Origin of the sequence: Flavobacterium psychrophilum, from assembly GCA_001708385.1 — a bacterium.
In the GTDB taxonomy this organism is placed as follows: Bacteria; Bacteroidota; Bacteroidia; order Flavobacteriales; family Flavobacteriaceae; genus Flavobacterium; species Flavobacterium psychrophilum_A.
On the sequence record CP012388.1, the window covers coordinates 2,710,563 to 2,825,905 of the forward strand.

Here is a 115,343-nt window from a genome sequence, read left to right on the forward strand (position 1 = left end):
ATTTTCCCAATAAAACACCACGATATATGGGACTGGTATAAAAAAATGGAGGCGAGTTTCTGGACAGCTGAAGAGATAGATCTTCACCAGGATCTTAATGACTGGAATACTAAGCTTAGTGAAGATGAAAAATATTTCATTAAACATATTCTGGCATTTTTTGCAGCATCTGACGGTATTGTAAATGAAAATCTTGCAGAGAACTTTGTAAACGAAGTGCAGTATGCTGAGGCTAAGTTTTTCTATGGTTTCCAGATCATGATGGAAAACATCCATAGCGAAACCTACTCGCTGCTTATAGATACTTATGTAAAGGATGAAACTGAAAAAGACCAGCTTTTCCGTGCGCTTGATGTGTTTCCTGCTATTAAGAAAAAAGCAGACTGGGCACTTAAATGGATAGAGTCTGATTCTTTTGCAGAAAGACTTATTGCGTTTGCAGCGGTAGAAGGTATATTTTTCTCGGGTGCATTCTGCTCTATATACTGGCTTAAAAAGCGTGGGCTTATGCCGGGGCTTACCTTTTCTAACGAATTAATTTCGCGTGATGAAGGTGTTCATTGTGATTTTGCAGTTCACCTGCACAATCATCACCTTGTAAATAAAGTGCCTAAAGACAGGATTAAAGAAATTCTTATTGATGCGCTTGATATTGAAAGGGAATTTATTACTGAGTCGCTTCCGGCAAGTTTAATTGGTATGAATGCGGTATTAATGACGCAGTACCTTGAATTTGTAACCGACAGGCTTCTTGTAGAACTTGGCTGCGAAAGGCAGTACAACGTGGGTAACCCGTTTGATTTTATGGATATGATCTCGCTTCAGGGTAAAACGAACTTCTTTGAAAAAAGGGTTTCAGAGTACCAGAAAGCGGGAGTTATTAAAAACGAAGGCGATTCTCAGGCAATTACCTTTGATGCCGATTTTTAATTAGAAGAAACAAACAACCCATCTATATTAAATTAGGTGTGCTTAGGCATGCCGATTATTAACTTTTTTAAAATTATTGTCATATGTATGTAGCGAAAAGAGACGGAAAAAGAGAGCCGGTAATGTTTGATAAAATTACTGACCGCGTAAGAAAACTGTGCTATGAACTAAACGAACTGGTTGATCCTGTTAAGGTGGCAATGCGTGTTATTGAAGGTTTGTATGATGGTGTAACCACATCTGAACTGGATAACCTTGCGGCAGAAACTGCAGCATCTATGACGATTACTCACCCTGATTATGCCCAGCTTGCTGCGCGTATTGCGGTGTCTAACCTGCACAAGAATACTAAAAAATCGTTCTCTGAAACGATGAGTGAGATGTACCACTATGTAAACCCAAGAACAAACCAGGAGTCTCCTCTTTTGTCTGATGAGGTTTATGAGGCAATTATGGCAAATGCCGAAGTGCTTGATTCTACAATCATTTACAACAGGGATTTTAATTACGATTACTTCGGGTTTAAAACGCTTGAGCGTTCTTACCTGCTAAAAATAAACGGACAGATCGTTGAAAGGCCACAGCATATGCTAATGCGTGTGTCTGTTGGTATTCACCTTAACGATATTCCTGCAGCCATAGAGACGTATGAGCTGATGTCTAAGAAATTCTTTACCCATGCTACGCCTACACTGTTTAATGCAGGTACCCCTAAGCCACAAATGTCGTCATGTTTCCTTCTTTCAATGAAAGATGATAGTATTGACGGTATTTATGATACGCTTAGAAGTACTGCTAAAATATCGCAGTCGGCTGGTGGTATAGGGTTATCTATACACAATGTAAGGGCTACCGGTTCTTATATTCGTGGTACAAACGGTACATCAAACGGTATTGTACCAATGCTTCGCGTATTTAACGATACGGCACGTTATGTAGATCAGGGTGGAGGTAAACGTAAAGGAAGCTTTGCTGTTTACATTGAGCCTTGGCATGCTGATATTTTTGATTTCCTTGACCTGAGAAAAAATCACGGTAAAGAAGAAATGAGAACGCGTGACCTTTTCCTTGCAATGTGGATTCCCGACTTGTTTATGAAACGTGTTCAGGAAGACAGTACATGGACGCTTATGTGTCCTAACGAGTGCCCTAACCTTTATGATGTGCACAGTGAAGAGTTTGATGCACTTTACTTAAGTTATGAGGCTGCAAACAAAGGAAGAAAAACAGTTAAAGCTCGTGAATTATGGGAAAAAATACTTGAATCTCAGATTGAGACAGGTTTACCATACATGCTTTACAAAGATGCGGCAAACAGAAAGTCGAACCAGAAAAACCTGGGTACTATCCGTTCATCAAATCTTTGTACAGAGATCATGGAGTATACGTCTCCGGATGAGATCGCTGTGTGTAACCTTGCGTCTATATCGTTGCCAATGTTTGTTGAGAACGGTACATTTAACCATGAATTTTTACACCAGGTTACTAAGCGTATAACACGCAACCTTAACAAAGTTATAGACAGGAATTATTATCCTGTTATTGAGGCAGAAAACTCTAACATGCGTCACCGTCCTGTAGGATTAGGTGTTCAGGGTCTTGCCGATGCTTTTATCCTTATGCGTTTGCCATTTACAAGTGACGCGGCTAAAGCTTTAAACCAGGAGATTTTTGAAACGATTTACTTTGCTGCTGTTACCGCTTCTATGGAAATGGCTAAAGAAGAAGGTCCGTATTCAACATTCCAGGGGTCTCCAATATCTCAGGGAGAATTTCAGTACAACCTTTGGGGTCTTAACGATGGCGATTTAAGCGGCCGTTGGGATTGGGCTTCACTTCGTAAAGAAGTTATGGAGCATGGTGTTAGAAACTCACTGCTTATGGCGCCAATGCCTACAGCATCTACATCTCAGATTCTTGGTAACAACGAAGCGTTTGAACCGTATACTTCTAATATCTACACAAGAAGGGTGCTTTCAGGTGAATTTATCGTAGTAAATAAACACCTTCTTAGCGATCTTGTAAACCTTGGTTTATGGAATGAAAGCCTTAAGCAGGAAGTTATGAGAGCTAACGGATCGATACAAAATATAGACGTTATACCTCAGGATATAAAAGACCTTTACAAAACGGTTTGGGAAATGAGTATGAAAGATATCATAGACATGTCCCGCCAGAGAGGTTACTTTATAGACCAGTCGCAGTCGCTTAACCTTTTCATGGAAGGCGCTACGTTCTCTAAACTTACGTCTATGCACTTCTATGCATGGCAGAGTGGCCTTAAAACAGGTATGTACTATTTAAGGACTAAGAGTGCTGTAGATGCTATTAAGTTTACGCTTAATAATGACAAAAAAGTAGAGGAAGTTCCGGAAATTGCAGCGGCGCCAAAACCGGTTGCGGCAGCAGTTGTTGAAGAGGTTCAGCCTATTGCCGTGAGCGAATTTCAGGCGATGCTTGAACGTTCAAGGACTGCAGATCCTGAAGACTGCGAAATGTGTGGTTCATAATAAAAATTTATATATTTACACCTTGGAAGGAGCAGTTATGCTCCTTCTTTTTTAGGATATAGTTTTATGTACACGTATAGAGAATTAGATGTAGACCATACCATGCTGGCATCAAAGAGTCAGCGCTTGGTTAATGTAATTATAGATACTATAGTTTTAGCTGTTATTTTAGTTTTTACGGGCCTCTTGGCTTCTATATTATATCATGTTTTTGACTATGACGGCATGCTGATTTGGAGTATGGAACTGTCTACAGCAGGTAGAATTGTGCTGGATATTAGCATCTTCGTTTTGTACTATGTACTTATGGAATTGCTCACACAGCATACACTGGGTAAATATGTGTCGGGTACAAAGGTGGTTATGGCAGATGGAACAAGGCCAGGTCTAGGTGTTTTAATTGTGCGCACTGCCTGCCGTTTTATACCACTTGAGTTTTTCTCTGTTTTTGGAGAAACAGCAAGGGCATGGCATGATAGTATTCCGAATGTGTATGTAATAGATGTTACTACATACAACAGAGCTTCGATGATTAAGGCTAGGCTGTATGATGCAGAAGACAGGGAAAAGAATATAAAAAGCTCTTTTAAAGAGATATAGAATAAAAAATGCAAAAACCTTTAGAGATTACCTATAATATGCTTGCAGAACGTAATTCGCGTATTGTAAACCTTATTATAGATTTTATTGTAACAACCATTCTTAATATTGGCCTTGCGGCAGGATGTAACTGGCTTTATGATTATACCGGAATAGACGGATTTCAGATTGGGCCTGCTGTTATGGGAAACATTAGGTATACCCTCATGGGGCTTTGCGTGCACATAGTATATTATGGCTTGTTCGAAACCCTTAGCATGCGTACGCTGGGTAAATATGTAACTAATTCAATAGTAGTTAACAGGGATGGAAGCCGACCCGATACCAACCGTATTTTAATACGTACCCTATGCAGGCAGATTCCGTTCGAGATTATTTCGTTTTTAGGAGTTTACCCTATTGGCTGGCATGACACCTTTTCTAAAACACTGGTTGTAGATGCTGCAAAATTAAAAAAGGCTCAGGAACTGAACGCGAAAAAGCAAATGAGCGATAACTTATAAAATAAAAATTATGTCAAAAGATAAAAAAGGAGTTTACTCGGGACTTATAGAGAAAGATGAAAATGGTAATTATTTTGCAGGTGAGTATTTGTTGGATTATCAGCATGTAGAAAAAAACTTCAAAGTTGGAGACAAGATAACTATAAAGTCAGTTATTGATAATCCAAGCGATAAGAGTTTAGAGAAGTATCCGCAGAAATCGCGTGATTTCTTTTTATTCAACAACAAAAAGTAATTTTGCAGCAGCAATTAAAAACATAAGTTTTGAGCGCATTATTTTTTACAGACAGAAGTGAGGTTGATATTAAAGATGTTGTTTTTAATGAAGCCGTAGCCGTACAGATTGAGCAGTTTTTAAAAGAATACCGCTTTAAAGATGTGCTGGAGCAGTATGAACTACCTGTAAATAATAAAATGCTGCTGTATGGTAAAACCGGCTGTGGTAAAACCATGACGGCAAAAGCCATTGCCAAAGTCTTGGAAAGAAAGCTCATAGTTGTTAACCTGGCATCTATTGTGTCGTCTAAACTTGGCGAGACAGCAAAAAATGTTGCCACGCTGTTTAAAGAAGTGAGTTATCACGATGCTGTGCTGTTTTTTGATGAATTTGATACTTTGGGTCAGGTACGCGATCATGACAGCCGTGACAGCAGCGAAATGAAGCGTGTGGTAAATGCAATACTTCAGTTGGTAGATAACTTTCCGTCGAATTCGGTTTTAATAGCAGCGACCAATCAGATCAATATAATCGATGAGGCTTTAATACGCCGTTTTCAATTGAGGCTGGAATTTCATTCGCCTGCCAAAGAAGTGCTGGATACCTATTACGATAAGCTGCTGACAAAATATCCGGCAGAATTTCAAAAAATAGAACGTAAGTACGATATATCTTTTGCAGAGGCTAAAAATGAAGTTTTTACTCAGGTTAAAAATAACATTATTCAGGCAGAGCTGGCAAAGGGAGGTATTAATTAAGCTGTATAGCAAACAAAATATAATCATAATCACATGATGCAATGGGAACAGCTGCTGTCGCTTAAAAGGCAGGGCGATACAAGCAAAAGGTTACGTAAAGAGCAGGATGATACCCGTTTGGGTTTTGAGGTAGATTACGACCGTATTATATTCTCATCGGCTTTTAGAAGCCTTCAGGACAAAACACAGGTTATACCTTTGTCTAAAACCGACTTTGTACATACCCGCCTTACGCATAGCCTCGAGGTATCGGTTGTAGGCCGCTCCCTGGGCAGGCTTGTAGGTAAAAAAATTATTGAAAAGCATCCGTACCTTCAGGATATTCACGGTTTTCAGATGAATGACTTTGGTGCTATTGTGGCTGCGGCTGCATTATCGCATGATATAGGTAACCCACCGTTTGGTCATTCGGGTGAAAAGGCTATAGGTGAGTATTTTAAAACAGGCAAAGGTAAAGATTACAAAGAGCACCTTACGGATAAAGAATGGCAGGACTTAACCGATTTTGAAGGTAATGCCAACGGTTTTAATTTGTTAACGGCATCACGCCCGGGTATTGAGGGCGGACTAAGAATTTCATACGCTACCCTTGGTGCTTTTATGAAATACCCTAAAGAGTCGCTTCCTAAAAAGCCAACGGCTAATATTGCCGATAAGAAATATGGGTTTTTTCAGTGCGACGCCCATTTCTTTCAGGATGTGGCTAAAGAGCTTGGCCTTATTCCGAACAAAACAGGAGATGATATCGGTTACGAACGTCATCCATTGGCATACCTTGTTGAGGCGGCTGATGATATCTGTTATACCATCATAGATTTTGAAGACGGCATTAACCTCGGACTAATATCTGAAGACTTTGCGTTAGAATATCTTATAAAATTGGTTAAGGATAATGTGTATGTAGAAAAATACAAGTCGCTTGTAACTAAAGAAGACCGTATAAGTTACCTGCGTGCACTTGCTATTAACAGCCTTATTGGAGATGCAGTAAACGTATTCCTTGAAAACGAAGAAGCTATATTGGAAGGTAAATATCCGTACGCACTTACCGAAAGAGGTAAGTATACGGCACAGATGAAAGATATCATCAACATAAGCATTAAAAATATTTACCAGAGCCGTGAAGTGGTTGAGAAAGAAGTGATAGGTTACCGTATCATTAATACGCTGTTAGATACGTTCTGTACGGCTTATAACAATAAGTTTGATGGTTCTGCAAGCAACTATGATAATTTGGTTCTTAAGTTGCTGCCTGAAAAGTTCATTACAGAAAAAATGAGCCTTTACGACAGGCTGCTACATATATGCCATTTTGTGTCTACACTGACCGATGGTAAAGCGGTACTACTATATAACACAATAACAGGAGCTAAATAGTTACATTCTGTTATTCTGAATGTAGCGGAACTGATCGAAGAAAGTCTCATTCAAGAAATAAAAAAAGGAAGAACTTCATTAAGTTCTTCCTTTTTTGTTTTAAATGTGTCGATTAAAATGAGTAGCTAAGTCCTACGCCGATCATCTGCTTAAGCTGAATCCTCGGGCCTTCGGTAACCTGTGCGCCGTCTCTTTCTATCTTGTTTTTAATATCGTCGTCGTATATTAAGTGCATACCAACGTTTGCTTTTACATACTGGTTAACCGTAAGGTCAAGCTGCATTTGCCAGTCAACATCGATATTTCCAAAATTATTTAGGTAATCAGTATAAAAAGTAAATCGGTTGTCAAGCATTATATTGGTGAATATCTGCCTTTTAAACTGATTCGTTATAAGTATACCTACCTCTGTACGTGTGTTTTTACCGGCAGAGATCATATTTCCGTCGGCATCATAAACTGCAGCCTGAACCCCAAAAGCACCCTGGTTTGCAAGCCTGTTATTAGACACTATAGTAGTTTTGTCTGTAAGCGGAGAGAAATATGCGTTAAGCCCAAGGTCTTTGCGGATGTACTCGGCACCAATACCTAAAAAGATATATGCCGGAGAGAATGGACCTGATATCTCATCTACAGTATTTGGGTAAGAATAACCGTTGGCGAACTGTGTTTTAAAATTGAATTTTCCTCCATAATACCAGTTAGAAATTGAATCTCTCCTGTAACCAAAAGTGGAGTTTAATTCGATTTGGTCATCTGTTTTACGGGTTTCCTGGCCTTCCTGCCTGTTAAGTCCGTATTTAAGAATAAGTTCATTGTTCCAGCTAAGGTTGCCCTTTGTGTATTTTCTAACAAAAGCACCTTTTACGATACCTGCAATGGCGTTGTTACCACCCACGTTCCAGTTGATAAAAGCAACCTGATTAAGGTCTAGTCCGACACGGTTTGTTTTTTCCCAATAGGTGATGGAATCTGGTAGTGTTGTGGTTACTATTATCTGGGCTCTGGATATCTGGCTAAATGCAATGCATAAAAAAGCTATTAAGCAGGCTTTTAATCTCATTCTGAATTGATTTTTTTGGAAATTCGATGCAAAAGTCGTCATTTTTTCAGTAAGCTGAAAAAATATCTTTAAGGCTTTTAACGTCGATACCACAGGATTGTTGTAATTGAAATACAGTTCCGTGTTCAATAAATTGATCTGGAATACCTAATGTGCTTGTTTTTAGCGTGTAACCGTTTTTTGCTGCAAACGCAGAAATTGTACTTCCAAAGCCGCCGTTAATGCATCCGTCTTCAATAGTGATAATTTCCTGATGATTTAAAAATATATCGTGCAGTGCTTTTTCATCAAGTGGTTTAATAAAGCCAAAATCATAATGAGAGAACAACGAACTATTGTTTATATCCGCTAAAACTTTGGTAACGTTGTTGCCAATAGTTCCTGTTGAAAGTACGGCTACCTGAGATCCGCCGCGAAGTTGTTTTGCCCGGCCTATTTGTATCTGTTCAAAAGGTTTAAGCCAATCGGTATTTTCTGCACGTCCCCGTGGATATCTTATAGCAATAGGATGATCTAACCCCAATTGCGCAGTGTATAAAATATTTCTCAGATCGGCTTCATTAAGCGGGGCATAAACAATAAGGTTGGGTATGCAGTTTAGATAAGCAATATCAAAAACGCCATGATGTGTTGCGCCGTCTTCGCCAACAAGGCCGGCACGGTCCAGGCAAAAAATTACAGGCAGGTTTTGCAGGGCAACATCGTGTATCAGCTGGTCGTATGCTCTTTGTAAAAAGGTAGAGTAAATATTGCAGTATACTACCATGCCTTGTGTTGCCATTCCTGCGGCTAAGGTTACAGCGTGCTGTTCGGCAATGCCTACATCAAAAGCACGGTCGGGAAAAGCTTCCATCATAAATTTCATGGAGCTGCCCGATGGCATGGCAGGGGTAATGCCTATTATTTTTTCGTTTTGAGTAGCCAGTTCAACCAGTGTAAGTCCGAAAACATCCTGGTATTTAGGCGGAAGGTTGTCATCGGCAATTGCCAGTACTTCACCTGTAAGTCGGTCAAATTTTCCCGGGGCGTGATATTTTACCTGGTCTTCCTCGGCTTGTTTAAGGCCTTTGCCTTTTGTTGTTATAATATGAAGGAAACGCGGTCCTTTTTTATGTTTAAGCCTTTCAAGTTCTTTTAGTAACGCAGGCAGGTCGTGACCATCGATTGGGCCGCTATAATCAAAGTTAAGCGATTTGATCATGTTGTTATCGCGCGGATTGGTGCCTTCTTTTACCTGAGTAAGGTAATTTTTAAGCGCTCCCACGCTTGGGTCTATACCAATAGCATTGTCATTAAGTATAACAAGAAGATTAGCATTGGTAACCCCGGCATGGTTAAGGCCTTCAAAAGCCATACCCGATGCAATAGAAGCATCGCCAATAATAGCAATGTGATTTTTATCTTTTTCACCTTTAAGGTTAGAGGCAATTGCCATACCTAAAGCGGCAGAAATTGAAGTACTACTGTGCCCGGTGCCAAAAGTATCATATTCGCTCTCGCTGCGTTTCGGGAAACCGCTTATGCCATCCAGTTGACGGTTGGTGTCAAATTTATCTTTACGGCCGGTAAGTATCTTGTGTCCGTAAGCCTGATGGCCTACATCCCAAACCAATAGATCTTCAGGCGTATTAAAAATGTAATGCAATGCAATTGTAAGTTCTGTAACGCCAAGGCTTGCGCCGAGATGTCCCTCTTTAACCGAAACAATATCTATAATAAAACTGCGTAGTTCCTGCGCCAGTTGCGGCAACTGGGACGGACTAAGTTTTCTTAGGTCTGCGGGGTCTTGAATCTGGTTTAAAAGGTTATCTGCCATTGCTTAAAATAGAATAGCAAATTTACGATATAAAAATTACAATCGTTTATTTGTTTTAAGGGGTATTGTTAGAGTTTGTATACTTCACTTAGCTAATAAGATTACTCTGCGCGTCTGATGATGCCAATTACCCTTCTCTCTTTTATGGTGTCCCTCGTTCTGAGCGTGTCAGGATGTATGGTGTCCTCCTGCGGACTTGCAATGCTTTCTGTCTTAACAATAGTGTCGCTGACAGTTTTAGTTTCAACTTCTCCTTTCACTGTTCGTCCGTTACAGCTTAAAAGGGTTGTACCCATACAGATCAATAGCGCAAGTAAGAATGCTTTTTTGAAATGCGTTTGCCCTAATAATACCTTTTGGGGTATAGTAACGGTTATGGGGTTCAGTTGTTGTTCGGTAAAACGACCGCATACCCTGGTGCCGTTCTTTGCCAGCAGAAACTCATGAATCTGATCTGCTTTCATCCCGGTGAAGTCAACCACTGTTTGCGAACACTGGCCGCAAAACCGTCCCTGGGCTTCAGGCTTCATAGTGTCCCAACTTTTATGGCATGGTTTAGGGACTGAGAATTGTTTTTTCATGGCATTGGTTTGTTTTATAACGAATTGGCTACTACAAAAAGTATTGTTAATTTAAGATTTTATTTATAATACTTTTGTAATCATAATCGTATTTTTGATATTATGGAAAATATTTTTACCCACGAGTATTTTATGAAGAAGGCCCTCAACGAAGCTCAGGAGGCATTTGATAAAGGAGAAATACCCGTTGGTGCCCTTGTTGTAGTAGATAACAGAGTTATAGCAAAATCGCATAATTTAACCGAATTGCTTAACGATGTTACCGCACATGCCGAGATGCAGTCCATAACCGCGGCGGCAAATTTTCTTGGAGGTAAGTATCTTACGGGCTGTACGCTGTATGTTACACTAGAGCCCTGCCAGATGTGTGCGGGAGCGTTATATTGGAGCCAGATAAGCCGTGTCGTATATGGCGCCCATGATGAGCATAGAGGTTATAGGGCTATGGGCGCAAAGCTGCACCCTAAAACAGAAGTTATTAGCGGAATAATGGAGCAGGAATGTTCTGTTTTAGTAAAAGATTTTTTTAAAAAGCGAAGGGCTTAAAAAGTAGAAAGCCAGTAGTTTAACAGCTTTTGAAATTGAGGCATAATTAGTTTTAATATATAATAATTTTTGAGGCAATAATAAGATCATATTCTTAGTTATAGCGTAAAAATAACAACCAACAAACCATCATTAACCAACAAACCAACCAAAGTATGAAAACCCTGAAATTGATGCTGTGTCTTGCAGTATTCTCCGTGCTGTTTCATGCCTGTAAACAATCAGGAAAAGATTTTGATTCTGACTATACCTTATACAGAGAGTATGTTTCCAGTTTTACATCGGGTATTGTCTCCACCGGGGCCGACATACAGGTTGGACTGGCATTTACCAAAACCGAATGGAAAGATAACCAGGAATTGGATAGCGACTATTTTTCTGTTTCGCCGTCTGCAAAAGGTAAAGTGGTTTTCCTACCGGGAAATATAATTGCTTTCCGCCCTACAGAAAAGCTGGATCAGGATACCGAATACCGTGTAACACTCCATCTCTCAAAATTTATAGAGCTGCCTAAAAACCTGAGCGATTTTAAATTCAGGGTTAAAACCATTAAGCAGGATTTTGTTGTCGCGGTGCAGGACCTGCAATCGTATAACAGGGACTGGCAGTATCTTAATGGTACGCTTAAAACCAGCGACCAGATGGATTTTGATGTTGCTAAAAAAATAGTAACCGCAGAACAAGATGGTAAAAAACTACCAGTACGTTTTGATGGCAAGACAGGAACATCATCTGAATTCCATTTTATAATAGACAGTATTCAACGTAAAGTTCAAAACAGCAATGTTAAGATCAGCTGGAATGGCAAAGCGGCAGATGTTGATACGGAAGGTACTCAGGATTTTGAGATTCCGGGTAAAGATAATTTCAAAGTAATAAACATGACGCCGCAATACGGCGACAACCAGACACTGCTTATAAATTTCTCAGACCCGTTGCGTAAAGACCAGGATTTTTCGGGCCTTGTCGCGGTAGAATCTGTAGAGAACTTAAAATATGCTGTAGACGGTAACCTGCTTAAAGTATTTTTTGCCGAGCCACTTAACGGCAATTTTATGGTAGAAGTGTTTCAGGGTATAGAGAACGTAGACGGCTATAAGACTAAAAGTACCTATAGCGAAAAGGTAAATTTTGAACAGCTTAATCCAGAAGTACGCTTTTTAAAGAGCGGAAATATACTACCGGCATCAAGCAACCTTAAATTGGGCTTTGAGGCGGTAAACCTAAGTGCTGTAGATATTAAAGTGTACCGCATTTTCGAGAATAATGTTATGCAGTTTCTTCAACAGAATGAGCTTAACGGCAATTACAATATGCGTGCTGTGGCATTACCTGTAGCCAAAACCAAACTGGTACTTAATGACGATAAAACATTAAATTATGGCAAGTGGAATGCCTTTTCACTAGACCTTTCTAAATTGATACAGCCGGAACAGGGTGCTATTTACCGTGTTGAAATGTCTATCCGTAAGGCGTATTCGTTATACAAGTGTGATGGTGATGACCCTAACATGAAGAAAACTGCCGATGAACCTGAAGAGGAAGAAGAGGAGGAGGAAAATCAGGATTATTCGGAATATGAAGATTACGATTACTATGGCGGCGATTTCGACTGGGATCAGCGGGATAACCCTTGCAGTAACTCTTACTATGTAACGTATGAAAGAAAGATAAGCACCAATGTACTGGCAAGCGACCTTGGTGTTGTTGCCAAACGTGGCGCTGTAAATAATTATTTCTTTGCGGTAACCAGTATTACTACCACAGAGCCTGTTGCAGGCGCAGCGGTAACCATATACAATTATCAACGCCAGAAAGTAGGTGCTGCGGTTACCGATAGTGAAGGTACTGTACACTTTACTGCTGCCAAAGGAGGTTACTTTGCGGTGGTTAAAAAAGACAGGAATACTACTTACGTAAAACTATATGACGGTAACTCTAAATCAGTTAGTAATTTTGATGTAGATGGTACGCAGCTTCAAAAAGGGCTTAAAGGCTATCTGTATGGAGAAAGAGGCGTATGGCGTCCAGGCGATACTTTGTTCCTTGGGTTTATACTGAACGATAAGGCTGCTAAACTTCCGGCATCGCACCCAATTAAGTTAAGACTGAGCGATCCTAACGGAAAAGTAATGTTCCAGGCAGTTAAGAATTACGACAATAAAAACCACTTTAAATTTATAGTGCCTACACAGGCCAATTACCCAACAGGTAACTGGGAAGCTAAGATAACTGTTGGTGGCGCTCATTTTTACAAAAGCATCAAAATTGAGACTATCAAGCCAAACAGGCTTAAAATAAAAAACAGCCTTGAAGGCAAAATGCTGTCGGCGAATGCCAAAAATACGGGAACGGTGCAAGTGGCTTGGCTTCACGGTGCTATTGCGAGAGATCTTAAGGTAGAAATGCAGGCGAAATTCTTAAAGCAGACAACCAGCTTTAAAGGTTACCTGAATTATATTTTTGATGATCCGGCGCAGGATTTTAGTACCGAAGAAGTAAATATATTCTCGGGTAAAACCGATGATAATGGTACGGCTGTGGTAACTATTCAGCCAAAATTGCAATCGCGTGCTCCGGGAATGCTAAAAACTGCTATAATAACCAAAGTTTACGAAAAAGGGGGCGACTTTAGTACCGATGTAATTTCGTCTTCATATTCTCCGTATGATACCTATGTAGGTGTAAAAATGCCACAGGGAAATAAATACGGTATGCTTGAAACCGGAACCTCAAACCGTTTTGAAGTGGCAACCGTTAATGAAAAAGGCCAGCCCAAAGGTTCGCGTATGGTAGATGTACGGGTATATAAAGTGCAGTGGCGCTGGTGGTGGGATCAGTCCAACAATGGTGCATCGTCATTTAGTACTGCAATATCAAACCAGCCGTATTATTCTACACAGGTATATACTAATGCTGCCGGTAAAGCTAATTTTAGCTTTAAAACCGATGAAGAGGAGTGGGGCAGGTACCTTATCCGCGTTACCGATGTGCAAGGCGGGCATTCTGCCGGAGAAACAGTACTTATAGATTACCCATACTGGTCGGGCAAAAGCCGTAACACAGGCGGACAGGATGCAGCAATGCTAATGTTTAGTACCGATAAAGAAAAATACAGCGTTGGTGAGAAAGTTACAGTTTCTTTCCCGTCTAGTGAAGGAGGGCGTGCGCTTATATCGCTTGAAAACGGATCGAAAATAGTGCAGACCATGTGGGCAAAAACCCAGAAGGGTGAAACGCAGGTTACTATTCCGGTAACAGCAAAGATGGCACCTAATGTATATATCCATATCACACTGATACAGCCGCATGCTACAACGGCAAATGATTCGCCTATACGCCTATATGGTATCGTACCAATTGAAGTGGTAGATAAAAACACAATATTACAGCCGCAGATAACCATGCCGGATGTATTGAAACCGGAACAGAAAACGACTATAAAAGTTAGTGAAAAAACAGGTAAGGCAATGACCTATACCCTTGCAGTAGTAGACGAAGGCCTGCTTGACCTAACCCGATTTAAAACGCCAAATGCATGGGATGCTTTCTATGCAAAAGAGGCACTAGGTGTTAAGACATGGGATATTTACGATGATGTAATTGGTGCTTACGGAGGTAAGATAAACCAAGTATTCAGTATAGGTGGTGATGCCGATCTGGGTGGAGGTCAGGCTAAAAAAGCTAACAGGTTTAAGCCTGTGGTGATGTATTTTGGTCCGTTTACTATTGGTAAAGGCCAGAAGAGGATTCACGAAATAAAACTGCCGCAATATGTAGGCTCTGTCAGAACTATGGTGGTAGCCGCTAATACAGATGCGAGTGCATACGGTATGGCAGAGAAAGCAACGCGGGTTCGCAGTCCGTTAATGTTGTTGGCATCATTGCCAAGAAAGGTAACGCCTAAGGAAAGGGTAACGCTGCCGGTAACTATTTTCGCGATGGAGAATCAGGTTAAAAACGTTACGCTTCAGGTAAAAACCAATAATGGTATACGTGTTATAGGTTCTTCAAAACAAACGGTAAACTTTGCTAAACCCGATGAAAAGATCGCTTACTTTGACCTTGAAGTAAATGATGTAACCGGAATAGGTAAGGTATCGGTAACGGCAACATCGGGTAATGCTAAAGCTAGTTACGATGTAGAGCTGGATATTATGAACCCTAATCCGGTGACTACAAATTATAAAGAGGTAATATTAGAACCGGGTAAATCTGCAACTTTAAACTGGAGCAGTTTTGGTGTGGCCGGCAGCAATGTCGCGAAGCTGGAAGTATCATCGTTCCCGTCTATAGATTTCAACAGAAGACTGGAGTACCTTATACAATATCCTCATGGGTGTTTAGAGCAGACTACATCGGCGGCATTCCCGCAGTTGTACCTCGCCGATATAGCGGATATCGATTCGAACCGTAAACAAAAAATACAGCGCAACGTAAACGCAGCAATCCAAAAACTGGGGCAATTCCAGGTAAGCAGCGGCGGCTTTGCCTACTGGCAGGGTCAGCTTAACCCGGACGATTGGGGATCAAGCTACGTTGGGCACTTCTTTATAGAAGCAGAGAAAAAAGGTTACGCGTTACCGCTTAATGCTAAGAAGAACTGGCTGCAATACCAGCAGAAGACCGCAAGGCAGTGGCGCTATAACGACGGCTATCATAATGACTTTGCACAGGCGTACAGATTGTACACACTGGCACTGGCAGGAGCACCCGATCTGTCATCTATGAACAGGTTAAGGGAAACGTCGGGAATTTCTAATGAATCGAGGTTGCGACTTGCTGCTGCATATGCACTGGCAGGGCAAAAATCGGTTGGGCAGCAATTGCTTTCACAAAGCAGCCTGGATGTAGAAGACAGTCCGTATCAGTATTACTACTACGGATCGGCGGCGCGCAACAGGGCTATGGCACTGGAAACACTGCTTGTTTTGGGGCAGAAAGAAAAAGCCTTTGGTATGGCTGTTAAACTGGCAAAACAAATGTCTTCTGGCGAATGGATGAGTACGCAGACATCGGCTTACAGTTTGTATGCTATGTCTAAGTTTGCGCAGGCTAACGGGCCAAAAGGTATAGACGTAACGTATACGAACAAGGGTAAGAAACAAACCATAGATACACCGAAAACTTTTGCTGACAGGGTGCTGGAAGTGGGTAGTAACAACACTGTAACCATAAACAACAATAAAAAGTCGACATTATATGTAAAAGTGGTTTACAGCGGAATACTGCCTGTCGGAGAAGAACAGGCTGAAGAACGCGGACTTGCAACTAACATTGTGTTTAAAGACAGAGCCGGCAATACTATAGATCCGTCTTCATTATCGCAGGGCACCGAATTTGTAGCTGAAGTAACCATAGGCAATACTAAAAATGAAAGGGTAGAAAATGTGGCACTTACACAGATCATTCCATCAGGATGGGAAATTGTAAATACACGATTTACCGACTTTGGTAATTTCGCCGAAAACAATGTTGATTATACCGACATTAGGGATGACAGGACTAATTTCTACTTCCCGCTAAAAGCGAATGAAACCAAAACTTTCAGGATATTGCTTAATGCCAGTTACCCGGGTAGTTATTACCTGCCTGGTGTACAGTGCGAGGCGATGTATGACAACTCCTTCCTTGCGAGGACTAAAGGGCAGTGGGTTAAGGTTGTAAGGTAGGTTTACTAGCTCCGGAGGAGCGATATATTTATAGCGCTTTACAGCGAATTTTAAAGAGCTTCGGAGAAGCGGTATACAAGCAGTATATGCCGCTTCTCCGAAGCTTATTTTACATGTTTAATCATATTTCTATAAACATACCGCTCCTCTGGAGCTGTACTAATGAAAGAAAAATTCTCTATAGCTCTTCATAACACCTACAAGGTTTTAAAAACCTCGCAGGAGCGCATCTTTAGTTGGGTAAAATCCAACAAGGCACGAACTGCTATAACAGTTGTGTTTTTGATCGTTTATTATTTTTGCCTCCCGCGCACCATGTTTCAGGAGCCGTATTCTACAGTTATAGAAAGCAGCGAAGGAGATCTGTTGGGCGCACATATTGCCCGCGATGGGCAATGGCGTTTCCCTGCCCAGGACAGCCTTCCGTATAAGTTCAAAAAGTGTATTGTTTATTTTGAAGACCAGCATTTTTACAGCCATCCCGGATTTAATCCGGTAGCCATAGTAAAAGCTATGGGTCAGAATTATAAGGCCGGCAGGGTAGTGCGTGGCGGTAGCACGCTAACCCAACAGGTAGTACGCCTTTCGCGTGATGGAAAAAAACGAAGCTATTTTGAAAAACTGATAGAAATGGTGTTGGCAACGCGCCTTGAGATTCGCCATAGCAAAGATGAAATATTAGGTCTATATGCGGCTCATGCGCCTTATGGAGGTAATGTGGTAGGTATTGATATGGCTGCCTGGCGTTACTTTGGTGTTCAGCCGCACCAGTTGTCGTGGGCAGAAACTGCTACACTTGCCGTACTCCCCAACGCGCCAAGTTTAATTTACCCGGGAAAGAACCAACAGATATTGTTGGCCAAACGGAACCGACTTCTTAAAAAGCTTTTTGAAGAGGAAGTGATCGACAGGACAACCTATGAACTGTCGGTTCAGGAAGACCTTCCGCAAAAGCCTTATAAATTACCCCAGGCAGCACCACACTTGTTGCAGAATATAGCCAAAACGAAAGAAGGGCAGCGCATAAAAACAACGGTACGTAATGAATTGCAGGCAAGGGTAAACCAGATTGCCGCCCGTTACTACCAGGAATATAAACAGACCGAAGTACACAATCTGGCAATCTTAATTATAGATGTACAGACAAGGGATATTGTAGCCTATGTTGGTAACTCACCTACCGACAGGGCACACCAGAAAGATGTAGACATTATTCCCGCCCCAAGAAGCACCGGGAGCATATTAAAACCGTTTCTGTTCGCCTCTATGCTGGATGCAGGAGAGATACTACCCAATACCCTCGTGGCCGATGTTCCAACACAAATTGCGGGTTATTCGCCAAAGAATTTTGAGCTGACCTATGATGGTGCTGTACCGGCACAAAGGGCACTGTCGCGCTCGCTTAATATTCCATCTGTATTAATGCTGAAAGACTTTGGTGTGCATCGTTTCTACGAACAGCTACAGCATTTTAAACTTAGGAACATCAATAAGAGTCCGAATCATTATGGACTGTCGCTGATATTAGGAGGAGCCGAAAGTAATTTATGGGATCTGTGCCGCACGTATGCAGGGCTTAGCGCAACGCTGAACCATTTTACAACAACACAGGCAAAATACCGCACTAACGAATTTGCGGAACTAAACTGGGATAGCAGCCATTCGGCCGATTTTGGTAAAGAAGTATTCAATAAGCCGCAATTGGGGGCGGGATCCATATGGCTAACGTATAACGCGATGAAAGAAGTAAACCGTCCTCAGGGTGATGAGGCATGGCGTTTTTATGATTCATCGCTGGAGATTGCCTGGAAAACAGGAACAAGCTTTGGTAGTCGCGATGCCTGGGCGATAGGTACCAGTTCTCGATATGTTGTTGGCGTTTGGGTTGGTAATGCATCAGGTGAAGGCAGGCCATCGCTCACAGGAGTGGGAAGTGCTGCACCAATATTATTTGACGTTTTCAATTTACTGCCGCGTACCAAATGGTTTTCTACACCTTATAATGACCTTGAAGAGGCTGACGTTTGCAGCCTGAGTGGTCATTTAGCGGGAGAACATTGCCCGTCCGTTAAACAATGGATACCATTAAACGGACTTAAAACCAGTACGTGTTCATATCATAAGTTGGTGCATCTTGACCCAACAGGGCAATACCAGGTGAACAGCAGCTGCGAAAGTGTAGATGGTATGCTTACTAAAACATGGTTTGTATTGCCTCCGGTAATGGAATGGTATTACAAGGGACTGCATATGGATTACATGCCGCTGCCACCATTTAGATCGGACTGTCAAGGCGTAGCCAACGGAGCAATGGATTTTATTTATCCTAAAGAGAACGGAAAAATATACCTTACCAAAGATTTTAACGGACAAATACAGCCCGTTGTGTTCAGGGCAGCACATTCTTCGGCGAATGCCAGGTTATTTTGGTATCTTGGCGACCGTTACCTCGGCGAAACCAAAACGTTTCATGAAATGCCTGTAACCGCAGGAAACGGCAATTACATTATTACAGTAACCGATGAATCGGGTAATGAAATAAAACGAAAGGTTGAGATTGTAAGTGAAGGGGAGTAGAAGTTTTAAGTTGTAATATATGACTTATAATCTGAAAATCTACTACCAACAAAAAACCGCCAGAAGGCGGTTGTATATCAATTTAAAAACTGTTTCCTGAATTCAAGCGGCGTTAGACCCACTTCTTTTTTGAAAAGCCTTGAAAAATAAGGTGGATTTTCAAAACCTAAGGTATATGCTGTTTCCGATACGGTGTTTTCCGATGCCTGCAGCATGTTCTTTGCTTCACCAATTAGGAATATATGAATAAGTTCTATCGCAGTCTTACCTGTTTCCTGGCGGAGTGTATCGCTAAGGTAGCGGGGAGAAGTATTAAGCAGATCCGCCATTGCCTTTACACTGGGCAGTCCGCTGTTTTTTAGTTTTCCATTGTCAAAATAGGAAGAGAGTACCTCGTTAAATCGCGTTACAGTTTTACCTGAAAGCTGCTTTCTGTTGATAAACTGCCTTTTGTAAAAACGCTGTGAATATTTAAGGATAGAGTCTATGTGGGTAAGCATTATATCACGGCTGTACTCATCTTCATTGTTGCTATATTCTGCCTGCATTTTATAGTACAGGTCCCATATAATTTCTTCTTCTTTTGTAGACAGGTGTAATGCTTCGTTGGCTTCATAATCAAAGAAACCATACTTTTTAATTTCAGAATGTATGCTGTTTCCATTAAAGTAATCTTCGTGCACAAATATTATAAAGCCCTTATCTTCATGCTCAATATTGTCCATCTGCACTAGCTGATGCGGTTTCACAAAAGAAAGCGATCCGTTATCATGATCATATTTTGTTCTTCCATACAGTATAATGCCCGATTTCATCTTTTTAAACATGATCATGTAAAAGTCGGCTGTAAATTCTTCGCGGCTTATAGTGCAGGTGTCAACCTTAGTGCATTCTACAAGGTTCAGCAAAGGATTTTCAGGAGGAGCAAAACCGTTAAAACGGTTGTATTCACTAATGGTCTTAAAATGATTCATAATAAAATTGTATTAGCAATAGCATCAGCTTTTAGTAAAGCCGATGCTATTGTAAAAGTAACAAAAATACGGTTCTTATTTACCGTGTGCTGCATTGGCAACATCGGCATATTTTTCCCATTCTTCAATACGGGCTTTATAAAGTTCTTTCGTAGCCGGAAGACCAACTTTACCAAGAAAATAGCGTAGTGGCGGGTTTTGCTCATCAACAAGTTTCAGGATGGCAGGTACGGTAGCTTCAGGCACACCGTACGAATCATCTGTAACCCCATCAGTAAATGCTTTTTTAACGTCGGCGTATGCTTCAATTGGCGCACTGTGGAATGATGAAGATCCTCCCCAGTCTGTACTATACCCATTTGGTTCTACAAGTGTAACATTTATACCGAAACCTTTTACTTCCTGCGCTAATGTTTCACTTAGGCCTTCTACAGCAAATTTTGAAGCATTATAAATTCCCAGTACAGGTAATGTAAACACGCCCAATACGCTTGACAGCTGAATAATATGACCATGGCCCTGTTTTCTCATGATAGGTAATGCAGCCTGTGTTATCCAAAGTAAACCAAATACGTTGGTTTCTATCTGTTGGCGTGCTTCCTGTTCGCTGGCTTCTTCAATAGTGCCAAATAAGCCGTATCCGGCATTGTTGATTACTACATCAAGCTTGCCAAAGTGTGCCGCTGCTTTATTTACTGCATCAAACGCTTCCTGCCTATTGTCCACATTTAGCTGTATTGGGAGGATCGCGTCTCCATATTGATCTTTTAATTCTTGTAAAGTTTCTATGTTTCTTGCTGTTGCGGCAACTTTATCGCCACGTTTTAAGAATGCTTCTGCCCAAATGCGCCCAAATCCTCTTGAAGCGCCTGTTATAAAAATTGTTTTAGACATTGTTTTGTAGTATTTAATATTAACACTACAAAGCTATGGCGGGAGTATGCCTCTGGTATTATACAAAAGTGCGCAATGATGATACAAAAAGACAGTCACTTTTTAAGATTTGATTAATACCGGTGTACTTACAAAAACGATACTTTTAGAAAATTGTATTTAAATCCCCAAATCATGAAACATTATTTGTTGACGATATTTTTATTTATTAGTTTTCTTTCTGTGGCACAGGAAGTTTCATTTCCGGAAACCGTAACTAATGTAAAAACACAGGAAGATGCCAAAGCTATTACACAGCAACTGGCTGCACAGCTTAAAGGGAAGTTTGTGTTTTATAAAGTAAAAGAATTTGATAACGGACTACTGCGTATTGTTTACACTCCGGAAGTAATGACGGAAGACGAGATTCAGGCGCAGGCAGATTACGAAGACAGCTTTGTAGCCGACTTTAAATCTGTAAGCGATGCCAATGGTAAAAGTTACCGTTTTGATAAGGCTAAGGCAAAGTATGATGCTTTGTTCCCCGTGTGGAAACAGTATTTTAATCCAAATGCTAAACCCGATAAAAAAACACAGCGCTTTACCAATACAGATAACACGCTGCTCTTTAGTTTTATTAACCTGGGCGATGTTTGGGCTATAGGCAGGTAAATTTTTAGTTTACAAGTATACGCTTGCCTTTAACATCTATGGTTATTTTATCACCCAGCCAATTAGTGCATAATATGCCTTCGTAAATAAGACCTTCGATAAACGTAACCGGAATTTCCTTAACTGAAGCGGTATTATTTATGGTTGCCAGTTCTGTAAGGCTGGCACGGTAAAAATTGTTGCCATGTTCAGGGTTAAAATCGCTTTTTACATATTTTGTTTCCAGCTTTGATTTATCTAACTCCAGGGTTTCGATGTAACGTGAATTAAACCTGAAAATATTGGCACCTGCTCCACTGTCAAGCCCAACCTGCAGAGTAAGTTTACTGTTTAGTTTAACTTTTGTGGAGATGCTTAATGTCCTTTCACCATCTTCGGAAATCTGAATAGGCAGCGCATTATTTTTTTTCACAAGCTTTTTAAGCGAAGCCCCGTTTTCTATGATGAGGTTTTTGGTCGTGTAGTCTATAGTAATTGCATTGTTTTTAAATGGCATAAGCGATATAAGCCCGTCAAGCGGAAAGTCTATATCTAAAACAGCGGTTTGCTGGTTGTTGTCTGTAAAGCCAGCAAGCTGAAGCGACTTAATATCATATAAATCTACTTCCAGTGCTTCGCCGGTTGCTCTGTGCCCCGTGTAGAAACTTTGAGTTTTAGTTAGGTTTACTTTGTCGGCAAACTTTTTGGTAACCAGGTTAAGTCCCGCACCGGTGTCAAAAATAAAATTGCCTTCAGTGCCATTAACAGTTGCCTTAATCATGATGTGACCTGCGCCTGTCACTGTAAACGGAATTTTTACGGGAGAAGAAAGATCGGATTGTGCATTGGCAAACTGAAATGCAAACAGGAGTAATAAGATAAATTTTTTAAGCATGGAGTTAGATTTAATTGATGAAAATCAAAAATAGCTTATAAAATCTAATCTGAAAATTTTAAAGTAAGAATTAACTGTTGCAGAATTTCGTGCGTGTTCCGTTAACTATTCCATTTGCCGGCCTTTATCTTTTTAATAATGCGCTGCTTGTTTGGCGGTATTTTGGTATAGAACGTCAGAATGCCGTCGTAACCACCGGATTGTATTTTTTCTTCCTGCGTAAAAGGATACAGGCCGCTTGCAATGCGGTCGTTACTTTCCAGCCGTGACTTTACACTTTCGAAATAGTTGGTTTTGGAATAAGAATCTGAAGCACCGGAACCTGTAACAATGAGGATCTTTTTTCCTGTGAAATCAAAGTCGCCCTTTTCCTTCTTGAAATAGTTGTTTAAGAAGGCAGCTTCATCAGTATTCAATACCCCGTTGTTATCCAGTCCGCACTTCTCTAAATCCTGAGCTAATAATGGTATTGAAATAAACAGCAGTACTAGTAAGGTGATTTTTTTCATCAGTCAAATTAATTATTAAGTGTTTCCCATAATCCGGAAGCAAGCTTTGCAATAATACTTCTTCTTTTTTCTTTCGTCATAGGTTCATCAACCCAATGTGTAATAACAGCATCATAACCACCCGACTGTATTTTTTCCATTTCGGTAAGTGGTAGCGGAATAGTCGCCACCGGTAGCCCTGTTTCCTCTAAACGCTGTTTAATATCTTTAAAATAGTCGGCTTTGTTTTCAATGCGCAGACCTTGTTTGCCGCTTACAATAAGTACCTTTTTGCCTTTAAAGTCAAATTCATTTTCATCTTCTCCAAAGTAGGCATTTAAAAAAGCCGCTTCATCATCGGTAAGTGCAGGGTTGTTGTCAAGCCCGCAATTGCTCAGGTTATGGCCGTAGAAATTGGCAGAAGCCAGTAACAGCAATAAGCGTATGTAGTTCTTCATGGCGGTTGTATTTTTCTATATAACTCTGTTTTAGGGAAAATATTTTGTCTTTAAGAAATGTTTGGGATTACTTAATCATATTTGTTAGGGAAACTTTTGAGGTGACCTGGTTTTTTTCTGAGTATCGAAAAGATGTTTTTATCAATATGACTAATAATTATCTCTTCAATGCTTCGTTCTATATTTGTTGTACACGCATAGCTAATGTTTTCAGGGTTTATAAATAAACCTGACATAAATGTTTTACCTTTTAAGTTGTTACTTACGAATTTTAAAAATTCTATTGCTGCTTCATTTTTGATTTCAACTATGTTTTCAGTGATACTTTTTGATGTAATTTTTTCTATGATGTTGCCATTAAAGAAATTTATTCCAAATACAATTTCCTCAATTGAATCTTTATCGTAATTGACTAGTCTATTATCAACACCTATATGATTTTCAACATGAGGAGTAATATAGGAATTTGGAACACTCATATCATTTTTAAAAACTACTATTCTCCATTCGTTTTCGTGTTGCCAATGCAACACTTTGGTTGAAACATCAATTAGAATTGGGATGTGTGAGCCAAATGCGTTAACATCAATATGAAGTTTATTCTCAACGTAATTTATTGGAAAAAATAAACAATTTTGAGCCATCGAAGTATTAATTGATTCAATTAATTTTTGTGTTTTAAATTTGATTTTGAATCCTGAATCACTGGCGTAATAACCCCACATTAGATTATGCATTTCATTTGTTGATAAACAAATTACTCCAATTTTTTGTGTCAACATACTATAAAAATGTATGCGATATTATTTAAAACCATTAGCTGCATCGATGTCAAACATGTTTTTGACATCTTCATTTTTTAATCGACCAATTTTCACGACAGGTTCATATAATTTCTTAAAATTATCAAAACTTAAGTTTGTAAAATCATAAGAAAGAGGATTGCTGTCAGTTAAGTCGTTGAACTGATATGGGTGTGACGCGTAAAACTCTCCTTTCGATACCGATAAAAAATTATGATTAGATGGCGAATAATATTTGAATAAACTAACTGGCGGTGCTTCATCATATTCAATTCTTAGTCCTTTTCCGAACTCTAATGGAGTCTCTCCTATATATGTGATTTTACCAAAATTGATTTTCATACGTAATTATCTTTTCAACAAACCTAAATAAAATATTCTCAAGTCGCTTACGGAAAACCTCATTGTCACAAAATAATTCTTACAAAAAAACCGCCTCCAGTTTCCTGAAAGCGGTTTATAATATTCAATAGCAATTTTTAAAATATCTGTACTTTGATACCCACAGAGAGAGCTAAATAATCTTTAGGTTTAAGGTAACTGTTATTAAAGGCGCTCAGCACATTAATATCGTTGGTGCTAACTTCATAGAACGCAGTAATGGACTTAAAATATTTATGCGTTTCAGGTTTAAACTTGTACGTTATACGCTGCCCTAAAAATGCATTAAAGCGTATCCTGGTGGAAAATGCATAATAGCTGTTTGGGTATTTATCGGGTTCGCTTATCCAGAAGTCATCGTTAAAAATAGTGTTTACATACATACCTGTTGTAAGCGGCTCTACCATCCAGCGGTTATTTATATCTACTTTCCACGGAATGTAATTCTGTTTTGCAGTAAGCGTAACCTTGTTTTTGGCAGTGCTGTAATGCGGGAGGAAACCCAGGAAAATATCCGTTTCCCATTGCCTGTTTACGCCATAATCATAACCGCCACCAATAGAGAGGAATCCCATATTTCCGGCAAATTGTAGCTTGCCGTATTTAGGTATTAGCTTGCCCCATCCGGCACGGTAATCTTTTACCGATACAGTAATCGAATCGGTTACCGGTAGTGAGTCAAGTTTGGCTATAGAATCATTAACCACCCTAACATGAACGGGTTCCTGTGCGTACAAAGCGGCTGCTGTAAGCAGTGCGGCAACAAGTACGCCTGCTTTTTTAGTATTCAACCACTTCATAAGTATAAGTGTTATCTGGGGTTACTGTAAAAACTAAGTATGATTTTTTTGCCATATTGGCCGATCCGTAATACATTAAGCCATCATTAAATAGGTCGTCTGCCTGAATTTGATGGTCGTGCCCGTTAAGGCAAAACTGCAGATTTGGGAATCGTTTAATAACATCCTGAAATACCCATGCAACATTATTATTAAACTGCTCGGAGTACGGACGCACGTGCATCGCGAAAATAGTTTTCTCGTGATTGGGTGTCTCTTCATTTAAGGCTTCTTGTATGAAGTTGAAATCGGGTACCGGTCTTGAATAATCAAATTCAAGCGCGTTGGTGTTAAGGCAGACAAATTTGACATTACCGGCCATAAAAGTGAAATTCTCCGGCCCGTAGATGGTGTGAAATATCTCTTCACCGTTTGCAAGACAGTCGTGGTTGCCTAAAAGCGCTACATAGGGCACTTTTAGCCCGTTCATAATATCTCGCATCCATATAAACTCGTTCGTTGCTCCAAAGTCGGTTAAATCGCCGGCATGGATAACAAAGTCTATATCATCGCGTTCATTCAGTTTGTTGACAAACTGTTCGGTTTCGTCATAATAGCGTTGCGAGTCGCCCATCATGGCGAACTTTATGCTTGTTTTTCCGGCAGTTGCTTCCTGTATGCGTGCAATGTTTTTGGCATTAATGCCTTTCGCACCTTTAATTTCACCATCGTACGGATGGTAGTCGAACATGTCGCAACCGGAACATAGCAATAGGAGGGGTGTTAGTAAAAAGAGTATTTTTTTCAGCATATGGGAGTTTGTTAAATGTACTATCAAAGATACATTTTAACATTTCGCCAAAACTTAGCGTTTCCTTAATGCCAGGTTAAATAAACTATAAAAATTGAAAGCTGGTTACCACAATTTCCAGGGTTTCTTTTTGATCAGACTTTTGATGGATAGTATGGTTTCAGGTTTGGACTTTGTTTTTTCAGATTCAGATTGCATTTCTGCCTGATTTATAAAATTACTAAAAGAGCCTGTTCTACAGTCTATGGCATCATATTCATAGTTCTTATCTATTTTCAATGTGCCAACTTTTTCAATTAAAATATCTTTTTCAGCTTTTTGAGTTAACGGGAACACCCACCTTATTTCCGGCTTGTTTGTCCAGTTGCCATGATTCAGAATTAAAACTTCTGTTTCTTCAAAATCTTTTAAAGTAGGCTTTTCAGCCTGATTTAGTCTTGTGTTGGCAATCAGGTTTAACCCGGTATTTGTATCTAGTGCCTCAAGTACTAAAACACCACCATAATTGTTATTGTTTAATTTGAAGGTAAGGCAATCACCTTTTTCAAATGAAGGCTTTGTTATGACTGTTTTTTTTCTGGGCTTAGCTTTGGGCTTTTCTGTTTGTAATGTTACAAGAAATTTGTCAAGGGCTTCTTTTCTTTTTTCTATATCTTTCTCGGAAGCGCCAAGCTCGCGCCACGATGTCGTATCGGCACCAGATTTTATAATTGTAATTACTCTTTCTAAAACAGACGGTTCGAGTTGTTTGTATTCCCACTGGGCTTTTGCCAAAGCAAACCAAAAATTACTACTGTCGTCAGTATCATTTATTGTATCCTGATTTTCCCTGATTAGCTTTTTAGTTATTTCAGGAACATCCATTCCCTCATTGTAAAGATCAATGAATTCAGAATAAAAATCAGCATACTTATCGTTTGATGCTATTGCAGTGGCCCAAGTTCCCATATTAAAAAATTTATCTGCCAAATATAAAAATTAATTGCATAAAAAAACCGCCCACGGTATCCCGGGGCGGTTCTTGTTATTCTGCGATAGCGTTTCCTTTGCTATCAAAAAAGCGGTATTCTAAATACGTGTAAGCGTCACGTGGTATAATTTTTACCCATTTCTTATGTTCAAAAAACCATTTTGAACGTATCGATGGGAAACCTTTAGTAAGGTATGCGGCCACAAAAGGGTGTGCATTCAGCACGATTTTTTTGTGGGTCTTCATAATTCTTTCCAGGTCGGCTGTTATGCGGTCAATAACGAGAATAGGGGCTTCAATTTCGCCGTTAACCCTGTTCGGGTCTTCTTCTCTTGTTTTAATATTAACCTCAGGCCTTACCCTTTGCCTTGTAATCTGGATCAGTCCAAATTTACTAGGAGGCAGGATCTTGTGTTTTGCTTTATCGTCGCTCATTTCCTCACGTAGAAAATCATACAGCTTTTTCCTGTTATCAGGATTGCCCATATCTATGAAGTCTACAACGATAATCCCTCCCATATCCCTTAGTCTCAGCTGTCGTGCAATTTCTGCAGCGGCTATAAGGTTTACTTCAAGGGCGGTATCTTCCTGGCTTAAAGCCTTGTTTGAGCGGTTACCACTGTTCACATCTATAACGTGAAGGGCTTCGGTGTGTTCTATTATTAAATAGGCACCTTTGCTCATCGATACCGTTTTACCGAAAGAGGTTTTTATCTGCCTTTCGATGTTGTATTTTTCAAACAACGGCAGTTCTTTACTTTGGTAGTGCTTAACGATACTTGCTTTTTGAGGAGCTATCTCCTGCAGATAGTCCTTTGTTTGGTAGTACATGTCCTCATCATCAACATAAATACCCGTAAAGGTATCGTTGAATACATCGCGAAGTATAGACGAAGCTTTATTAACTTCTCCTAATACTTTACTAGGATGATGGGCACTCGGAAGGCGTTTGCACATTCCTGTCCATTTATCCAGCAAATTTTGCAGGTCTTTGTCCAGTTCGGCTACTTTTTTTCCTTCGGCTACCGTTCTCACTATTACTCCAAATCCTTTTGGACGTATAGACTGCACGAGTCTCTTAAGGCGGTCTTTTTCATCTTTGGATTCTATTTTCTGTGAAATAGAGATCCTGTCTGAAAACGGAACCAAAACAACATATCTTCCGGCAAGTGAAAGCTCTGAGCTTATACGTGGGCCTTTTGTAGATATGGGTTCCTTAACTACCTGAACGAGTATAGATTGATTTGAGCTAAGCACGTCGCTTATGGCACCATCTTTATCTATCTCTTTTTCAAAAGGAAAGTTTTTCAGTGAGTAATCTTTTACTTTACCTGCGCTTACAAGTTTTATGAATTTCATCATCGAGGCCAGGTTGGGACCCAAATCGTGGTAGTGTAAAAATGCATCTTTTTCAAAGCCTACATTTACAAAGGCGGCGTTTAAGCCTGCCACGGGTTTGCGGATCTTCGCTATGAAGATATCACCAACAGAAAATTGGTTTTTATCTTCGCGCTCGCTGTGTAATTCAATTAGTTTTCCATCTTTTAATAAGGCAAAATCTACGGCTTCAGAACCAGACCTAATAATTAGTTCTTTATTCACACTGTACATTTTTATCCGCAATTGGTTGCCGGTTGTTTGTTGTTGGCTGCCGGATGTGTCCGTCAACTGATAACTATCAACTATCAACTTTTCAGCAGATGGATTAAACATTAATTTACAGGTATTTTGTGTACCCATAGGATTTCAGTTTCCAGTTTCAGTCTCATTACTTAGTGCATTAAGCAGCTAAATCTTTCGATCTTCAATCTTTCAGTTTTCAATCCAATTTTCAATGAACTTAAAAATCATTTAAAACAAGAAAAAGTAGTATTAAACTACTTTTTCTTCTTGTGACGGTTAGCTCTCGCTCTTTTCTTACGTTTGTGCGTTGCTACCTTATGTCTTTTTCTTTTTTTACCACTTGGCATAATAATGAAAGGGTTAGGTGGTTAATAATTAGTTTACTTTAGCCTCAGTATTTGTTTTTACTCCGTCAACAAAAATCTTTGCAGGTTTAAATGCCGGAATATTATGAGCAGGTATTTTGATAGTAGTATTCTTAGAGATATTCCTACCTGTTTTTTCAGCGCGCGTTTTAATGATAAAACTTCCAAATCCTCTTAGGTATACATTGTCACCAGTCTCAAGAGAGTTTTTCACTTCTTCCATAAAAGACTCAACTGTTGCTTGTACATCACCTTTTTCAAGGCCAAGTTTCTCCGAAATTTTCGCTACGATGTCTGCTTTCGTCATTTTCTTTCTAATTTATGATTGTGTATTTTTTTGAGAGTGCAAATATAAGAATTAAAAAAACAATAATTCAAGGTTAATCTATTAAAATTTAATAACATAAACTTTTACTTTTGCAAACCACTACATAAAAATGGAATTTTCTAAGTCTTTAATTCATTGGTATTTACAGCATAAACGAGATTTGCCCTGGCGAAAAACCACGGGCGCATATCCTATTTGGCTCTCAGAAATAATGCTTCAGCAAACCCGTGTGGCACAGGGATTACCCTATTTTCTGCGTTTTATGGAAGCTTTTCCTACTGTTCAGGATATGGCTTCTGCACCCGAAGAACAGGTGCTAAAACTATGGCAAGGGCTGGGTTACTACTCCCGTGCGCGTAATCTCCATGCTACTTCTAAGCAGGTTGCCTACGAAATGGATGGTAAATTCCCCGACAGCTATGCCGGGCTCCTCAAATTAAAAGGAGTGGGCGACTATACCGCAGCCGCGATTGCCTCTATAAGTTATGGCGAGGCAGTGCCCGTTGTAGACGGTAATGTGTACCGGGTGCTTTCAAGGGTTTTTGGTGTAGATACCGATATTTCGTCGGGAGGCGCAAAGAAACAGTTTACAGAGTTGGCGGCCTCGCTAATGCCTAAAAAGCAAGCTTCAGAATTCAATCAGGCAATGATGGAGTTTGGCGCGCTGCAATGTGTGCCTAAAAGTCCCGATTGCGGTATCTGTATTTTTAATGCCGATTGCGTTGCTTATAATACAGGTAGGGTAGGGCAGCTTCCCGTGAAGCTCAAGAAAACAAAAGTCACCAATCGTTATTTTAATTACATAGTTGTTAAAGACAGCAGGGGTTTTAGCGTTGTGCAAAAACGTACAGCAAAAGGCATCTGGCATAATCTTTATGAGTTTCCGCTTCTGGAAACGCAGTCACTTATCTCCGAAGAGGAAGCTGTTCAGGGTATTCAGAATTTTGAAGGGCTGGGCTTTGTTCCAACAGATATAAAGCTGCTTAATAATGAGGTAATTGTGCACAAGTTGTCGCATCAGCATTTGTATATCCGTTTTTGGGAAGTGGTTACAAATGAGCAGGTTAATGGCGCTGTTGCTGTAGATGTTCTAAAAGCTTTTCCGTTTCCTATCGTTATCCATAATTTTATGGAGAAGCATTGGAGTGATAATTAAAAGTGGTATATTTGATAGAACTAATCAGTATAAAACCATGAACGGTACCTTAAATAAAGTGATGCTGATAGGGCATTTGGGCGATGATGTTAAACTTCATTATTTTGAAGGAGGCAACTGCATTGGCCGTTTTCCGCTGGCTACTAACGAAATATACATCAATAAGCAAACCAACGAGAAGATAACATCTACCGAATGGCATAACCTGGTTGTGCGTAATAAAGCCGCTGAAATATGCGAAAAGTACCTGAGCAAGGGGGATAAGATATATGTTGAGGGAAGGATAAAATCGCGCCAATGGCAGGGTGAAGATGGTGCTACAAAGTATACTACCGAAATTCAGGTAACGGAGTTTACTTTTCTAACCACTAAAAAAGAACTTGATACTACAAAACAGCAGTCGTTTTCCGCACAGGCGGTCAATGAACCTGCAAAAACGAATTATGATATAAACGTGCCGGGACCAAGTGATGACCTGCCGTTTTAATGTTTAACCAATACCCGTCATTTTGGACCCCGACCCCTCGAGTTTAACCTCATTAGACCTTAACCTCATAGCAGGACTGGCAGTAATTGCCATATTACTTTTATGCTCTGCTTTTATATCCGGAACAGAGGTAGCGCTCTTCTCGCTAACGCCTCAGGATATAGACAAAATCAATCAGAAAAATTCCAGAAAAGGCAGTGTTATAGTTTCGCTTCTCGAAAAGCCTAAGAAACTGCTGGCTACAATAGTTGTTACCAATACATTTATCAATATTGCCATTATCATTCTTTTTTTTAGAATGGGCAACAGGCTGTTCGGCAATATTGCGCTACCGTGGCTCAGCTTTGCTTTGCAGGTAATTATTGTAGCTTTTCTTGTACTGCTTTTTGGTGAAGTTGTTCCCAAACTATATGCAGGCCGTAACAATACCAGGTTTGCAAAAAGAGTTTGCTATATTTTGTACGGACTTAACAAGATACTTTCTCCCATAAGTGTGCCTATGCGCGAAGTTACGCTGGCGCTTCATAAAAAAGTGGGAATGCAGGGTAATGGGCTTTCTGTTGACAGGCTTTCGCAGGCATTGGAGCTTACCGATTACGGTGATGCTACACGAGAAGAGCAGAAGATACTTGAAGGGATAGTGTCATTTGGTAATACCGATGTTAAGCAGGTAATGAGTCCGCGGATAGATATTTATGCCATAGATGTCGAGTCGCCATTTGGTGAAATTATGAATGGTATAGTAGATAAAGGATTTTCGCGAATACCGGTATACCGCGATAATATAGACCAGATAGAAGGAGTGCTGTTCATAAAAGATCTTATTCCGCATATCGATAAGGACGATTTTGAGTGGCAAAGCATTATCCGTCCGCCATTTTTTGTTCCGGAAAATAAAAAACTGGATAACCTGCTAAAGGAGTTTCAGACAATGAAAAGCCATTTGGCTATTGTAGTAGATGAGTACGGTGGCACATCGGGTATTATATCGCTGGAAGATATCCTTGAAGAGATCGTAGGTGATATAAGCGATGAGTTTGATGATGAAGATATAGTGTACACTCGCATTGATGACCATAATTTTCTTTTTGACGGAAAGATATCGCTCAAAGATTTTTACCGCATTACAGATGTAGAGGAGGAAAATTACGAGCAGGCTAAGGGCGAAGCTGAAACGCTTGCCGGGCTTCTGTTGGAGATATGGGGTAATTTTCCGAAAAAAGGACAAAAAATTAGCTTTAATGGCAATATCTTTACCGTCGAATCAGTTGATAAGAGAAGGATAAAACAAATTAAGGTTACACTTAAATGAATACTATTAAACGATTAGCGGGTTTTGCTACCATTGCCCTTGTGTTTGGTCTTACAATTAGTTGTGGCGGAGAGACGCTTCCAAAACCAAAAGCATACTTAAGGCTGGACTACCCAATGGGTAAATACCTGCCGCTTGAAGGTAATTGCCCATATACTTTTGGATATAACTCACAGGCTCAGGTGAAATCCAGCCCCGACTGCTGGACAATGACGCTGGAATACCCTAAAATGAAGGCTACTATTTACCTTAACTATAAGCCTGTAAATAACAATCTCGATGTTTTGTTATTAGATGCTCAAAAGCTTACCTATAAGCAATCTGTTAAGGCAGATGATATAAGTGAACAGCCGTTTATTAATACCGAAAAGAAATTATACGGAATGTTTTATGAGGTAGGTGGTAACGCTGCTACCAATGCGCAGTTCTATGTTACAGACAGTGTAAGCAATTTTCTTTCGGGATCGGTATATTTCTATGCTAAGCCAAATTTCGACTCGATTATGCCTGCTGCCAGCTATTTACGTGATGATATGAGAAATATCATGGAAACTGTGAAGTGGAAGAAATAAAAAAATAGCAACGAATTAGCACAAATTGATTTGAGATATTTAGAATAATTTGTGTCATTCGTGACAGAAAAACTAAAAAGGGATTCCGACTGGAATCCCTTTTTGTTATATCTTGATGTATTGTAAAATTACAAAGTGCCTTTGTCTGCTTTTTTATCATGGCCACTGCAAGAAGCTTTCTTATCTGTCTTTGCGCCTGCAGCACAACAAGATGGTTTAGCATCTTTAGATTTTTTATCTGCTTTAGCTGTTTTCTCTTTCGCAGCTTTTTCTTTTTCCTGGTCTGCGCTGTAATACGCTTTGTCGCCAGAGTTTTTAACGTCAGATACTTTGTAAGCACCGTCTGCGATACGCTCTACAGTTTCAACAAGTTTCTCAGGAGTTTGTTTTGCAGCATCAAAAGAGATGGTTGCTGTTTTTTGGTCAAAATCTACTTTAGCCTGCTCAACACCATCAAGGTCTGCAAGTTTCTTTTCTATAACAGCAGCACACCCCATTGGGCATGTCATACCGTCAATTTTAAAAGATGTAGTTTCAAGGTTAGCGGCAGTTTCTTTAACCTGAGTGCTGTCTGTTACAGCTCCTTCGGCAGGAGTTTCAAGGTTGCCGTCTTTAGATGTGTCTTTACAGCTTGCCATAAGAACGGCTGCTAAAGCAAAGAATGAAAGTTTTTTTATAAGATTCATGTGTCTTGAGTATTATATTTTAAACAGTTTGCTTAAAAGAGTTTACAAATTTATACAAAAACGTTTTGCAATACTCATTATTATGCCTGAAATTTCTCTGTTTAACTATGTATAAATGAGAAGGCTGCCCATGGGCAGCCTTCTATATGCAATCAAATAATTATATTATTGGAAATCAGCAGCAGAAACACCTTCGTTGATTTTTGCTTCTGTAACCGTAAGGTCAAGTTCTACACCTACGTTCATAACCACTTTGTATGGTATTTTAATACCTTTTACTTCTTTGTAGTCATTGTAGTATGTAAACAATACCGCTTTTTGTCCGTCCGGTCCTTGCTCCTCGCGAGAGTCAGCAAGTTTAAGGCCTGTTTTAACGTCATAGTAGTAAGTAGACTTACCACTCTGTATAGCGTAAGCGTCTGTACCGTTTATAGCTTCAATACCTTTAAGTTTAGCTTCTGCATTGTTAGCAAGGCTAAGTTCTTCAAATGGTACTGCATCAGCTTTCATTTCTTTAAGCTCTTCGGCAGGGATGTCCATTTTCTGGCCACTTTGCTCCATGTAACCACCTTTTTCGTTAATTACCTGTTTCATAAGTGTCATTCCCATACCTGTAACGTTAATAGCTTTTTTGTTGTCTGAAGACACTTTCATGCTAAATACAATTGGCATACCCTGAAGTGAACCTGATGATTTAGTAGCGATGGTTTTAACAGCTTTAACAGCTTTCTCTCCACCAATAGCTTTGATGTAGTTGTCAAGAACAGTTTTTGTTGTTACACCTGCAGGAACCGGTTTGTTAGCAACTGGTTTTTCTGTAGGGTTACCATACTTGTCAAAGTAGAATATAGGAGTCTTACTTTTTTCAAGAGCAGGAAGTACATCTGCAGCTTTACCTACAATTACAATTCTTGCGTTTTGGTCAAGGAAGTATTTGTTAGCAGCATTTTTAATATCCTGTGGCGTAACAGCGTTGATGTTTTTAATGTAGTTCTCATAGAAATCTTTAGGAAGACCCTGAGTTTCTGTAGTTAATGCGTAACGAGCAACAGTAGATGGTTTCTCCATGTTCATTACGAAGCTACCTACATATTTAGCTTTAGCATTTTTTAGATCTTCTTCAGATACTAAATCTGTTTTGATCTTTTTAAGTTCGTTAAGTATTTCTACAACAGCGCTGTCTGTAACTGCATTTCTTACCGAAGTAGAAGAGCTAAATTCAGATACGTATTTGCTTCCGCCTATTGACGAATATGCACCATAAGTCCATCCGTGAGCCTCACGCAGGTTAAGGAAAAGTCTTCCTTCACCACCACCACCCAGAATCTGGTTAGCAAGAAGTGTTGCAAAATATTCTTTGTCAGTCATTTTCATGTTTACCACATTGGTAACAGAAATTTCAGACTGTACAGCGTTTGGTACGTCAACAAAGTTAATTTGAGTGTACTGAACATCTTTAGGGTCAGAATAGCTAACGTTTGGTGCTTTAGCCGGTTTCCATGAACCGAATAGTTTTTCAATTTGTTTTTTAACGTCTTTAACTTTAACGTCACCAACTACCACAAGGTAAGCATTACCAGGTACAAAGTAAGTATTGTAGTTTGCCTGGACATCTGCAAGAGTAACATTGTTAAGCGTTTCTTCGCTTAGGTATTCACCGTTAGGGTGGTTTTTACCGTAAACAAGAACATTTCCAACTCTTCCTGCAATTGCAGAAGCACTTTTTTCGTTCGATTTTAAACCTTCAAGGATTTGAGATTTTTGCTTGTCAAATTCTTCCTGAGTAAATACAGGATTTAAAGCTCCGTCTGCCATAAGTTCTAATATCCTGTTAGAATATTTAGATAAACCTGCTCCATAAGCCGATTGAGAACCAAATCCGATGTTAGCTCCTAAAAAGTCAATTTCTTCGTTAAAGGCATCTTTAGATATCTTTTTAGTTCCGCTGCCCATAAGTGCAGAAACCATATCAGATACCCCTTTTTTGTTACCCTCAGCATATGGAGCATTGTCCATTGTAAGAGTGTAAGATACTGTAGGTAGTTTGTGGTTTTCTACTACTAGAACTTTTAAGCCGTTTTTAAGGGAAAAGGTTTCCGGTTTACCTATATTTACTTTAGGTGCCGGTCCCGGTTTTGGCTGTGGTATTATTTGTGCCTGCATACTTATGGTTAAAAACACGCTGGCTAAAATATATATTACTTTTTTCATGATCTTTATCTATGCTTAGTTTTGTGCTTTATCTTTAGCTCCTACGTAGTCTAATGTTAAACGTTGGTTAGGGTTAAGGTATTTTTTAGCCACCTCTCTGATGTCTTCCCTTGTGATAGAACGGTAAATGTCAATCTCTGTGTTTATAAGATTAACATCACCATATAATAAGTAGAAAGTAGCAAGGTTTTCTGCAATTCCCTCTACGTTAGAGTTGCTGCTTACATAATTGCTTTCGATTTCATTCTGTAATTTCTGGAATTCTCTTTCAGAGATAAGTTCTGTCTGTAGTTTTACGATCTCAGCATCAGCTTCTTTCATAATGTCTGCAGCAGTAAAGCCCTGCATTGGTATTCCGTATACAATGTATAAACCGTAATCTTCCTGGCTATAGTTAAATGCACCAATCTGTAGCGCCATTTTTTTGTCGTCTACAATTTTTTTGTACATCCTTGAACTTTTTCCTCCGGTAAGGATAGAAGAGATCATATCAAGAACTTTAGCTTCTTTCGTTTTCATAGATGGAGTCCTGTAAGCAGTAACAACCATCGGAAGTTGTACGTTAGGGTCTTCGTAAGTAGCTGTGAAAGCTTTAGTGATAGGCTGCTCCTCGAATTTCTGACGTGTTACAGGAGTACCTTTTGGTATTTTGCTAAAGTATTGGTTTATCCATTCTTTTGCTTTAGCAGGTTCAAAATCACCCGCAACTACAAGAACTGCATTGTTAGGAATGTAGAATTTCTTGTTGAAAGCCTGGAATTCTTCAAGTGTAGCAGCATCAAGGTGATCCATAGAACCGATAGTTGCCCAACGGTACGGGTGCACTTTAAACATGTTGCGTTTTACTTCTGCAATAAGGTTTCCGTATGGCTGGTTGTCAATACGAAGTCTTTTTTCTTCTTTAACAACTTCATTCTGGGTATCTACACCAATTTGGTTGATAACCGGGTGAAGCAATCTTTCTGATTCCATCCAGATAGCAAGCTCAAGATTGTTAGACGGGAATACTTCATAGTAGTAAGTCCTGTCGTCAGACGTGTTAGCGTTATTCTGGCCACCGTTTGCGGTAACTATTTTAAACCACTCGCCACGTTTAATGTTTTCAGTACCTTCAAACAATAAATGTTCAAAAAAGTGAGCAAATCCGGTTCTCTCAGGATTTTCATCTTTAGAACCTACGTGATACATTACCGAAGTAACGATAACCGGTGCCGATTTATCCTGGTGAAGGATAACATGAAGCCCGTTATCTAAATTGTATTCTTCGAATGCCACTTTTTGAGCTGAAGCAACTCCGCCAAGCATTAGAAGTGAACCCAAAGCCATTAAAGATTTTTTCATAAAAATTAATAATTATTTGATATTGCTAATTGGTGTGCAATTTCGGAATTTTGTTACAATAAATTTTAGAAAATTTTAAGGTTTCGTGATTTAGGGTTAAAAAGCGTGATTTTTTCACAGAAATTAATTGGGTCATGTTGCCTGATAAATAATAAGTTGTATATTTGCAACCTTAAAAAAAATTAATTAAACCATATTGTTATGTACGCAATCGTAGAGATAGCAGGGCAACAATTCAAAGTTAGCAAAGACCAAACAGTATTTGTTCACCGTCTTGAAGGTAAAGAAGGAGACGCGGTTACATTCGCGAAAGTTCTTTTACTTGATGACAACGGAACAGTTACTATTGGCGCCCCGGCTATAGAAGGTGCTTCAGTAGAAGCCAAAGTGCTTCAGCACTTAAAAGGTGATAAAGTAATCGTTTTCAAAAAGAAACGAAGAAAAGGTTACAAAGTTAAGAATGGCCACCGTCAGTCTTTAACGCAAATCCAGATTTCTGTTATTACAGGAGCAGGTGCAGCGCCAAAGAAAAAAGCGGCAGCTAAAAAAGCGGAAGCTACAGAGGAATAATTAACATTTAAAAACAAAACATCATGGCTCACAAGAAAGGTGTCGGTAGTTCCAAGAATGGTAGGGAATCAGAATCGAAACGTCTAGGCGTTAAGATTTATGGAGGACAGGCTGCTATTGCCGGTAACATTATCGTAAGACAAAGAGGTTCTAAGCACAATCCGGGTGAAAACGTTTACATGGGGAAAGATCATACTCTTCATGCAAAAGTTGCCGGAGTAGTGAAATTCCAGAAGAAAGGTGATAACAAATCTTTCGTTTCTATAGTTCCATTCGAAGCTTAGTAGTAAACCTACAAATTATATAAAAACCCATCCGCTTAAGCGCGATGGGTTTTTTATTTGGTTAAAGTTGCATTGCAATCGATTATCTAACTACCGGAAACTGACAACCTTTAACTAAGTTCTTAATATTGCTAAAAAGTCATCCCGGTCTATTTCACGGGCTCCGAGGCTTTCAAGGTGGTTGTTGTGTACCTGACAGTCTAAAAGCCTGTAATTTGCCAATTTTAGCTGTTGTACTAATGCTATAAAGCCAATCTTGCTTGCATTACTTACCTTGGAGAACATGCTTTCTCCACAAAATATATGGCCAAGGTCTATTCCGTACAATCCGCCAACCAGCTCATCGTCCTGCCAGACCTCTACCGATTTTGCAAAACCTAATTCATGAAGCCTGCAATACGCCTCAGTCATATCATCGGTTATCCACGTTCCGGGCTGTCCGTCACGTTTAATGTCACGGCAATTTATAATTACGTCCCTAAACGCTGTATTAAAAGTTATACTAAATTGCTTTCGGTTAATGATATTACGCATGCTTTTCGAGACTTTTAATTCGTCTAAAAACAAGACCATCCTTTCGGGAGGGCTCCACCACAATATGGGCTCATCATCTTCAAACCAAGGGAAAATTCCATTTCTGTATGCCAGCATAAGCCGCTCTGCGGAAAGGTCGCCACCTATTGCTACTATTCCTTCGGGCGATGCCTGATTAACATTTGGAAAGTATAATTCGCGCGACAAGAAATACATAATAAACAGTTTCCGGTAAAATTAATTCATAAAAGTGTAACGAAAGTTTGAAAAATGTACTTTTAAAAGCTTTTTTGTTATATAATAATTTTTTAACAATCTTGTAAGGTTTGGTGTAAGGTTTTTCGGTATTAGTATTGTAATTTTGTCATGAAATAATAAATTATAAGCCGTAAAGGCTAGATATATACCGCAAGGTAAGTTATCTCATAATTTGTGTTTTAGCTAAATTTTTAGGAAGACTGGTGGTTCGGTCTTCCTTTTTTTATGTCTTTGAATAAGATGTAATAATTTTTTTTGCGTTGATATTTTAATTATACTGGCTTTATGAAATCATTGATCCTAATTTTAGCACTTTCATTTTTTACTATTACATCTGCACAGGATTTTACAAAAGATACTATTCAATTGAATAATATAGACATAAAAAGATCTAAAAAGAGAGTAGTTTCAACTAAACTCAGTTCATTTTGCTCTTATATATGTAATCTTCGCTCTGAACATGTTACTCTCATTGATAAATTGCCTGAGGGATTTTTAAAGTCTGTTAGTTTTAAGTTTAATTCCCGTGGTATGGGAATGGCGGACTATAAACACTACCAAACCATAACTGTTGAACTCATTTTTTATGAGGTAAACGCTAACAATACTCCCGGTGAGCGTATAAATCATTCTGCGGCGGTTCTTACGGTTGATAAAGACTTTCATGGCAAGATGGTAATTGATGTTTCTAAGCTAAATATTAAAAGCCCAGGGAAAATATTTGTTGGATTAAAAAGGGTTAACCCTGCCAACATAAAGAAATACGATTTTGTTGTAGATGGTATCTGTGGGCCTAAAGAAGAATACACTTCCTACTTTAGAGCTAATGATAACGGCAAATGGTATAGGGATAAATCTATGCCCGGCCTTAAAATGACAGTAAAACTGGAACAGCTATAAAAAGAAAAGACCAAACTTGCGTTTGGCCTTTTTGTATTTACTAGAATGGTAAATCGTCGTGCTCTTCTTCTTTAAAGTTATTAGCAGGTTCAAAACGGTCGGTGTTAGCGGCCGGTGCCTGGTTATAACCCTGTGGAGGCTGGTTGTAGCCCTGAGGTGCTTGTTGGTATCCGCCTTGTTGTGGCGCTTCAGCTCCTGCTTTTTCAATTCTCCAGCCCTGTATAGAGTTAAAGTATTTTGTTTCACCTTGTGGGTTAACCCATTCTCTACCTCTAAGGTTTATGGAAACTTTTACAGGCTCTCCTACAGTATATGTATTAAGCAGGTCGCATTTGTCCTGCGTAAATTCTATTATAATATGCTGTGGATACTGCTCATCTGTAGTAATTACTACTTCTCTTTTTCTAAAACCGTTAGCTCCAAAAGCTTTGGTTTCGTCAATCATCTTAATTCTTCCTGAAACTTCCATATTGTTTGTTGTTATTTTCTGCCTGGCGGCAGCTATCGTTAATAATTAAAAATCTTTTTTAGCCAGCAGCACTTTCCATGCGGCTGCAACTTCATTGTTGTCAAGGAGTTCTTTGGCTTTATGGAATCTTTTTCCTTCGTCATCAGAGCTTAAAATAGCTTTCATATCAAAGCTCTCCTTTACAAATATACTAACTTCTTCGTCGGTAGGCAATGTTTCTGTGTTGCCAAGTTTGCCTAAGTCGTTTCCGTTAAATACATTACTCTTTTTAATAAATGCCGGAATAGCGTCAACCCCTATGCCCAGTGTGGTAAGCGGTTTTTCAACTTCAAAAAGCCCTTCTGCACTGCGTGAGTACCAGTTGCCGCCAAGGCGGGATACAAGGTCAATTTTATGTTGGTCTATACCTCCGTTAGCATCCAGTATGCTTTCGTCGATATGAATTTTCATTACTTCACATAAAATAAGGTTACCTGCGCCTCCTTCTGTGCCAAGGGCTATTATTTCATTCACGCGGCATTCAAACTGAACCGGTGCTTCTTTTACCCTAAAAGGCTTAACAGTATCTGATGGCAGCATTGTAAACCCTGCTTTCTCAAATTCATTTACACCAGCAGCATATTCTGTACTGGCTAACGATACCTGTTCTACCATAGCATAATTCACCACATTTATGACAACTTCGCGTGTAAGCTCGGCGTTCATCAGGGTGTGCTTTGTGGTATTGTCACGAACCCTTCGCGAAGGCGAAAAGATAAGTATAGGCGGGTTAGAACTAAATATGTTGAAAAAACTGAACGGCGACAAATTGGGTATGTTGTTGCGGTCTACGGTACTGGCAAGTGCTATTGGCCTTGGACCCACGGCACTTTGCAGGTATCCGTGCAGTTTTGGTGTTGTAAGTTCTTTAGGATCTATAGTGAGCATGGTTGCTTGTTAGTTTTTACAAAGATACTTTTTCTCTTGTACTCATTTGGGCAGTGTTGATAAAATATATTCACAATACAATCGTTAGTATAACCCACGCCTTCAGTCATTGCTTTTTACTATCTTTAAACCACAAATTTTACTTTATGCAATTTACCGATAACAGGAATGTAACGCGTTGGATAATTATTGCGGCATCCTTTTTTATTGTACTCTCTATACTTTGGAATACCTATAATTTCTTCACCATTTTTAAACAGGACGAAAGAAAAAAAGTTGAGCTCCTGGCACAATCTTACATGATGATCAATAACACACAAGGTAATTTTGATCTGGAACTTCCTTTTGAGATATTAAGGAGTAACAGTACTGTCCCTGTAATTATCACAGATGCAAAAGATAGCATTATTACCTCTGCCAACCTGCCGGACAATATTGAAAATGATACTATAAGAAAAAAAGAATACCTGCAGGGATTAAAACAGAGTGATACCTATATTACATTAAAAGTAGGCAAGGGAGCTACACAAACGCTCTATTACGGTAGTTCGCAGCTTCTGAATAATCTTAAGTATTATCCTATTACCTTAGTGATAATAGTTATTCTTTTTGCTGCTATTGTGTTTATCTTTTATCGTGCCAGCCGTATGGCTACCCAAAACAGGCTTTGGGCGGGTATGGCAAAAGAAACAGCGCACCAGATAGGTACTCCGTTATCATCATTGCTTGGATGGATTGAAATAATGAAGGCTGACGATGTAGATGAGACTACAGTGACCGAGATTGAAAAAGATGTGCAGCGCTTACAGATTATTGCCGAACGTTTTAGCAAGGTAGGGTCGGAACCTGTATTGGAAGAAAGGGATATTGTAGCTGAGACCGAAAAGTCTTTTGAATATTTACGTTCCAGAGCTTCTAAGCAGGTAGAATTCTTTTTTATGGCACCGAATCATCCGGTTAATGTTATGATCAATCCTGAGCTGCATAGCTGGACAGTAGAGAATCTTGTAAAGAACGCTATCGATGCCATGAAGGGCAAAGGGAGGCTCGATGTTGTTATTCAGGAAAACGAAAAGTTTATACGAATTAAGGTGAGCGATACCGGCAAGGGTATTCCTAAAAGCCAGTTCAAAAAGGTTTTTGAACCCGGTTTTACTACCAAAAGAAGAGGGTGGGGACTAGGGCTGTCTTTAACCAAACGTATTGTAGAAGAATATCATAAGGGTAAAATTAAAGTACTTTCTTCTGAAGTTGGAAAAGGCACAGTAATGCAGGCCAGTTATAAAAAGTTATAAAAAAAGCGGGAATTTCAATTCCCGCTTTTTTCATTATTATGGTACACTTGTAAAAATGTAAGTCAGTTTCACATTATTAAAAGTTGCTTCCAGTTCCAGTTCTTTAGAATTCAACTTTGTAATGGTGTATGAAATTGTTTCAGTCCCGATTATAGTAGTAAGCTGATTGTTTTCCTGAATCAGTGTGTAGCTTCCTAAAGTTACCGTTGGGTCTTGTTGGCAATCTGCAGAATATATACTTTTTCGTGCAATGTTATTTGCTTGAAATTCAAGAAAATCTTTTCCGCATGCCTGGTGTGTGTAAGGCTGTGGTTTTTGTGTTCCGGTTTTAGTTGCCGAATAGAACCATCTCTTTAAAAGCTGTTCTGTGTTTACAGTTGGGGTTTTAGACTTGTCATCATCAGATGAACATGCAGTTAAGCAAAACAATATAATTGCCAGTCCCAGTAATTTTTTCATAACTCTTCGTGTTAAATTTTCTCTGCAATGATAGAAAATATTATTATAACATTTGTTAATATCCTTATAATAAAAAACCACGCATTGCGTGGTTTTATTGTGTTGCAACGGGAATCTTTTCCCTATAGATTGTCAGCAATGGCTTTAGCCAATGCTTCAAACTCTTCTTTTTCAAGCTTTACTTTATTGATAAAACGCATTTCATCCATTTCGTTAAGCGGAATAAGGTGTACATGGGTATGAGGTACCTCAAGCCCAACAACAGCTACGCCTACACGTTTGCATGGTACGGTTTTTTCCAGCGCTATGGCTACTTTGCGCGAAAACTTCATAAGGCCAAGGTAAAGTTCCTCGTCCATATCAAAGATCTTGTTGATTTCCTGTTTCGGTATGCAAAGGGTATGTCCTTTTGCATTTGGATTTACGTCCAGAAAAGCAAGAAAGTTCTCGTCTTCGGTTATTTTGTATGCCGGTATTTCGCCGTTGATAATTTTAGTAAATATTGAACTCATAGTTTTAGTCTCTTGTTATTTCAAGAACATCAAATTTAAGCGTTCCGTTAGGTACCTGTATTTCGGCAGTTTCTCCAACCGATTTTCCAAGAAGCCCTTTCCCGATAGGTGATGTAACCGATATTTTTCCGGTTTTAAGATCCGCTTCGCTTTCAGCAACAAGAGTATATTTCATCTCCATGCCGTTAGACTGGTTTTTTATTTTCACGGTGCTAAGTACTAGTGCTTTAGATGTGTCAAGCTGCGACTCATCGATAAGTCTTGCATTAGAAACAAGCTCTTCCATTTTAGATATTTTAAGTTCTAAAAGGCCCTGCGCTTCTTTAGCGGCATCATACTCTGCATTTTCAGAAAGGTCACCTTTGTCTCTTGCTTCAGCAATAGCAGCAGAAGCTTTTGGCCTCTCAATACTTTTAAGCTGATCAAGCTCGTCCCTTAATTTTTTTAAACCTTCTGCGGTGTAATAAGATACTGTACTCATAACTTCGTCGTTTATATAAATAGAAAAAATCCCATCGCGACGGGATTTCTGTCTGCAAAGACAATATTTTTTTAGTATTTCAATTTTAATATATGCAATAGCATAGGTCAAAGTTAATTAAATTAAATTTGTTTCATAATTATAAACGCTAAATTTTAAAACATGAAAAAATATATTTTACTGCTTTTCGCTATATCACTATTAATGGGTTGTGATAAAGATGATTATCGTAGTAATAACCGCTATTTACCGAACTATAGTTTTTCGGTAGATATTAATTTGGACCTGCCATTATACAACCAGTTAAACTTTGTTTCCAGCCCGGTGGGCATATACCAGGATGGTGTCGGAATTAACGGTGTGATCGTTACAAATACAGGCGGTGGCACATTTACAGCTTTTGAAGCTTCATGCCCAAATCAGGATCTTAGTTCATGTTCTGCACTTACTATAAATGGTATCCTCGTAAGGTGCAATTGCGATCAGGTAGAGTACAATCTGTTTACGGGGCAGGCTACGAGCAAAGTGGAGTTTCCGCTTAAAGCATATAGGGTGCAACAGATAGCTTCTAACATTATAAGGGTATATAATTAATAATGCCTGTCATTCAGCTACGAACCGTAATAAATGCACCTATAGATGTGGTGTTTGATTTGTCGCGTAGTATAGACCTCCATAAAATATCAACTGCCCATACTAATGAACAAGCAATTGCCGGGAAAACTTCCGGACTTATAAGTATGGACGAAAGTGTTACCTGGAAAGCAAGGCATTTTGGCGTAACGCAATTTTTAACATCTAAAATTACCGCGTTTAAAAGTCCGCACTATTTTGTGGACGAAATGGTTTCAGGAGCTTTTAAACGTTTTAAGCACGAACATATTTTTGCGGAAGAAAATGATACAACCATAATGACTGATATTTTTGATTATACTAGCCCTTACGGTTTTTTCGGTCGGTTAGCGGATGCCCTATTTCTAAAACGCTATATGAAAAACTTGCTTAAAGAAAGAAATTGCGTTATTAAGGACTTTGCCGAAAATGAAGATAGGTATGCTAAACTCCTTTCAGTTGAAAGTCTTAAGATCTAGCAATCCAATTATCTATTTTTTCGGTTTGCTGCTCATGTAAAATATAAGCTGACCGCCATCTGTAATTTCTTTATTGATGAGATAATTACGATCCAGTACTTTTCCGTTTAATTCTATTTTAGAAACATATACATTTTTAGCCGATTGGTTTTTGGCTGTAATTGTAAACGTTTTTCCGTTTTCAAGGTTTAGTATCGCTTCCTTTACATTGGGCGATCCAAAGGCATACTGGTCGCTGCCCGGAGCTACGGGGTAAAACCCAAGCGAAGAAAAAATATACCACGCGCTCATTTGCCCGGTATCATCATTACCGCCTAATCCGTCAGGTTTTGGTTTGTACATGGCATTTAAAATCATGCGTACCCTTTGCTGTGTTTTCTCAGGATGCCCAGTCCAGTTATAAAGGTAGGCTACATGATGCGATGGTTCATTACCATGCACATAGTTGCCAATAATACCGTCGCGGGTAATGTCTTCTGTGTTTGCAAAGTATTTATCGGGTAGCGTCATCGTAAACAGCGAATCCAAATGCTGCGTGAATTGCTCTTTACCGCCATTCATTTTTACCAGCTCATCCGGAAATTGAGGAACGTATAAACTATAATTCCATGCGTTGCCTTCAATAAATCCCTGTCCGTGGGTGTCTAACGGATCGAATTCCTTTTTAAAAGTACCGTTATTAAGTTTAGGGCGCATAAAGCGGGTAGTGCTATTAAATACATTTTTGTAGTTCCCTGCCCTTGCTGTAAAAGTGTTGTAGACGTCTGTCTTATTCAGTTTTTTTGCTATTTGGGCGATACACCAATCGTCGTAAGCATATTCTAAAGTTTTAGAAACCGATGATCCGTTTTTATCTTCCGGCACATAGCCTTTCGCGATATAATATTCGAGCCCGTCAAAATAGGTGAGGTTTGCCGAACTTACGCAAGCTTCGAGTGCATTTACAGTATCAAAATCGTCATTGCCCTTAGCGATAGCATCGGCAATTACCGATACCGAATGATAGCCTATCATGCACCAGTTTTCATTGGCATAATGCGACCATACGGGCAATGCTTTATGTACGCTTTGGTCGTAATGCGCCAGCATACTATGTATCATATCCCTGTTTCTTTTGGGTTGAACCACATTAAACAGCGGGTGTAATGCCCTATAGGTGTCCCAAAGTGAAAAAGTGGTGTAGTTGGTAAAGCCTTCTGCTTTGTGGATGTTCTGATCCAGGCCTTTGTAATAACCATCGGCATCCATGTATACCGTTGGGTTAATAAAGGCATGGTACATCGCGGTGTAAAAGTTTACCTTGTCGTCTTCGGTTAGTGTTTCTACCTTGATTTTGTTGAGTTCTTTTTCCCAAAGCTGCTCGCCTTCGCTACGTGTTTTGTAAAAATCCCAATGGGGGACTTCCTGTTTCATATTGTTTAGTGCGCCAGCTGTACTTACAGGCGATAATGCCATTTTAACCATTATTTGTTCACCGGCTTTTACATCAAAGTCAAAATACATTTTCAGGTTTTTACCTGCCGCTTCCGGAAAGTTTTTGCTTTCATCAAACTTTCGCCAAAAGCCTTTGTAAATGTTGTTGTCATCATACTTTTTAGCGCCGTATTGTTTAATGGGCTTAGAAAATGACATTGCAAAATAAACTGTACGTGTGCGTGCCCAGCCCTGCGTCTGCCTGTAACCGGTTACAAGAGTGTCATTCTCAATGCGTACAAACGTCCATACATTTTTTTCGTTATGGTTGTAAATGCCGTGCATAAGGTCGAGTATAATATGCGCCTGATCTGCCGAGGAAAAAGTGTAACGATGAAAGCCTACGCGCTGGCTTGTGGTAAGCTCTGCCGTAATGTTATGGTCGTCCAGCTTTACCTTGTAGTAATTGGCTTTAGATGTTTCGTTTGCATGAGAATAGGCCGAACGGTATCCCGAAGCGGGCTTGTCTGCCGTGCCGGGATTTAGCTGTAGCGTGCCCGTGGTTGGTATAATAAGAAAATCGCCCAGGTCGCTGTGTCCTGTACCGCTAAAATGCGTGTGGCTAAAGCCTACAATGGTTTTGTCCTCATATTGATAGCCTGCACAGTATTCGTATACTTTACCGTTGTATTTTTTATTGAGTTCGTACGGAATGGTGTCTGTATCCGGACTTAATTGTACCGATCCAAAAGGTACTGTGGCACCCGGGTAAGTGTGGCCCATTCGCTGTGTGCCTATAATAGGGTTTATATACTGATAGTTTTTCTTTTGCGCCTTTTGTGCGAATGCTAAAGAGGATAATAGCAATACCGAAAAGAGTAGTTTTAATTTCATGGTAGATTGTTGTCTGGTAAAAGTAAATATTTTACCTAATTCGTGGCTGCCTGTTGCATAAAAATAAAAAAGCGGAAAACCATTGGTCTTCCGCTTCATCAGTAGGTGTGAGTAATTATTTAGGTGGAATCTTCTTAAAATTTAAGTGTTGCCCCAGCAAGGAAATTTATGCCTGCCTGCGGAAAATAATATGGATCGCCCCACATTGCGCCGTTTGAGACATATTTTTCATCAAATATATTATTTATTAAACCATTAAACACAATTGCTTTAAAAATAGATTTAGGTTTCCATTCATAGCTAACATTTAAGTCGGAAGTAGCGTATGCAGCCAGTTTAGAGTTCGGAGACTCATAATTGTCCATAAACTGATCGCCTACAAATTTAGAAAGTAATGCTACTTGTAAATTTTTCAGAGGTAGAAAAATGATCTGATTTCCTGTAATAACACTTGGTGAGAATGCAATCTTAGTATCTCCCAGATTCCTCGATCCTTCTTCTGTCTCTACAAGAAAGTCTATATTTTTATTGTCGCTAATAGCAATATTTGGCCTAAGTATCCATTTTTCGCCTACGTATATTGTAGCATCAGCCTCAAGTCCCATACGGTAGCTGTCGCCGCTGTTTGTGTAGATATTTCCACCTACGTCGTTAAGTGCCCCTGTAAGTACAAGCTGGTCTTTATACCTCATATAATAACCGTTAATGCTTACAGTGCTTTTACCCGATTTAAATCTCCATCCTAACTCAAAGTCGTTAAGGCTTTCGGGTTTAGAACTTCCGTTTTCATAATCACCACGTCTTGGCTCTTTGTTGGCACGGGCATACGAAAAGTAAATGTCATTGCTTGTATTTACAGTGTAGGTAAGACCTGCCTTAGGGTTAAAGAAGTTAAAGTTGTCATCAACAGCAATAGGGTCGTTGTTGCTCTCTTTTACATTATCTGCTTTATAATCTACACGACGATACTGCATATCGCCAAAAAGGTTCAGTTTCTCAGTAAGCTGATAGTTGGCTTTTGTGTATACATTAAAATCTGTCTTAGAAGCACTATTGTCGTAGTACCTATCACCCGGGCGTACATTGCCCGAGTACTGTGCCCAGATAACATTTCCAAAATGGTCACCTTCATATTTATTCCATCCACCACCGGCTACTACATTCAGGTCATCCTGTTTGTAGTTTACAGAGAATGTCGTTCCGTAAAAGTCGTTGTCAAGCCATTTCTGGGTAATAAGGTCACTTTCGCCTAAAACGGTGCCATCAATAGTTATTGGCTCAAGACCGTAATCGGTAACATTGGTATTATCTCGATAATTCTCATAATAACCCTTACCAATAGTATAGTGTAAAGCTATATTTGTACTCCAGTTGTCGCTTAGCCTTTCATTCCAATGTAACTGGTAATTGTCCTGTTGGTAATTGTCAGTCTCATTGTTGTAAAATTGTGTCTCCCCATTTTCATCCGTATACATTCCTGACGGATTGAAACGCCTATTTTTACTCAATGTTTCAGCGTCGATTCCATTCCATGCCTGATATGTTTTCTCTTTACCGCCAAAAACAAGTGCCTTAATTAAGGTCGTATTACCAACGTAGGTTCCCTGTAAAAAGTACGATTTAAGGTCTGATGAAGCCCTGTCAATGTAACCGTCTGAAGCAAGATTTGAAACCCTTCCGGCAATCTCAAACTTGTCGTTCATAAGTCCTGTGCTGAATTTTACAGTATGTTTTCTCGAACCGAAACTTCCAAAAGAGTTAGATATCTCTCCGCTCGAATCGTGTTTGTAGCTATCTGTTAACACGTTTAGGCTCGCGCCGAAAGCTCCCGCGCCATTGGTTGATGTACCTACACCACGCTGCAGCTGAATACTTTCTGCCGATGATGCAAAATCGGGCATGTTAACCCAAAACGATCCGTGCGATTCGGCATCATTAAAAGGAATGCCGTTAAGGGTTACGTTTACCCGGGTAGCATCGGCGCCCCTTACGCGTATGCCTGTGTAGCCAAAACCGTTTCCGGCATCGGTAGTGGTAACAACAGATGGCAGGTAGTTAAGCAATACAGGAATGTCCTGCCCAAGGTTTCGTAGTGCAATCTCTGCTTTGGTAACATTTGTAAATGTTACAGGGGTGTTGCTGTTGGCACGTACCGATTGTACCAATACTTCGTCCAGCTTGTAATCCTGTACTTTTGTAGAATCCTGAACAACTGGTTGCTGTGCAGAAACGGTTAAGCTTAAGGTTAGTAATGAAATTGTTGCGATTGCTTTGCAACTTTGCAACTTTGCAGCTTTGCAACTCTTAGAAAAAATGAATAAAGTTTTCATTCGTAAATATTTACGAATAAAAGGGGTAATTATTCTAGCGTTAATTAAATTGATTTTCCGGCATACATAATGAACAGACTCCATTTGTTGTGCCTTTTCCCTTGGCAGCATTACCTGCCCAGGTTCTTTGGGTATAATCTCAGCTCGTTATTTAGAGCACCCCTTTGAGACGGGGCAAAAGTAGTTAATTTTTTCGGTTGATGGTTAATGGTTGTCAGTTGTCGTAAAAAAAAATATTCAGACGCTTCAAAAATCCATTAAACATCAATCGGTAACCAAATCCTAGAAATCAGGTTTTCTGCGTGATTGCTTTTTATCGGCCTGCCTGCGTTTGCCTTCAATACGCTTGCGTATTACAGCACGCGGAATTTTGGTTGGTTTCCTGGGCTTGTCTTCTTTCAATGCGGTTTCCATTACACTTAGAAAGCGTTTGGTAACAATATCTTTATTGCGAAGCTGGCTGCGGTCTTCATCGCACTGAAGTATCAATATGCCGTCATTGGTAAGTCGCGATGCAAGCCTGATTTGTACCAGTGCCTTTTCTTCTTCAGACAGGGCATTACTGCCGGCAAGGTTAAAGCTAAGTACAACCTTAGACGATACCTTGTTTACATTTTGTCCGCCTGCACCGCTGCTTCGTACAGCTTTGTAATCGAGTTCCTGTACTATTATATCTCTGTTCATTTTCGATTTTAAAAAAATAAGGATTCAAAGGTATTTAAATCCTCTGACATATTTATTGCGGCTGATGTGCCGGTTTCAAAAGGTCGTTAACTGTTTTTACAGGGTTAAATGTTTCAAGGGGAACTTCGGCAAAAATAGTAATCCATCCTGCCATAGAACCATTCCATAATCCCGGAAGTTCATACGATTTTACTTCCTGTCCTAATCTGGTTTTATGTACTATAAAGCCTGATGTAACATCTACAAAATCATTCAGGTTAAAGTCACCGCCTTTGTAATTTTTAAGTCCGCAGACCAAATCCACAGGGTTAAAATGCGAGGCATTAGCAAAAATGTTCTTCTGCTTTACATTGTCGAGGTCTACCTGAGAGCTTTCAACAATTTGTAATGACTGTATTCCTTTGTCAGATTCAACCCAGAACGGACCTCCGCCAGGCTCTCCTTCATTTTTAACCATACCGCATACGCGGATAGGCCTGTTTAGAAGATCTTTTGCGAATTCTTTTTTATAGTTTGTCGTGTACTTATTAATGTCTGACGGGATATGCAGTAATAGCTTTTCTTTAGCGAAAGCTAAAACAGCATCAATACCATCTTCGTCTAATTCATTGTTGTCAATTTGCTCTAAATACGTAAATATCTGCTGCTGATATTCAACAAGAATACCTGCAAGGGCTTTTTTGTACAGTGAAATCAGTTCTGTATTGTTGTGGCTAACGTTGTCTATGTTTTTAATAAAGACAATGTCGGCGTCAAGCTGTCCCAGATTTTCTATAAGTGCACCGTGGCCTCCCGGCCTAAAAAGCAATTTGCCTTCATTATCGCGAAAGGGCACGTTGTTAATAGTCACCGCAAGAGTGTCTGTACTTTTTTGCTGATACGAAAAACTGATGTTTATTTTGGTGTTGTGTTCGTCTTCTATTTGCTGTTTTACATCCTGTATGCCATCTAAAAATCCATCAAGATGATCTTCAGAAATGGTAAACTGAATGTTAGCTTCGTTTTGGGAGCTGGCGTAGGCTACTGTTTCCTTTAAATGTTCGTAAATAGGTGTGGCAATAAAAGCACCGTAGTGATGAAAAGGCAATATCCCCTTAGGTTTATTAGCATAATTAAACGCATGGCTATCAAGCATGATCTTGATGAACTCATAGGTTTTCTTGTCTTTAGTCCACGCGGGAAAGCCGTCCTGCTGACGTACAACATCCAGTATTTCGTTATAGAAAGGAAATTTATCCAATCCGACCAAAAATACACGAAGGTTAATGTCGTTTTTGCGGTTGATGTAAGCGTTTATGGTTTCTTTTTGCGGATTGAATTCGGCAATAAATTCGCATAAAAATTTAAACATCCTGGTTGCAGCGCCAGATGCGGGAACAAATTTGGTAAGCTTCAGGCTTTCTTTTTTGCTGTCAAATAGTGCGGCATAATTTATAGCCGCCGATTCTTCAAGTTCAAAAATACCGTCGTTATATAGGGCAGGTTTTTTAAGCGTGGCCTTGGTTATGCCATTTTTAAAAATAGATAATTGTTGTTGTATGTTGTCAAGAGTTACACCTCTCTCATATATCTCGGCAAAATCTGCGGCAGAAAAACCTATGTCTAAAGCTTTTTCAAGCTCTACCAATGCTTCTTTGCTTTTTACAGTAAAATCTGCAGGTGTTGAGTTAATCATTATGTTCGGTTGGTGGTTGTTGGTTAGTGTACGGGTTAGTTTTTTTATAGATGCATCTATAGTTGTATTGGTTGCGTTAAGAATTATAAATAAATGTGCTGATTTGTCATTTTCGTTAAGCGCCCTGTCTATGCTTACTGTGCGAAATGTAAACGTACGGTCGTTATTGCCCTTGCGGTCAATAAAGCTTTTTAGTTCTTCTGAAACTGTTCTTCCGTTAAGTCCGTCCCCGTAGATTGTAATGATGACAGATGATTTTCGTGTTGTAATGTTTTCTTCCATGACAGATAGCCGTAAATGGCAATTATAGTTAAAACTATATTCAGTATGCTGGTAAGCGTGTATCCTTTTAAGAAGAATAATGGAATTGCAATAATATCTCCGGCTATTAAAAACAGCCAGTTTTCAATCTTACGTTTTGCCATAAGCCACATTCCGACAAAGAAAAGCCCGGTTATAAACGTGTCTACGTAAGCCCACCAATACGTAAATTTATCAAAATAAATATAAACGGCCGAAATTCCGATAACCGATGCCGTGAAAATTATGACTGAATTAACGCCGTCTTTAGAATTCGTTGAGGATATCTTAAGCAAATCATGATTGGTACTGTCTTTTTTGCTCCATAGTATCCAGCCGTAAATACTCATAAAAAAGTAGTAGGCATTAATGATCATGTCGCCATATAAATTCCATTGCAGCATCATGTATACAAAAATACCGGTGCTTATAATTCCGGTCGGGTAAACAAGTATGTTGTTTTTCCACGAGTAAACAACGCTAAACACGGCAAAAACTGTGGCAATGGCCTCTAATACAATGTGCAGTGTGCTGTACTCTTTGTACTGTGCAAAGAGAAAATCGAAAATTTCTGCCATTATATAATGGTTTTGCTACCCAGGCAGTATACAAGGGTGAAATCTTCTATCTGTTCAAAAAAGAAAGGATAGCTTTCGTTTATTTCTTCAAATTTAACCGATGCCATGCCTTGTTTTTCTTCCGTGTTAAAAGGGAAAACGTAGATGTTCTGTTTAAAGCTGAGCCCGGCACGCGATATCATTTTATAGACCGCTTCTTTAACGCCCCAAATTACTATAAGCTGCTGCATATAGTCTGACAGGTGAGTAGGGTCGAGGTATGAAAATTCGGGTTCGATAAATTTGTTGGCAATGGTAATTACCTTTTCGCGTTGCAGTTCCATATCAATGCCAATATCATTTTTGCTTATAATAATGGCAGAGAAAGCATATGAGTGGGTTATAGAAATATTCATTCCGTCTTTAAGGTGCGGCTTTCCGTCGGCATCATAATAAAGGTCAAAATCAGAGTAGCCTATCTCCTGCATAAGCATACGCACACCCAGGAAGCCTTTCTTATGAACGTCGCTTTTCATGCCGTCTACACGGTTTAGGCAAACGTCTTTTAGCTTAACATGCCGCATGAATTCTTCTACACTTTCAGAATTCTTCCAAATGAGCAGTTTTGTGTGGCTGTCTATTTCAATTGATTTATATAAAGGCATTGGTTACAGTTATGGCCCAAATTCATGTTGTTGTGTACCAAACAATTATGCAGGCGGCATTTTTTTATATTTTACTGTTAAAGCGGGTGAATTAAAAATGCATTCACTAAATTTGCAAAAATTTTTCGCTAATACAAATATACAATATTCACATGAGTACTACAACGCTGCCATTCGTGGCATATAAGGTAAAAGACATTTCGCTTGCGGAATGGGGAAGAAAAGAAATTGAACTTGCTGAAGCCGAAATGCCAGGACTAATGGCTCTTCGTGCTGATTATGGAGCTTCTCAGCCGCTTAAAGGTGCTCGTATTGCAGGATGTCTGCACATGACAATACAAACTGCAGTTCTTATTGAAACTCTTGTTGCTCTTGGAGCACAGGTTACATGGAGCTCATGCAACATATTTTCTACACAGGATCACGCTGCTGCTGCTATTGCTGCTGCAGGTATCCAGGTTTACGCGTGGAAAGGCCTTAATGAAGAAGAGTTTGACTGGTGTATCGAGCAGACCTTATTCTTTGGTGAAGAAAGAGAGCCTCTTAACATGATCCTTGATGATGGTGGAGATCTTACTAACATGGTATTTGATCGTTTTCCTGAGCTAACAGCTGCTATTAAGGGTCTTTCTGAAGAAACTACTACAGGTGTTCACCGTCTGTATGAAAGAATGAAGAATGGTACGCTTGTAATGCCGGCTATCAATGTTAATGATTCTGTTACTAAATCTAAATTTGATAACAAATACGGTTGTAAAGAAAGTGCTGTAGATGCTATACGTCGTGCTACCGACCTTATGCTTGCCGGTAAAAGGGTAATTGTATGTGGTTACGGAGACGTTGGTAAAGGTACTGCTGCTTCTTTCCGTGGTGCTGGTTCTATCGTTACGGTTACAGAAATCGATCCAATTTGTGCTCTTCAGGCTGCAATGGACGGTTACGAAGTTAAAAGACTTGAAACTGTTATCGCAACTGCAGATATCATTATTACAACTACAGGTAACAAAGATATCGTTGTGGGTCGCCACTTCGAAAGCATGAAAGATAAAACTGTTGTTTGTAACATCGGTCACTTTGATAACGAAATCGACATGGCTTGGTTAAATACAAACCATGGTGCGTCTAAAATCGAGATCAAACCTCAGGTAGATAAATATACAATCAACGGTAAAGATGTTATCATCCTTGCAGAAGGCCGTCTTGTTAACCTTGGTTGTGCTACAGGCCACCCAAGCTTTGTAATGAGTAACTCATTTACAAACCAGACTCTTGCTCAGTTAGAGCTTTGGGCTAACAGCGCAAACTATGAGAATAAAGTTTACATGCTGCCTAAGCACCTTGACGAAAAAGTGGCTTCGCTTCACCTTGCTAAACTTGGTGTAGAGCTTGAAACACTTAACGATGAGCAGGCTGCTTATATTGGTGTAGAAGTACAAGGGCCATTTAAACCGGAGTACTACCGTTACTAATCAGATTGAAATGTGATATTGAGATTTCATATCACTAAGCATAAAAAAACTCCCGCAATTGCGGGAGTTTTTGTTTTGTATATATGGGCTAATTATCGGTGGTTTTGGGGTTCAGTTTTATCGTTATGAATGTATTTTTCGATAAGGTAGTGTCCAAGGTAAATTAGCGGCGTTAGGCATATAGCAATGCATAATTTAAGGGTGTAGCCTGTAAAGCCCGATTTTATATAAGTATCTGTATCCATTTTTCCGGTCATCCAAAAGGCAATTCCCAATACTATAAAGCTGTCGAAAAACTGGGAGATTACTGTAGATCCGGTGCTGCGCAGCCATATCATCTTATTGCCGGTACGCTTCCTGAAAAAATGGAAAATAGTAATATCTATAAGCTGAGATACTAAAAATGCCGTAATACTGCCTACAATAATCCACATGCCCTGTCCGAATACCGCGTTGAACTGATCGTCTGTTACTCCCATGTTCTTTACTGCGGGTATGGAAAGGGCTATCCAAAGTAAAAAGAAACAATAAGCAATTAGGCCCGCTGTGATATATGATAATTTCTGAACCCCTTTTCGTCCGAAATATTCATTGATAAGGTCGGTGGTAATAAATACCACAGGCCAAGGAAGTATACCAATGCTAACGGGGTTTCCGGCTATGGTTATTAGTTTCGGGCCGATAAGTTCGGCTACTACGGCATTGGTAATAAATATCCCTGCAAGGATTACATATAGGGTGTCTTTACGCGATTGAAACATAGAATATGTAGTAAACGGTAAAGGTATTAAATTATATGCTTAGGATATGTAGGATCGGTTGAACTTAATGAGGTAACGTTACTTCGGTTTTAATGGTCTTAAATTTTTCATCATTTTGGTCGGTTTCCATTATGTAGACTTTTCCATCTTCTGCAAATATCCTACCTTCAAGTTCAGCGGTCGAGATGTCTTCACAGGCCGTAGGGATTATAAAAGGTTCAACTAGCTTCTGCCATTTTCCTTGTTTAAACGAGTAGGTTGTCATGGTATATGCGCAACCATTCATGGGTGATTGAAAAACAGAAAACTCATCTGCTCCGTCGTTATCAAGATCGCCTTCGCTTATAATAATGGCGTCGCAGCAACCAATAGGCAATGCCGGTAGTTTTTTATTTGAGAAAGTGATACTGTATTCATCCGGAGTTCCATCTTCAACGGGATTGCCTTCGCCTTTTTTGGTAAGCACGATTGTAGCAACGTCCTTTATTCCGTCACCATTATAATCTGCAGTATTGCGGGTAGTCTTATCGTTTGGTTTAATATCTTCAATTACGGGCTGGGTTGAATCTTTTGGGGTGGAACGTACAACGCCTGTCGAATTTTCTTCTTTGCAAGATAATAGTGCAAGCAGTCCAAATAATACAATCTTTCTCATCTCGGTAGATTTAATGTAAATATAATGAGATTTTGTTTTTAGGGGGTAGGGTTGTTTAATTTTATTGTTTGGAGTCGGTTTTACTAATTTTTTGGGGGGTGCATCAAAAATAAATTATAAAAATAGCCTGCGTTTGTTTATTATTATGGGGTTGTTGTTTATATTTGTTTAAATTTTAAAATCATACGCTATGAAAATAGGGGTGCCAAAGGAAATAAAGAACAATGAAAGCCGGGTTGCCCTTACGCCGGCGGGGGTGTTTGAGTTAGTTAATTATGGACACCAGGTGTATGTACAGGAATCGGCGGGTGAGAGCAGTGGTTTTTTCGATGAAGATTATCGCGATGCCGGTGCTGTTATGCTTCCTGCTGCTGAAGCAGTTTTTGCTATAGCAGATATGATTATTAAGGTTAAAGAACCTATCGCGTCAGAATATCCTCTGATAAAACGGAATCAGGTACTGTTTACCTATTTTCATTTTGCGTCAAGTGAAGAGTTAACCAAAGCAATGATTGCCAGCAAAGCGGTTTGTATTGCTTATGAAACTGTAAGTGATGATGATGGTTTTCTTCCGTTGCTTACGCCAATGAGCGAAGTTGCAGGGAGGATGGCAATTCAGCAAGGTGCTAAATACCTCGAAAAGCCTATTAAAGGCAGGGGAGTGTTACTTGGCGGAGTTCCGGGTGTGCCCCCGGGTAGGGTATTGGTATTGGGTGCAGGTGTTGTGGGGATTCAGGCCGCTAAAATGGCTGCGGGTCTTGGCGCACACGTTACGATCTTAGATATAAATATGAAACGCCTTCGCTATGTAAACGATGTTATGCCACCTCATGTGGTGACAGAGTTTTCCAGCGTTTACAATATAAAGAAACATATAAAAGACCACGACCTTATTATAGGTGCGGTTCTTATACCTGGGGCCAAAGCACCCAATCTTATTACAAGGGAAATGCTTAAAGATATGCGTCCGGGGACGGTGCTGGTAGATGTAGCAGTAGATCAGGGCGGGTGTTTTGAAACTACACGGCCTACAACGCACGAGGAGCCTACATTTATCATAGATGACATTGTGCACTACTGTGTGGCTAATATGCCGGGAGCGGTACCGTATACGTCTACACTGGCACTTACTAATGTAACGCTGCCGTATATTTTAAAGCTTGCTAACCTGGGCTGGGAAGAAGCCTGCGTTAAATATCCCGATTTAGGGCGGGGATTGAACATTGTTAAGGGAGAAGTTATTATAGAAGAAATAAAAAAAGCGTTTAAAGAAGTTAATCTGGTTGTACGATAGTTTTGCGGGTGATTTGGTTATATGTCGCCTGCGTTAACTCCGGATCTTCAGATTAAAATGCTGGATGGCTTTGAAGCGAGAATAGTTTCGTTATTGTTTGTTTGTTGTTTGCGGCCGGAGAAGTCTGGTCACAAAAAAACCCCAAATTTTCATTTGGGGTTCTTTGTTTTTATAAGAAGTGCTACTTATGCAAGTGCAACTCTTTTGAATCCTGTAACAACAAGAGATCCTTCAATAGACTTGATATACTCGCTTACGCTAAGTTTGCTGTCTTTGATGTAATCCTGGTTAACAAGAGTATTGTCTTTAAAGAAACGACCAAGTTTGCCTTTAGCGATGTTATCTAACATAGCTTCAGGTTTACCTTCCTGACGTAGTAAATCTTTAGCGATTTCAATTTCTTTCTCAACTGTAGCAGCGTCAACACCTTCTTCGTTAAGAGCAAGTGGAGCCATTGCAGCAGCCTGCATAGCAACGTTACGAGAAGCTTCTTCAGCACCTTCTACGTTAGCAGAAAGGCTAACAAGAGTAGCGATTCTGTTACCAGCGTGGATGTAAGAACCAACAAATGCACCTTCAAGTCTTTCGAAAGAACCAATCTCGATTTTCTCACCGATAACACCAGTTTGCTCGATAAGTTTGTCAGCTACTGTAAGACCGTTAAAGTCTGCAGCAAGGAATTCTTCTTTAGTGTTGAAGTTAAGTGCAAGAGCAGCAAGGTCGTTAGCAAGCTTAACATAAGATTCGTTTTTAGCAACGAAGTCAGTTTCACAGTTAAGAGAGATAACAACGCCAGCAGTTTTATCAGCGTTAACAACAGCGATAACAGCGCCTTCAGTAGACTCACGGTCAGCTCTGTTAGCAGCTACTTTCTGACCTTTTTTACGAAGGTTTTCAATAGCTTTATCAAAATCACCATCAGCCTCAACAAGAGCTTTTTTGCAGTCCATCATACCTGCACCGGTAATTGTTCTTAGTTTATTTACGTCAGCAGCAGTAATATTTGCCATTTGAATAATTGTTTATTGTTAGAAAAAAAAATAAGCCGTTATGTTGATAATGCTACAAAAGTAAACATATACCAGCACAACGGCTTTATTGTAATGTTATCTTTACTCTTCTGTAGCAGTAGGTGCTTCAGTTTGTGCAGGTGCAGCAGCTTCAGCAGGAGCTGTAGTTTTTGCAGGTGCAACAGATGCAGCCTCTTGTCCGTCAGCAGGTAGGTCGTCTTTGTCAGATTTTCTATCAGAAAGTCCTTCAACAACAGCACCGGTAACTAAAGATAAGATCTTGTCAATTGATTTAGAAGCATCATCATTTGCAGGGATAACATAATCAACCTGACGTGGGTCAGAGTTGGTATCTACCATTGCGAAAACCGGAATGTTTAATTTTTGAGCTTCTTTTACTGCGATGTGTTCAGCTTTGATATCTACAACGAATAACGCAGCAGGAAGCCTTGTCATGTCTGCTATAGAACCTAAGTTTTTCTCAAGTTTTGCACGTAGACGATCAACTTGCAGACGCTCTTTCTTAGAAAGTGTCATGAATGTACCGTCTTTCTTCATTTTATCAATAGAAGCCATTTTTTTAACAGCTTTACGGATAGTAACGAAGTTTGTTAGCATACCACCAGGCCACCTTTCAGTGATGTATGGCATGTTTGCAGCCGCTGCTTTTTCAGCAACGATATCTTTTGCTTGCTTTTTTGTAGCAACAAAAAGGATTTTTCTGCCTGATGCAGCGATTTTTTTAAGGGCTTCGTTAGCCTCTTCAATTTTAGCTGCAGTTTTATACAGGTTGATAATGTGAATACCATTACGCTCCATGTATATGTAAGGAGCCATGTTTGGATCCCATTTTCTGGTCATGTGTCCAAAGTGTACACCTGCTTCCAGTAAGTCTTTAACTTCTACTTTATTTGCCATTTTTGTAATAGTTTACGTTCTGTTGAGTAAGCAATGGGTAAGTGGCGAATTATTTACGGCCTTATCCATTTAGATGCTAAACTAACCCTTCACCTCAGTGGGGCAACAACAACATTGTTTTTTAAATTCGATAATAAAAATGAACAGTATTGGATAATAAAATCCAATAGTGACATATTAACGTTTAGAGAACTGGAATCTTTTACGAGCTTTCTTCTGACCGAATTTCTTACGCTCTACCATTCTAGGATCCCTTGTTAATAGGCCTTCTGGTTTAAGGATGCTTCTGTTTTCAGCATCAACTTCGCACATTGCGCGAGCGATTGCCATTCTTACAGCTTCTGCCTGTCCAGTTGAACCACCACCGTAAACATTTACTTTCACGTCAAAGTTTTCAGCAGTACCGGTTAAGGTTAAAGGCTGTAATACTTTGTACTGTAAAGTTGCAGTTGGGAAATAAGTTGCAAATTCTCTTTTGTTAACCGTGATTTTACCTGTTCCTTCAGAAAGGTAAATACGGGCAACAGCAGTTTTTCTCCTGCCGATTTTGTGAATTGTTGCCATTTTTTACTTTAAGTCGTTTAAATTAACGGTTTTAGGTGTCTGTGCATCATGTTTGTGCTCAGATCCTACATATACATTCAGGTTGCGGAAAAGTTCTGCGCCTAATTTGTTTTTAGGAAGCATACCTTTTACTGCTTTCTCTACTAAGATTGCAGGGTTTTTCGCCTGTAATACTTTAGCAGTTAAAATTCTCTGACCACCTGGGTAACCTGTGTGGCGGATGTACGTTTTTTCATCCAGTTTGTTACCTGTTAGGTTGATCTTTTCTGCATTGATAACAATTACGTTATCTCCACAGTCCACGTGCGGTGTGTAATTTGTTTTGTATTTACCTCTTAAAAGCATCGCAACTTTAGAAGCAAAACGGCCCAAATTATGACCTTCAGCGTCAACAACGATCCACTGTTTGTCAGCAGTCGCTTTGTTAGCTGAAACTGTCTTGTAGCTTAATGTGTTCACAATAAATTATTTTAATTAAACATTCCATCCCCAATAAAGGGGATGCAAAAGTACAATTATTTATTAGAAATTCAAATAGATAGAAAAATTATTCTTTACAGGATAATTTTTTGAGTGTGAAGGCAGTAAAGATACTTCAATTAATTAATCGAAGCAATGTTTGGATATACTAATGTAGTAGTCTAAATCAATGTAACTATGTTTAACGTTACTACTTATAAAAAACGTGCTTATTGGTTAGACTCCTTCCAGTCCCAGTAGGTTTCGTAAAATGTGTCATGCAGCATTTGTTCCGGCTCGTGGTTTTCATCGGTATCAACAAGGGTAACTCCAGTCCATTCACCCTGCGGATCGGTTACACCATCTATAACTGAAAAAATATTGAATACAACATCTGCCGCGGTATTAGCAATTATTTTTTTCAATGCGCTTTTTAGAACGTCATTGCTACTAAGTTTGTGCAATTCTTCTTTTTCCGCATCGTTAAGTTCGCTGCCGGGAGGATAAGTAATATCTTCTGATAATGTGCTACTGTAATCATTAATGCTATTGTGTATATCCAGCATTAGTGAATGTATGTTTTTGTCTGAAAGGGGCATAATTATAAATTTCTATAAAAATAAATAAACTTATCTAATGCTTTCAAAAAGCTCAATCTGTTTTGCGTTTTTGCCTACAAGATCGGGATCGGTATTTTTAAAAGAATCATCAATCCATAACGACATAATTAACTTGCCTCCCGACTTTATAAAAATGCGATACAGATTATCTTCTTTCGTTTTTTTGTTGCAGTTTATAATATAATGTGACATTTCCAGATCTTTCACAAGATCGGTTAACATTAATGTCTGACTTTTGCTAAGTTCATTCTTTGTTTTATTTTCATAAAGAAAAGACCTGCCTCCTTTTACATACACTCTTTTAAACGATTCGCTGAAAGTCTTTTTGTCTCTTTGCCTGTAGAGGTGTACTATATCAATAGTATTTGTGGAGTCGGCATTAAATTCCTTCATCTGTGCCATTATATCATAGTCAAGCCCGTTATAATGTGTGGATGACTCAATAGGAGATTTGGAGCAATTGTGGACTTGCGTATAGGCACTATTGCAGTGTAATAATATAATGAATAGGATAGCCGCTCTTACTACGTACATTTGGTAGAATAGATTTGTGCGGATAAAAGTAACTACTTTAAAAGATTATTCCAATGGCCTTAGTGTATTACTATACGTGATAAGGAAAGGATTTTCTGCACTTGGGTCTTTCATCAGGTAGATGAATTTATGCTTCTGTGCTTCTTTCGCAGTAATCACAGCTTCTTTTTTGGTAAAACTGTCATATATCTTGGTGTCAACAGTATTGTCTATGCGAACCTGATCGGCAACGCCTGTTTTCAGATTAGAGAATGGGTAGCCGCTATATACTGTTTTATTGGAATTGGAAGCGGTTACTTTTTCGCCTTTAAAATTCTTGGTAAAGATTAATACAGAATACCCTGCACCTGTGGCTTTTAATTTTTTCAGCAAAGCTGTTTTTTCTTTATCACTAGCCGACCTGAAATCGTCTTTATATTGTACTTCGGGTTTTGCTGCGGTTTTGACTGTTTTTGATGTTGAGCACATCGTAAAAAGCAGTGCCGATAAAATTACTAAGGCTATCTTTTTCATAAGTGTAGTTTAAATGGCGGATCATAAATTTAGAACATACCCCAAACCCATCATATACCTTTAAGATATAAATAACAAAAAGGGCTTCCGTTTTAAAACGGAAGCCCTTTACCAAATTCGAATATTTATAACTAACTCAACTTAATTTCGTATCAGCTTAAGCGTATTCTCACGGTTGTCGCTATCTGTTACTTTTACAAGATAGACACCTTTCGTGAGGCTGCTTACGTCAAACATGGTAAATGCTGCGCTGCCGCCAAACTTTTTTACAAGCTGCCCTGTAAGTGAATATATCGCTACTTTAGCTGTTGGGAGGTTAATAGTGAACACATCTGATGTAGGGTTAGGGTATAAGGCCGCTTTTGCTATAGCCTGTTCGCCTGTTCCTAAAACTACAGTCTGGTTGCCATATATCTTAAATTCTCCCGGCTGTAAGGTAATAGCAGCTGTAGGGTTTGTAATTTCTATAACAGAATTGTCCATAAGATTATACCATGTTCCCGGATTTGGAAAGTTTGGTGCAACCTGCTGTGCTGTAACATCAAAGTTAGAAATAACCACTACACTGTTTAACGCTGTTGGCGCAAGAGAAGTATCTGTAATATATACTTTTGGTGTAAGGGTGTTTGCAGAAGCCATTGTATAGTTTCCTTCAAAAACAGCTTCGTCTTTTTTAAGCTGTATCATCCTTTTCCAGTCGTAATAAAGTTTTTCCCTTTGTACGTTGGTTAGCCAGTTATTAGCCCATTGTGGCTGAGGCTTGGTATCCAGTTTACAGTCACCATCTGTACCGCCTTCAGGATTTACAGATCCATTATTGCAGGTAAAGATGGAAAGATCCCATCCAAGTTCTCCAAAGTGCCATATCATTTTAGGACCCGGTACCATAAAGAAAACCGCTCCCTGTGCGCTCATTCTTGAAAGTGCTACATTAAGGTCTTTTATATTGTGCGCAGTATTAGCAGAGTTACCATACTGAAGATTTTTAAACATTAATCTTTCCTCATCATGGCTTTCCGCATAACCTACAACTCTTTTTCCTAAAAATCCGGTGTGAGCATTGTGGCCTACGCGTGCAATATTAGAATCATCAGAGTATCCCATTGTAAGCTGGTTGTATCCCTGAGTGGTTTTTCCCCAAAGCATTATGCCTTTCCCTTCATCAAACCTGTAGTTAGCCCATTCTTTTTCTTCTGCATCGCCGCCTAAATGTTCAAAAATAGTATAGTGTGTAGGGTCTAGGCTCCATGAGTAATCTGCATATTCTTTAAGTACATCAACCCTGTCCTGCTGAAAAGCATTGGTGCATCCTTCGTCAGCTGCCGAACAGTTCTGTGTAAAACCTTTAGTTAGATCCCAACGAAAACCATCGATATGGTATTCTTCAATCCAGTGCTTAACTACCCTTTTTACATAGTTTTTAGTTCTTGGCTGCTGATGGTTAAAGTCATTACCTACATTATAGCTATGTTTAGCCACTTCGTTAAAGTAAGGGCTTTCACTGCTTGGCCCGCCCCATCCGTCGCCATCGGGGTCATTCATCCACATGCGTACTAGCGGATTACGGTCAAAAGCATGGTTAAGAGCTACGTCTAGAATAACAGCAATGCCATTTTGGTGGCAAAGATCTATCAGTTCTTTTAGCTTGTCAGATGGTCCGTAGAATTTATCATTAGCCATGTGAAAAGAGGTATTGTATCCCCAACTTTCGTTGCCTTCAAATTCCATCACGGGCATAAGCTCTAATGCGTTTATGCCAAGTGTTGTAAAATAATCTATTTTATCTATAAGATCCTGATAGGTTCTGTTAGCATCAAAGTCTCTAACTAAAGCCTCATAAATAACAAGGCCTTCTTTCTTAGGCTTTTCAAAATTTTCAACCTGCCAGTCATAAGCAGTTTGCCCTGTTTGTAGCACAGTAACTTCTCTTTCCTGTCCTACAGGAAATGCCGGAAGGTTAGGGTAGCGGTCTGCCGATATTCCCGGGTCATCAAATTGCGAAAGTACAAGGGTAGAATAAGGGTCTGCTGTTTTTACAATAGATGGCGAACCTGCAAGAGGTGTCTGGTCCACCACCCAATACTGGTAGCTGTATGCTTCACCCGATGTAAGACCTGTAAGGTCTAACCAGAATTTTTGGTTTACCGGGTCTTTTTTCATGGCATGTGCCGCTAACGGCTGCCAGTTGTTAAAGCTTCCTGCAACATATACAAAATCTTTACCCGGGGCATCAAGCACAAGGGTTGCTTTTGTAGCATCGGCAGTATTGTAGTTAATACCGTCTTCAAGACCCGCCGGCATAGCTGCCGAAACTGTAGCCGGGTTAACAATTACGGTAAACTTTTTAACTACAACATCTGTTCCCTGAGTAACGGTTAGCTCGTAGTTTTGGTTTGAAGTAATATTGGTATGGTTAAAAGCATAACTTGCTGTAGCAGCATTACTGTTAATAACCGTTCCGTTAGATTTTAAGCTGTAGTTTGCATTACCACCTGTATTAGATGCTGTAATGTTCAGGTTTCCGCCCGAAGTTAGCAGGGTAGTGCTGTTTTGGGCAGGAGTATTTAAAGTAACCTGAAAACTACCTACGTTAATTTCAATATCCTGAGATTTTTTATCGCCTGCACCATCTTTGGCTTTTACAAGAAACCCAAATCTGCCTATTCCTGTTCTGTTGTAAAACGTAGAAGGTACGAAGGTTAGCGTATACGTGTCGCTACCTGGGTTGTAGGTAAATTTATTGGCTTCGTTAGAGCTGTTCCATGTTCCATTGGTCGGGCAATCCAGACTGTTGTTGTAGTTAATGTCATACGACCATCCCCAATAATACAGTGCATTATTGGTTACTCCCCAGGTAGCTTCGTTTATACTGCTGCCATTTACGGTAACGGTAATCGAGGTAGTTTCCTCGAAGGTTGTTGGGGCAACACTGTAGGTTACATTTTGCTGTTGTGCAAATGTGGTAAACCCTAACAATAAAAATAACAATGTAATTTTTTTCATAATGTTGAATAATAAAGGGGTTGTATAATTATACAACCCCTTTTAAAATTTATACTATTATTGAGCAGTCAATGTATAAGTGTAATTTCTAGGATTACTTAGGTTTAACTGAATTTTATAAGTTCCTGCAGTAGTAACCTTAATATTAGTTCCATCATTGAAATCAAGTACTCCGTCTCCTCCGGCATCTCCATAGTTTATAGCCCAGTCATCATTAGCTCTGAATTTTAGTTCGCCGGCACTCAACGCTAAAGTTACTGACCAAACCTTGGTTGTAGCATCATACGTCATATCATGGTCCATCACTCCGTTATCCGGCCATCCGTTAGGTGTAGACGATCCTGTAACCCCCCATTTTGTAGCAGTAAGGCTGTAAGTAAGCGTAGCAGTATTTGCTTTTACAAGATAATATCCTGCATCTGCAATAAGGTTACCTCCTGTTGTCGTAAGTGTACCTGCTGTTGCTCCTGCTCCGTAGTTGGTTCCATCCCAATTGTCCTGAGAGCTAAATTTAAATCCGTTATCAGGGTTTGTAATGCTGTTGGCAATATAAACATATCCTTCAAAGTTAGTGTCGCCAAATTCTGTAGCGCTTAACTGTGGGGCTGTAGCGTGTGAAAAATCATTTCCGTAGCCACTTGTCGACTGGAATCCGCCTGGCATCCATAATAGTGGAATTGCTGTACTAAATGGAGTAACGATCATTTCAACAGCATTACTATAAAGTACCTGAGAGCCTACGTAAGCTTTAATCCTTACTTCAAAGTTTGCAGATTCAAATGGAGTTGCACCAAGAACCTGAATTGCAGAGTTTAATACATTAACCGAAGCAGCAAATTGTGTTACATTGTTTGTTGTACCTACAACAGATGGAGTATCAAACTCATCACCGGCCATATCAATTTCTATATCATAATTTGCGGTAATTCCTTCGCCAAAATTAGCAGCAGACCAAACAAATCGTTCGGCAAGAATATCAAGAGTTTCAGGGTTAAGTACGTACACATTTCCTTCTTCAGGTGCCTGTAGCATCGGGGCATCGTTACCCTGAACTACAGGTCTGTCTTCAACGTCGTCTATATTACACGATACTGCAAATAATGCAAGCATCGCCATCATTGTATTTTTTAGTGTTTTCATGTTCTTGTTGTTAGTGTTTGGATTAGTAACCAGAGTTTTGTGTTAAAAGTGGATTAGCTGCCAATGCATTAGATGGTATTGGGTATACATTTCTAAAACTAGGGGTAGGGCTACCGTTTGGAGTGTTTCCTTTCCATGGCCAGATATAAGACCCTCCTGTGAATTTGCCGAAGCGGATAAGATCTGTTCTTCTGTGTCCTTCCCAATGTAATTCGCGAGCTCTTTCATCCAGTATAAAGTTTAAGTCGTAAGAATTAACATTCCCGCTATTGCTTCCATAAGCCCTTTCACGAAGTGCGTTTATATATTCTAAACCCAAGGCTGTGTCGCCACCTGCCCTAAGTGCACATTCTGCATACATTAAGTATGCGTCTGCAAGCCTGAACATAGGGAAATCTGTATCTACAAAATCCCCTGATGAATCTGAACCCTGAGTTCCGTTAACGTCGACATTTTTAAATTTCTTTACAGCATATCCGTCCGCGAAATCTCCAACATTTGTAATGACAAGAGACTGCCCGGCTGTGTGGAAATTAGATCTCTGATCGGGTGTTCCGGTATTGAATTTGCTTACAAAAGCAGATGTTGTGCGTATACCTCCCCAGCCACCATTAATACCAAATTCAGCTGAAGACATAGAACCTCCGACAGGTGCATGAACAAGGAATGTTGTACCACCGTATGTTTTAGTGTTAAGTCCGTCAAAAGCAACAGCAAATATTACCTCATTTTGAGAACCATTTCTGTCATTATCTGCAATAAATAATTGCCTGTAATCTGCATGTAGCGCATATCCGGAATTAATTACTTTTGTTAATACAGGTAATGCATCGGCATATTTTTCTGTACCTATATATACCTTAGCATTCATGTATAATTTTGCTTTTAGCATCCATGCGCCAACCTGATCTACACGAGGATATTCGTTTTCTTTAGGTGCTTTAAGCAGTGGGTCTATAGCAGTAAGTTCTGCATCTACAAATTCAAAAATCTGTTGTGGAGTAGCTTGTTCCGGCAGAAAATAATTTGTTGGAGACTCTTCGGTAACAAGACCAACTCTTCCACCAAAAAGATCAAGGAAATGCCAGTAGCTAAGGGCTCTTAAGAAGCGTGCTTCTGCTCTGTATGTTGCAATACTTGTTCTTAGATCACCCGATACGCCTCTGCTGTCCAATTTTTCATCTGTAGTCTGGCGAAGGTATTCGTTACAGTTTTTTATCTGGAAATCCAGACGGCTAAATGTAGCGTTTACAAATACATCACTGGCTGTCCACGTCTGGGAATGAAAATCCTGTATCGTCTGGTCATTCCAGCCTATAATAGCTTCATCAGTAGAAAGTTCGTTCATCAGCCATAGACCCCTTATATATTGACTTGCTCCCTCATCAATACCGGAAATATCAGGGGTACCCGCAGGGCCGTTTTGCCCCGTGGTAGCAAGTCCTGCGTATAATTTTGCAAGGGTCTGCTTATATGCTGCAGGATTGCTATACAGCTCCTCGACAGATGGGTTACCTGCATTCGCCGGGTTTGACTGATCAAGATCATCAGTACATGAGGTTAGGAAAAGTGCTAAAAAAAGCATTCCTATCCCGGTTAATTTCAGATTAAATTTTTTCATGTTCATAATCTTTTTAGAAATTTAAGTTTAAGCCTACTGTGAAAGTTCTTGGCCTTGGATAAATATTATTATCTATACCAGATGTGTTTTCGGGGTCTATACCATCATAATCTGTAATTACAAATACGTTTTGTACAGATCCGGTAAGCCTCATGTCTGTGCCTTCGTTAAATACATTTTTAAATGTGTAACCAAGGGTTACATTGTCTAAGCGAAGGAATGAAGCATCCTGAACATAATAATCTGACAGGTAGCGTGGTGTTGTAAATCCTGTTTCCAACACGTTGGTGTGTGCATTATTCAGATAATTACCGTTTGATGGCAATGCCATATTTGAATTACCGTAGTTAGAGAACACATTATTATAGTTGTAGTTTCCGTAGCTACCTCTCCACGTCATAGAGAACCACCAGTTTTTATAGCTAAGGTCTGTATTAAAGCCATAGTAGAAATCAGGTGCTTGTTTTCTGTAGCGGTATAAATCGTTTGAATTGATAATACCGTCACCATTACGATCTACAAATACACCATCCAATGGCTGTCCGTTAACATCATATGCCTGTTCGTAAACAAAGAAAGAGTTAGGAGCAAAGCCTACTTGGTTGTTTTGAATTGTGGTTCCTGTACCACCCGAAATACCACCTACGTTAAATCCTGGAAAACCCGGAACGTTACCGTTAGTTAATCTTGTAATTTCAGATTTCTGAAAAGTTATATTACCGCCAACTCTCCATTTTAAATCCTCATTGTCAATAATATATGCGTCAAGATTTGCTTCGATACCATGGTTTTTCATATCTCCAATGTTATAGTAAGCACCATTTGAGAAGTTGACACCTTGTGGGTTTTGCGCAAATACAATAAGGTCGTTTGTTTTACGGTTGTAATATTCTACGGCACCTGTAATACGGTTGTTGAATAATCCAAAATCTACACCAAGGTTAAGGGTTTTTGTTTCTTCCCATTTAAGATCACTATTGTAAGCAAGAGGTCTGTAGGTAGAAGAATAAACAGGAACAAGCTGCCCGTTTACTTCTTCATAGCCAATTTGGTACTGTGCAGTATTTGTAGAACCGGCGTATAGTGCATAAGATGGATATCTTGCACCTGTATCCTGCTGGCCCGTAAGGCCGTAACTTGCTCTAAGCTTAAGGTCGCTAATCAGGCTGCTGTCTTTTAAGAAGTTTTCTTCTTTAATTTTCCATGCTGCCGCTGCAGCAGGGAAATAACCCCAACGATCGTCTTTATTAAACCTTGATGATCCATCTGCTCTTAACGATCCTGTAAGTATGTATTTGTCGTCGATTGTAAATGTTGCACGGCCAAAGAATGACTGAAGGTTTAGGCGTTCTTTTATAGTAATGGCCCTGTTGGTAACCTGGTTTTGGAAGTCAAAATTGAAACCACCAGTATCATATCTAAAATCCTGATAGTTATAACCACCAGTAAAGTCAATATTTGTTTTTAAAGACTCAAGGTATTTGTTGTAATTAAAATACAGGTCCATAACAATGTTTTTGTTTGTCTGGGTGTTCTCGTAATTAGAACCTGCTTCCGCAGGAACAACATAGTCAACATCTGTATTTCCAAACTCACGTCCCTGAGCATAATCATAACCAAAGTTTGCAACAAGTTTTAGTTCTTCAAAAGAATGTATTTTATATTCCAACTGAGCATTACCAATACTTCTGTAGGTAGTACCAAAATTATGTTTTTGCTCAATAAGGCTCACAGGATTTCTTCCTGCGTTTACTTCATAAGCACCGTTAGTGGCCCATTGAAAATAACCGCCAAAATTGTTCTGCTGGCGAACAGGTTGCGTAGGATCAAATGCAGCAGCAGCACCAATAGCTCCTTTTTCGCTAAAATTGTTATCTATAACAGTAGTTTTGTTATTCACTTCAATTTTTAAGTGACGATCAAAAAAGTTACCGATGATATTACCAGATAGCGTAGTTCTCTGGAAATTATCGTGCTTTAAGATACCATTCATATTCGTGTAACCTACAGATGTTCTGTATGTAAGATTGTCTGTACCACCTGAAAGTGCAATGTTATGGTCTGTACCAAATGCTGTGCGGAAAATTTCGTCCTGCCAGTTTGTGTTTGCTGTTCCTAAAAGTGCTTTTTGAGCAGGAGTGGCGTTTGGATGGTTGTTTACAAAATTTCTATATTGGTCTGCAGACATAATACCTGCAGTTTTAGCAACTTCACTAACCTGGAAATTACCATTATAGGTAACTTTCAATTCACCACTTTGTCCTTTTTTCGTTATAATTATTATAACACCATTAGATGCCCTTGAACCATAAATAGCTGTTGCAGCAGCATCTTTAAGTACAGTCATACTTGCTATATCGTTTTGGTTGATGTTAGCAAGAGGGTTTCTACCACCCTTAACGCCATTTCCACCTACCTCTACAGGTACGCCGTCAATAACATATAATGGGTCGTTTTGAATGTAAGAAGATCCGCTTCTTATTCTTACTAAAGATCCGCTTCCCGGTTCACCACCGGCAGTAACTACCTGAACACCGGAAACTCGGCCTTGTATAAGTTGTTCTGCACCAACTACCGGACCTTTATTAAACTGCTCTGCAGTAATATTGGTTAACGCTCCTGTAGCATCTTTCTTTGTAGTTGTTCCGTATCCAATAACTACTACTTCCTGTAGTTGGGTTGCGTCCTCCTTAAGTGACACATTTAAAGTTGCCTGTCCTTCGTAAGCTACAACCTGGTCTGCATAGCCTAAAAAGCTAAAAACCAGAAGGTCTCCGGACTTGATGTTTGTTAATGTAAAGTTACCGTTAATATCGGTAGAAGTTCCGTTGGTAGAACCTTCTACGACAATATTTACGCCGGGTATGGGCTGCCCGGATGTTGCATCGCTAACGATACCTTTTAACGTGCTCTGTGCCAGAGCGCTAAATGGCAACATTAGTAGCAAAAGCAATAACTTTGAGTAGATTGTTTTCATACAAGTTGTTGAGTTAATTTTGGGTTTTTGTACTTGCTTATAATTCACTTTCAATGTTAAAATTATGTAAATTCCGCTACCAAAAAAACGTTTTCGTAAAACGAAGAGACCGAAAACGTTTGCGTGTTGAAAACTTTCTATATTTTGCAGAATTTCAGTAAGATAATTGTTACTAATAAAATTATCGACTATCTTTATTTTCGATATCATACTTTAACAAGTTTTTATGAAAAGAAAGGTCACTTTAAAACAGATTGCAAAAGAGCTTGATGTATCTATTTCTACCGTGTCTAAAGCGTTGAGAAACAGCATCGAAATAAGTGAAGATACCCGCCAGAAAGTACAGGCATTTGCAAAACTGTATAACTATAAGCCAAACAACATTGCTTTAAGTCTTAAGAACAAGAAAACCAAAACAATAGGTATAATTATTCCGGAGATTGTTCACCATTTTTTTGCTACTGTAATTAGTGGGATCGAGCAGGTAGCGAACGAAAACGGATATAACGTAATTGTTTGCCTTAGCGATGAGTCTTTTGATAAGGAAGTAATCAACATGGAGATGCTTGCCAATGGCAGTACAGATGGGTTCATTATGTCGTTATCTAAAGAAACCGAACAGAAAAAAGATTTTCACCATATCGTTGAAGCTATCAATCAGGGAATGCCTGTTGTGATGTTTGACAGGGTAACCAATGATGTACTTTGTGATAAGGTTATTATAGACGATCAGTTAGCGGCTTATGATGCTGTTGAGTTTTTAATAAAACACAACTTTAAAAACATTGCCCTTGTTACAACTGTTGATTATGTGAGTGTTGGTAAACTGCGTACCGATGGTTATATAAACGCGCTTACCGATCATGATCTTGCTATAGACGAGAACCTTATTGTTAAGATTGAAGATATAGAGAACTGTGCCTCTAAAATAGAAAAACTACTGCTTGAAAATAAGCCCGATGCTATTTTTGCTGTAAATGAACTGTTTGCGGTTACCACGATTAAGCTTGCCAATAAAATGGGGCTTAAAGTGCCCGAAGATATATCTGTAATTGGGTTTACAGATGGCATTATTTCTCAGTATTCTACACCTACTATTACGACAGTGAGCCAAAACGGAATTAAAATGGGCGGGCGCGCTGCAAAAATGTTAATTGAAAGGCTTGAAATGGAAGAGCAGGAGGAAGAAAACGAACAATATCGCACCGAACTTATAGAAACTCACCTGGTAGAAAGAGAATCTACGTCAACGTTGTAGTTTTTGTTAAGTTGTTTATTTATAGGTTTTTAAAAAATGTATTCCGGCCCTGTTGCCGGAATTTTTTTTAGGGTAATAAATTTTTCAGATTAAAAAAAAACTATATTTGTCCTGATTATCAAAGCTTATACTTCACTTTCAACTTTAAGTTTTTGATAAGCCACAACGCGCTTATCGTTTTAATAACCATTAAAATACGATAATGGAAAAGCGTAAATTAAGTTTCTGGGAAATTTGGAACATGAGTTTCGGTTTCTTAGGGATACAAATGGGTTTTGCTCTGCAAAATGCCAATGTTAGCAGGATATTCCAGACACTGGGTGCCAATATAGACGACATCCCTGCGCTTTGGGTAGCTGCTCCACTCACCGGACTTATAGTCCAGCCTATTATCGGATATTTTAGTGACCGCACCTGGACAAAGCTTGGCCGTAGGAAGCCCTATTTTTTAATTGGTGCCTTACTGGCTTCGGTAGCATTGTTTATAATGCCCAATTCTCCCGTGTTGTGGTTTGCAGCCGGTATGCTTTGGATATTGGACGCTTCCATTAACATTACTATGGAACCCTTTAGGGCTTTTGTAGGCGATGTGCTTAACGAGAAGCAGCGCACCAGAGGTTTTGCTATGCAGAGTTTCTTTATAGGTCTCGGTGCTTATGTAGCCAGTAAGCTGCCTAACATCTTAACCTATTATGATGTAAGCAATGTTGCCCCGGCAGGACAAATTCCCGATTCGGTTAAATATTCATTTTACATTGGCGGTGCAGCGTTTATTATTACCGTACTGGTTACCATTTTTACCACAAAAGAGTATTCTCCTAAAGAACTGGAAGCTTTTGAAAAAGCGGAGGCCGACGAGTATCAGGTTGAAGAACGGCCTGCATCATGGTTTACAGCCAATGGCGGGAGGCATTTAACCATTGGCCTCGTTATGCTGTTTATAAGCATTTTGTTTACCTGGGCTATTGCTTATTACGGTCTTAAAAAAGATTTGTATGTGCTTTCGCTTGGGCTAATTGGCTTGGGTGGGGTTGCGCTTCTTGTTTCGGGACTGTTTCAGAAAAAAGGAAATTACCGTAACGGTTTTGTTACCATTATGAACGATTTTCAGTTTATGCCGGGCGTAATGAAACAGCTTGCAGTAGTACAGTTCTTTACTTGGTTTGCGCTTTTCTCTATGTGGATTTACACCACCGGAGCGGTTACAGAGCATATTTTTAAAACTACCGATACTACATCCGTAGCCTATAATACAGGTGCCAATGTAGTGAACGAAATGTTTGCCAACTACAATCTTGTAGGTGCTATTGCGGCATTTTTATTACCGCTACTGGCAAAACGTACCAGCCGTAAATTTACCCACTTCCTGGCACTTGCAGCCGGAGGGGCGGGACTTGCATCTATTTACTTTTTAGGCAATGCAGGTACGTTTAACGACGTTATCTTCAGGATGGGATCGGAAGAGAATTATTTCAACTTTACTTTTTACATGTACGACTTAAGTATGCTTGGCGTGGGTATAGCCTGGGCGAGTATACTATCCATTCCGTTTGCCATGTTAAGCGGTTCGCTGCCGGCATCTAAAATGGGGTATTACATGGGTGTATTTAACTTCTTTGTGGTAATACCGCAGCTTCTGGCAGCATCTATACTTGGCTTTTTAGTGTCGTATTTCTTTAACAGCGAGCCGATATATGCATTACTTATAGGTGGTATATCTATGGTGATAGCCGGTATCGTGGCACTATTGGTAAACGACAAAGCAGACATCAACATCAATCAAAAATAAATCAATGAATCCAAAAGCATTTATATTCGACCTTGACGGGGTTATTGTAGATACGGCTAAATACCACTATTTAGCATGGCAAAAAATTGCAAACCGTCTGGGTATAGATTTTACACACGAGCATAACGAACTGCTTAAAGGCGTTAGCCGTATCCGTTCGCTTGATATTATACTTGGGCTTGGCAAAGTAGAAGCCACCCAGGAAGACAAAGACAAATGGCTGGTAGAAAAAAATGAAGATTATTTAGGTTTCATCACCAACATGAATGCAGATGAAATTCTGCCCGACGTAGAAAGGATACTTCAGTACCTGAAAGACAACGGACAAAAAATAGCATTAGGTTCTGCCAGTAAAAATGCAAGGCCAATACTTGAGAAAGTAGGCATACTGCATTTTTTTGATGCCATTGTAGATGGTAACGATGTTACCAATGCAAAACCCGACCCCGAAGTGTTTTTAAGGGCGGCGCAAATGCTGGGTATTCCGGCAAACGAATCGGTTGTGTTTGAAGATGCTGTTGCAGGCATACAGGCGGCTAACGCTGCGGGTATGGTGAGTATAGGTATTGGCGATGCAAAAACGCTTAAAGAAGCTCAGCATAATTTTAACGATTTTACAGAGATTGATACTGATTTTTTACAAACTTTAGTTAACAGATAAAATGAACCAGGATTATATAGTACCGGATAATTGGTCGATAATAGAAGAAGGATTTGATGCAGAAAGGGTAAAATCTTCTGAGAGTTTATTCAGTATAGGCAACGGTGCCATGGGGCAGCGTGCTAACTTTGAGGAAAGCTACTCGGGGCACACCTTTCAGGGAAGCTATATAGCAGGTATCTATTATCCCGATAAAACAAAAGTGGGATGGTGGAAAAATGGCTACCCCGAATATTTTGCAAAAGTGCTTAACGCACCCAACTGGATAGGTATAGATATTACCATTAACGATGAAGCATTCGACCTGAACACATGCACATCGGTTAAGAACTTTAAGCGTGAGCTTAACATGCAGGAGGGCTGGTACAATCGCTCTTTTGAAGCTACCCTGCAAAACGGAACCGAAGTTAAGGTTAACGTTAGGCGTTTTCTTTCGCTGGTTGCCGATGAGCTTGGTGTGATTAAATATGGAGTAACTGCGCTTAACAGGGCGGCTAAGATAACTTTTAGCCCGTACGTAGATGCTGGTGTTACAAACGAGGACGCTAACTGGGAAGAAAAATTCTGGGAGCCTTTAGGTGTTGAGCATAATGCTAACGAAGCGTTTGTAACTGCCAGGACATTTAAAACGCATTTTAACGTAGCTGCATATATGCACAACAGTATATTGCTTAACGGTACAGATGCAGAGGTGCTCCCCACGAATGTGAAAACATCTAAAGATAAGGTGCAGTTTAGCTACACGGTAGAAGCAAACCAAAATGATACCGCAGCTATAATTAAGTTTGGTGGTTATACGGTTTCGCTTAACCACGCCAATGAGGCATTGGTAGCTGCTGCTAAAAGCGTAATTGCATCGGCGGATGCCAAAGGATATGATGCCCTTTTAGAAGAACAAAAACAAGCCTGGGCTGCAATTTGGGAAATGGCAGATATTACCATAGAAGGCGATGTAAAGGCGCAACAAGGTATCCGATTTAATATTTTCCAACTAAACCAGACTTATCTTGGTAAAGACCCAAGGCTTAATATAGGCCCTAAAGGTTTTACTGGAGAGAAATATGGCGGTAGTACCTATTGGGATACTGAAGCGTATTGCATTCCGTTCTATATGGCTACCAAAGACCAGCAGGTAGCGCGTAACCTGCTTACGTACCGTTACAACCAGCTTGATAAGGCTATTGAAAACGGAGCTAAGCTTGGATTTACCAATGGAGCCGCTTTATATCCTATGGTAACTATGAATGGCGAAGAATGCCACAACGAGTGGGAGATTACCTTTGAGGAAATTCACCGTAACGGGGCAATTGCTTTTGCTATTTATAACTACTACCGCTTTACCGGAGACTATAGCTACATCCCTGAAAAAGGGTTGGAAGTGCTTATTGGTATTTCACGTTTCTGGCATCAGAGGGCTACGTTATCGGCACAGAAAAACCAGTATGTTATATTGGGGGTAACGGGTCCTAACGAATATGAAAACAACGTAAACAATAACTTCTACACCAACTATATTGCTAAATGGTGTATTGACTACACAATAGAGCAGATTGCGCGTATTAAAGATGAGTACGCCGATGACTATAACCGCATTATGGCAAAAGCCAATTTAAATGCTGAAGAAGTAAGGCAGTGGAAAAAAGTGTCTGACAATATGTATTTCCCGTATTCTGAAGAGTTTGGGGTGTACCTTCAGCAGGACGGTTTCTTAGATAAAGAACTGGTAAAAGTAGCCGACCTCGATAAAAGCCAGCGCCCTATTAACCAGAAATGGTCTTGGGACAGGATATTACGTTCGCCATATATTAAACAGGCAGACGTGCTACAGGGCTTCTACTTTTTTGAGGACCATTTTACGAGAGAACAACTGGAACAGCATTTTGATTTTTATGAGCCGCTTACGGTACATGAATCTTCGCTGTCGCCATGTGTACACTCTATACAGGCTGCTGTTTTAGGCAGAATGGAACAGGCATATACTTTTTACTTAAGGACATCGCGTCTTGACCTTGACGATTATAACAAGGAAGTAGAAGAAGGCTGCCACATTACCAGTATGGCAGGTACATGGATGAGCATTGTTGAAGGTTTTGGAGGTATGAGGGTTAAAGATGATACCTTGCATTTTGAACCGAGAATACCGGAACAGTGGGAAGGTTATTCATTCAAGATCAACTTCAGGAACCAGGTATTGCAAATTTCAATTCACCCGGGAGAAACCAAGTTTACCCTTGAAGGTACACAGGCGTTAACCGTTTACGTAAACGGAAAAGCTGTAAACGTTGAACCAAATACATTGGTTACAGTATAATTTTTTGAGACCTGCAACGCCGCGACTTTGCAGGTCTTGTAATAATCCGCATTCGTTTCTCTCTTTTTGGGGAGGGCTGTGAGTGAGGCCTAACAACAAAAAAATGAAAAGACTATTTAGTATTTTACTACTATTTGCTGCGGGTGTAAGCTTTGCACAAATACAAAGAGCCGAGCCGCCTTTTTGGTGGAGCGGTATGCACAACCCCGAACTGCAAATTATGTTTTACGGTAAGGACATTGCAAAATATACACCGACGGTATCTAACAATGTGGTGATAACAGGTATAACCAAAACCGAAAATCCAAACTATGTTTTTGTGACCATAGACACTAAAAATATTGCTGCTACAGATCTTACTTTTTCATTTAAAGAAAAGAACAAGACAGCCTTTACTCATAAATATTCGCTAAAACAGCGAAACGCCAATTCGGCACAAAGGGAAAGTTATTCGTCGGCAGATATGATGTATCTGATCATGCCGGATCGTTTTGCTAACGGCAACCCTAATAATGATTCTGATAAATCGGTTAATGAAAAAGCAGACCGTAATAACCCAAGTGGGCGACACGGAGGAGATATTGAAGGGATTATTAAAAACCTTGACTACCTGGAAGAACTTGGTGCAACAGCTTTATGGAGTACGCCACTTTGCGAGGATAACGACAAAGGATATTCGTACCACGGTTATGCACAGACCGATCTGTATAAAATAGATCCGCGTTACGGTACTAACGAAGACTATGTTCGCCTTTCGGCAGAAATGAAAAAACGCGGTATGAAACTGGTGCTTGATTATGTTACCAACCACTGGGGAGCAGAGCACTGGATGTATAAAGACCTGCCAACGTATGAGTGGATTCACCAGTTTCCGGGATACTCGCAGTCTAATTACCGCATGACAACGCAGTTTGATACGAATGCATCTAAAATAGACAGAAGGCAATGTGTAGATGGCTGGTTTGTACCGTCTATGCCCGACCTTAACCAGAGTAATCCGCTGGTATTAAATTACCTGACGCAAAATGCCATTTGGTGGATAGAATATGCTGATTTAGGCGGTTTCCGTGTGGATACCTATTCGTATAACGACAAAGCCGGTATTGCAAAATGGACAAAAGCTATTACGGATGAGTATCCGTATTTTAACATTGTTGGCGAGGTTTGGATGCACGACCAGGCGCAAATGGCGTACTGGCAGAAAGACAGCAAAATTGCTGCTATACAAAGCTACAATTCATACCTGCCGAGTGTAATGGATTTTACCTTACAGGATGCGTTTGGAAGCATGTTTAATGAAGATAAATCGGATTGGGATAAGGGTATGCAAAAAGCCTACGATAATTTCACGAATGACTTTTTATATCCTGACACAAATAACATTCTGATTTTTACCGAAAACCATGATACAGGCCGTTTTAACGAGATCTATAAAAACGATTTTAATAAATATAAAATGGCTATGACGCTACTGGCAACAGTAAGGGGTATTCCGCAATTATACTACGGTAGCGAAATAGGTATGGCAGGCGACAAAGGCAAAGGCGATGCCGACATCCGCAGGGATTTCCCGGGTGGTTGGGCCGGCGATAGCAACAATGCTTTTACAAAAGCAGGACGTACGGCAGAACAGCAAAAATTCTTTGAGGTTACGTCGAAACTATTTACATGGAGAAAAAGTAAAGATGTAATTCATACCGGTAAAACAACGCACTACCTGCCTCATGATAATGTATATGTTTATTTTAGGCATAACGACAAAGAATCTGTAATGGTAGTTATTAATAACAGTAACGAGTCAAAAACATTTGGCACGGCACGTTTCGGCGAAAGCCTTAAAAACTACAAATCGGGTACCGATGTGGTTACGGGTAAAGCTGTAAATGTAACAGGCGATATTACTATGGAGCCAAAATCGGCGATTGTATTAGAACTTAAATAAGTCACTAAAGAAATTATTATATGAAAAAGACACTTCTTTTAGTAACCCTTATGGCAGCTTTTGTTAGCTGTAAAGAGGATAAAAAAGCAGCTGAGAAGAAAGATACTGCGCAAAGTGAAACACTGGCGCCGGTTAGCGATTCCATGATGGAAAACAGCGTTATTTATGAAGCGAACATTCGTAATTATTCTCCCGAAGGTACATTTAATGCTTTTACTAAAGATATACCGCAGTTAAAAGGCTTAGGGGTAAAAGTTATCTGGCTGATGCCAATATATCCAATTTCGGTTAAGAACAGAAAAGCAGGCGACCTTGCTGTAGAAGATATTAAAGACCCGAAGGAGCGCGAAAAATACCTTGGCAGCTATTATGCTATTTCTGATTATACAGCTATTAACCCTGATCTTGGAACGGAAGCTGATTTTAAGAAACTGGTAAAAACGGCGCATGATAACGGAATATATATTATTCTTGATTGGGTGGCAAATCATACCGGATGGGATCATAAATGGATTACGGAGCATCCGGAATATTACCATAAAAATGCAAAAGGTGAAGTTACCGATCCGCTTAATCCTGAAACAGGAAAAAGCTGGGGATGGACGGACGTGGCGCATTTAGACTACACAAGTAAAGTGCTATATGAACCTATGAAAAACGAAATGTTATACTGGATAAAAGAGCAGGGTGTAGATGGTTTTAGATGCGACGTTGCCGATAATGTACCAATTGAATTCTGGCAGTACGCCATACCTAAGCTTAAAGAGGTTAAGCCTGTGTTTATGCTTATGGAGTCTGAGAAAGATTACCTGTTTAACGGATTGTTTGATATGGGCTATGGCTGGAAAGCACACCACCTGATGAACGATATTGCCAAAGGCAGGAAGAATGTAAAAGATTGGGATGCCCTTGTTGCGCAGGTTGATAAAGAGTACAAAAAACAGGATATCTGGATGAACTTTACCTCTAACCATGACGAAAACGCATGGAACGGTACCGAATATGAACGCATGGGTAACGGCGCAGAAGCATTTGCAGCGCTTACTTATATTATGCCGGGCATGCCGCTTATTTACACAGGTCAGGAGTATGACCTTAAGCGCCGCCTTAAATTTTTTGAGCAGGACCCTATCACAAAACAAAAAGGGAAAATGTTTTCTGTGTATGAAAAACTGGGTAAGCTTAAAAACAATAACCCCGCACTAAACGGCGGTAAGAAAGCAGCTGCCTATTCAAGAATAGTAGCCTCTGACGCTGTAAATGTGCTTGCATTTGAGAGGGAAAGTGGAAATGACAAAGTGGTTTATCTTGCTAACCTTAGCGCTAAACCTGTAACTTTTAAGGCACCGGTAGAGGGTGAGTATACCAATTACATGAACGATAAAAAAATAACCCTTGCCAAAGGGCAGCAGTTTAGCTTTGCTCCTTGGGAATATTGGGTACTTGTAAAATAAAAAATATACGCTATTAGAGAAGTAAAGCACAGGCTGAAAAGTCTGTGCTTTTTTTGTCTTAAATTGTAGCTGTTTTCGAGAATCAGTCATTTTATCTATAAAATTTGAATTTGTGCTAATTTGTGCGATAAGTGGCAAACTCTATTTTATCTTTACCAAAAATCTATTCATTATGGCGGCAATACTAAAAATTGGCCATCGCGGTGCTAAATCCCATGTGGCAGAAAACACCCTGGCTTCGTTTCAACAAGCGTTAGATATGGGTGTAGACGGCATTGAGCTCGATGTGCATGTATGTGCAACAGGAGAGCTGGTGGTTATTCATGACTTTACAGTAGACCGTACTACAAACGGCAGCGGCGAAGTACACAAAATGACATTGTCTGAACTAAAAAAACTTAGCATAGACGGGCTGTATTCTATACCATTGTTAGATGAGGTTATGGCGTTAGTGAACAGAAAATGCCTGATGAATATAGAAATGAAAGGCCGCCATACGGCGAAACCGGTATCTGATTTTATAGATGGCTACGTAAAAAGCCGTGGCTGGAGTTACGACGATTTTGTAGTGTCGAGTTTTCAGCGTGAGGAGTTGCTTATAATGAGCGATATCAATAAAAATATTCCGCTTGGTATATTAACGCAGGCAAGTGTTACCCAAGCGTGGGAGTGGGCATCGGAGTTTTCGGCGAAAGCCATACATCCGCACTTTTCGCTGCTGACAGAAAGCAATGTGAAAAAGGCACAGCAGGCTGGCCTAAAGGTGTACACCTGGACAATTAATGAAACAGAAGATATAGAACGAATAAAATCCTATAATGTAGACGGTATAATATCCGACTATCCAGAGCGACTATGAGTAAAAGTTTTGATGTGGTTATTGCAGGCGGTGGCGCTGCGGGATTTTTTACGGCCATAAATATTGCAGAAGCAAACCCAAACCTTAAAATTGCCATTTTAGAGAGAGGCAAGGAAGTGCTTTCTAAAGTACGTATATCCGGTGGAGGGCGATGCAATGTCACCCATGCATGCTTTATACCGGATGACCTGGTTAAGTTTTACCCAAGAGGTGAAAAAGAACTTAAAGGCCCGTTTAACAGGTTTTGTTCGGGCGACACTATTGAGTGGTTTGAACGCCATGGTGTGGAATTAAAAATTGAAGAAGACGGGCGTATGTTTCCGGTAACGGACAGTTCCCAAACTATAATAGACTGCTTTCTGGACGCATCTAAAAAATTAGGCATACAGATATTAATGGGTGAAAGCATTCAATCGCTTTACCATAATGAGAAACACTGGAAGATAGAAACCAACAAAGAAGTGTTTTTTGCTGAAAAACTGGTTATGGCCACAGGCAGTAACCCAAAAATGTGGGATATGCTTGCCGAAATGGGGCATAAAATTGTATCTCCTGTTCCGTCGTTATTTACATTCAACATAAAAGACCCGCGTATTAAAGATTTGATGGGTGTTTCGGCAATTGCATCGGTAAAAGTAAAAGGCACAAAGCTGGAAGCCGCAGGACCATTACTTATAACACATTGGGGAATGAGCGGCCCTGCAATTTTACGTGTGTCAGCATGGGGAGCCAGGGAATTGTTTGATAAAAGCTATCAGTTTGCACTTGAAGTGAACTGGCTTAATGATATAGATGCTGAAGAATGCGAAGGGCAACTAAAAGAACTGCGACAGGAGCACGCAAAAAAACTAACAACGAAATTCTCACCGTATGATTTTCCAAACCGTTTATGGCAAAGCCTGGTAAATGCAGCAGGTATTTTACCCGATACACGTTGGGCAGATCTTACCAAAAACCAGCTTCAGGCGTTGGTACAGCAGCTCACTAATGGAGTTTTTCAGGTAAACGGTAAAAGTACATTTAAAGAAGAGTTTGTTACTGCCGGCGGCGTTGACCTGAAAGAAGTAAACTTTAAAACAATGGAAAGCAAATTGCTTCCCAATATGTATTTTACAGGCGAAGTGTTGAATATTGACGCTATAACAGGCGGATTCAACTTTCAGAATGCGTGGACAGGTGGCTTTATCGCTGCGCGTAGCATTGCTGAATTATAACTTTTATTTCTAATGAAGTGTATATTTTGCTGGCAATGTAGGCTTTATGTGAAAAATAATTGATTTTTTAACGCAACCGTTTGAGAAAACTGGTATCTTATTAAAAAATCAATCACCATGAAAAACAAAATTTTACTAATGGGGCTTGGCCTGTTGCTTGTGGCCTGCTCTGACGAAACAACAGCTCCTGTTGAAAAAGTTAAAGAAAACAAAGTATTAATGCTTAAAGTAGATTTGCTTACTTCTGCCTTTGAAGGGGGTAAGGAACTTACTTTTGATGAAGCTTCTGCATTTACTATTGGGGTAGATTATGAGTCGCCTGGAGATTTTGGCGGTATTAAGCTAAAATACCAGGAACTTAATGCACCGCTTTTTGAAGGTACCATACACTGGATGGGGCGCGGCGAAATGTCGTATCCCGAAATTGATACACCGCAATCTTTTGCTACTGTTGACAGCGCTGTAGCATTGCCCGGCGAATCGATGCTTGAGGTTGTGCGGTATCTTGATCCTGCGATGCCTCTGAATGAATGGCCTTATCTTCCGGAGTATGCAACTTTATGGGATGCAGTAGACAATCTTAAGCTTGTGAAAGACTACAGGGCAGCAAACCCAAATTCTAAAGTTAACTTTTTTCTTTACACACCCAGTGTAGGGGTGGGTAATCCTGAACATTGGGACTGGTTTATTATCCTGAAAAATTAATTTAAAGCCTCATGTATGAGGCTTTTTTTATGACTTTAGATAATCAAATAACTAAAATTTACCTGTTAAGCCACCATATTGAGGCATTAAGTACCAAGGCAAAAGTTACCCAGAGTATGTAGGGTATAAAGAGATATCCGGCAATTTTATTGACTTTATTAAACTGTACAAAGGTTTCATAGATCATCAGCCAAAGCAGCACAATTTCAATTAATGCCAGCATTGGGTTATGCAATCCGAAGAATATAAACGACCATAAGGCATTTAATGCCAGTTGTATTGCAAAAAAGGTTAGTGCCTTTCTTACTGTTTCTCTTTGCGTTTCCATTTTGTCCCACACCAGTCCGGCTGCAATTGCCATCATTACGTAAAGAGTAGTCCATACGGGAGCAAATATCCAGTTCGGCGGATTGAATGAGGGTTTGTTTATGGTGGGATACCAAGTAGTTACACTTTCTTGTGTTACAAGACCGGAAACGGTGCCAACAATAACACAGGTAACTATCATTACCAGAATTTTAAACGTACGGGATAAGGGTTTTTGTTCCATGCTTCAAAGGTACTGTTTAGCCATGAATTTAGATAATAGTCAATGGCTGGGTTGCAAAAATAAAAGTAGTACGAAATAGTAAATTTCAGGTCTAAAAAAATCCTAATTGTTGCTTCGGCAAAACATTTATCTTTGTATTAAAATAAAACACCATGCCAGATAAGGCTTTTATTCCATCGCCATATACCAATACAATAGAAAACGGAAGCTTTGAGTGGAGCGCGCCAAGCAATATCGCCCTTGTAAAATACTGGGGAAAAACCGGGCAGCAGATTCCCGCTAACCCATCTATAAGCTTAACGCTCAATAATTGTAAAACCATAACAAAGCTTACTTTTGAAAAGAAAGCAGATACTTCTGCATTTTCGTTCGACCTGCTTTTTGAAGGTCAGCCAAAGGAAAGCTTTCGTCCGAAAATTGAAAAATTCTTTGAAAGGGTAGAAATTTATCTGCCATTTTTAAAAGAATATCATTTTACTGTAGATACGCAAAATACATTCCCACATAGTTCGGGTATTGCTTCTTCGGCGTCGGGTATGGCAGCACTGGCAGTAAACCTGATGAGTCTTGAAAAAGAACTGAACCCTGCTATGACCGAAGATTATTTTAATCAAAAAGCATCGTTCTTAGCACGATTAGGGTCGGGTAGTGCGTGCCGAAGCGTTAAAGGAAATGTGGTTATTTGGGGCGAACATGCCGAAACAGCAGGAAGTTCTAATCTTTATGGTGTTGAATTTACCGGTTTCAATGAGGTGTTTTCGAACTATCAGGATACCATTTTGTTAGTAGATAAAGGCGAGAAGCAGGTGAGCAGCACAGTAGGACACGACCTGATGCACGGGCATCCGTTTGCGCAGCAGCGATTTGCACAGGCGCATGTAAACCTTTATAAAATGAAAGAAGCGTTAACCATCGGTGACCTCGATGCGTTTATACAGATTACCGAGAGCGAGGCCTTAACGCTACATGCCATGATGATGACCTCTATGCCGTATTTCATATTGATGAAGCCTAACACGCTAGAAATCATTAATAAAATTTGGGCATTTAGGGAAGCGACTAAAATTCCGGTTTGTTTTACTCTTGATGCTGGGGCGAATGTACACGTGCTATATCCCGAAAACGTTAGTAAAGAAGTTTTAGATTTTATTAAGAATGAATTAGTTGGCTATTGCCAAAACAGTCAGTACATTTGCGACGAAATTGGTACAGGTGCGCTAAGGATTAATTAGGATAACTTTTAATAACAATTAACGTTTTTGTCGTACCTTTAATAAAAATATCCTCGATGAAAGGACCATTATTTTACTCAAAAATATTACTCTTCGGAGAGTATGGAATCATTAAAGATTCTAAAGGACTATCTATTCCCTATAATTTTTACAACGGAGCCCTGAAAAGGGATAACTATACATCTGAAGAGGCGGTTAAATCTAACGGTCATCTTAAGAAATTTGTTGACTATCTTGAAGACCTTCAGGCAAAACAGCCCGAACTGGTAACTTTTGATATTGCTACACTTAAAGAACATGTAAACGAAGGTATGTATTTTGACTCTACCATTCCGCAGGGATATGGTGTAGGCAGCAGCGGTGCGCTTGTTGCAGCAATTTACGACCGTTATGCCAATAACAAAATTACGGTTCTTGAAAATCTTACACGCGAAAAACTATTGCAGCTTAAAAAGATCTTTGGCCAGATGGAATCTTTCTTTCATGGTAAAAGTTCTGGACTGGATCCGCTTAACAGCTACCTTAGTATTCCTATTCTTATAAATTCTCAGGACAATATCGAGGCAACGGGCATACCAATGCAGAGTGCAGACGGTAAAGGTGCTGTGTTTTTGTTAGATTCTGGTATTGTGGGTGAGACTGCGCCTATGGTTTCTATATTTATGGAAAACCTGAAGGAAAAAGGTTTCCGCGATATGTTTAAAGAAGAATTTGCAAAATATACAGATGCATGTGTAGATAACTTTTTACATGGCGATATAAAATCGTTATTCTCAAATACCAAAAAACTTTCTAAGGTTGTGCTTAACAACTTTAAACCAATGATTCCGGAGCAATTCCACGAATTATGGCAAAAAGGTATTGAAACCAACGATTACTATTTAAAGCTTTGCGGATCTGGAGGCGGTGGCTATATTCTTGGTTTTACCGAAGATATAGAGAAAGCGAAACAATCGCTGCAGGGGCATAAGCTTGAAGTAGTTTACCAATTTTAAGGCGCTATGACCGTTACAGAGATTTTAAACTTATTGCTAAGGTCAATTTTTATTGGCTTTGGTATCCTGATTCCTTTATTTTCCTTAAAAAAAACTTCCGATCTTCAGACATTAAAATTTAAAGACCTTTTTATTCTTACCGCTATACAAATGGTTAGAATTGCAGGGATTATTTATTTTATACTTGGTGCTGTTGCTGTATACCCATTATTCTTTAATGCTGGAAGTGCGGCTGCGAGCAGTGTTAAGGTAGATCTTTCAGGCTACGGCATGAATATTATATTTGCGCCGCTTATGACGCTTGTAATCACTCAGTTTTTCTGGATCAAAAAAGTGTACATGAAAAGAAAGGCATTAATAGTGCTTCCGTTGCTGTTGCTTATAATTCCTTCGTCATTATTTTTGGCTGTTGCACAGTCTCAGGAGTATTTGCCAGTTTTAAAAACAGCATTTAGCTGGCCTGAACTTTTAAAAACTGTTATTAGTATCATTATATTTTTCTTTATAACCTTCACAATAATACTACTTGGTGGTAAGTTAAAAGAGAATAAGCAATAATTATGGCAGGTAGGAAAACAAGATTGGTTCTGATGAAGATACTCAGCCTGTTTTCTGTGGTGCGTGGCTACAATATTCCTGTTATAGCCCTGGCGCAATATCTTTCAGCGATATTTATCCTGGCTCCTGAGAAAAGGGCGCTCGATGTAGTATTCGACCTGAACCTGTTTTATATAGTACTGGCTTCTTCGCTAACTATAGCTTCCGGATATATTATCAATAATTTTTACGACGCGCAAAAGGACCTTATCAATCGTCCCAAAAAATCGATGCTCGATAGGTTGGTTAGCCAGCAGACTAAACTTCATGTGTACTTTGCATTGAATATTTTGGTTACGCTATTGGCTTTTATGGTGTCGTGGCGTGCGGTGTTCTTCTTTTCGGGCTATATTTTCTTAATATGGTTCTATTCGCATAAGCTAAAAAAATACCCGCTGATAGGTAACCTTACTGCTGCTTTTCTGGCGGTATTGCCCTTTTTTGGTATTCTTATGTATTTCAAGAATTTTTACCAGGTGATATTTGCGCATGCAACTTTTCTTTACCTGCTTATCCTTACGCGTGAATTGATAAAAGACCTCGAGAATATTAAAGGCGATTTTGTCGCCGATTACCGCACCATACCGGTAATGTTTGGCGAAAAAATGTCGAAGATAATTATCACTATACTTATCTTTCTTACCATTATACCTGTGTATTTACTAATAGATGTGTATGATGTTGGGTACATGGATATGTATTTTTATGCCGGCATGATCGTTATTATATGGTTTCTTATGCTACTGTGGAAAGCAGAGAGTCAAAAGGAATATCTGCAGCTTCACAACATACTAAAATTCCTTATTGTTGCGGGTGTATTCTGCATTGTACTTATAGACCCTTCAGTTTTAGTGCATGGCAGGAAACTTTTGTCTGTTATTTAAGCTATCTTTGCAAAAATATTTTTGACAAATGAATAACGGCAACAGCAGGAGAGGCGGCAGCGACAGGAAAAAAAGCGGTCCTTCCAAACCATTAAATAAAGCAAGGAAACCGGGTGCATCCTCTAAACCAAAGTCTTTTGATAAACCAAAAACCTTTGAAAAAGTAGATGCTGAAGCTCCTAAAGCGGGACCATCTGCAAAACCACGCAGCCCAAAATCGACTACTGCCAAAAAAGGCCCTGCATCTTTTGCTAAGAAAGATGGCTATCCAAGAGCAAAACCTGCTACAGATAAAAAGCCTGCAGATAAAAAACCTACTGTAAAAAGACAATCTAACCCGGACGAACTTCGTCTGAATAAATTTATCGCTAACTCGGGTGCATGTTCGCGCCGTGATGCCGATATTTATATACAATCGGGTAACGTAAAAGTTAATGGTAAGGTGGTTACAGAAATGGGCCACATTGTTAAGCTTACCGATAAGGTAGATTTTGACGGTGTTACTATTACTCCCGAGAAGAAAGAATACCTTCTTTTAAACAAGCCTAAAAACTTTACTACTTCAGGTGAAGGCGATAAAGATATGCGTAATGTTCTTGAACTTATACGTGGGGCAAGCAGAGGAAACCTTCAGCCGGTAGGCAGGATGGATAAGAACACTACAGGTCTTCTTATCTTTACGAATGATACCGAGATGATTAGAAAGTACGCTCAGCCTAACCAAAAGTCATTCAAGATTTATCAGGTTTCTTTAGATAAGAACCTTAAATATGAAGACCTTGAGAAAATTTCGGCAGGTGTCCACCTTGACGGGCACAAACTGTTTATTGATGAGGTAAGCTATATTGAAGGTGAGTCAAAAACTGAAATCGGGCTTAAGCTTAGAACGCCTAACGTTAAAGTAGTGCGTGCTATTTTTGAAAGCTTTAAGTATGATGTATTAAGGGTAGACCGTGTGTCTTTTGCAGGTCTTACCAAAAAGAACCTTCCGCGTGGAAACTACCGTTTCCTTACAGAGCAGGAGATTATCAACCTAAAAAATATATAATTTGCAGCCAAGGGATATAGAACATATCGCGGTTAAATGGTTTGAGGCTTTTAATGCCAAGAACCTTGACAAGCTGCTCGATTTATACGCTGATGATGCAGAGCATTTCAGCCCGAAATTAAAAATACGCAAACCTGAAACGAACGGACTTGTAAAAGGGCATGACGCATTACGCGAGTGGTGGCAGGATGCTTTTGATAGATTGCCAACACTTAATTACAAAGTGAACAGCCTTACGGCTAATGAATACCGCGTATTCATGGAGTACATAAGAACTGTACATGGCGAGGAAGATATGCTTGTTGCCGAAGTTCTTGAAATTAAGGAAGGCAAAATAGTGTTTTCACGTGTTTATCATGGGTAAAGAGAAAGTTGCTGAGTAACTTAGTTTCACAAAGTAGCTGGCTAAAATACTTCGCTATATTATCATATAAAGACAAAGCCTGGAGATATTTCAGGCTTTGTCTATTTTTTGAATTCCGAGATATTTTTTAAGTCGTTAAAGATGCCTTCAAACAATTTGATTATTTCTTCGTCAGATAAAGCTTTTGCTTTAGGACCATCTGCCAAACTTATAGAGACAAGTCTATTATTTTTTAGTGTATAAAGCATTCTGCTTTTTAAATCCTGGTCATTATTTTCCTTTAGTTTCTTAACCGTTAACTCCCATATAATATAATTTTTGGAATTATTTATTTTTAATGTTCTGGCGATTACTTCATGATCGGTATTGGGTGCTATCCAGTATTCTTTTTCCCAATTGTAGAAATGTTCCACTAATTGTATTGGGCTTAAAGTGTCATTATAAAACTCAAATTTAGAGGCATCCCGTGCTGAGATCAGTAAGCCTATTTTTCCCTTTTCGTTAGCAACATGATATTGTCCTGACGATTTAATTGAGCCTACCACTTTCCATTTACCGGGTAAATTGAATGCAATCTCACCTATTACAAACGTTGATATTCTCTGGCTAAACGATAAGTTGAAGCTAAAAAAGCAAATGAACAACACTATAACTTTAAATTTCATATTTGTGATGTTGGTTGATAAGTTATACTGTTGCAAATATGAATATTTAATTTAAGTTGAATATATATTTATGTTAATAAATAGTATGCAGCAACAAAAAGCCTGAAGATATCTTCAGGCCTTGTCTTTTTATATAGGATTGTTATCCTTTTATTTTGTTGTTTTCAAGCTTTACCTCTTTTTTGTCCAGTCCTCTTTTGCGAAGCAGTGGTTCTATAGAAGGTTCTGCACCGCGGAAGTTTTTGTACATCTGCATTGCATCTAATGTTCCGCCTTTTTCAAGGATGTTGGTGCGGAAGGATTTTGCATTTTTCTGGTCGAATAACGATGATGTTTTAAATGCGTCAAATGCGTCAGTGTCTAGTACTCCCGACCATATATAGCTATAATATCCTGCAGAATATCCTCCGCTAAAAATGTGGCTGTAGTATGTGCTTCTGTAACGTGGAATGATAGAATTAATCAATCCCAGTTTATCCATAGATGCTTTTTCAAAATCAATTACATTCTGTGTAAGTGGTTCTGTCCTGTTGTGGTAATCCAGGTCAAGGTAAGCAGCAGCCAGGTATTCTACAGTAGCAAATCCCTGATCGAACGTAGCTGATTCCTGGAGCTTTTTGATAAGGGCATCAGGAATAACCTCTCCGGTTTTATAATGTTTGGCATATAGCTTTAAAACCTCCGGTTCGGCAGCCCAATTCTCCATTACCTGAGATGGCAGCTCAACGAAGTCGGTAGGTACGCTCGTACCCGCAAGGCTTTCATAGGTAACGTTGCTCAGCAATCCATGCAGGGCATGTCCAAATTCATGAAAGAAGGTTGTTGTTTCATCAAAGGTAAGCAGTGCAGGGTTGCCGGCTGTAGGTTTAGAAAAGTTGCAGACAATAGAGATTATAGGGGCAAGGCGCTTGCCGTCTACTGTTCTTTGTTTGCGGTACGATGTCATCCATGCGCCACCTTTTTTAGAAGCCCTTGGAAAGAAATCCATATATAAGATACCAAGGTGCTTGCCATCTTTGTCGGTTACTTCCCATGCGGTAACATCAGGATGGTAAACCGGTACATCTTTTAGCTGGCGGTATTGCAGTCCGTATAAGTTCTTAGTTACTGTAAATATTCCGTTGCGTACGTTTTCAAGGCTAAAGTAAGGCTTTAGTTCCTGTTCGTCCAAATCGTAACGCTGCTTGCGTATTTTCTCTGTATAGTACCTCCAGTCGTATGGCTGAACATCATCTTTAATACCGTCGGCAACCATAAGTTTTTTAATATCGGCTTCTTCAGCTTTTGCCTTTTCAAGGGCAGGTGCCCAAAGCTGATCCATCAAAGCATAAACAGCCTCAGGGGTTTTAGCCATACGCTCTTCAAGTACATAGGCGGCATGGCTGCTGTAGCCTAAAAGTTTGGCTTTTTCGGCTCTAAGGTTTGTCATTTCTACCACATTGATGCGGTTATCAGACGCATTGCCATTATTGCCACGGTTTTGATAGGCTGTCCATAGTTTTTTGCGAAGTTCACGATTATCAGCATACTGAAGAAAAGGCATAACGCTTGCATTTTGCAATGTAAACAGCCATTTGCCTTCCTTGCCTGCTTCCTTAGCCTCGTCGGCAGCTGTTTGTATCACTTCTTCAGGAAGCCCTGCCAAGTCTTCTTTTTTGTCTACAAACAATTGATAAGCATTGTTTTCTTTAAGGATGTTGTCGCCATATTTCAGCGATAGTACCGATAGCTGCTCATTTATCTTACGAAGGCGCTCTTTTTGTTTTGCATCAAGGTTGGCTCCACTACGGACAAAGGCTTTGTATTTCTTTTCTAAAAGCTTAGACTGTTCTGCATTCAGCTTATATTCCAATTGGGTATCCCATATTTTTTTAACGCGCGCAAACAATTTTTCATTAAGAAAAATATTGTCGCTGTGTTTAGAAAGTTCAGGAGCAATTTCCTGCGCTAGTGCCTGAAGTGTGTCATTCGTATTGGCGGTGGTAAGGTTACCAAGTGTTGTTGTAATGCGGTTAAGCAGGCTGCCGGAGTTTTCAAACGCCACAATAGTATTTTCGAAAGTAGGTTTCTCTTTGCTGTCGGCAATAGCATCTATTTCGCCCTGGTTGATGTGTATAGCCTCTAAAATCGCCGGCTTGTAATGGTGGTTTTCTATAAGGTTAAACGGTGGTGCTTCGTATGGTGTATCGTAAGCGGCTAAAAGCGGATTGTTCTCGCCAATGGTTTCGGCCTTGTTTTCCTGTTTGCACGACATAAATAATATAAATGGTAAGTTTAAAATAATCAGGTGTTTTCTCTTCATGTCAAAAATGTGTAAAGAGTAAAGTTACCGTAATCTGCTTTAAAAAGCAAAGTATATTAAGTTCAGGTTAAATAAGATTTGCTATTTATAGGAAAAAACTATCTTTATTGAGGTTTTTAAATTGCTTAGCCATGAAATCAACGCCCCGAAATATTGCCCTTAAAATTTTTAAATGGATAGGTATAACCATAGTGTCTGTACTATTTCTGTTGTTTATAATTCCCATACTTTTTCCCGGGACAATCGCCGAACAGGTAAAGATATTTGCGAATAAGAGTATCGACGGAGAGCTGAATTTCTCGAAATCAAAACTTTCATTTTTTGCGCATTTCCCTTCCCTTACGGTATCGCTGGACGACCTTTCGCTAAAAGGCTCTGCTCCCTATAGAAATGATACGCTGCTAAAGGCAGACGAGGTGGCTTTTGGTATTAACCTTAAGCGGCTGATCTTTGATAATGAGATTAAAATTGATGAGATATATGTGTCTGACGGTTTAGTGAATGTAATGGTAAACGAACAGGGACAGGCAAATTACAATGTGTACATCGCTCCAAAAGACCAACCGAAAGATACATCGGGTACAGGGCCGGCTATAAGGCTGGACAGGGTAGATCTTAAAAACCTCCATATTAAATACAGCGATAAATCGGCTAAAATGCTGGTTGATGCTCACGGCTTTAATTATGTTGGTAAAGGTAATCTTAGCGAAGAAGTGTTTGACCTGCAAACTGATGCTGCCATAGATTCTATCGACTTTTACTACGACAACGTGCCTTATCTTGAAAAGAAAAAGGTACGTGCCGACCTGATAACGCGAATAAATACGAATGCCCTGTCGTTTATCCTTCAAAAGAATGAGTTGCGAATTAATCAATTGCCTGTAGAATTTACCGGTGTGTTCTCTATACTTAAAGACGGATATAATATTAATATAGACGCAGTTTCTAAAGATAATAAGCTTAAAGACCTTTTTTCGGTACTGCCTCCGCAGTATTCAGCCTGGATGCAAGACACCAAGATTAAAGGGCGTAGCGATTTATTGTTTACTTTTAAAGGACGATATAACGCAGCTACAAAACAGCAGCCTGATCTCGGCTTTAGTATGCAGATTAGGGATGGTATGATAGAATATAAAGATGCGCCAATGGCAATGTCTGACTTTCAGATGAACCTTAGCGCCATGTTGCCGTCGCTGGATGTTGAGAAGATGAGTATAAGTCTTAAAGCGCTTGACTTTAAAGTAGGCGATAACGATAAATTCAGTGCCTTTTTGTACACCAAAGGGATGAAAGAAATGACCGTAAAAGCCAATGTTAAAGGTTCGCTCGACCTTCAGGCGCTCGATCGGGCTCTGGGTATTCAGAATATTGACCTGAAAGGTGTACTTAAAGCAGATATTGTTGCCGATGGTATTTATAGTGCCGAGAAAAAACTATTTCCTAAAACAAAAGGTGGCGTAAATCTGCAAAACGGATGGCTTAAAACATCGTATTACCCTAACCCAATTACTGATATTAAATTTGTAACCAATGTACAAAACAGTAAAGGCACTTTTGATGACGTAAAAATTGTGGTTAATCCGGCATCGTTCGTGTTTGAGGGTAATCCGGTATATGTAAATGCAAGCGTGTCTAATTTTGAAGATGTAGATTATAATGCCAAGATAAAAGGAGAACTTAATATCGGGCGAATCTATAAGGTATTCTCACAAAAAGGGCTCGACGTTACGGGTTATGCCAAAGCAGATCTTTCGTTGCAGGGAAGGCAGAGCTATGCCACAACCGGGCAGTATAGTAAGCTGAACAATAAAGGAACCATAGTTCTCAAAGATATTAAAGCAACATCTGAATTATTCCCGAAACCATTTAGGCTAAACGAAGGGTTGTTCAGGTTCCAAAACGAAAAAATGTGGTTTGATAAGTTCCGGGCATATTATGGTAAATCTGACTTTGCCATGAACGGCTATCTTTTGAATACCATCAATTACTTTTTAGAATCGCATGGTACGCTGCACGGTAATTTCAATGTAAAATCGAACCTTATTAATGTTGATGAATTCATGGCATTGAAAGAAGGCGAGAACACCGACCTTAAACCCGAGGTGGAAGCTGTAAAGGCAGCTAACCCAAAAATGAGCGGGGTAGTGGTGCTGCCAACCAATCTAGATGTGTCGTTAGTAGCGAATGCCGATAAGGTGGAGTATACAGGGTTGGTGCTAAATAATCTTATAGGGAAAGTAGGTATTTCTAAAGGGAAATTATCCCTTCAAAATACCACCTTTAATATAATAGATTGTAACGTAGGAATAGATGCTGCGTATGATGACGAATCGCCTATGTCTGCTAATTTTGATGTGCATTTTAAGGCGAAGGACTTTAATGTTAAAAGAGCATATAAAGAAATACCTATGTTTCGTGAAATGGTAAGCGCAGCTGAAAAAGCTGAAGGTATCATATCGCTTGACTATAAGCTGAAAGGAGATCTTGATGGTAATATGAGTCCTATTTATGCATCGCTTTCGGGTGGTGGTATCATATCGGTTCGCGATGTGAAAGTTGCAGGGCTTAAAATGTTTGGCGATATAAGTGATAAAACAGGTTCGGAAGGTTTAAGCAATCCTAACATCAAAGGCATAAATATTGAAACGACTATTGATAACAACCTTATACGAATAAAAGAATTTATGTTTAAGGTGGCGGGCTTCAGGCCTAAAATAAAAGGTACAACCAGTTTTGATGGTTTGCTGGATATAAGAGTGAGGCTTGGATTGCCTCCGTTAGGAATTTTAGGTGTGCCAATTGTTGTTACCGGTACGCACGAAGACCCTAAAATAAAAATATTCAGTAAAACAGGTCAAAAAATAGAAGAGGCAAAATATAACGAAAAGACCAATAAGCTTGTTAAGAAGGAAAAAGTAAAAACAGAGCCTAAAAAAGAGAAGTAACAAAAAAGTCCCACGCTTAGCGTGGGACTTTTTTGTTTTAAGAGTTTATAGCCTCTACCTTAATATCGTTATCGTTAAGCATGTCTTTCAGCATGTTTTCTATACCACTTTTAAGTGTAAAGGTAGATGACGGGCATCCGCTGCACGCGCCTTGCAGTATCACCTTAACGCGTTTGTCGGTTTCGTCATACGATTCAAAAGCAATATTACCACCGTCGGCCTGTACTGCAGGTTTTACATATTCTTCAAGAATGTTGATAATTTTCTGTGATGTAACATCCAGTCCGTCAAAATAAGCTTCATTCTGTTTTTCTGCCTGTGGCATTGTTTGAATCAGCGATTCGTCTACAACAACACCGCCATCCTCAATGTACACTTTTATAAAGCTGCGTATCTCCGGAGTAATTTCATCCCATTCTGTAACAGCATATTTAGTAATAGAGATGTAATTCTCATCTATAAATACTTCTTTCACAAAAGGAAATTTAAATAGTTCTTTAGCTAGAGGAGAAGCTAATGTCTCATCTATATTTTTAAACTCTACAGATGTTTTTGTGAGCAGTTTGTTAGATACAAACTTAAGTACAGATGGGTTAGGGGTGCTTTCTACATATATAGTAGAGGGCTGTTTCTTTCTAACCTCTTCCTCTTCAATAACAATTTGCCCGCCGGTGTTTACAAACTGTTCAATTTGCGACGCTACTTCGTCCTGAACATCTTCCCATTCTACGATTGAATATTTCTCAAGCGCAATAAAATTGCCCGATATGTAAATTGTTTTTACAAACGGAAGGTAAAATAGTGTTTTAGCCAGTGGAGACTTAGCGGTCTCATCTATATTCTTAAACTCGTAATTATTGCTTTTTGCAACAAAATCACTGAATTCAAATTTTAATATAGATGGGTTTTGGGTGGGTCTTATAGTGATGCTTTCCATGATTTCTAAATTTTATACAAAATTAGTGCAAAAATACATTAAAATGAGGTAGGGTAAATTACTTTATAAATGTTTACACTTGTGCTTAGCAAAAGGGTTAGTTATTAAAATTGCAAATTTCAATGTATTTTGTGATTATTTTTATTTTAACAAACAAACATTGTTGTAATATTTATATTTGACACTTTTCTGTTAACGTTTTCCGGTATTTTTTAACAATAGTCGCGTCACGCAAATTCTTATTTATGAGAAAACTTTTACTATTACTTTTATTGCTTGTAGGAACAATAGGTTCTTACGCGCAATCCAGTATTTCGGTTTTCAGTACAAACCCTACTAACACTTATGTTAAAGGGGAAACACTGACTACAACCTACATTATTACCAATAATGGTACAGTTCCTGTTTATAATGTGCGTGCAGTATATGCTGTGCCTACATATTTACAGATGGTACCGGGTATTGCGAAATTTTGGTACAGCCCTATTCCTGCAAATCTTCCGCAGGATCTGGTTAATTTTGGGTTAGATACTACCGTGCCGGTTTTGGCTGTTAACCAGTCATTAACCTATACGGTAACTATAAAAATACCAAGAGACTATGAAGGGCCGATAAGCGATCTTGTGGTTACTTATAAAAAAGGTGCCGACTTAAATGTTGTAACTACTGATAATAAAACAACTTATGTTCCGGGAACACAATCTGTTTATACAGTAACAGTTTCTAACAACGCTGGTGAGACTGCTACAGGTGTTGCTGTTTCAGTGCCTATACCTGCCGGTATTACAGGCTTTAGCTGGACAGGCAGTAACGGAACTTCTGGCACAAACGCTGCTATAACAGATACTATAGCTTCACTCGCGCCGGGGCAATCGGTTACTTATACAGTAACGTTAAATGTTCCTGCAGGATTTACAGGTCCATTAACCGTTGCTGCAACTGCAACGGCACCCGATTTTGTCGATCCTGTCACCACGTGTACACAATGTAGCGATACAGACACAGCGGCAGCACCGGGTACACACGATGTGGCAATAAAAATGACAGATAATATAGATGTTTACACTGCAGGTGCAAACTCAACGTATACAATTACAGTGACTAACAACGGCCCGGATGTGGCAACAGCAGTTACTGTATCTAACCCTGTTCCGGCAGGTATAACTGCGTTTACATGGGTAGGTAGCAACGGTACTTCGGGTACAGGTGCGCTTAACGATGTTATACCTACACTTACAGCAGGACAAACTATAACCTATACAGTAACATTAGGTGTGCCTGCGGGACACACTGCCAATATAGAAAGTACTGCTACGGTAACGAGTGCAGGTACAGATAGCAATACTGCAAACAACACAGTTACAGATATTGATTATGCTACAGGTTCTGCCGATTTGGTAGTAACTAAAACTTTAAACCAGGGAACTACATATACAGCAGGCCTTAATGCGGTTTATACAATAACAGTGAGAAATGAAGGGCCTACTGCGGCGCAAAACGTTTCTGTTACAGATAATATTCCTACTGGCTTAAACACGGCCTCGGCAACATGGTCTGGTAGTAACGGAAGCAGTGGTACGGGTAATCTTACCAATGTAATTCCAACTCTTGCTGTGGGTCAAACAGTAACGTACCAGTTAACTATACCGGTGCCGAGTAATTATAGCCCGACGGCAAATATTGTTAACCAGGTTGCTGTAACGAGCACAACACCAGATCCTAACCCGGACTGTGCGGGCTGTACGCATACTGCTACACCTAATCCTCAGGCAAATCTTATAACCTATAAAACAAATGGGCAAACACAGTATGCTGTAAACTCTACAGTTGTTTATACCATTGTGGTAACCAACCCGGGGCCAAGTGATGCGAGAAACGTAGTTGTTCAGGATTCTAAGCCGTACAACGTAAACTTAATGTCGTGGGAAGGAAATAACAATGGTGGTTCGGGAGGATTTACGAATACTATTCCTGTTCTTGCAGCGGGACAAAGTGTAAAATATACGGTAACAATTTTTGTTGAGCCAAATCATATTACAGCTGTAGGTCCGCTTGTAAATACTGTACAGGTAACAAGTACTACTCCAGACCCTGTACCGGCATGTCCTAATTGTACAGATACAGATACCCCAAGGGCAGATTATGTTACCGTTGACAAAACAGCATATTCTACAGAGGAGCTTGTGCTTGATGTATTGATTGATACCGATTGTATTAGCGTATACGATATCACAGCGAGTGCAGGTGATATTTATGGAAATTATGGTATTTCTTATTTCAACAGGAATAATTCAAATCCGGATAGTTTCCCTGTTCAGGATGGTATTATTATACGAAATGGTAATGCTAAATTTAGTGAAGGAAAATACAGAGAAGCAGATCTAAGTAGTACAGCTTCTGGTATAGGTGACACTGATTTAGAGAGTTTTAATGTTGATGCTAATGGTAATCATAACAATAGTAGCCTTAATGATGTAAGTTATCTTCAATTTAGGTTCGTTCCGTTGTCAAACGAGATGAGTTTTGAGTATGTATTTGCCGCAAACGAATACGGTCAGTTTCAGTGTGGATATGCCGATATATTTGCCTTTATGCTTACGAACGAAACTGCGGGTGGGGTTACACAAAATATTGCATTAGTACCTAGTACGAATACACCGGTTTCGGTAGGTACTATACGTAACGGTCTTCATAACAGCGGTTGCGGATCTGTACATGCAGAATTTTTTGCAAGGTACAATGTTGACGACGCGGCAAATTCAACAATAAACCATAGGGGACAGACAGTATTGTTAAAAGCTTCTGCCGAAGTGGTGCCTGGTGATGTTTATAAAATAAAACTAGCCGTTGGAGATTATAGCGATACATTATATGATAGTGCTGTATTTCTTGCAGGAGGCTCGTTTAATATTGGGCAGCCTACAGTACCGGATGATTTAACTATCGGTAATGGTTTTGCACTTTGTCCAGGAGAGACCTATACAATTACTTCAAGTGTTGGTGCCGGTTCTAACTTTATACTACGTTGGGAAAAAGACGGCGTATTGTTGAATAATCCTGATGGTACTCCAATTGACACACCAACCCTTACAGTGAGTGAAGGTGGTGTTTATACCTTAAAAGCAGCATTTTCTACTCAACCGGACTGTTTCCTTACAGATGATATAAGAATTGAATACCGTCCTGACATAGAATCAGGCCTGCCTAAAGATTTAAACCTTTGTGGAGATCCGAGCCAGCCAATGATGTTTAATCTATTTGAGAATGACGCGGCTATTTTGGCAGGTGTTGAGGACCCTAACACAGTAGAATTATATTACTATAAGTCTGTTGAAGAGTTTGAAAATAACTTTCCTCCAATCTATACTATGCCTTACGAAGCTAACAACGGAGATACTGTGATCGCGGTATTAATGGGTGTTTTCTACGATTGTCATAAAATAATGCCGTTTACCCTTAATATTTATGATTGCGAGATTGAGATGGAGCCACACACTGCATACGTATGTGAACCCGCGCCTTTTGATGGAGTAGAAGTTTTTGATCTTACGTCTTATACAGATGAAATGACTGTTGAAAATCCTGTTCCGGCAGGCTATATCTATACATTCTATAATAATGGTCCGGATGCTCAGGCGGGAATAAATGCTATCGCAGATCCGTCTTCTTATCAGGGTACTAATAATGAAATAGTATGGGTAAGGGCAGATAATCCTTCTGTTGAGGGTATCACAATCTATGGTGTTGATCAGCTTACATTGCTGGTTCCGCCTATCCCTGCTATTGCAGACATTCCCGATGTTTCTGCATGTACATCATATATTTTGCCGGCATTGCCTGCAAACACAAATTATTATACTGAAACCGCAGGAGGAGGACAATTGATCCCTGCGAATACTGCAATAACGACATCGCAAACTATTTATACATTCGTTGTTAGCGGCACGTCACCATACATTTGTACTAACGAAGACAGTTTTGTTGTAACTATTTATCCTGCACCTGTTGTTCAGGAACTTGCAGATGTTGCTGCTTGTGATGCATATGAATTACAGCCATTAACGGTAGGTAATTACTACACCGGCCCAGGCGGAACGGGAGACCTTCTTCCTGCTGGAACTGTCATAACCGAAACCCAGACAGTTTATATTCATGCTGTAACCGGAGATGCTACTACGGTTTGTACAGATGATTCTGATTTCGTAGTTACGATAAATAATGCCCCAACCATAGTTGAGCCTACCGCGTTAGAAGCATGCGAAGTTGACAACGCAGGTTTTGCCACTTTTAATTTAACCCAAAGAAATGCGGAGATCTTAAACGGTCAGTCGGGATTAACCATTACCTGGTACCCAACACTGAGTGATGCACAGCTAAATGTAAATGCCATCCCGGACCCATCGAGCCATTACGATGATTCAGGTATTGTATATGCAGGTGTAGTACAGGAAGGCACCACAACAGGCTGCCGCAGCATAGTACCGCTGACACTGATAGTACATCCACGCCCGGCAGTGCCGGTTGTAAGCCAGCTTACCCTGTGTGATGACAACAATTCACCGGACGGTATAGAAGAATTTGACTTAACCTTGAATGACGATGCCGCAAGGGGCGGGGATGCGAGCCTTACGGTTCAGTATTACCTAACCCAGTCAGACGCACAAAACAATACCAGCCCGATAACAACACCGCAGACCTATCCAAATGCAACCCCTAACCAGCAGACAATCTGGGTAGGGGTAGCAACAACCTTTGGCTGCCGCAGTGTATCTTCATTTACCATTTTAGTAAACCCGTTACCTGTATTAAGCGATAACCCTGCAGACTTCATTGCCACCGAGTGTGAAGAACTGCCTGGCGAGGCTGATTTTGACCTTGATGAAATTGCAACAGCGGTAACGGCAGGCTCAGCAAGCTATGTGGTGTATTTCTACCAGACAGAAGCCCAGGCACTGGCCGGTGGCGCTGATTTTGAACCGGGCCCAACCTACCTGTCAGGCGATGCCGATATCTGGGCCAGGGTAATTAACCCTACCACGAACTGCGTAAGGGTAGCCCGTGTGGAACTAAACGTAATCCCTGCCCCTATTGCCACCACCCCTGCACCTATTGCAGAATGTGATGACAACAACGACGGCTTTGCAAGGTTTAACCTTACACCAGCCATGCAGGCTATTGAGGCCGCTATCCCCGATGTAACGGTAAGCGCCTTTGAGACCCAGAGCGATGCTGACCTAAATGTAAATGTAATACCGTCACCCGAGGCCTATGACAATATCGTAGCAGGTACCCAGACCCTGTACCTAAGGGTACAGTCGGACCTTACGGACTGCTATGATACGGTAACCCTTGTGCTGATTGTAAACCCAAGGCCTGATGCCCACAGCCCGGCGCAGCCTTATGCGCTGTGTGATGACGGTACCAGCGATACTGATGGCATAGCCCATTTTAACCTGAACAGCCAGAGTGCTGAGATACTTGCAGGCTTAGACCCTGCGCAGTACACAGTAGACTATTACACCGACGCTGCAGCTACACCTGCCAGCCTTATCGGTACACCGGGCAACTACCCATCGGCAACAGCTACGGTGTATGCCAAAGTAACCAATACAGCCACAGGCTGTTTCTATATCGTAGCGGTACGCCTTGTGGTGAATGCCCTTCCGGTGCTTATTACCAATGAGTACAGCTACTCGCTGTGTGATACCACACTGCCGGCCAACAAAGAGACCTTTGACCTTACCACTACCATCGATAAATTCATCACCGATGAAAACCTAAACGGTGTAGCGGTAACCTTCCATACCACCCTTGCCGATGCGCAAGGGGGCACCAATGCCCTTACCGACGCCCAGGCACAGGCGTATGAGAACACTTCACAGGTACAGAGCCTTTATGTGCGCTTTACGGTAACCACTACAGGCTGCTTCAGGCTTGGCTACCTTGATATCAGGGTAGAGCCGCAGCCGGTACTTACCCTTCCCTCACAGGATGAGCTAACGGTATGTGATACCGATGGCAACGGTATCGGTGAGTTTAACCTTGAAGCCTTAAAAGAAACCCTTGCCAATGGTGATACAAGCCTTGTGATCACCTTCCACCTAACGGCGGAGGAAGCACTATCGGGGGCCAACCCGATCGGTAATACGACCGACTACAGGAATGACCACCCGGGCACACAAACCCTTTGGGTAAGGGCAGTGAGCAGTACTACAGGCTGCTTTAACACCACGCCATTCCCGGTTACCCTTATAGTAACCCCTGCACCGCAGGCACCAAAGCTACAGGATATCACCCTTTGTGATGATACCGACAACAATGGGCAGGACGGGGCGCTAAGGACAGACCTTACAGTATATGAAACACAGATAAAAGAAGCAGTAGCCCCTGTGGAAGTAACAATCACCTATTACCTTTCCAAGGCTGATGCTGATGCGGGTAGTAACGGTATTGCCAGCCCTGCAAGGCACATTGCCAGGGATGGGCAGGTGATCTGGGTAAGGGTAGAGAATACCGCAGGCTGCTATAGCCTTACGAGCTTTACCATCCATATCAACAAGCCACACCAGTTGGTAACCCCAACACCCCTTGCCGTATGTAACGAGGCACTGCCAAATGACGGTATTGCAGAATTTGACCTTACACAAAAAGACGATGAGATACTGGGCCCTGATGGGGTAGGCATGGACTACGTTGTAGACTACTTTACCACCGACCCAAAAACAGACAGCACCGCCGTGGCAATCGCTGACCCTAAGGCGTATGTAAATACAGACAGCAATGGAGCAGCCCAAAACCCAAGAACGATCTGGGTAAGGGTAACCACCACCCAAGGGTGTGTTAGCTATACCACCCTAACCATAAGGGTGCTTCCGCTACCTGTACCCAACTTTAACCCAGCCCCACTTGAGGTATGCGACCAGGATACTACAGAGGTAGGCAGTGAGCCCTTTGACCTGACCCTTGCACAGGATGATATCCGCAACAACGGTACTAACTACCTGTTCAGCTATTATACCACAGAAGAGGATGCCCAGGCAGGCACCAATGCGATACCTGACCCAACCAGCCACAACAGTGCCAGTGGCAGTGTATGGGTAAGGGTTGAGGCCAATACCAATAACCCATCTGATTTGAGGTGCTTCCAGATAGTGGAGCTTGAACTAATAGTGAACCCACTGCCACCGATAGCCGACCTTGCCGACTATGGTATCTGTAACGACACCCCTGCATCCCCGACAGCCTTTAACCTGAAGGAGTATGTAGAGACAGCCCTTGGCGGTAATACAGGTACCATTTACACTATAGGCTACTTTAGCGATGCAGCCCTTACCACACGTGCCACGCCAATAACAGGGTATGTAGTAACAGGCAGTGCAACGGTATACATAGAAGTAGTGAACAACGACACAGGGTGCAGGATCGTAAAAGAGCTTGAGCTTATCGTAGAGCAGCAGGCAGTAGCCAACCCTGTGGCAGACCCTGCGGCGGTATGTGATACCGACGACCAGAATGACGGCAGGGCCTCAGGATGGGATTTAACCCTACTTGCACCTGAAGTACTTGGCGCTCAGGACCCGGCTGTGTTCCTTGTAAGCTATTACGATATTGACCCGTCTACAGTACCTGCACCGCAACCGATACAAGACCCTGAAAACTATACCAACCAGACTCCGGAGAGCCAGGTGATCTGGATCGTAGTAACCAACAGCGATACGGTACAGGACACTCCATGCAGTGCCACCACTACGGTAACCCTAAGGGTAGAGCGCAGGGCAGAGCCTGTTATCACCACAGCAGATGGCAGCGATACAGTATGTATCGAATGGGGGGCAAGCGAAGGCGAGCTGGAACTTAACAGTGGTGTAGTACCAAACGGGCACACCTATCTTTGGTACAAAGACGGGGTACTGCTAACCGATAGTGATGACTCAGGAAGCTACATCGCCAAAACAGGCGGCGTATACACCGTAGTAGTAACGGGCCCTGCGCCACTGGAATGTGTGTCGGATGAATCGGCAGGCTTTACGGTAATCGAATCAGGGCAGGCATCAGCAATAGGCCAGGGGTACTATGTAACCAACTACTTTAGCGATAACCAGACCATAACGGTAACCATAGAAGGAAACGGGGAGTACACCTACCAGCTGGATAACGGCCCAAGGCAGGAATCTCCGGTATTCACCAATGTATCCCCGGGCTACCACACGGTTACGGTATGGGATGAGAAAACAGATTTTCCATGCCAGGAGCTGGTCTTAAATGGAGTAAGCATTGTAGACTACCCTAACTTCTTTACCCCTAACGGTGATGGTTTCCATGACACGTGGAACATCATAGGCTTAAGCGGTACAGGATCGGTGATCTATATCTTTGACCGCTACGGCAAGCTTATCAAACAGATAAGCCCGGACCTTGAGAGCAGCGGATGGGACGGAACACTAAACGGTACCCCGGTACCGGCAACGGACTACTGGTTCACCGTTACCTACCCTGAGTTTGATGGCACCACAACGGCAACCAAAGAATTTAAATCGCATTTCTCATTGAAACGATAAAAGCATTATGTTAATTGAAAATGCTGTCAACTTTGGCAGCATTTTTTTCAATATTTTAGCATTAAATTACCAACCTAACGCAAAAATTTATATATTTGACCGCTATCGAAAATTACAGGAGAATATAGGTGTTGCAGTAGTTAACGTACTGTAGCGAAATGGGAATATTATTTTACTCTAATTATCTGAAGGTCTAGCAAAAAGCATATTTCTCATTAAACGAAAAGGTCACATGAATTTTAAAAAGATTTATCTATTTTTTGGATTGTTATTAACACAACTGTCTTTTTCTCAGGAAGGTATAGCGGTTTACTCTGATTATTTATCAGATAACTATTATTTACTTCACCCATCTATGGCTGGGGCAGCAAATTGTGCCAAAATAAGATTAACTGCACGTCAGCAGTGGTTTGGACAGGACGATGCGCCTCAATTGCAGACCTTGAGTTTTAATACTAGTGTTGGTCCTTCTTCTGGTATAGGTGTAATTGCCTTCAATGATAAGAATGGATACCACTCTCAAACGGGAGCTAAACTTACATATGCTCACCATATTCGTTTCTCAAGAAGTGATTATGACCTTAATCAATTATCATTTGGTATGAGTGGTGGTTTGATTTCAAGCCGTCTTGATGAAACAAAATTCTATCCTGAATACGATCCAATCGTAGATGGTGGTATGAAACAAAAAGATTCATATTTCAATGTTGATATTGGTGCTTCTTACCATTACCTTGATTTTTATACCCACTTTACTGTAAAGAATGCTATTGCAAGTAAAAGGGATATTTATACTGACATAGAAAGCGATAACCTTAGAAAATATATCTTTAGTTTAGGTTACGTTTTTGGTTTCCAGGAATCACTTCAGTGGGAGCCTTCAATTATGTTCCAGGCTGTTGATGAGACTAAAGAAAAGCTTATTGACGTTAACCTTAAAGTATACAAAGAACTTGACTTCGGTAGACTATGGGGTGGCCTATCTTATCGAAGAGCTTTAGAAGGAGCTCAGTATATTGACGGTGGAGGGACTTCAGATCAAAACCTGCAATATTTTACACCGATTATCGGTATAAACTATAAAAACTTTATGTTCGCTTATACATACTCTTACCTAACGGGTAAAGTTAAGTTTGATAATAGCGGATTCCACCAGATAACACTTGGTCTAAACTTATTCTGCAAAAGGGAGAAATACGATTGTAATTGTCCTGCAGTTAACTAATTATAGAGTACACATTATTAATTCCGTCCCGATAAGCAACTATCGGGACGATTTTTTTACATACATTATGGTAATTAAAGAAGTAAACGGAAAATACCCTCAAATACCTGAAGATTGCTTTGTAGCAGAGAATGCAACTATTGTTGGAGATGTAAGCTTTGGTGCGCAGTGCAGCGTTTGGTTTAACGCTGTTATTAGGGGAGATGTGCATTATATTAAAATAGGCAATAAGGTTAATATACAGGATGGTGCTGTAATACATGCTACCTATTTAAAGCATCCAACAACAATTGGCAATAACGTTTCAATTGGGCATAATGCAATTGTTCACGGCTGCACAATTAAAGATAATGTGCTTATTGGTATGGGAGCAATAGTTATGGACAACTGTGTTATAGAAAGTAATTCCATTATTGCGGCAGGTGCGGTTGTTACTCAGAATACGGTTGTAGAATCGGGGGTAATATATGCAGGCGTACCTGCTAAGAAAGTTAAAGATATAAATGCCTCTGATTTTGCCGGCGAAATAGAAAGAATATCTAACAATTATGTTATGTATTCTTCTTGGTTTGAAAAAGATCAAAAAGACTAAAAGTCTTTTTGATCTACGGTATAATTATCTTTAAGTATGGACTTAAGTACTGTCGGGTCTGAATTTACATAGAATTCATATATACCGTCGTGGACTTCCGGATTAAGCAGATTGTGTTCTTTTAATACAATTTTCGTCTGCTTGGCAACCGCCTCTCCAGAATCAATGATTTTAACGCTCTCAGGGAGTATTTCTTTTATTTGAGGAACAAGGTAAGGATAATGACTGCAACCGAGTACCAGGTGGTCTATATTGCCTTCTATCATAGGTTCTAGATATTCTTTAAGAAGTTCTTTAATCTCATCAGATTCAAGTTTACCTTCTTCTATAAGCTTAACTAAATTAAAGCCTACCTGTTCAATTACATTGATGTCTTTAAGGTTTGCTACGGTTTTGTAGAAAAGTTCGCTGGAAAGCGTCCCTTTCGTCGCCAGGATGCCTATATTCTTCGTCTTGCTGTGTATTGCAGCGGGCTTAATTGCAGGCTCTATTCCGATAAAGGGCACATCGTATTTTTCCCTTAATTCTTTTATAGCATTTGTAGTCGCAGTATTGCAGGCAACAACTATTATTTTGGCATTGTTTTCAAGAAGGTATTCGGTGTTCTTGAAACTCAAATTTACAATCTCTTCTTTTGTTTTTTGTCCGTAAGGAGCATTTTTACTGTCTGCGAGGTATATGGTATTTTCGTTTGGCAGCAGGCTGTGTATTTCTTTCCATATAGATGTTCCGCCAATACCGGAATCAAATAGTCCTATAGGGTTTTTGTTTTTATCCATATTACAAATATAAAAAAACGGCTCATAAAATGAGCCGTTTCTGTATATGGGTTTTCTAAATATTAGAAACCTAATTCTTTTTTGATGTCTGCTAAAAGGTTAGTACCGTCTGCAAGAAGTACACCTGTTCCGTTTGATGCATCAAGTACATACTGGAATCCTTTTGCTTTACCTACTTTTTCGATTGCTTTTTTAGCTTTCTCAAGTATTGGCTTAACGATGTCTTCCTGTTTAGTCTGAAGCTCTTTAGCAGCCGTTTGCTGATACTGCTCAATTCTTGCACGCATATCCTGAACTTCAGTTTGGCGAGCATCGTTTACAGCAGCAGTAACAGTGTTTTGCTCAGCATCATATTTTTTTATTTTAGTTCTGAATTCTTCCACCATAGTGTTGTATTCAGTGTCGTATGTTTTGCCAAGTTTTTCAATTTGGGCTTTAGCCGCTTTCATTTCAGGCATAGCATCCAATAGTTCACTTACATTAACGTGTGCTACTTTTGTCTGTGCAGATACTGCCTGACTTGCTCCAACAAAAAGTAATGCAGCGATTAATAAAGATTTCAATTGTTTCATCATTTAAAGTATTTGTTATTAATTTTTCGTTTTTGTTCCTGTTTGGGTGCCGTTATTCGGCTGGAGTTTCTTCGGTTGCGGGAGTAGTTGTGTTAGCATTTTTAAGCTTTTCTTCCCTTGCTTTCTTAGCAGCTTCCCTGTCTTCCTGAATTTTCTTTTTCCTGTCTTCTATAAGCTTTTTGCGCTCTTCTATTTTTCTTTCGCGCTCTTCTTTTGCAGCATCTGCAGTGGCTTGTCTTTTAGCGGCGGCTTCTGTTGCAGCTTGAGTTTTATCTGTTGCAGCAGGCTTTTCAGTAGGTTCCTGCGTGTCGGCATCTACAGTTTTGTCCTTATTGCTTTTAGGAGCTACAGCAGTATTGTCTACGGCAGTTTTTGAATCAGGAGTTTCTGTAGCAGCAGCTTTAGGAGGTGTAGTGCCATTTCTTCTTGCATCCCTTTCCTGTTTTAACTGCTCACGTTTTTCCTCGTATGCTCTTTTCTTTTCATCCTGAAGTGCTTTACGCTCTTCAAGTTTCTTCTCTCTTGCATTCTTCCTGTCTTCGATTACCTTTTGCCTGTCCGCGTAATCAGGGTTAGACTCAAGTTCTTCTTTAGCTTCCTGCTTTTCGAATTCCTTGATTTCTTTACTGCTTAATTTTTCCTGTTTAGCAGCTCTCGAAAGTCTTTTTATGATAAGGTCACTAATGTCATGTTTTTTAGCTGCAAACAGCATTGTAAGGTCTGACGATTTGTCAAAAACAAAATCGTAGTTTCTTAATGCGGCAAGATCTTGAGCCACTGTGAATACCTGATCCTGGATTGGCTTAACCAACACAGCTTTCTGCGTGATAAGGTCTCCTGTAGGGCCAAATCTTTTTTCCTGGTAATCCAGCAGTTCTTTTTCCTGGAAAAGAATTTCTTCTTCCCTCTCTTCGATAAGCTCTTTTGTTAACAGGGCTTTTTCCTGCTGAAGGCTTTCTTTAAGCTTACTTATGTCATTACGCTTAACTTCCAGTTCCTGCTTCCATTTTGAGGCTTTCTGCTCAAGCTGATTTTTGGCTTCGGCATAATCCGGCACCTTGTCAAGAATGTAGTTCATGTCAAGATAAGCGATCTTTAAGCCTCGCGATTGTGCATTAGCTGTTAAAGCGGCTAGTGCAAGAAGTACTGTAAAAAAACATTTTTTCATAATCTCATTACGTATTAGAAAATATCATGCCAATTTTTTAAAACTGCTGTCCAATAATAAAGTGTGTCTGCCATCCGCTTTTGGTTGTAGATCCTTCCGCCGGGTCGAAACCATGACCAAAGTCAATTCCAAGTAGACCAAATGCAGGCATAAATACCCTAAGACCGAAACCTGCCGAACGCTTAAGCGCAAACGGGTTGTAATCTTTAAAGCCACTGTATGATGCACCTGCCTCAGCAAACGTTAGTGCATAAATAGATGCCTGTTGTTTAAGCGTGATCGGGTAACGAAGCTCTAACGAGAACTTGTTATAAATTGTTGCACCAATCTGAGCGCCTGTTTTGTCAATAGGGGCAAGTGACTGGTTAGGGTAACCTCTTAACTGAATAACCTCCCTGCCATCAAGTGCGTAGTTGGCAAGACCGTCTCCACCAAGATAGAACCTCTCAAAAGGAACAAGTCCCCTGTCCTGGTTGTAAGCACCCATGTAACCAAATTCAGCTAGCGAACGTAATACAAGTTCCTGAGATTGTTTACCTGCAAGTTTTGTATATGTATCTGCCTTAAATTTAATTTTATAATATTCCAGCCAGTCAAACCTTTTCTGGTCAACTTTACCCGGGTCTGCTGTTGCGTCCTGCCATCTGTCAACACGGAAGTACCTGTCATTACCATTTACATCCGGAACGTTTTTATAATAATCCCCTATACCGATACTTGGCTGGCCTGATTCTGTAGCAGGTATAGCGGCAGTTGTATTGTTTTGTAATTTATACGCTTGTTTTTCACCAAGTTTACCATAATCTACACCATTAAGTAACGAGTAAGGAGGCGTAACTTTTGCACTAATACTAAAGAATGAACCTTTAGACGGGTATATTGGATTGTTACCCCTGTTATCCCTGCTTAGCTCTACAGTATAGTTAACGTTTCTTGATGTTCCGTTACCAAAGGTAAACAATCCTGTGTTATAATTACTTAGGTTGTAATACTGGAACGTTAACGAGTGTGATAACCTCATAAAGAAATCGGGCTCACTCAACCTTTTAGAAAGTCCTACTGTTACCGATGATATCGTGAAACTTCTTGACCTGTCTACATCCCTGCTGCTAAAGTTGTATAAGAACTGTTTACTGTGTGATAATGTAGAGAACAACTGAATAGGTTTTTTACCACCAAACCAAGGCTCTGTAAATGACAAGCTGTATGTTTGGAAGTACGTACTACCCTGAAGCCTTAAGGCTAATTTTTGTCCGTCTCCCATTGGAAGCGGAGTGTAGGCATCTTTCTTGAAGATATTTCTCATGGAGAAGTTATTGAACGATAGTCCCAGTGTACCGATGAAACCACCACCACCGTAACCACCCTGAAGCTCGATCTGGCTAGATCCTTTTTCAGTAACGCTCCATTCGATATCTACAGTTCCCGATGCAGGATCCGGATTCTTAACGTCAGGACGGATTGTTTCAGGGTCAAAGAAACCAAGTGCACCAAGCTCACGAATGGTACCAATTACTTCTTCTTTGTTCCAGCGCATTCCCGGCCTTGTTCTAAGCTCACGGTAAATTACGTGGTCGTTTGTTTTGTCGTTACCTACAACTGTTACATTGTTAAAGTAAGCAACAGGTCCTTCAACGATTCTTATTTCAAAATCAATAGTATCGTTTTCTGTTTTTACCTCTACAGCATTAATGTTAGAGAACAGGTATCCGTTATTCTGGTAAAGGTTGGTAAGGTCAAGCCCGTCCGGTTTTGTAGCATCTGCTATCCTTTTCTGAAGCATGATACCATTATAAACCTCGCCTCTCTTAATACCTAACACCTGATTAAGCTGCTGGTTTGTATATACGGTGTTTCCAAGGTATTTAATGTCGCCAAAGTAATATTTGTTACCCTCCTGAACATCGATCTTAATATCAACCATGTTCTTCTTAGGGTCGTATATTACAGTGTCTTCAACCACACGTGCATCACGGTAACCTTTTTCTTTGTATTTGTCTACAATGCTGTTAAGGTCTTCTTTGTATTTGTCTGCAACAAATTTAGACGATTTAAATATCCTTAACGGATTAGGGAAAGCCTTAACCTTGGTGTTCTTCATGGCTTTCCTTAGTTTTGCTGCAGAAAGCTGAGTGTTACCTGTAAAGTTTATGTTTTTAACTTTTACCTTGCTGCCACGGTCTACATTCACCACCATTTTCACGGTGTTTGTACTGTCAGGTATAACGTTTATGGCTGCTTTTGCATTGTAGTAACCATCTTTTTTATACTTGTTCTCAATGTAGTTTTTGGTAGTTGTAATAAGGTTTTCGTTTACAATTTTACCTTTTGTAAGCTGGGTGTCTTTTAGTAAAGCTTCGCTTTTACCTTTACGAACACCCTGAATTCTTGCTTCGCTAAGCTTAGGTAGCTCGTTAATGGCAAGTTCCAGCCAAATACTGTCGTTTTGTACCCTGTCTATATAAAAGTTTACATCGCTAAAAAGGCCAAGTTTCCATAGTTTTTTTATGGCAGTGCTTATTTCCTCTCCCGGTACCTGTATCGCCTGCCCTTTTTCAAGGCCGGTAAAGGTAATAACGGTTTGTTCGTTGTAGCTAATTTTGCCTGTTACAAGAACATCGGCCAGGATATATTGTCTTCCTGAGTCAAGGCGAGGGCCATCATCCTGGGCAACTGCTTTAAAGCCTGTTGCAAATAATAATATGCCAAAAAGTAATTTAACGCTTCTTTGAAACATTATTTTTTTATTTAACTTGTTCACTGGTCTTTCCAAATCTACGTTCTCTTTTTTGATAACTGATAATTGCGTCATGTAAGTCTTTTTCCCTGAAATCAGGCCATAAAATATCTGTAAAATACAACTCTGCATAAGCTATCTGCCAAAGCAGGAAGTTGCTTATACGGTGCTCTCCGCTGGTCCTTATAACAAGGTCTACATCGGGCAGGTCGTAAGTGTACAGATGCTCGTTTATAGTGCTTTCGCTTATATCGGCTACTGTTAGCTGGTTGGTATTTATTTTTTCGGTTATTTTTTTGAAGGCAGAAATAAGTTCTTCCCTTGATCCGTAGCTAAGTGCCAGGGTGAGGGTCATCCTGCTGTTATTTTTAGTCTGTTCTATAACTTCAAGCAGCTGTTTGCGTGCTTTAGATGGAAGCAGGTCTATATTTCCAATGGTGTTTAGCCTTATGCTGTTGTTTATAAGTGTAGGCAGTTCTTTTCTAAGGGAGTTTACAAGGATATTCATCAATGCATCTACCTCAAGTTTGGGTCTCTTCCAGTTTTCTGTAGAGAAAGCATAAAGGGTAAGATTTTCAATGCCCAGTTTAGCACATGATTCTACCGTTTGCTTAACGGCTTTAGTGCCATTTTCGTGGCCTATTGCGCGTAGCAATCCTTGTTTTTTTGCCCAACGGCCGTTACCGTCCATAATTATGGCAAGGTGTTTGGGCAGGTTATCTTTATTTATGGTAATTGTCTGATCCATTCTGTTAATTTGCGCAATAGCACGGTTTGTTGCCAAAGGTGTAGGTTAAGGTAAAACCGGTAAATACATACCAGTCATCGCTGTTAAGGTTTCCAAATGCCAATGGCTGATAATCTTTATGGTTGCTTCCGTCAAGATTATCGGTAAATGTATATCGTGCACCAACTTCAAAGCCAAGTACAAAATTCGGGAAAAGGTTGCTTTTTATGCCCACAGTCATTGGTATTGCTACGTTTCCTTTAGAGTCGCCCCTTCTTGTCTCGCCGTTTTGTATATACAATTCGTCAGACCAAAAATAGCTTAGCCCACCATATACATAGGGGGTAATTTTAAGCTCATCTTCGTGAAGGTTAAAATCGAAAAAATTAAATTCAAGGCCTAAAGATAACTCTTTTACGCTATTTTCAAACTCGTAGCCCCTTTGCTGCCTTGCACTCATGTCAGAATCGGCATCATCAGAAGTGATTTTGCCGTACGTGAACGAAGCTCTCCACGAATGGCGGGGGCTTTTGTTCCATTTGTATACAACTCCCAATGCCAGATTGTTAGGCGAAATATAGTCCGTTGGGCCTACATCACCTATATAATTAGCGCCGCCTGCAAATATTCCCAGTTCGTGTATCTGGGCAGTACTGCTAAGCGATAAAGAGAGTAATACAAAAACAAATAAGATCCTGTTCATTCGTTTAAAATTGGGTGCAAATATAACAATATAGATTTCTAATTACCGTAACAATAGATATTTTACAACTACAATTGCATAATTAGCACTAAATACAGTCTTGAAAACGGAAGAAGATGCGGTGTAGTATGCAAACCGAATAAAAATATATTTTTTAATTTCGTTTGTCTTCTCCCCAAAGCAGTTTTTTGCGAAGTGTTGTAAGGAATTTTTCCTGCGGAAATTCTACTAAATTGATTTTAAACGCTGCTTTTTTAATACATAGTGTGGTTTCTACATCTACAGTTATAATACGCGAATCTAAAGAGATAAGGTGCTGGCTTTCGCGGCTGCTAACCACCAGTTCTATTTCGGTATCATCTGGTATTACAAGCGGCCTCGCATTTAGGTTGTGCGGGGCAATAGGTGTAATTACAAAACTGTTTACTTCGGGCATTAGTATCGGGCCGCCACAGCTTAAAGAATAGCCTGTAGATCCGGTAGGGGTGGAGATGATAAGCCCGTCTGCCCAATAGGCATTAAGGTAATCGCCGTTAAGCCTTATTTCTATGGTAATCATAGAGGTGGTATCTTTACGGCTAACAGTCATTTCATTAAGGGCATAGTCAAGGTCATGAATTTCCTCTTCCTTGCCTTTATAGTTCAGTGTTAGTAACGATCGTGGTGATATTTTGTACTTATTTTCAAAAATAAGCGGCAGTAATAATTCTATGTTTTCCTGCTGAACGGTTGCCAAAAAGCCAAGTCGCCCGGCATTTATACCGAGTATCGGAATGTTTTTGTTGCCAACATAGGTGGCGGCGCGAAGCATAGTGCCGTCTCCGCCAATACATATAAGCAGGGTAAAGCCGGCATCAAGCCCGTCTTCTCCCGAGAAAACAGGAAAATGCTTGTCCAGCAGATTGTGGTCGTTAAGTACATTGTAAAAATTAGACTCGAAGGCTATCTCAGGGTTATACCTTTCAAAAACAGTCAGCATTTTCTCTATGATGTCTTCGGTATTATCCTTGTAATATTGTCCGTAAACAGCTATTTTCATAGGGGCAGTAAGGTGTTAAATGTTCAGGTATTTGTCCAGGTAGTCCGATCGTTCTTTAAGCGTATTCAGGTATTCGTCTTCCTGGTGTTCGGTGATAATTTCGTAGTTATAACGCCTGAAAGTCTGTAGTATGTCGCTCATTCCGCCAAGGCTTATTTTTATGGTAATCTGTACCTTGTCCATTGAGGCTTCAGAGATAAATAAGCCCAACAGCCTGCCGTTATTGCTTTCTACAATTTGTGCGGCCTGGCTTATGCTATAATCGTTAATGCCTTTTTCTACCACGATAATACCGCCTGTTTCTTTTAAAAAAGGGGTTTCGTGGAAAAAAGTAATAATATCGGTAATCTCGTAGTAGCCTAAATATTTATTGTCCTTGTCCAGAACCGGTACCAGATTGGTTTCATTTTTAGCGAACACTTCAAGTACGTCCAGCCATAGGGCGGTGTTGCGTACAAAAAAGCGGTCAAAGCCAAAACGAAGGTCGGCCATTGTTTTGTCTATGTCTTCCAGTTCAATATCTTCAGCACGGGCGGCACCTATATATACCCCTTCTTCCAGTACAGGAAAATGAGAAAATGTATAGTCTGCAAACAGGTCCTGTGCATCGGCAGCGGTGTCTGTTATTCGTAAAGGCTTAATGTCGTTGTTGATGAAATCGGTAATTTCTGTCATGGAGCAATCGTAAATATATTATGCAAAATAATCAAAAATAAGCACACTGTCCCTTTTTAACTTTGTATTTTTGTGTGAAAATGCACACTTAACAAAGATATGGCAAAATTAAGCGTAAACATAAATAAAATAGCTACCCTTAGGAATTCAAGAGGGGGCGATGTTCCTAATCTACTAAAGGTTGCTGCCGATGTTCAGAAATTTGGAGCAGAAGGCGTAACCATACATCCAAGGCCCGATGAAAGGCATATACGCTATCAGGATGCCCGCGACCTGGTGCCGGTTGTATATACAGAATATAATATTGAAGGTAACCCCGTAACTAAGTTTATCGACCTGGTTTTGGAAACCAAACCAACACAGGTTACATTGGTTCCAGATGCAGACGATGCTATAACATCTAACGCTGGCTGGGATACTATAAAACATAAAAGTTTTTTACAGGAAGTTATTGCCGAGTTTCAACGTAATGGTATCCGTACTTCTATTTTTGTTGATCCTGTTTTAGGGATGATAGAAGGTGCAAAGGAAACCGGAGCAGACAGGATCGAACTTTACACCGAGGCTTTTGCTCACGATTATGGTTTGGGTAACCTTGACGGTATCAAGCCTTATGTGGCTGCTGCCGAATTATCCAACAATCTTGGTTTGGGTATTAATGCAGGTCACGACCTTAGTCTTGATAATATTAAGTTCTTTAAAGAGA

The 115,343-nt window shown here is 40.0% G+C and carries 96 protein-coding genes and 2 pseudogenes (2 of these 98 cut by a window edge); 43 read left to right on the forward strand and 55 right to left on the reverse strand.

The annotated features are described in order from the left end of the window. The 7 genes and pseudogenes from ALW18_11825 to ALW18_11855 all read left to right on the forward strand — a co-directional run. Positions 1 to 930 carry the 3' portion of a ribonucleoside-diphosphate reductase gene (locus tag ALW18_11825; GenBank protein ID AOE53148.1) on the forward strand. 48 nt of this gene lie to the left of the window's left edge, so 930 of the gene's 978 nt are visible here — the last part of the coding sequence; the start codon falls outside the window, past its left edge; the stop codon is at positions 928 to 930. Positions 931 to 1,013: 83 nt separating this feature from the next. Continuing rightward, complete coding sequence (locus ALW18_11830; protein AOE53149.1) at positions 1,014 to 3,440, forward strand: ribonucleoside-diphosphate reductase; 2,427 nt, start codon at positions 1,014 to 1,016, stop codon at positions 3,438 to 3,440. Between the two features lie 102 nt (positions 3,441 to 3,542). Then, on the forward strand, positions 3,543 to 4,040 hold the full coding sequence (locus ALW18_11835; GenBank protein AOE53150.1) for a hypothetical protein: 498 nt from the start codon (positions 3,543 to 3,545) through the stop codon (positions 4,038 to 4,040). Between the two features lie 185 nt (positions 4,041 to 4,225). Beyond that, a pseudogene (locus ALW18_11840) lies at positions 4,226 to 4,480 on the forward strand (hypothetical protein). Between the two features lie 73 nt (positions 4,481 to 4,553). After that, complete coding sequence (locus ALW18_11845) at positions 4,554 to 4,778, forward strand: hypothetical protein (protein ID AOE53151.1); 225 nt, start codon at positions 4,554 to 4,556, stop codon at positions 4,776 to 4,778. A gap of 29 nt (positions 4,779 to 4,807) precedes the next feature. Then, positions 4,808 to 5,518, forward strand: coding sequence for an ATPase (locus ALW18_11850; protein AOE53152.1), 711 nt, complete (start codon positions 4,808 to 4,810; stop codon positions 5,516 to 5,518). Between the two features lie 36 nt (positions 5,519 to 5,554). Next, complete coding sequence (locus ALW18_11855; GenBank protein AOE53153.1) at positions 5,555 to 6,895, forward strand: dGTPase; 1,341 nt, start codon at positions 5,555 to 5,557, stop codon at positions 6,893 to 6,895. 112 nt (positions 6,896 to 7,007) lie between these two features. Here the strand turns inward: ALW18_11855 and ALW18_11860 are convergent, their stop codons facing one another. The 3 genes from ALW18_11860 to ALW18_11870 all read right to left on the reverse strand — a co-directional run bounded on the left by ALW18_11860 (position 7,008) and on the right by ALW18_11870 (position 10,355). After that, complete coding sequence (locus tag ALW18_11860) at positions 7,008 to 7,958, reverse strand: hypothetical protein (GenBank protein AOE53154.1); 951 nt, start codon at positions 7,956 to 7,958, stop codon at positions 7,008 to 7,010. A 46-nt stretch (positions 7,959 to 8,004) separates the two neighbouring features. Beyond that, positions 8,005 to 9,774, reverse strand: coding sequence for a 1-deoxy-D-xylulose-5-phosphate synthase (locus ALW18_11865; protein AOE53155.1), 1,770 nt, complete (start codon positions 9,772 to 9,774; stop codon positions 8,005 to 8,007). A 101-nt stretch (positions 9,775 to 9,875) separates the two neighbouring features. After that, positions 9,876 to 10,355 carry a hypothetical protein gene (locus ALW18_11870; GenBank protein AOE53156.1) on the reverse strand — a complete coding sequence of 160 codons (480 nt, stop codon included), beginning with the start codon at positions 10,353 to 10,355 and terminating at the stop codon, positions 9,876 to 9,878. 102 nt (positions 10,356 to 10,457) lie between these two features. Between ALW18_11870 and ALW18_11875 the strand changes: the two genes are divergently transcribed. From ALW18_11875 to ALW18_11885, 3 genes are all read left to right on the forward strand, one after another. Next, on the forward strand, positions 10,458 to 10,901 hold the full coding sequence (locus ALW18_11875) for a CMP deaminase (protein AOE53157.1): 444 nt from the start codon (positions 10,458 to 10,460) through the stop codon (positions 10,899 to 10,901). A 155-nt stretch (positions 10,902 to 11,056) separates the two neighbouring features. Beyond that, positions 11,057 to 16,573 carry a hypothetical protein gene (locus ALW18_11880; GenBank protein AOE53158.1) on the forward strand — a complete coding sequence of 1,839 codons (5,517 nt, stop codon included), beginning with the start codon at positions 11,057 to 11,059 and terminating at the stop codon, positions 16,571 to 16,573. 162 nt (positions 16,574 to 16,735) lie between these two features. Continuing rightward, positions 16,736 to 19,150 carry a penicillin-binding protein gene (locus ALW18_11885; protein AOE53159.1) on the forward strand — a complete coding sequence of 805 codons (2,415 nt, stop codon included), beginning with the start codon at positions 16,736 to 16,738 and terminating at the stop codon, positions 19,148 to 19,150. Positions 19,151 to 19,227: 77 nt separating this feature from the next. Here the strand turns inward: ALW18_11885 and ALW18_11890 are convergent, their stop codons facing one another. Together ALW18_11890 and ALW18_11895 are read right to left on the reverse strand one after the other, a co-directional pair. Continuing rightward, on the reverse strand, positions 19,228 to 20,124 hold the full coding sequence (locus ALW18_11890) for an AraC family transcriptional regulator (protein ID AOE53160.1): 897 nt from the start codon (positions 20,122 to 20,124) through the stop codon (positions 19,228 to 19,230). Between the two features lie 75 nt (positions 20,125 to 20,199). Next, positions 20,200 to 21,018 (reverse strand): short-chain dehydrogenase, encoded by an 819-nt coding sequence (locus ALW18_11895; protein AOE53161.1) that lies wholly within the window; start codon positions 21,016 to 21,018, stop codon positions 20,200 to 20,202. Positions 21,019 to 21,240: 222 nt separating this feature from the next. Between ALW18_11895 and ALW18_11900 the strand changes: the two genes are divergently transcribed. Continuing rightward, positions 21,241 to 21,669: a hypothetical protein gene (locus tag ALW18_11900; GenBank protein AOE53162.1), complete on the forward strand. Its 429-nt coding sequence runs from the start codon at positions 21,241 to 21,243 to the stop codon at positions 21,667 to 21,669. A 4-nt stretch (positions 21,670 to 21,673) separates the two neighbouring features. On the opposite strand, the gene ALW18_11905 is transcribed toward ALW18_11900, so the two are convergent. The 10 genes from ALW18_11905 to ALW18_11950 form a co-directional block, all read right to left on the reverse strand. After that, complete coding sequence (locus ALW18_11905) at positions 21,674 to 22,543, reverse strand: hypothetical protein (protein AOE53163.1); 870 nt, start codon at positions 22,541 to 22,543, stop codon at positions 21,674 to 21,676. Positions 22,544 to 22,644: 101 nt separating this feature from the next. Next, positions 22,645 to 23,052: a hypothetical protein gene (locus ALW18_11910; protein ID AOE53164.1), complete on the reverse strand. Its 408-nt coding sequence runs from the start codon at positions 23,050 to 23,052 to the stop codon at positions 22,645 to 22,647. 8 nt (positions 23,053 to 23,060) lie between these two features. After that, entirely contained in the window at positions 23,061 to 23,489 is a 429-nt protein-coding gene (locus ALW18_11915; GenBank protein AOE53165.1) for a hypothetical protein, read from the reverse strand. A 71-nt stretch (positions 23,490 to 23,560) separates the two neighbouring features. Next, entirely contained in the window at positions 23,561 to 24,271 is a 711-nt protein-coding gene (locus ALW18_11920; GenBank protein AOE53166.1) for a hypothetical protein, read from the reverse strand. A 21-nt stretch (positions 24,272 to 24,292) separates the two neighbouring features. After that, the gene (locus tag ALW18_11925) at positions 24,293 to 24,634 is read right to left on the reverse strand and encodes a hypothetical protein (GenBank protein ID AOE53167.1); all 342 of its coding nucleotides are present in this window, start codon (positions 24,632 to 24,634) and stop codon (positions 24,293 to 24,295) included. A 137-nt stretch (positions 24,635 to 24,771) separates the two neighbouring features. Continuing rightward, a complete protein-coding gene (locus ALW18_11930; protein AOE54394.1) occupies positions 24,772 to 25,365 on the reverse strand; it encodes a hypothetical protein in 594 nt (197 codons plus the stop codon). Positions 25,366 to 25,453: 88 nt separating this feature from the next. Further along, a complete protein-coding gene (locus tag ALW18_11935; GenBank protein AOE53168.1) occupies positions 25,454 to 26,263 on the reverse strand; it encodes a phosphoesterase in 810 nt (269 codons plus the stop codon). 105 nt (positions 26,264 to 26,368) lie between these two features. Next, on the reverse strand, positions 26,369 to 27,211 hold the full coding sequence (locus ALW18_11940) for a hypothetical protein (protein AOE53169.1): 843 nt from the start codon (positions 27,209 to 27,211) through the stop codon (positions 26,369 to 26,371). 76 nt (positions 27,212 to 27,287) lie between these two features. Next, positions 27,288 to 28,835 (reverse strand): ribonuclease G, encoded by a 1,548-nt coding sequence (locus ALW18_11945; protein ID AOE54395.1) that lies wholly within the window; start codon positions 28,833 to 28,835, stop codon positions 27,288 to 27,290. Positions 28,836 to 29,231: 396 nt separating this feature from the next. Continuing rightward, positions 29,232 to 29,528 (reverse strand): DNA-binding protein, encoded by a 297-nt coding sequence (locus ALW18_11950; GenBank protein ID AOE53170.1) that lies wholly within the window; start codon positions 29,526 to 29,528, stop codon positions 29,232 to 29,234. Positions 29,529 to 29,658: 130 nt separating this feature from the next. Here ALW18_11950 and ALW18_11955 point away from each other — a divergent pair, with 130 nt between their 5' ends. From ALW18_11955 to ALW18_11970, 4 genes are read left to right on the forward strand one after another with little or no spacing between them, the layout of a single operon-like run. After that, positions 29,659 to 30,705, forward strand: a complete 1,047-nt coding sequence (locus tag ALW18_11955; GenBank protein AOE53171.1) for an adenine glycosylase — start codon at positions 29,659 to 29,661, stop codon at positions 30,703 to 30,705. 37 nt (positions 30,706 to 30,742) lie between these two features. Continuing rightward, positions 30,743 to 31,192 (forward strand): single-stranded DNA-binding protein, encoded by a 450-nt coding sequence (locus ALW18_11960; GenBank protein AOE54396.1) that lies wholly within the window; start codon positions 30,743 to 30,745, stop codon positions 31,190 to 31,192. Positions 31,193 to 31,214: 22 nt separating this feature from the next. Further along, entirely contained in the window at positions 31,215 to 32,504 is a 1,290-nt protein-coding gene (locus tag ALW18_11965; protein ID AOE53172.1) for a hemolysin, read from the forward strand. Continuing rightward, a complete protein-coding gene (locus tag ALW18_11970; protein AOE53173.1) occupies positions 32,501 to 33,076 on the forward strand; it encodes a gliding motility protein GldD in 576 nt (191 codons plus the stop codon). Before ALW18_11965 ends, ALW18_11970 begins: the two co-directional genes overlap by 4 nt. A 128-nt stretch (positions 33,077 to 33,204) precedes the next feature. Here the strand turns inward: ALW18_11970 and ALW18_11975 are convergent, their stop codons facing one another. The 3 genes from ALW18_11975 to ALW18_11985 all read right to left on the reverse strand — a co-directional run bounded on the left by ALW18_11975 (position 33,205) and on the right by ALW18_11985 (position 37,314). Then, positions 33,205 to 33,762, reverse strand: coding sequence for a hypothetical protein (locus ALW18_11975; protein AOE53174.1), 558 nt, complete (start codon positions 33,760 to 33,762; stop codon positions 33,205 to 33,207). 165 nt (positions 33,763 to 33,927) lie between these two features. Next, positions 33,928 to 35,973, reverse strand: a complete 2,046-nt coding sequence (locus ALW18_11980; protein AOE53175.1) for a peptidase M16 — start codon at positions 35,971 to 35,973, stop codon at positions 33,928 to 33,930. 15 nt (positions 35,974 to 35,988) lie between these two features. Further along, positions 35,989 to 37,314 (reverse strand): peptidase M16, encoded by a 1,326-nt coding sequence (locus tag ALW18_11985; protein AOE53176.1) that lies wholly within the window; start codon positions 37,312 to 37,314, stop codon positions 35,989 to 35,991. Positions 37,315 to 37,515: 201 nt separating this feature from the next. Here ALW18_11985 and ALW18_11990 point away from each other — a divergent pair, with 201 nt between their 5' ends. Together ALW18_11990 and ALW18_11995 are read left to right on the forward strand one after the other, a co-directional pair. After that, the gene (locus ALW18_11990) at positions 37,516 to 37,884 is read left to right on the forward strand and encodes a 50S ribosomal protein L21 (protein AOE53177.1); all 369 of its coding nucleotides are present in this window, start codon (positions 37,516 to 37,518) and stop codon (positions 37,882 to 37,884) included. Positions 37,885 to 37,907: 23 nt separating this feature from the next. Next, positions 37,908 to 38,168: a 50S ribosomal protein L27 gene (locus ALW18_11995; GenBank protein ID AOE53178.1), complete on the forward strand. Its 261-nt coding sequence runs from the start codon at positions 37,908 to 37,910 to the stop codon at positions 38,166 to 38,168. 114 nt (positions 38,169 to 38,282) lie between these two features. Here the strand turns inward: ALW18_11995 and ALW18_12000 are convergent, their stop codons facing one another. After that, positions 38,283 to 38,918: a leucyl/phenylalanyl-tRNA--protein transferase gene (locus ALW18_12000; protein ID AOE53179.1), complete on the reverse strand. Its 636-nt coding sequence runs from the start codon at positions 38,916 to 38,918 to the stop codon at positions 38,283 to 38,285. A gap of 327 nt (positions 38,919 to 39,245) precedes the next feature. Between ALW18_12000 and ALW18_12005 the strand changes: the two genes are divergently transcribed. Next, positions 39,246 to 39,860, forward strand: coding sequence for a hypothetical protein (locus ALW18_12005; GenBank protein ID AOE53180.1), 615 nt, complete (start codon positions 39,246 to 39,248; stop codon positions 39,858 to 39,860). Positions 39,861 to 39,900: 40 nt separating this feature from the next. Here ALW18_12005 and ALW18_12010 read toward each other — a convergent pair whose 3' ends face one another. Next, on the reverse strand, positions 39,901 to 40,329 hold the full coding sequence (locus ALW18_12010; protein ID AOE53181.1) for a hypothetical protein: 429 nt from the start codon (positions 40,327 to 40,329) through the stop codon (positions 39,901 to 39,903). Between the two features lie 45 nt (positions 40,330 to 40,374). Then, positions 40,375 to 41,256 (reverse strand): flavin reductase, encoded by an 882-nt coding sequence (locus ALW18_12015; protein AOE53182.1) that lies wholly within the window; start codon positions 41,254 to 41,256, stop codon positions 40,375 to 40,377. Positions 41,257 to 41,402: 146 nt separating this feature from the next. Here ALW18_12015 and ALW18_12020 point away from each other — a divergent pair, with 146 nt between their 5' ends. After that, positions 41,403 to 42,551: a histidine kinase gene (locus tag ALW18_12020; protein AOE53183.1), complete on the forward strand. Its 1,149-nt coding sequence runs from the start codon at positions 41,403 to 41,405 to the stop codon at positions 42,549 to 42,551. Positions 42,552 to 42,587: 36 nt separating this feature from the next. Here ALW18_12020 and ALW18_12025 read toward each other — a convergent pair whose 3' ends face one another. The 3 genes from ALW18_12025 to ALW18_12035 all read right to left on the reverse strand — a co-directional run bounded on the left by ALW18_12025 (position 42,588) and on the right by ALW18_12035 (position 44,003). Further along, positions 42,588 to 43,010 carry a hypothetical protein gene (locus tag ALW18_12025; GenBank protein AOE53184.1) on the reverse strand — a complete coding sequence of 141 codons (423 nt, stop codon included), beginning with the start codon at positions 43,008 to 43,010 and terminating at the stop codon, positions 42,588 to 42,590. 122 nt (positions 43,011 to 43,132) lie between these two features. Then, a complete protein-coding gene (locus ALW18_12030; protein AOE53185.1) occupies positions 43,133 to 43,522 on the reverse strand; it encodes an HIT family hydrolase in 390 nt (129 codons plus the stop codon). A 4-nt stretch (positions 43,523 to 43,526) separates the two neighbouring features. Beyond that, positions 43,527 to 44,003, reverse strand: a complete 477-nt coding sequence (locus ALW18_12035; GenBank protein AOE54397.1) for a transcription elongation factor GreA — start codon at positions 44,001 to 44,003, stop codon at positions 43,527 to 43,529. Positions 44,004 to 44,165: 162 nt separating this feature from the next. Here ALW18_12035 and ALW18_12040 point away from each other — a divergent pair, with 162 nt between their 5' ends. Continuing rightward, positions 44,166 to 44,597 carry a hypothetical protein gene (locus ALW18_12040; protein ID AOE53186.1) on the forward strand — a complete coding sequence of 144 codons (432 nt, stop codon included), beginning with the start codon at positions 44,166 to 44,168 and terminating at the stop codon, positions 44,595 to 44,597. Positions 44,598 to 44,599: 2 nt separating this feature from the next. Continuing rightward, positions 44,600 to 45,094 (forward strand): cell division protein, encoded by a 495-nt coding sequence (locus tag ALW18_12045; protein ID AOE53187.1) that lies wholly within the window; start codon positions 44,600 to 44,602, stop codon positions 45,092 to 45,094. 12 nt (positions 45,095 to 45,106) lie between these two features. Here the strand turns inward: ALW18_12045 and ALW18_12050 are convergent, their stop codons facing one another. The 6 genes from ALW18_12050 to ALW18_12075 all read right to left on the reverse strand — a co-directional run bounded on the left by ALW18_12050 (position 45,107) and on the right by ALW18_12075 (position 53,612). Continuing rightward, positions 45,107 to 47,401, reverse strand: a complete 2,295-nt coding sequence (locus ALW18_12050; GenBank protein ID AOE54398.1) for a sugar hydrolase — start codon at positions 47,399 to 47,401, stop codon at positions 45,107 to 45,109. Positions 47,402 to 47,535: 134 nt separating this feature from the next. Further along, the gene (locus ALW18_12055; protein ID AOE53188.1) at positions 47,536 to 49,731 is read right to left on the reverse strand and encodes a TonB-dependent receptor; all 2,196 of its coding nucleotides are present in this window, start codon (positions 49,729 to 49,731) and stop codon (positions 47,536 to 47,538) included. 282 nt (positions 49,732 to 50,013) lie between these two features. Continuing rightward, on the reverse strand, positions 50,014 to 50,415 hold the full coding sequence (locus ALW18_12060; GenBank protein ID AOE53189.1) for a peptide chain release factor 1: 402 nt from the start codon (positions 50,413 to 50,415) through the stop codon (positions 50,014 to 50,016). Positions 50,416 to 50,467: 52 nt separating this feature from the next. Further along, positions 50,468 to 52,372: an ATPase gene (locus ALW18_12065; protein AOE53190.1), complete on the reverse strand. Its 1,905-nt coding sequence runs from the start codon at positions 52,370 to 52,372 to the stop codon at positions 50,468 to 50,470. After that, a complete protein-coding gene (locus ALW18_12070) occupies positions 52,282 to 52,968 on the reverse strand; it encodes a nicotinamide mononucleotide transporter (protein AOE53191.1) in 687 nt (228 codons plus the stop codon). Before ALW18_12070 ends, ALW18_12065 begins: the two co-directional genes overlap by 91 nt. Next, positions 52,968 to 53,612 (reverse strand): 4-phosphopantetheinyl transferase, encoded by a 645-nt coding sequence (locus ALW18_12075; protein AOE53192.1) that lies wholly within the window; start codon positions 53,610 to 53,612, stop codon positions 52,968 to 52,970. Before ALW18_12075 ends, ALW18_12070 begins: the two co-directional genes overlap by 1 nt. Before the next feature lie 152 nt (positions 53,613 to 53,764). Here ALW18_12075 and ALW18_12080 point away from each other — a divergent pair, with 152 nt between their 5' ends. Beyond that, positions 53,765 to 55,081 (forward strand): adenosylhomocysteinase, encoded by a 1,317-nt coding sequence (locus ALW18_12080; protein ID AOE53193.1) that lies wholly within the window; start codon positions 53,765 to 53,767, stop codon positions 55,079 to 55,081. Between the two features lie 92 nt (positions 55,082 to 55,173). On the opposite strand, the gene ALW18_12085 is transcribed toward ALW18_12080, so the two are convergent. Both ALW18_12085 and ALW18_12090 read right to left on the reverse strand, forming a co-directional pair. After that, positions 55,174 to 55,842: a hypothetical protein gene (locus ALW18_12085; GenBank protein ID AOE53194.1), complete on the reverse strand. Its 669-nt coding sequence runs from the start codon at positions 55,840 to 55,842 to the stop codon at positions 55,174 to 55,176. Between the two features lie 64 nt (positions 55,843 to 55,906). Continuing rightward, a complete protein-coding gene (locus tag ALW18_12090) occupies positions 55,907 to 56,497 on the reverse strand; it encodes a hypothetical protein (protein AOE53195.1) in 591 nt (196 codons plus the stop codon). Between the two features lie 190 nt (positions 56,498 to 56,687). On the opposite strand from ALW18_12090, the gene ALW18_12095 reads away from it, so the two are divergent. Continuing rightward, positions 56,688 to 57,791 carry an alanine dehydrogenase gene (locus ALW18_12095; GenBank protein ID AOE53196.1) on the forward strand — a complete coding sequence of 368 codons (1,104 nt, stop codon included), beginning with the start codon at positions 56,688 to 56,690 and terminating at the stop codon, positions 57,789 to 57,791. Positions 57,792 to 57,976: 185 nt separating this feature from the next. On the opposite strand, the gene ALW18_12100 is transcribed toward ALW18_12095, so the two are convergent. The 11 genes and pseudogenes from ALW18_12100 to ALW18_12150 form a co-directional block, all read right to left on the reverse strand. Further along, on the reverse strand, positions 57,977 to 58,801 hold the full coding sequence (locus tag ALW18_12100; GenBank protein AOE53197.1) for an elongation factor Ts: 825 nt from the start codon (positions 58,799 to 58,801) through the stop codon (positions 57,977 to 57,979). Positions 58,802 to 58,903: 102 nt separating this feature from the next. After that, positions 58,904 to 59,719, reverse strand: a complete 816-nt coding sequence (locus ALW18_12105; GenBank protein ID AOE53198.1) for a 30S ribosomal protein S2 — start codon at positions 59,717 to 59,719, stop codon at positions 58,904 to 58,906. Between the two features lie 177 nt (positions 59,720 to 59,896). Next, positions 59,897 to 60,283: a 30S ribosomal protein S9 gene (locus ALW18_12110; GenBank protein AOE53199.1), complete on the reverse strand. Its 387-nt coding sequence runs from the start codon at positions 60,281 to 60,283 to the stop codon at positions 59,897 to 59,899. A gap of 3 nt (positions 60,284 to 60,286) precedes the next feature. Next, a complete protein-coding gene (locus ALW18_12115) occupies positions 60,287 to 60,742 on the reverse strand; it encodes a 50S ribosomal protein L13 (GenBank protein ID AOE53200.1) in 456 nt (151 codons plus the stop codon). Between the two features lie 230 nt (positions 60,743 to 60,972). After that, complete coding sequence (locus ALW18_12120) at positions 60,973 to 61,341, reverse strand: hypothetical protein (protein AOE53201.1); 369 nt, start codon at positions 61,339 to 61,341, stop codon at positions 60,973 to 60,975. A gap of 30 nt (positions 61,342 to 61,371) precedes the next feature. Then, entirely contained in the window at positions 61,372 to 61,764 is a 393-nt protein-coding gene (locus ALW18_12125; protein AOE53202.1) for a hypothetical protein, read from the reverse strand. 177 nt (positions 61,765 to 61,941) lie between these two features. Then, on the reverse strand, positions 61,942 to 62,409 hold the full coding sequence (locus tag ALW18_12130) for a hypothetical protein (GenBank protein AOE53203.1): 468 nt from the start codon (positions 62,407 to 62,409) through the stop codon (positions 61,942 to 61,944). Positions 62,410 to 62,550: 141 nt separating this feature from the next. Beyond that, entirely contained in the window at positions 62,551 to 65,412 is a 2,862-nt protein-coding gene (locus ALW18_12135; protein ID AOE53204.1) for an alpha-amylase, read from the reverse strand. A gap of 57 nt (positions 65,413 to 65,469) precedes the next feature. Beyond that, positions 65,470 to 66,369: pseudogene (locus ALW18_12140) on the reverse strand (hypothetical protein). A gap of 205 nt (positions 66,370 to 66,574) precedes the next feature. Continuing rightward, positions 66,575 to 68,173, reverse strand: coding sequence for a hypothetical protein (locus ALW18_12145; GenBank protein AOE54399.1), 1,599 nt, complete (start codon positions 68,171 to 68,173; stop codon positions 66,575 to 66,577). A gap of 13 nt (positions 68,174 to 68,186) precedes the next feature. Continuing rightward, positions 68,187 to 71,150 (reverse strand): membrane receptor RagA, encoded by a 2,964-nt coding sequence (locus ALW18_12150; GenBank protein AOE54400.1) that lies wholly within the window; start codon positions 71,148 to 71,150, stop codon positions 68,187 to 68,189. A 226-nt stretch (positions 71,151 to 71,376) separates the two neighbouring features. Between ALW18_12150 and ALW18_12155 the strand changes: the two genes are divergently transcribed. From ALW18_12155 to ALW18_12195, 9 genes are all read left to right on the forward strand, one after another. Continuing rightward, entirely contained in the window at positions 71,377 to 72,408 is a 1,032-nt protein-coding gene (locus ALW18_12155; GenBank protein AOE53205.1) for a LacI family transcriptional regulator, read from the forward strand. Positions 72,409 to 72,610: 202 nt separating this feature from the next. Continuing rightward, positions 72,611 to 74,197 (forward strand): MFS transporter, encoded by a 1,587-nt coding sequence (locus ALW18_12160; GenBank protein ID AOE53206.1) that lies wholly within the window; start codon positions 72,611 to 72,613, stop codon positions 74,195 to 74,197. Between the two features lie 4 nt (positions 74,198 to 74,201). Next, complete coding sequence (locus tag ALW18_12165; GenBank protein AOE53207.1) at positions 74,202 to 74,858, forward strand: beta-phosphoglucomutase; 657 nt, start codon at positions 74,202 to 74,204, stop codon at positions 74,856 to 74,858. Between the two features lies 1 nt (position 74,859). Then, the gene (locus ALW18_12170) at positions 74,860 to 77,169 is read left to right on the forward strand and encodes a maltose phosphorylase (GenBank protein ID AOE53208.1); all 2,310 of its coding nucleotides are present in this window, start codon (positions 74,860 to 74,862) and stop codon (positions 77,167 to 77,169) included. A gap of 103 nt (positions 77,170 to 77,272) precedes the next feature. Further along, entirely contained in the window at positions 77,273 to 79,111 is a 1,839-nt protein-coding gene (locus ALW18_12175; GenBank protein AOE53209.1) for an alpha-amlyase, read from the forward strand. A gap of 20 nt (positions 79,112 to 79,131) precedes the next feature. Further along, on the forward strand, positions 79,132 to 80,565 hold the full coding sequence (locus ALW18_12180) for an alpha-amlyase (protein ID AOE53210.1): 1,434 nt from the start codon (positions 79,132 to 79,134) through the stop codon (positions 80,563 to 80,565). Between the two features lie 172 nt (positions 80,566 to 80,737). Continuing rightward, entirely contained in the window at positions 80,738 to 81,424 is a 687-nt protein-coding gene (locus tag ALW18_12185; GenBank protein ID AOE53211.1) for a glycerophosphodiester phosphodiesterase, read from the forward strand. Continuing rightward, complete coding sequence (locus ALW18_12190; protein ID AOE53212.1) at positions 81,421 to 82,638, forward strand: flavoprotein; 1,218 nt, start codon at positions 81,421 to 81,423, stop codon at positions 82,636 to 82,638. The genes ALW18_12185 and ALW18_12190 overlap by 4 nt, the downstream gene beginning before the upstream one ends. Positions 82,639 to 82,755: 117 nt before the next feature. Further along, on the forward strand, positions 82,756 to 83,343 hold the full coding sequence (locus ALW18_12195) for a hypothetical protein (protein ID AOE53213.1): 588 nt from the start codon (positions 82,756 to 82,758) through the stop codon (positions 83,341 to 83,343). 58 nt (positions 83,344 to 83,401) lie between these two features. Here the strand turns inward: ALW18_12195 and ALW18_12200 are convergent, their stop codons facing one another. Continuing rightward, the gene (locus ALW18_12200; protein AOE53214.1) at positions 83,402 to 83,893 is read right to left on the reverse strand and encodes a CrtK; all 492 of its coding nucleotides are present in this window, start codon (positions 83,891 to 83,893) and stop codon (positions 83,402 to 83,404) included. Positions 83,894 to 84,045: 152 nt separating this feature from the next. Between ALW18_12200 and ALW18_12205 the strand changes: the two genes are divergently transcribed. Genes ALW18_12205 through ALW18_12230 form a run of 6 tightly spaced genes read left to right on the forward strand, consistent with a single transcriptional unit; the run spans position 84,046 to position 89,013 of the window. Next, a complete protein-coding gene (locus ALW18_12205) occupies positions 84,046 to 85,125 on the forward strand; it encodes a diphosphomevalonate decarboxylase (protein AOE53215.1) in 1,080 nt (359 codons plus the stop codon). A 56-nt stretch (positions 85,126 to 85,181) separates the two neighbouring features. Then, positions 85,182 to 86,120: a mevalonate kinase gene (locus ALW18_12210; protein AOE53216.1), complete on the forward strand. Its 939-nt coding sequence runs from the start codon at positions 85,182 to 85,184 to the stop codon at positions 86,118 to 86,120. A gap of 6 nt (positions 86,121 to 86,126) precedes the next feature. Further along, complete coding sequence (locus ALW18_12215; protein AOE53217.1) at positions 86,127 to 86,678, forward strand: hypothetical protein; 552 nt, start codon at positions 86,127 to 86,129, stop codon at positions 86,676 to 86,678. Between the two features lie 2 nt (positions 86,679 to 86,680). After that, positions 86,681 to 87,601, forward strand: a complete 921-nt coding sequence (locus ALW18_12220) for a ubiquinone biosynthesis protein UbiA (protein ID AOE53218.1) — start codon at positions 86,681 to 86,683, stop codon at positions 87,599 to 87,601. 28 nt (positions 87,602 to 87,629) lie between these two features. Then, complete coding sequence (locus ALW18_12225) at positions 87,630 to 88,649, forward strand: pseudouridylate synthase (protein AOE53219.1); 1,020 nt, start codon at positions 87,630 to 87,632, stop codon at positions 88,647 to 88,649. A 1-nt stretch (position 88,650) separates the two neighbouring features. Then, entirely contained in the window at positions 88,651 to 89,013 is a 363-nt protein-coding gene (locus ALW18_12230; GenBank protein ID AOE53220.1) for a hypothetical protein, read from the forward strand. A gap of 101 nt (positions 89,014 to 89,114) precedes the next feature. Here ALW18_12230 and ALW18_12235 read toward each other — a convergent pair whose 3' ends face one another. Both ALW18_12235 and ALW18_12240 read right to left on the reverse strand, forming a co-directional pair. Beyond that, a complete protein-coding gene (locus tag ALW18_12235) occupies positions 89,115 to 89,678 on the reverse strand; it encodes a hypothetical protein (protein AOE53221.1) in 564 nt (187 codons plus the stop codon). Positions 89,679 to 89,820: 142 nt separating this feature from the next. After that, positions 89,821 to 91,980 carry a peptidase M3 gene (locus ALW18_12240; protein AOE53222.1) on the reverse strand — a complete coding sequence of 720 codons (2,160 nt, stop codon included), beginning with the start codon at positions 91,978 to 91,980 and terminating at the stop codon, positions 89,821 to 89,823. A gap of 131 nt (positions 91,981 to 92,111) precedes the next feature. Between ALW18_12240 and ALW18_12245 the strand changes: the two genes are divergently transcribed. Continuing rightward, positions 92,112 to 94,925, forward strand: a complete 2,814-nt coding sequence (locus ALW18_12245; GenBank protein AOE53223.1) for a membrane assembly protein AsmA — start codon at positions 92,112 to 92,114, stop codon at positions 94,923 to 94,925. Positions 94,926 to 94,962: 37 nt separating this feature from the next. Here the strand turns inward: ALW18_12245 and ALW18_12250 are convergent, their stop codons facing one another. After that, positions 94,963 to 95,862 carry a nitrogen fixation protein NifU gene (locus ALW18_12250; GenBank protein AOE53224.1) on the reverse strand — a complete coding sequence of 300 codons (900 nt, stop codon included), beginning with the start codon at positions 95,860 to 95,862 and terminating at the stop codon, positions 94,963 to 94,965. Between the two features lie 245 nt (positions 95,863 to 96,107). Between ALW18_12250 and ALW18_12255 the strand changes: the two genes are divergently transcribed. From ALW18_12255 to ALW18_12265, 3 genes are all read left to right on the forward strand, one after another. Continuing rightward, positions 96,108 to 104,420: a hypothetical protein gene (locus ALW18_12255; GenBank protein AOE53225.1), complete on the forward strand. Its 8,313-nt coding sequence runs from the start codon at positions 96,108 to 96,110 to the stop codon at positions 104,418 to 104,420. 232 nt (positions 104,421 to 104,652) lie between these two features. Continuing rightward, entirely contained in the window at positions 104,653 to 105,645 is a 993-nt protein-coding gene (locus ALW18_12260) for a hypothetical protein (GenBank protein AOE53226.1), read from the forward strand. 67 nt (positions 105,646 to 105,712) lie between these two features. Next, complete coding sequence (locus ALW18_12265; protein AOE53227.1) at positions 105,713 to 106,237, forward strand: acetyltransferase; 525 nt, start codon at positions 105,713 to 105,715, stop codon at positions 106,235 to 106,237. Here the strand turns inward: ALW18_12265 and ALW18_12270 are convergent. The 8 genes from ALW18_12270 to ALW18_12305 form a co-directional block, all read right to left on the reverse strand. Then, positions 106,234 to 107,016, reverse strand: coding sequence for a glutamate racemase (locus tag ALW18_12270; GenBank protein ID AOE53228.1), 783 nt, complete (start codon positions 107,014 to 107,016; stop codon positions 106,234 to 106,236). The genes ALW18_12265 and ALW18_12270 overlap by 4 nt on opposite strands. 62 nt (positions 107,017 to 107,078) lie before the next feature. Then, positions 107,079 to 107,588, reverse strand: a complete 510-nt coding sequence (locus ALW18_12275) for a hypothetical protein (protein ID AOE53229.1) — start codon at positions 107,586 to 107,588, stop codon at positions 107,079 to 107,081. Positions 107,589 to 107,640: 52 nt separating this feature from the next. After that, a complete protein-coding gene (locus ALW18_12280) occupies positions 107,641 to 108,756 on the reverse strand; it encodes a hypothetical protein (GenBank protein AOE53230.1) in 1,116 nt (371 codons plus the stop codon). A gap of 37 nt (positions 108,757 to 108,793) precedes the next feature. Then, entirely contained in the window at positions 108,794 to 111,493 is a 2,700-nt protein-coding gene (locus tag ALW18_12285) for a hypothetical protein (GenBank protein ID AOE53231.1), read from the reverse strand. Positions 111,494 to 111,500: 7 nt separating this feature from the next. After that, positions 111,501 to 112,241 carry a UDP pyrophosphate synthase gene (locus ALW18_12290; GenBank protein AOE54401.1) on the reverse strand — a complete coding sequence of 247 codons (741 nt, stop codon included), beginning with the start codon at positions 112,239 to 112,241 and terminating at the stop codon, positions 111,501 to 111,503. A gap of 4 nt (positions 112,242 to 112,245) precedes the next feature. Next, positions 112,246 to 112,923: an inorganic polyphosphate kinase gene (locus tag ALW18_12295; protein ID AOE53232.1), complete on the reverse strand. Its 678-nt coding sequence runs from the start codon at positions 112,921 to 112,923 to the stop codon at positions 112,246 to 112,248. A 154-nt stretch (positions 112,924 to 113,077) separates the two neighbouring features. Beyond that, complete coding sequence (gene ppnK, locus ALW18_12300) at positions 113,078 to 113,962, reverse strand: inorganic polyphosphate kinase (GenBank protein AOE53233.1); 885 nt, start codon at positions 113,960 to 113,962, stop codon at positions 113,078 to 113,080. A 15-nt stretch (positions 113,963 to 113,977) separates the two neighbouring features. Further along, positions 113,978 to 114,637 (reverse strand): acetoin utilization protein acuB, encoded by a 660-nt coding sequence (locus tag ALW18_12305; protein ID AOE53234.1) that lies wholly within the window; start codon positions 114,635 to 114,637, stop codon positions 113,978 to 113,980. 99 nt (positions 114,638 to 114,736) lie between these two features. Between ALW18_12305 and ALW18_12310 the strand changes: the two genes are divergently transcribed. Continuing rightward, on the forward strand, positions 114,737 to 115,343 hold the 5' portion of the coding sequence (locus tag ALW18_12310) for a pyridoxamine 5'-phosphate oxidase (protein ID AOE53235.1). It continues 107 nt past the right edge of the window; only the first 607 of its 714 coding nucleotides appear in the window; the start codon lies at positions 114,737 to 114,739; its stop codon lies beyond the right edge, outside the window.

What these genes read in the sequence shown, in the direction of transcription:
- ALW18_11920 (AOE53166.1), bottom strand. Translation starts at nt 24,271, where the DNA reads ATGTTGACACAAAAAATTGGAGTAATTTGTTTATCAACAAATGAAATG.
- ALW18_11845 (AOE53151.1), top strand. Translation starts at nt 4,554, where the DNA reads ATGTCAAAAGATAAAAAAGGAGTTTACTCGGGACTTATAGAGAAAGAT.
- ALW18_11985 (AOE53176.1), bottom strand. Translation starts at nt 37,314, where the DNA reads ATGAAAAAATCTTTAATGGCTTTGGGTTCACTTCTAATGCTTGGCGGA.
- ALW18_11860 (AOE53154.1), bottom strand. Translation starts at nt 7,958, where the DNA reads ATGAGATTAAAAGCCTGCTTAATAGCTTTTTTATGCATTGCATTTAGC.
- ALW18_12235 (AOE53221.1), bottom strand. Translation starts at nt 89,678, where the DNA reads ATGAAATTTAAAGTTATAGTGTTGTTCATTTGCTTTTTTAGCTTCAAC.
- ALW18_12150 (AOE54400.1), bottom strand. Translation starts at nt 71,150, where the DNA reads ATGAAAACAATCTACTCAAAGTTATTGCTTTTGCTACTAATGTTGCCA.
- ALW18_12225 (AOE53219.1), top strand. Translation starts at nt 87,630, where the DNA reads ATGAATAACGGCAACAGCAGGAGAGGCGGCAGCGACAGGAAAAAAAGC.
- ALW18_12285 (AOE53231.1), bottom strand. Translation starts at nt 111,493, where the DNA reads ATGTTTCAAAGAAGCGTTAAATTACTTTTTGGCATATTATTATTTGCA.
- ALW18_11885 (AOE53159.1), top strand. Translation starts at nt 16,736, where the DNA reads ATGAAAGAAAAATTCTCTATAGCTCTTCATAACACCTACAAGGTTTTA.
- ALW18_11990 (AOE53177.1), top strand. Translation starts at nt 37,516, where the DNA reads ATGTACGCAATCGTAGAGATAGCAGGGCAACAATTCAAAGTTAGCAAA.
- ALW18_12040 (AOE53186.1), top strand. Translation starts at nt 44,166, where the DNA reads ATGAAAAAATATATTTTACTGCTTTTCGCTATATCACTATTAATGGGT.
- ALW18_12070 (AOE53191.1), bottom strand. Translation starts at nt 52,968, where the DNA reads ATGGCAGAAATTTTCGATTTTCTCTTTGCACAGTACAAAGAGTACAGC.
- ALW18_12200 (AOE53214.1), bottom strand. Translation starts at nt 83,893, where the DNA reads ATGGAACAAAAACCCTTATCCCGTACGTTTAAAATTCTGGTAATGATA.
- ALW18_11910 (AOE53164.1), bottom strand. Translation starts at nt 23,052, where the DNA reads ATGAAAAAAATCACCTTACTAGTACTGCTGTTTATTTCAATACCATTA.
- ALW18_12110 (AOE53199.1), bottom strand. Translation starts at nt 60,283, where the DNA reads ATGGCAACAATTCACAAAATCGGCAGGAGAAAAACTGCTGTTGCCCGT.
- ALW18_11935 (AOE53168.1), bottom strand. Translation starts at nt 26,263, where the DNA reads ATGCTGAAAAAAATACTCTTTTTACTAACACCCCTCCTATTGCTATGT.
- ALW18_12185 (AOE53211.1), top strand. Translation starts at nt 80,738, where the DNA reads ATGGCGGCAATACTAAAAATTGGCCATCGCGGTGCTAAATCCCATGTG.
- ALW18_12155 (AOE53205.1), top strand. Translation starts at nt 71,377, where the DNA reads ATGAAAAGAAAGGTCACTTTAAAACAGATTGCAAAAGAGCTTGATGTA.
- ALW18_12045 (AOE53187.1), top strand. Translation starts at nt 44,600, where the DNA reads ATGCCTGTCATTCAGCTACGAACCGTAATAAATGCACCTATAGATGTG.
- ALW18_11895 (AOE53161.1), bottom strand. Translation starts at nt 21,018, where the DNA reads ATGTCTAAAACAATTTTTATAACAGGCGCTTCAAGAGGATTTGGGCGC.
- ALW18_12015 (AOE53182.1), bottom strand. Translation starts at nt 41,256, where the DNA reads ATGCTCACTATAGATCCTAAAGAACTTACAACACCAAAACTGCACGGA.
- ALW18_12190 (AOE53212.1), top strand. Translation starts at nt 81,421, where the DNA reads ATGAGTAAAAGTTTTGATGTGGTTATTGCAGGCGGTGGCGCTGCGGGA.
- ALW18_12295 (AOE53232.1), bottom strand. Translation starts at nt 112,923, where the DNA reads ATGAACAGGATCTTATTTGTTTTTGTATTACTCTCTTTATCGCTTAGC.
- ppnK (AOE53233.1), bottom strand. Translation starts at nt 113,962, where the DNA reads ATGAAAATAGCTGTTTACGGACAATATTACAAGGATAATACCGAAGAC.
- ALW18_12215 (AOE53217.1), top strand. Translation starts at nt 86,127, where the DNA reads ATGACCGTTACAGAGATTTTAAACTTATTGCTAAGGTCAATTTTTATT.
- ALW18_12240 (AOE53222.1), bottom strand. Translation starts at nt 91,980, where the DNA reads ATGAAGAGAAAACACCTGATTATTTTAAACTTACCATTTATATTATTT.
- ALW18_12275 (AOE53229.1), bottom strand. Translation starts at nt 107,588, where the DNA reads ATGAAACAATTGAAATCTTTATTAATCGCTGCATTACTTTTTGTTGGA.
- ALW18_11940 (AOE53169.1), bottom strand. Translation starts at nt 27,211, where the DNA reads ATGGGAACTTGGGCCACTGCAATAGCATCAAACGATAAGTATGCTGAT.
- ALW18_11905 (AOE53163.1), bottom strand. Translation starts at nt 22,543, where the DNA reads ATGCTTAAAAAATTTATCTTATTACTCCTGTTTGCATTTCAGTTTGCC.
- ALW18_12075 (AOE53192.1), bottom strand. Translation starts at nt 53,612, where the DNA reads ATGCCTTTATATAAATCAATTGAAATAGACAGCCACACAAAACTGCTC.
- ALW18_11915 (AOE53165.1), bottom strand. Translation starts at nt 23,489, where the DNA reads ATGAAGAACTACATACGCTTATTGCTGTTACTGGCTTCTGCCAATTTC.
- ALW18_11855 (AOE53153.1), top strand. Translation starts at nt 5,555, where the DNA reads ATGCAATGGGAACAGCTGCTGTCGCTTAAAAGGCAGGGCGATACAAGC.
- ALW18_12250 (AOE53224.1), bottom strand. Translation starts at nt 95,862, where the DNA reads ATGGAAAGCATCACTATAAGACCCACCCAAAACCCATCTATATTAAAA.
- ALW18_11925 (AOE53167.1), bottom strand. Translation starts at nt 24,634, where the DNA reads ATGAAAATCAATTTTGGTAAAATCACATATATAGGAGAGACTCCATTA.
- ALW18_12030 (AOE53185.1), bottom strand. Translation starts at nt 43,522, where the DNA reads ATGAGTTCAATATTTACTAAAATTATCAACGGCGAAATACCGGCATAC.
- ALW18_11975 (AOE53174.1), bottom strand. Translation starts at nt 33,762, where the DNA reads ATGAATCTTATAAAAAAACTTTCATTCTTTGCTTTAGCAGCCGTTCTT.
- ALW18_11835 (AOE53150.1), top strand. Translation starts at nt 3,543, where the DNA reads ATGCTGGCATCAAAGAGTCAGCGCTTGGTTAATGTAATTATAGATACT.
- ALW18_12255 (AOE53225.1), top strand. Translation starts at nt 96,108, where the DNA reads ATGAGAAAACTTTTACTATTACTTTTATTGCTTGTAGGAACAATAGGT.
- ALW18_11950 (AOE53170.1), bottom strand. Translation starts at nt 29,528, where the DNA reads ATGACGAAAGCAGACATCGTAGCGAAAATTTCGGAGAAACTTGGCCTT.
- ALW18_12065 (AOE53190.1), bottom strand. Translation starts at nt 52,372, where the DNA reads ATGGAAGAAAACATTACAACACGAAAATCATCTGTCATCATTACAATC.
- ALW18_12270 (AOE53228.1), bottom strand. Translation starts at nt 107,016, where the DNA reads ATGGATAAAAACAAAAACCCTATAGGACTATTTGATTCCGGTATTGGC.
- ALW18_11980 (AOE53175.1), bottom strand. Translation starts at nt 35,973, where the DNA reads ATGAAAAAAGTAATATATATTTTAGCCAGCGTGTTTTTAACCATAAGT.
- ALW18_11960 (AOE54396.1), top strand. Translation starts at nt 30,743, where the DNA reads ATGAACGGTACCTTAAATAAAGTGATGCTGATAGGGCATTTGGGCGAT.
- ALW18_12265 (AOE53227.1), top strand. Translation starts at nt 105,713, where the DNA reads ATGGTAATTAAAGAAGTAAACGGAAAATACCCTCAAATACCTGAAGAT.
- ALW18_12025 (AOE53184.1), bottom strand. Translation starts at nt 43,010, where the DNA reads ATGAAAAAATTACTGGGACTGGCAATTATATTGTTTTGCTTAACTGCA.
- ALW18_12020 (AOE53183.1), top strand. Translation starts at nt 41,403, where the DNA reads ATGCAATTTACCGATAACAGGAATGTAACGCGTTGGATAATTATTGCG.
- ALW18_12000 (AOE53179.1), bottom strand. Translation starts at nt 38,918, where the DNA reads ATGTATTTCTTGTCGCGCGAATTATACTTTCCAAATGTTAATCAGGCA.
- ALW18_11955 (AOE53171.1), top strand. Translation starts at nt 29,659, where the DNA reads ATGGAATTTTCTAAGTCTTTAATTCATTGGTATTTACAGCATAAACGA.
- ALW18_11830 (AOE53149.1), top strand. Translation starts at nt 1,014, where the DNA reads ATGTATGTAGCGAAAAGAGACGGAAAAAGAGAGCCGGTAATGTTTGAT.
- ALW18_12245 (AOE53223.1), top strand. Translation starts at nt 92,112, where the DNA reads ATGAAATCAACGCCCCGAAATATTGCCCTTAAAATTTTTAAATGGATA.
- ALW18_12175 (AOE53209.1), top strand. Translation starts at nt 77,273, where the DNA reads ATGAAAAGACTATTTAGTATTTTACTACTATTTGCTGCGGGTGTAAGC.
- ALW18_12120 (AOE53201.1), bottom strand. Translation starts at nt 61,341, where the DNA reads ATGCCCCTTTCAGACAAAAACATACATTCACTAATGCTGGATATACAC.
- ALW18_12165 (AOE53207.1), top strand. Translation starts at nt 74,202, where the DNA reads ATGAATCCAAAAGCATTTATATTCGACCTTGACGGGGTTATTGTAGAT.
- ALW18_12160 (AOE53206.1), top strand. Translation starts at nt 72,611, where the DNA reads ATGGAAAAGCGTAAATTAAGTTTCTGGGAAATTTGGAACATGAGTTTC.
- ALW18_12135 (AOE53204.1), bottom strand. Translation starts at nt 65,412, where the DNA reads ATGAAAAAAATTACATTGTTATTTTTATTGTTAGGGTTTACCACATTT.
- ALW18_12210 (AOE53216.1), top strand. Translation starts at nt 85,182, where the DNA reads ATGAAAGGACCATTATTTTACTCAAAAATATTACTCTTCGGAGAGTAT.
- ALW18_12145 (AOE54399.1), bottom strand. Translation starts at nt 68,173, where the DNA reads ATGAAAAAATTTAATCTGAAATTAACCGGGATAGGAATGCTTTTTTTA.
- ALW18_12090 (AOE53195.1), bottom strand. Translation starts at nt 56,497, where the DNA reads ATGAGAAAGATTGTATTATTTGGACTGCTTGCACTATTATCTTGCAAA.
- ALW18_12080 (AOE53193.1), top strand. Translation starts at nt 53,765, where the DNA reads ATGAGTACTACAACGCTGCCATTCGTGGCATATAAGGTAAAAGACATT.
- ALW18_12195 (AOE53213.1), top strand. Translation starts at nt 82,756, where the DNA reads ATGAAAAACAAAATTTTACTAATGGGGCTTGGCCTGTTGCTTGTGGCC.
- ALW18_12100 (AOE53197.1), bottom strand. Translation starts at nt 58,801, where the DNA reads ATGGCAAATATTACTGCTGCTGACGTAAATAAACTAAGAACAATTACC.
- ALW18_12060 (AOE53189.1), bottom strand. Translation starts at nt 50,415, where the DNA reads ATGAACAGAGATATAATAGTACAGGAACTCGATTACAAAGCTGTACGA.
- ALW18_12260 (AOE53226.1), top strand. Translation starts at nt 104,653, where the DNA reads ATGAATTTTAAAAAGATTTATCTATTTTTTGGATTGTTATTAACACAA.
- ALW18_12035 (AOE54397.1), bottom strand. Translation starts at nt 44,003, where the DNA reads ATGAGTACAGTATCTTATTACACCGCAGAAGGTTTAAAAAAATTAAGG.
- ALW18_12220 (AOE53218.1), top strand. Translation starts at nt 86,681, where the DNA reads ATGGCAGGTAGGAAAACAAGATTGGTTCTGATGAAGATACTCAGCCTG.
- ALW18_12085 (AOE53194.1), bottom strand. Translation starts at nt 55,842, where the DNA reads ATGTTTCAATCGCGTAAAGACACCCTATATGTAATCCTTGCAGGGATA.
- ALW18_11890 (AOE53160.1), bottom strand. Translation starts at nt 20,124, where the DNA reads ATGAATCATTTTAAGACCATTAGTGAATACAACCGTTTTAACGGTTTT.
- ALW18_12005 (AOE53180.1), top strand. Translation starts at nt 39,246, where the DNA reads ATGAAATCATTGATCCTAATTTTAGCACTTTCATTTTTTACTATTACA.
- ALW18_12180 (AOE53210.1), top strand. Translation starts at nt 79,132, where the DNA reads ATGAAAAAGACACTTCTTTTAGTAACCCTTATGGCAGCTTTTGTTAGC.
- ALW18_11875 (AOE53157.1), top strand. Translation starts at nt 10,458, where the DNA reads ATGGAAAATATTTTTACCCACGAGTATTTTATGAAGAAGGCCCTCAAC.
- ALW18_12055 (AOE53188.1), bottom strand. Translation starts at nt 49,731, where the DNA reads ATGAAAACTTTATTCATTTTTTCTAAGAGTTGCAAAGCTGCAAAGTTG.
- ALW18_11865 (AOE53155.1), bottom strand. Translation starts at nt 9,774, where the DNA reads ATGGCAGATAACCTTTTAAACCAGATTCAAGACCCCGCAGACCTAAGA.
- ALW18_11970 (AOE53173.1), top strand. Translation starts at nt 32,501, where the DNA reads ATGAATACTATTAAACGATTAGCGGGTTTTGCTACCATTGCCCTTGTG.
- ALW18_12305 (AOE53234.1), bottom strand. Translation starts at nt 114,637, where the DNA reads ATGACAGAAATTACCGATTTCATCAACAACGACATTAAGCCTTTACGA.
- ALW18_11880 (AOE53158.1), top strand. Translation starts at nt 11,057, where the DNA reads ATGAAAACCCTGAAATTGATGCTGTGTCTTGCAGTATTCTCCGTGCTG.
- ALW18_12050 (AOE54398.1), bottom strand. Translation starts at nt 47,401, where the DNA reads ATGAAATTAAAACTACTCTTTTCGGTATTGCTATTATCCTCTTTAGCA.
- ALW18_11870 (AOE53156.1), bottom strand. Translation starts at nt 10,355, where the DNA reads ATGAAAAAACAATTCTCAGTCCCTAAACCATGCCATAAAAGTTGGGAC.
- ALW18_12130 (AOE53203.1), bottom strand. Translation starts at nt 62,409, where the DNA reads ATGAAAAAGATAGCCTTAGTAATTTTATCGGCACTGCTTTTTACGATG.
- ALW18_12125 (AOE53202.1), bottom strand. Translation starts at nt 61,764, where the DNA reads ATGGCACAGATGAAGGAATTTAATGCCGACTCCACAAATACTATTGAT.
- ALW18_11995 (AOE53178.1), top strand. Translation starts at nt 37,908, where the DNA reads ATGGCTCACAAGAAAGGTGTCGGTAGTTCCAAGAATGGTAGGGAATCA.
- ALW18_12170 (AOE53208.1), top strand. Translation starts at nt 74,860, where the DNA reads ATGAACCAGGATTATATAGTACCGGATAATTGGTCGATAATAGAAGAA.
- ALW18_12105 (AOE53198.1), bottom strand. Translation starts at nt 59,719, where the DNA reads ATGGCAAATAAAGTAGAAGTTAAAGACTTACTGGAAGCAGGTGTACAC.
- ALW18_12205 (AOE53215.1), top strand. Translation starts at nt 84,046, where the DNA reads ATGCCAGATAAGGCTTTTATTCCATCGCCATATACCAATACAATAGAA.
- ALW18_12280 (AOE53230.1), bottom strand. Translation starts at nt 108,756, where the DNA reads ATGAAAAAATGTTTTTTTACAGTACTTCTTGCACTAGCCGCTTTAACA.
- ALW18_12010 (AOE53181.1), bottom strand. Translation starts at nt 40,329, where the DNA reads ATGGAAGTTTCAGGAAGAATTAAGATGATTGACGAAACCAAAGCTTTT.
- ALW18_12095 (AOE53196.1), top strand. Translation starts at nt 56,688, where the DNA reads ATGAAAATAGGGGTGCCAAAGGAAATAAAGAACAATGAAAGCCGGGTT.
- ALW18_12290 (AOE54401.1), bottom strand. Translation starts at nt 112,241, where the DNA reads ATGGATCAGACAATTACCATAAATAAAGATAACCTGCCCAAACACCTT.